The sequence below is a fragment of the Bordetella bronchiseptica genome (assembly GCF_900636925.1).
GTDB lineage: Bacteria > Pseudomonadota > Gammaproteobacteria > Burkholderiales > Burkholderiaceae_B > Bordetella > Bordetella pertussis.
In genome coordinates this window covers 4,914,445-5,024,018 of record NZ_LR134326.1, presented here as the reverse complement: position 1 = coordinate 5,024,018, position 109,574 = coordinate 4,914,445, and the positions used below count along the sequence as shown (strand labels likewise).

The following is a 109,574-nucleotide window of genomic DNA, read 5'->3' as shown; positions in this document are numbered from 1 at the left end:
TCGTGGCGCGCGATCGCTTCGGTATCAAACCTTTCTACTATGCCTGTGTCCAGGGCGGGTTCTATTTTGGATCGGAGGTCAAAGCGCTGACGCCGTTCCTGAATCGCGTCGAGACTGATGCCAATGCGCTGCATGACTATTTTGCCTTTCAGTTCTGCCTGGGTGAGAAGACGCTATTTGCTGGTGTGCGCCAGCTCAAACCGGCACACTGCGGCTATGTTGGGCGCGACCTGGAACTGAAACAGCGGCAATACTGGGAAGTGCAATACGATCTCGACTGGGATCATACCGAAAAGTATTTCGTCGAACAGGTGCGAGAGAAGCTGCAGCATTCGGTCGATATGCACATGCGCAGCGACGTCGAGGTTGGCGCCTATATCAGTGGTGGTGTCGATTCGAGCCTGGTCGCGGCGATGGCGCGTCATGGGCGTAGGAGCTCCCGTTTCCAGGGATTTACGGGGAAATTCGCTCTGGGCGACGCCTTCGACGAGTCTCGTTATGCGCAGGCCCTGGCGGACGAGCACGATATCCTGTTGCATCAGGTGGATATCACCGAAGACGATTTCGTCAACGATATCGCGAAGGTAATTTATCACCTTGACCAGCCGGTGGCCGGGCCTGGTTCGTTCCCCCAATACGCTGTGTCGCGCCTGGCCAAGGATCATGTCAAGGTGGTATTGGGCGGACAGGGCAGCGACGAGATGTTCGGGGGTTACGCCCGGTATCTGATCGCATACTGGGAACAATGCATCAAGGGTGCCTTGGACGGCACCATGCACGACGGCAATTACATCGTCACCTATGAATCCATCATTCCAAATCTCCGTACGCTGCGCAATTACAAGCCCCTGATTCAGGAGTTCATGGCTGAGGGGATTTTTGATTCACGGGACAAGCGCTATTATCGTCTGATCAACCGCTCCAATACCTTCGGAAACGTCGTCAACTGGGGGATGTTCGAGGGTATCGCATCCTCGTTCGATGATTTCAAGCAGATATTCTGGGGCAAGAATGTCGGCAAGGAATCATACTTCGATTCGATCACCCATTTCGATTTCAAGACGCTGCTGCCAGCCTTGCTGCAGGTAGAAGACCGGATGAGCATGGCGCACGGCATCGAGTCGCGCGTGCCGTTCCTTGATCACAAGCTGATCGAATTGGTCGCGACGGTGCCCGCCAATGTGAAATTCCAGAACGGCGAATTGAAGCGCCTGCTGCGCGTCGCTTTCCAGGATATGCTTCCCCAGGCGATCCGTGAGCGCAAGGACAAGATGGGATTCCCCGTTCCGCTGCAAGTCTGGATGCGCAAAGGCGGCAAAGCGCGCGAGTTCATTCTTGACACGTTCCGGAGCCAGAATGCGCGCAGCCGCGCCTATTTGGCCCCCGGTTTCGATATCGAGAAAATGATGGAGCAAGAGGGGCTGTTCAGTCGCAATATCTGGGCATTCCTGAGCCTGGAACTTTGGCAACAGCAGTTCCATGATGTACACAGGCAAACAATCTAGGCAACAAATCAAGCATTGAGGCACAGTCATGAAGAAAGTATTTATTACGGGTATTTGCGGCCAGATCGGCTCGCACATCGCGGAGCTCCTGCTCGAGCGTGGCGACAAGGTGGTTGGGATCGATAATTTCGCCACCGGCCGTCGCGAGCACCTCAAGGACCATCCCAATCTCACGTTCGTCGAAGGGTCGATTGCCGACCACGCCCTGGTCAACCAGCTGATCGGCGACCTGCAGCCTGACGCGGTCGTGCATACCGCCGCGTCGTACAAGGATCCCGACGATTGGTACAACGATACGCTGACCAATTGCGTCGGCGGTTCGAACGTCGTTCAAGCGGCGAAGAAGAACAATGTCGGCCGCTTCGTGTATTTCCAGACCGCCCTGTGCTACGGCGTCAAGCCGATCCAGCAGCCGGTGCGCCTGGATCATCCGCGCAACCCGGCCAACAGCAGCTATGCGATCTCCAAGTCGGCGAACGAGGATTATCTGGAGTATTCGGGCCTGGATTTCGTGACTTTCCGCCTGGCCAACGTGGTCGGTCCGCGCAACGTCAGCGGCCCGCTGCCGATCTTCTTCCAGCGCCTGTCCGAAGGCAAGAAGTGCTTCGTGACCAAGGCCCGCCGTGATTTCGTCTTCGTCAAGGACCTGGCCCGCGCGACGGTGCGTGCCGTCGACGGCGTCGGGCACGGCGCCTATCATTTCTCGTCGGGCACCGACGTCGCCATCAAGGAACTGTACGACGCCGTCGTCGAGGCCATGGCTCTGCCGTCCTATCCGGAACCCGAGATCCGCGAGCTGGGGCCGGACGATGCGCCGTCGATCCTGCTGGATCCGTCGCGCACCATCCAGGACTTCGGCAAGATCGAGTTCACGCCGCTCAAAGAGACCGTCGCCGCTGCCGTGGCGTATTTTCGCGAGTATGGTGTTTCGGGTGGCTACACCCATTTGAAGATCAACGAGAACAAGTGATCCCATGCGTATTCTGATCACCGGAGGCGCGGGTTGCCTGGGCTCGAACCTGATCGAGCACTGGTTGCCGCAGGGCCACGAAATCCTGGTCATCGACAACTTCGCGACCGGCAAGCGGGAGGTTCTACCACCCGTGGCCGGATTGAGCGTCATCGAAGGCTCGGTCACGGACGCCGGCTTGCTCGAACGCGCGTTCGATTCGTTCAAGCCGACGCATGTCGTGCACAGCGCGGCCGCGTACAAGGATCCCGACGACTGGGCCGAGGACGCCGCGACCAATGTGCAGGGCTCGATCAACGTGGCCAAGGCGGCATCGAAGGCCGGCGTGAAGCGCCTGTTGAATTTCCAGACCGCGCTGTGCTACGGACGCCCGGCGACGGTACCGATTCCGATCGACAGCCCGACGGCCCCCTTTACCAGCTACGGCATTTCCAAGACGGCGGGTGAAGCGTTCCTGATGATGAGCGACGTGCCCGTGGTGTCGCTGCGCCTGGCCAACGTCACCGGGCCGCGTCTTGCCATTGGCCCGATCCCGACCTTCTACAAGCGCCTGAAGGCGGGGCAGAAGTGTTTCTGCAGCGATACGGTGCGCGACTTCCTCGATATGTCGGATTTCCTGGCGATTGCCGACCTGAGTCTGCAGGAAGGACGGCCGACCGGGGTCTTCAACGTGTCGACCGGCGAAGGGCATTCGATCAAAGAGGTGTTTGACGTCGTGCTCGACTATGTTGGCGCCACGTTGGCCGAACCCGTGCCTGTCGTTGCTCCGGGGGCGGACGATGTGCCCAGCGTGGTCCTGGATCCCTCGAAGACCGAGACGGAATTCGGCTGGAAGGCCAAGGTCGATTTCAAGGACACGATTACCGGGCAACTGGCCTGGTACGACAAATATGGTGTGACGGACATTTTCAGCCACCTGTCCGCGCCCAAGACCTGAAGAGTTGCCAGTAATCATGAATGCATCGAAATTAGCCAATACCAACGTCATGGTCGTCGGCGGCGCCGGCTTCGTTGGAAGCAATCTGGTCAAACGCCTGCTCGAGCTGGGCGTGAACCAGGTGCATGTCGTCGACAATTTGCTGTCGGCCGAGAAGATCAATGTGCCGGATCACCCCGCCGTGCGCTTCTCCGAGACGTCCATCACGGACGACGCCTTGCTGGCGTCGCTGCAGGATGAATACGACTACGTGTTCCACCTCGCGACTTATCACGGCAATCAGAGCTCCATCCATGATCCGCTCGCCGATCATGAGAACAACACGCTGACGACCCTGAAGCTGTATGAGCGCTTGAAGCATTTCAAGCGCTTGAAGAAAGTGGTGTATTCCGCCGCGGGTTGCTCGATCGCGGAGAAGACCTTCGACGACGCCAAGGCAACCGAAGAAACCGACATCGTGTCGCTGCACAATAACGACAGCCCGTATTCGATGTCGAAGATATTCGGCGAGTTCTACTCCGTCTATTATCACAAGCAACATCAGCTGCCGACGGTGCGCGCGCGCTTCCAGAACGTGTACGGTCCGGGGGAAATCCTGGGCGCGGGCCGCTGGCGCGGCACGCCCGCCACGGTGTGGCGCAACGTCACGCCGACCTTCATCTACAAGGCGCTCAAGGGGATGCCCTTGCCGCTGGAGAATGGCGGCGTGGCCACGCGCGACTTCATTTTCGTCGAGGACGTGGCCAACGGCCTGATCGCCTGCGCGGCGGATGGCACGCCGGGCGGTGTCTATAACATCGCCAGTGGCAAGGAAACCAGCATTGCTGATCTGGCCACCAAGATCAACGAGATCACCGGGAACAATACGGAGCTGGACCGCCTGCCGAAGCGCCCGTGGGACAACTCGGGCAAGCGTTTCGGCAGCCCGGAGAAGGCGCGCCGCGAGCTGGGGTTTTCTGCCGACGTATCGATCGACGATGGGCTGCGCAAGACGATTGAGTGGACCAAGGCCAATCTGGCCGTGATCGAGCAGATCATGCGGAAACACGATTCGGCGTTGGCCACGTACGGCAAATAAGACGGCGGACTGGAAGTTCCCCGGCCCGGCCTGTTCCCGACCCTGATCAAGTCAGCATGGTTGCCCGATACGACACGGGATCATGCCGTGCAGAAATGGGTGCGGGAACAAGCAGTCAGCTTTGCGTTCAAGCAGGGCGTGGGTCGGGGCATGTGCCCGCGGGCTGGTGCAAGACGGCTGGAGGGCGGACGATCCGTTGGCCGAGAAGTCCGTCCCATGCCTGTTGAAGATAGCGGGGCGGCTAAACTGCCGTTGTCGCAACGTTGTGCCGATCACCCCAGATCCGGGGGGGGCTGCATAGCACTGCGGCCTGTCTCCCCACATAGAGCAGATGTCATGGGGCCCTCGTCGCGGTCGATCTAGTTCGGGGCGCTGGCGCGCTTTGCCGACCGTATTGGCTCAATCGACGAAAGCACAACATAACAGTGTGGATCTGAGCCTTGGACCGAAATGCGATCCTGTTGCTGGAACGTATTGGTTAGTATGGTGCCGGGGCGAATATCGAACTCCTCATCGCCTATCTGCAGGCGCGACTGTTTACAACCCGCCATGCCGGAAATGTTCACCTGCAGTTCGGTGTGCTTGTGGTTCGATGAAATCTGCATTTCCATCGTGGCGCGTTCCGGCACGGTGCCAACATAATTGGGCATGTGCGCAAACTTCTCCGCTTGGTCAGCCAGTTTTATTTGGAGCAGGCCGCCACCGTCGCGCGTGACCTGCAGGTCACGCCCCTTTAGGTAAATGAATGGATCGTACTTGGCCATCCGTTGTGCGATATACCAGACATCCGTCGTTCCAGTAAAGCGGTGGCCTTTCCCGGCCAGGACTTCGTCCAATGACATGGCTGACAGCAGGTCATTCCGCTGCGCGAGCCATAGCGATCCCCAGGTGATATCCACATAGCGCCATTTCTTGTCGACCAACACCTCTGCAGCTGCGTGGCTGGCTCGGCTATTGGCATTGGGATCTATGTACCAGAAACCTACTGACCTGGCCTCCAAGCCCAATCGGTGCATGAGTTCAAGAAACAGGTATTGATGGTTACCGCAAATTCCAAAGCCACCATCCAGGCAAATTTCCTGTTGCGCCATATTGGGCTTTATGAAGCCCGCTCCTAGCGTGCTTTGATTCCAGCTGTAGCGCGCACTACTGGCTAACGTGCGAATGAGGTTCATCGCTTCGGTCACCATGAACATCTGCGTCAAGGGAGATGCACCGGCCGCCTCCCCTTTGCCCCCTGGAGTAACGTTCGCCGCGCCTTCGCCTGCCGTCCTGACCAGGCAAGCGTAGCGCTCCATTGATTCTTTCTGCATACAAGGGAGCTGACCGCCGTCGTATCCTGAAGGCGTAGCAAGTCCGGCAGGGGGCGGACTTTCGTTGGATTTTTCAACTTCGCGGGTGGCAGGTTCGGCGGCTGGCTTTGCAGTCGCATCGGTTGCAGCGGGCGTTGCAGATGTGGCGCGTTGGAGAGCATAGCCGCCAAGACCGGAGCCGAGTAGCAGTGTCAACAGCAAACCGATGATGTAGCTCTTGCGAATCATGGCGAAAACAGTATGGAGAGCGGTAACGTTGGCTCTCGGAGGCTAAAATATACGCTTGCTTCATTCCCAGCTACGCTTGCGCATGCAAGAAGAATGCAAGCATGACGGTCAATGTGAGTTGCTCAATTTTCCGTCGCCGCCGGCTTTGGGGCTGCCTGCTGGTTCTGGGCTTGTGTTCTTGCCAGGGATGTCGCACCGGGAGTAGGGAAGCGCAAGAGCGGCGGGTGAACGTTCTTTAGCTGGCCGGCAGGAATAATGCCGTTGAACGCCATGAAATATTCAGGGCTGAAAAAATAATACAGTAAGTCGGATGGCTTATACAGGCCATTATAGACAGAATTGGAAATTCTCTTCATGACGGCGGTGATGCCCGGGTCGTCGTGCATATAGGCAATCACGAAATTCCGCGCCGCAGCGCGTCGGCTGCTTAGCAAATCATCGAAGCCGATTTTGACCACCATGCCAATGGTGGGGTCTAGCAGCAGACTGGTCCCTGAAATGGTGATCATGCCTTGCGCATAATTGCCGGTGGCCCCGCCGTCAAAACCAAGCATGCGCATCTGACTGCGCTTGGGGGTCACGTGTAGCGCATCAAGGTAGTTTCCCAGCAACAACAGATAATTGTCCGATGTCAGGGAAGGCGCGGCCAGCAGGTCGGGTAGCTTATAGGCGGAGAAGCTGCCAAAAGGTGCCGAGGCGTTTGTAGCGATCGTGGCAAAAACCACTCGATGGCCCAAGTCATCGAGCTGCATATCCTTGGTGCGCTCGGTGATTTCTGCACGGCACTCATTGTAGGCATCGGCGATGTTGGGAAGGTCGGATTTGATTTGCTGGATCAGTGCTGGCGTCAAACAGCTCAGCTTTGCCGTATCGACAGCCAGTGTTTTTATGGCACGGCTGCTCGCCCTTGCAGAATCCTGATCCGAACGGTTGTCTTGCGCCTCCAAGGCCGGTGCGGTCAGTAGACCCAATAACAGCAGTCCTGAGGCGACAATTGTCGCTACAACAATGGCCGATCGGCTCGATTGGGTAAGTTCTGGCAGTTTCATGCCTCTTCCTATTTCGCTGCGTTCGGCGAACTCATGCATGGATTCGACAGCGAAATCCTCTGCCTTGTCGGTGTGTGCAGGCCTGAGCGCTGCCACGTGCTGGTCGTCCGTATCGATGTGAAAGTACCGACCGCCGGTCGGCGCGCCCGTCGCTGTGGAGTCGTGTATGCGTTATGGCAGAACCGTCGCGTGCTGCATCCACCGCTGGAAATTCACCCAGCGCCACGCCTGCCAGGAAAACGGCGTCGCGCCGGCGATCATGGCGTCGAACTGCGCGGTGACTTCGGCGTTGCGCAGAAATGGAATGTCCGCGGCGTCCACCAGCCATTGACGCATCTGAGGCGCTGTAGCCTGCATCCACTGTTGCTCAGGGGTCGCGAAGCCGATTTTATCATCCCTATCCAGGATCGAATCCGGAACAATCCCACGCATGGCCTTGCGAAAAATGTGCTTGGTTTGACCCGAGTCGGAGACGAGGTAGCGTTCCGGAAGGCTCAGGGCGAACTCCGCAAGATCCTGGGTCAGGAAGGGCACGCGGCTTTCGACGGAGAACCGCATGGAGTTCCTGTCGCCGTGCCGCAACAGGGCGCCCAGGCCGCGGTGATACAGCGCGTGCGCCAGTTCGTTGACGAGGCGGCGTCCGCGCAGGGGCGTGGCGGCCGCCCAGGCATGGGCGGGCTCGCGCATGGTCACGCCCTGGTCGCGCAAGACCTGCGCATCCAGCCAGGCAGGGGCGTGCTGCCGGCCCGTGGCATGCCGCAGGTTGGCCAGGTGGCGGCCGCCGGCGGCCAGCGCGGCGGCCTGCAACAGCCGGGCGGGCGCGCCGCGGCCTTGCTGCCTCAGCAGCCTGGCGGCGGCGCCAAGGCGGCCGGTTTCAAGCAGGCTGGCGAGGCGCTCGGTCGGGTATCCGCCGTAGCCGCCCAGCAGTTCGTCCGCGCCTTGGCCATCCAGGGTCACGACGACGCCATGTTCGCGTGCCAGCTTGAAAACCCGGTACTGGGCGTAGATGCTGGTGCTGCCCACGGGTTCGCCCTGCACGCGGATGAGGTCGTCCAGGTCGTCCAGGAGTTCGTGCGGGGCGATATGTATCTTGTGGCCGGTGGCGCCGCAATGTTGGTTCACCAGGTCGACCCAGCGCTCTTCCGAGCGGTGCGTATCGTCGGAGATGAAACTGAATGTCTGGATGGGCAGGTCGGGTTCCAGCCAGCGCATGGCGCATACGATGGCCGAGGAATCGATGCCGCCGGACAGGGCGGCGCCGATCGGGACGTCGCTGCGCAGGTGCAGGCGGACGTTGTCCAGGAAGCGGGCGCGCAGTTCCTCGGCCGCCTCCTGGAACCCGATGGGCCGGCATTCCTGCGATGCCGGGTCATCCCACGCCATAGGCTCGCCCGCCTGGCCCGTGCGCAGGTCCAGCGTCAACAGGTGGCCGGCCGGCAGCTGCCGGATGCCGGCAATGAAGGTGTCTGGCGGCTGGTCGTACTGCCCGTAGGCCAGGTAGTCATAGGCGCGCTGCCAGTTCAGGCGCGGAGGGTGCGGCAGCAGGGCCTGGACGGCCGGCAATTCCGAGCCGAACAGCAGGCGTTCCGGGGCCGCATGGTAGTACATCGGCTTGATGCCGAAGGCATCCCGCGCCAGGGTCAGCGTCTGTTGCCGGCGATCGTACAGCGCGAAGGCGAACATGCCCTTGAAGCGGCGCAGCGCGGCGACGCCCCAATGCTGCCAGGCAGCCAGCAATACCTCCGTATCGCTGTCGCCGCGGAAGCTCGCGCCGATTTGCCGCAGTTCGGATCGCAGTTCCCGGTAATTGTAGATTTCACCGTTGAACACGACGGCCAGGCGATCGGCGTCGGCATGCATGGGCTGGTGGCCGGCCGCGCTCAGGTCGATGACCGCCAACCGGGTATGTCCCAGCGACAAGCGTCCGTGCGGCGCGGCGAAGTGCTCGCTGCCGCGATCGTCGGGCCCTCTGTGGGCCAGCTTCCGTAGTCCGGCAGCAAAGCGCGCGTCTTCGTGTTCGTCGTGGTGTCGCCACCATGCGCCCAATACACCGCACATAATTTCAGGACGTCGAAAGGAAGATTGCGGCCATGGAGTGGGAAACAGGCCTGTAGATTGAGTGAGCGATGCTATCATGGCCGGGCTTTTCTGGCTCGGCGACATGAGAATTGCGTATCTAACCTTCGAATTGCCGGACACCCGGACGGGCGTTGGTAAAAAAATACTTGCCCAGGGGAATTTCTGGCGAGCGGCTGGAAATCAGGTGCGGAATTTCGTGCTGCGTGCGCCGGCTTTCCCGGCCCTCGATGAGGTCGAGTTTCTTTGCCAGCGCCGTCCTGGCGGCCCCATGGTGGCGGCAATGTTGTCCGGCGCGCGTATAGGCGCCGCCCTCGAGGCCTGGCGGCCTGACGTGATTTACGCCCGGCAAATGCTGTGGTGGCCGGGGGCACTGCGCGCGTTGCGGGCCGCGCCGCTGATAATCGAATACAACTCCATCGCAAGGAACGAATATCGTTCCAGCTCGAAACTCAAATATTTGCTGGAAATTACCTCGTCCAGGTATTTCCCGCGGCAGGCCCGGGGTATTGTCGCGGTCACGCCAGAGTTGCTCGCCACGGTGCCGGCGACGCAGGCCGAAGGTATTGTCATCGGTAATGGTTACGACTTTGCGAAGGCGGTGCCGCGCGCTGCGCCGGATAATGCGCGCGCGCGGCTTCTGTTGGTCGGTTCTCCCGGGCAGCCGTGGTTGGGTGCGGACAAGGTGGCGCGCATGGCGGCGCTCATGCCTGAATATGATTTCGACGTGGTGGTACCCGGTTTGAAACTGGCGGGCCCGCCCAATCTATATTGCCATGGCGCATTGTTCGATGCCGACCTGGCGGCCCGCTATGCCGCCACCGATGTGGCGCTGGGCACCCTGGCCTTGCACCGCAAGGGCATGGCGCAGGCCGCGCCGTTGAAGACGCGTGAATACCTGGCGTATGGAATTCCGGTCGTGGGCGGTTATGATGATCCGGATCTCGACGGCGCTGCCTATTGGTTGAATATAGGTAATGCCGAAGACAATATTGATCGGAATATTGAGAACATCCGCAATTTCGTGACGCAATGGCGAGGCAGATTGCCCGATCGCGGGGACATCGAGTCCCGGCTTGGTTTCTCGGGCAAGGAGTGCGCGCGGTTAGATTTCTTTGAGCGAGTCCGCCAGCATGCCGGTTAGACGCATTGCGCTGATTACCAATGGGTACCCCGACATCTACGCGCGGGAGCGGTCGTTCATCCTGCCCGAACTCAAGGCGCTGCTGGCGTATGGCCACCAGGTGACGCTCGTCCCCGTGCGCGAGGTGACCGAGGTCGATCCGGATTTGCCCGACGGGGTCGCGGTGGAACGCCGGCTTGCGCATCTGTACCGCCCTTGGCAATTGCCCGCTACCGTTTTGTGGATGATGTTTCGCGGTTATTTCTGGCGCGAAGCCTGGCAGTGCCTGGGACGCGGCCGGCTGCGTTATCTGGGGCATTTCTTCAAGGAAAGCGTGCGGGCGACCAACACGCTGCGCATGCAGTCGGCATTGCGCGACTACGACGTGCTGTACACATACTGGTTCAAAGGGGAGTCGACCGGCATATCGCTGATGCCGGGAACGCACGCGCGACGGCTGACCCGCGCGCATGGCTACGACTTGTACGAGGACCGTCCCAATAACGAGGGATATATTCCCTATCGTGAAATGACGCTGCCGCGGCTGGACCGGGTCGTGGTGCTGTCCGAGGAGGCGCGTGCCTATCTGGAGCAGCGCTACCCGGCCTCGGTGGGCCGCACGGTGGTTTCTCCGCTGGGCGTCGCGCACGAATCGGACGAGAACCCCGGCCCGGAAGCGGACCGCATCGTGCTGGTGTCCTGCTCGTACCCCACGCCGAACAAACGCCTGCCCTTGATCGGCCAGTTGGCGGCGGCGGTGGCCTGCGCTCGGCCTTCAGTCAAGGTGGTCTGGATGCATTTCGGCTGCCGGCGCGAAGAGGCGGGCTTGCCCGTGGATTTTGCAGGCCCCCCCAATCTGTCGGTGCAGTTTGCCGGCGAGGCCCCCAACGAGCATATCCGCCGCTGGTACGCCACCCGGCCGGTCAGCTTCTTCGTGAATCTGAGCCAGTCCGAGGGGCAACCGGTTTCGATCATGGAGGCGATGGCGTTCGGCATTCCCGTCATGGCCACGGGCGTGGGGGGCATACCTGAAATGCTGCGCCATGGGGGCGGCATGACGTTGCCCGAGCAACCCGATGTGAATGCCGTTGCGCGCGAGATGCTGAGCCTGCTGGATGATCCGTCGCGCTACCAGGCGATGCGCGAGGCGGCCCGCGAAACCCAGCTGGCCTATTTCAATACCAGCGCCAACCACCGGACGCTGGCCGACCTGATCGGCGAGTTCTAGAACCTTGCGCGGGCTGGCTAGGCGTACGTCACCGACGCATATTCCCGTACGATCTGGCCCAGCAATTCCGCCGCTTGCCGCGGGCTGCACATTTGCAGCGAACGATCGAGCATGCGCAATTGCCCCATGAGGGTTTCGTACGGAAGGCTGTATTCCGTGGCGCGCATGATGCGGGGATGCAGGGTTTCACGGGAGTCTTCCCCGATCAGCAGTTCTTCGTACAGTTTTTCCCCGGGCCGCAGTCCCGTGATGCGAATTTCGATATCGCCATCCGGCTGGTCCGAGTTCTTTACCGTCAGTCCGTACAGGCGCACCATGCGCTCGGCCAGTTCGCGGATCAATACCGGTTCGCCCATGTCCAGCACGAAGACCGAGCCGGATTCGCCCATGGCACCGGCCTGCAGTACCAGTTGCGCGGCTTCGGGTATGGTCATGAAGTAGCGCGTGATCTCGGGATGCGTGAGCGTGATCGGCCCGCCTTCGAGGATCTGGCGCCGGAACAGCGGAACGACGCTGCCGGAGCTGCCCAGCACGTTGCCAAAGCGCACCATCGAGAAGCGGGTCTTGTCCTGGATCTGCGCGTGCGCCTGCAGGATCAGCTCGGCCAGGCGCTTGGAGGCGCCCATGACATTGGTGGGGCGCACGGCCTTGTCGGTGGAGATCAGGACGAAATCGAGCACGCCCGCCTGGATGGCGGTCTCGGCCATGTTGAGCGTGCCGAAGGCATTGGTGCGTATGCCCTCGGAGACATTGTGCTCGACGATGGGCACGTGCTTGTACGCGGCGGCGTGATAAATGGTCTGTACGCCGTGCTCCTGCAACTGGGCCAGGCAGTGGGCGGCGTCGCGCACCGACCCCAGCACGCCGGCAATTTCGATGTTGCGCTCGCCGATGCGCTGGCGCAGATCCTGCTCGATGGCGTAGAGCGCCGGTTCGGCGATCTCGAAGAGCACCAGCTTGCGGGGGCGCAAGGCCAGGATCTGGCGGCACAGTTCGGAACCAATGGAGCCGCCGGCGCCCGTGACCATGACGACCCGGTCGGTGACGCAGCGGCCCAACAGCGTATCGATGGGCGCGACCGGATCGCGTCCGAGCAGATCCTCCACCTGCACGTCACGCAGGCGCACGCCATTGGTGGGGTCGATGAGTTCGCGCATGCTCGGCACCAGCCGGATGCGCAGGCGGTATGGTTCGGCGGCTTCGACGATGCTGCGGATCTGCTTGGGCGGCGCCGAAGGCATCGCGATCAGCAGCTGCCGGATGTTGTGGCGGTCGATCAGCTTGGGCAGTTGCTCGGGCGGGTAGACCCGCAGGCCGTTGACGACCAGGCGGTGTTTACGCTTGTCGTCGTCGAGCATGGCGACGGGACGGTAATGCGGCCCCGCGCGCAGCGCCATGGCCAGTTGCGACCCGGCCCCGCCCGCGCCGTAGATCAGCACCGGCGTGCGCGGATCGGCCATGTGATGGTCGGCGGGGAACAGCAGTTTGCGGGCAATCAGCCGTACGCCGATCAGGCCCACCAGGGCGAGCGCGGCATACAGGACCAGTACGCCGCGCGAGATGGTAGCCAGCTGCAGGAAGGTGTTCCCGGCGGTCACGACCATGACCGATACCACTATTCCCCCCAGGATGGCGGCCAGCACCCGCTCGCTCATGTAGCGCAGGATATAGAGGTAGACGCCGAACGCCGCCAGGGCCGCAATGCCGCCCGCGCAGGCCAGCAGGGACAGGAACAGATACTGGTCGGTCAGGAAGAACAGCTCGAAACGCAGCCATAGCGCCAGGTGGAAAGCGCCCAGCAGGATTACGGCATCCAGCACGATCGCCAGCATCTGCTTGAACGGTCGCGGCAAGTCGACGAAGAGGCGCCGGATGGCATAGGGGAGAGTCATGACTGCGACGGACGATGCGAAAAAGGGTAGGCAAGCAGTTTGCGGATTTTACTGACTAGCGTGCTGCGGAAATGCGGCTGGACGGGACGGGGCGCCATTTTTCTGTGGCAAGACGGCCACGCATACGCCGACCAGAAACCAGAAGGGCTGCAGATAAATCATGGAACTCGGGGCCATGCCGGCGATCGCCGCGGTTATCAGGCAGATGCGTCCGGTACTGTCCGAGCGCACCAACAGCCAGCCGAGGAATGCCACCCACAGCAAGCCCAGATGAAAGAACATTTCGAGCCAAAAGAAATGCGGCGATGCCCATTGGGCGTCCGTCGCCGGCCACATCAGGTTCAATTGTCCCAGCCCCAGGCCGAATGCCCATTGCCACCAGGGCATGTCGCGGATCTGCGCATACATGTCCAGCAATAGCTGGACCCGATAAGCGGTCGAGTGGTCGCCGTTATTGGCAATCACTCCGATCTCGTCCACGGGAGGCATATCCTCGCCGGCCTGCGCGGATTGGATGGTCTCGTCGGCGGCCGCGGTGGATGCCGGCGTCAGTACGGCGCCAGCCCCGACCTGGGCCCGGGGCGCCAGGGACGGGAGGGTGCCGAACTGGAAGTTGCCATGATGCAGCACCAGGGCGGCGGCCGAGGTCGCAAGCAGCGCGCCGGCCAGCAGCGCCCGGTTGCCGTGCTTCAGGCGCCGCGCGTAGCCCAGCAGATACAGCAGCCCCAGCACGCTTGCGGCCAGCAAGATGGTGCGGCGGTTCATGGCCAGGGCATAGAACCAACAGGTGAGGTACAGGGGGAACGACAGCTTGCGCTTGATCAGGAGCCAGATGAGATTGGCGAAGACCAGGGCCGTGGCCATGTCATTGATGTTGTACCAGACGCCGCCGGTCAGGGGGTAGCTCATCCGGAAGCGGCCCGAGCCGGTCCAGGCGTCGTAGATCGGCATGGCGGCTGTGATCAGCCAGTAGAGGACAATGGGGTACAAGCCTTCGGCAAAATCCACGCGGCGGCGGACCAGCGCGTCGGCCAGCACGGTGTAGCAGACGCCTGTCAGCAGGAAGGCCAGAAAACGCAGATAACGGTCCGTATGCTCTACCCACAGCAACTGGATCAGCAGGACCGCCGCGGTCGCTGCCAGCCAGCGGGTCAGGGCACTATCCAGGACAGCACGGCGCCATTGCCGGTCCAGCGCGATCAGAGCCAGGATCAGCGCGGCGCCGAAATGAAAGGGCCGCAGCGGGTCCAGCACATAGATGGAAGAGCCGGAAAAACCCAGTGCGACGGCGCACAAGGCCAGTGGCGTGGATATGTTCGGCCAAGCCAGGGCTCGGGTCGGCGCGCTAGACAAAGCCAATGCAAACTCCGAAGAAAAGAGCGGGCGCCAGCAAACCGATTGCGATCAACCGGCCATTCAGCATGGCCTGGATCGCATGATAGACGTCGTGGGTCGGACGCGCGTCCACGATGCCGGCAATGCGGGGCTCCAGGACAAATGTGAGCAGGACGGTCGCAACGCCGTTGATCAATCCTGACAGTTGCGAAATCGTACTTCGATACTCGTGAAACACCAGCGCGAAAAAGTATGAAAGTAATACGCCCAGGCAATAGCAAAGGAAAACGATTGCGGCCAGCAGGGCGATGCGTTTTTTCGGCAGGCTGGCCGGCGCCTCCAGGGCGGTCCGGATTTCTTCAACGCGCAGTGGCGGCTGCCCCGCGCGCTTGCGCACGGCATTGGTGAGCAGCGCGATCCAGGAGTAGCGCAGCCAGTAACCCAGCAGGGACAGCAGCGCCGCGCCAAACATGGCTGCCAGCCCCATCTGGAGATAGAGCGAGGTCGGGACCTGCTTGTCGACCAGGAAGCCCAGCAGCGGCATCAGGGCCAGGTAGAAGAAGCGGGTGACCGTGGTGGTGGCGTTCTGGATGGCATAGCCGGTGACGGGCTTGCCCGCCATGCGCCCCGCGACGCGCGCGTAGTAGCTCAGATACTCGAGCAGATGGATGATCGAATAGCTGGCGATGACCAGCAGGGGTAGCAGGGTCATCATACGGAGGCGGGCTGGGTCGCACGATAAAGCCTGGCTGTTTCGGTGTAGGCGTCCAGCATCATATCCAGGCTTTTGCTCCAGGTGTATTCGCTGAGCACGCGGGCCCGCCCGGCGGCACCCAGGCGTTGACGCAACTCCGGGTTCAGGACCAGCTCCTGCAGCCTGTCGGCCGCGGCATGGGCGTCTTCACGCGCCACGATGTAGCCCGTCTTGCCGTCGACCACGACCTCGGCCGGGCCATCGGCATTGGACACCACGACCGGCAGGGCGCACGAGCAGGCTTCCAGGATGGCGACGCCGAAGCTGTCCATGCGGCTCAAGGCCACGTACACGTCCAGGGCGCGCAAGGCTTCGGGCACCTCGGCGTGCGGGATACGTCCCTTGAATTCCACCTGGTTCGCGATATGGGCGGCCTGGGCCTGCGCGCGCAGGCGCTGGAGCTGGCTTCCCGCGCCATAGATGCGCAACACCAGGCGCTCGGCCATCCCGGGCTGGCTGGCTGCCAGGGCCTGCCTGAGCAGCGCAAAGGCCTGGATCAGCGTGTCGATGCCGTAGTGGGTTTCCAGCGCCTTGACCGTGCCTATGACGATGGGGCCGTCCGCGGCCGGCGCCTGGACGGATTGGGCCGGTTGGAACAGCGCTTCGTCGATGCCGAACGGGGTAACGAAGATCGGGCGCCGCGTCAGGCCGCGCATTTCGCGCTGCATGGCGTGGCTGGTGGCCGCCAGGGCCGTCGCATGGTCGAGATTGCGCTGCAGCAATGCCTTGTGCCAGGTACTGGAGTTCGGAAACTCGTAAATGTCGCTGCCCCACGCTGACAGCAGGACGGGGGAGAAACGGGCGCGGCGCGCCAACAGGCCGTAGCCGGTCGCATAGTGAACGTTGAGCAGATCCGGGTCGATGCGTTTGAGCAGTGCCCGCAGGCGAGGCGCGGCCAGGAAGTAACCCAGCGGAGCGCGCCAGGGAAGTCGATACTGGACGATGCGCTCGTCGTACAGCGAGAGATCGGGCGTTTCCAGCGAAAGCAGGTGTACCTGCAGGCCGCGCAGGGCCAATCCGTTTGCCCAGCGGATGGTATGGATGCTACGTGCCGGTCCCAGCAAGGCTACCCTGGCAGGCGTGCGTTGCGCGAAGTCTGGCGACTGGCGAGAGGGTACGTTACTTAGCAAGATAAATCATCGAACCATCGTGGATGCGCGCGACCGGGCGCATCCTGGGGACAGTCGGATGGCGGGAAAGCCGCGGCATTGGTGCGCAAAGGCGCGACACTGCCGGGGCGCGCCATTGAGTGCGAGTCAAATTAACACAATCTCCAATGAGCGGCGTGTCTTACCCGTGGAGTAAGAGTATCAAATAGTTTCCGATTATCTGGCAACGGCCAGCAGGGTATGGGCAATGATTTTCAGGTCACCCAAAAATGTCCGTGTTTGGACATATTCGGCCTGGATACGCAATTTTTCCGGAAGAATGATTTCGCGGTATGTACGTTCGGGGTCGCTCGATTGTCCCAGGATCTCGTTTTCGTTGCGAAAGCGTATCGACGCGGGATCGGTGATTCCGGGGCGCACCGAAAGGATCAGGTTGCGCAACGCGTCCGGATACAGGACCACATAGCGGGGCACTTCGGGGCGCGGGCCGACCAGGCTCATGCTGCCGGTAAAGACGTCGATCAATTGGACCAGCTCGTCCAGTTTCCACTTGCGGATCCATTTCCCGACACGGGTTATGCGAGGGTCGGCGCCCACCGTGATCTGCCCCGCCTGCGGGTCCTGCCGCACGCTCATGCTGCGCAGCTTGTGGATGCGAAATGGCACGCCGCCCTTGCCGACGCGTTCCTGGCGGAAAAACACCGGTCCCGGGCTGTCCAGCTTGATGGCGATGGCGATCAGGGCGAGCAGCGGCAGTAGCGCCAGCAGCCCCAGCCCCGAGCAAACGACGTCAAACAGCCGTTTGATCATGGGTGCAGCAGTTGCCGTACCGATGCGATGACGCGCTGTACATCGGCATCGGTCATGCGCGAGTAGATCGGCAGGCTGGCCATGCCTTCGAATGCGGCCTGGGAATGGGGGTACATGTCAGGCGTCAGGCCATATCGGTCGCGCCAATAGGGCTGCAGGTGCAACGGCACGTAGTGCACGCTGCAGCCGATGCCGTTCTCGGTCATGCGCACGATGAAGTCGTCGCGCTTGAGCGGCGCCTGCGGATGGATGCGGATGGCGTACAGGTGCCAGGAATGCTCGTCGTCGTCGCGGTGGGCCGCGCGTTCGACGCCCGGCGTGCGGCCAGGGCTGGGGGGCAGTGTCAGCGGCAGATCGGCGAAGGCCTGGTCATAGGCCGCGGCGATCTGTGCGCGCCGGTCGCGCATTTGCTGCACGCGTTGCAACTGGACGCGGCCCATCGCGGCGGCCGTGTCGGTCATGTTGTACTTGAAGCCGGGGGCGACGATTTCGTAGTACCACGCCGGCTTCTTCGAGGTGAAGCGATCGAAGGCGTCGCGGTCGATGCCATGCAGCCGCATGACACGGCAGCGCTTGGCGAGGGCGGGGTCGCGCGTGACCACCATGCCCCCTTCGCCGGTGGCCAGCGTCTTGGTGGCGTAAAAGCTGTAGACGGTCAGGTCGCTTTCCAGGCTGCCGATACGCCGGCCTTGCCAGGAGGCGGGCAGCGCGTGGGCGGCGTCCTCGATGACTTTCAGGCCGTGCTTGCGGGCGATCTCCAGGATGCTGTCCATGTCGCAGGACAGGCCGCCGTAGTGCACCGGCACGATTGCGCGGGTGCGCGGCGTGATGGCGCGTTCGATGGCGGCGGGCGAGATGCACAGCGTGGCCGGGTCGATATCGACCAGGACCGGTTCGGCGCCCAGGTAGCGGGCGACTTCGGCGCTGGCGGTGAATGTGTGGGTGGTGGTGATGACTTCGTCGCCCGGGCCGACCCCTATGGCTTCCAGGGCCAGGTGCAGGCCGGCGGTGGCCGAATTGACGGCCACGGCCTCCACGTCGGCGCCCATGTAGGCCGCGAATTCGCGTTCGAACTCGCGGGCGTTGGGGCCGGTGGTCAGCCAGCCCGAACGCATGGATTCGGTGACCGCTTGGATTTCGGCCTCGCCGATATCGGGCAGGGCAAAGGGCAGGAAGTCGCTCATGGTGCTGGATCGCTGTAGAAGTGAGAGGCGCGCCGCCGGCGGCACCGGCCAATTCTCGCAGATTAGCGCGAGGCTGCGCGCCGTGGCGTGACAGATTGCACGGCGTCGAGGAATTGCTGCGCCAGCACCGGGTAGTCGTGGCGGGCGAGTACGTAGTCACGGCCGCGCCGGCCCATGGCCTGGCGCTCGGCGGCGGGCAGGGCGCGCAGGCCGTGCAGGGCCGCGGCCAGGGCGGCCGGATCTTCCGCCGGCACGGACACGCCGCAACGGGCGTCGGCCACGATATCGTTGCCGCTTTCGATCGATTGCACTACCGGGCAGGCCGACAGCATGTAGTCGAACAGCTTGTTGGGGCTGACGCCGAACTGGAACAGCGGGCTGCGCCTCAGGCCGATATAGGCCGCGTCGATGTCGGCCATCACGGCCTGCACGGCGGGGCGAGGCACCGGATCGGCGAAGGCGATGTGGCGCAGGCCGAGCTGGCCGGCCAGGCGCTTGAGCTCCGGTTTGTCGGGGCCATCGCCCAGCAGCAAGAGGCCGATGGGTTGGTCGCGCAGCCGCGCCATCGCCTGCAACAGCATGTCCAGCGCATTGGCGTGGCCGTGCGTGCCGGCGTAGGCAAGCACGAAATCGCATTGTTCGCGCAATTGGCGGATCTGCGCGCGTACCCGCAGATAGTCGGGGTTATCGAAGTCGGGCGAACTGTATTCCGTCACCGGCACGCCGTTGGGCACGTGCGCATACCGCCGCGGGTCCAGCCCGCGCTCGCGCATGTAGGGCAGGGCGCATGGCAGCATGGAAACGGTCAGGTCGGCGTGCCGGTACGCGTAGTCTTCCGCGTATTGCATCGACGCGATCATCGGATGCCAGGCCTTGAAGCCGCCCAGCAGCCTGGGCGTCAGCGGCCACAGGTCGTGCACTTCGAACACCAGGCGGGCGCCGGTCTGGCGGGCCAGGCGTGCCGCGGGCAGGACGTCGTAGGGATGAGTGGACGAGGCAATGACGATATCCGGCCGCCAGCCGCCAAGGTCGCGGCGCAGCCCATACAGGCGCGCGCTGAACTGCAGCATATTGAGCAGGCGGCGCGCGCCGTTGCCTTGGTACGGCAACGTGGCATACCAGAGATACTCGATGCCATCGACGTTCTCGCGCGTCAGCCGGCCGCCTGCCTGGGGGGCGCGCGCCCGGATGTGCGAGATCGTGCTGGCCGCCACTTTTACCTGATGCCCATGCCCGATCCATTCGCGGCCGAAGTAATACGGCCGGAACTCCATGCCATAGCGGGGCGAGCCTGCGTAATGGTTGATCAGCAGGATGTTCATGGCGGTGCGTGTACTACGGTGGATCAGTGGGCGGCCAGGGCGTCCACGATGCGCCGTGCGGCCTGGCCGTCGCCGTAGGGCTGCACGTCGCGCGGCTGTTCGCGCAGCGCGTCCTGGACGGCTTGCGCGACAACGGCGCTGGACACCGGCGGCGCCAGGCGATTCCAGCCGGCGTCGACCAGCTCGGTCCATTCGGTTTCGTCGCGCAGCGTGACGCAGGGGATGCGATGGAAAAACGCTTCCTTCTGCACGCCGCCGGAGTCGGTGGCGATGAGGGCGGCGTATTTCTCCAGCTGCACCATGTCCAGGTAGCCGACCGGTTCGAGCAAGGTGACGGTGGACGCCAGCTCGTCGAGCAGTCCCAGGCGGGCCAGGATGCCCCGCGTGCGCGGGTGCAGCGGCCAGACGACCTGGCGCTCGGCGGCCAACGCCTGCAGCGCGCGCACGATGGTCGTCAGGCGTTGCGCGTCGTCGGTATTTTCCGCGCGATGGATCGTGGCCAGCACATAGCCGCCCGGCTTCAGGCCATGGGCCGCCAGGGCCCGGCCTTCGGCGGTGACCCGCGCGCCGTGGTGCAGCGCGACGTCGTACATGACATCGCCGACCTGCACGACCTTCTCGCCCGACTGGCCTTCGGCGGCCAGGTGGCGCGTGGCGCTGTCGGTAGGCGTGAACAGCCAGCGCGAAATGCGGTCGGTCAGGATGCGGTTCACTTCCTCGGGCATGCGCAGGTTGAACGAACGCAGGCCGGCCTCCACGTGGGCGACCGGAATATGCAGCTTGACCGCCGCCAGCGCGCCGGCCAGGGTCGAATTGGTGTCGCCGTAGACCAGCACCACGTCCGGCTTTTCCGCCTGCATCACCTGTTCGAGCGCGACCAGCATGCGGCCGGTCATGTCGCCGTGGCCGCCGCCGTGGATGTCGAGCTGGTGGGCGGGCGTCTGCATGCCCAGTTCGTCGAAGAAGACGTCGGACATGTTGGCGTCGAAATGCTGGCCCGTGTGGACCACGACTTCCGTCAGTTCCGGGTGCTGGGCAATGGCGGCGGAGACGACGCTCGCCTTGATGAATTGCGGGCGGGCGCCCAGTACGGTCAGTATCTTCTTCGGCATGACGAAATCAGTTCAGGGCCTGGCGCAACGCGGCGACGATCTTGTCCTGGGTGGCTTCGTCCAGATCCGGGTGCATCGGCAGGCTCATGACGCGCGCGGCCAGGTCGTCGGAAACCGGCGTGGCGCCGGCGCCCTCGGCGTATTGCTCATAGGCCGGCTGCGCGTGGATGGGGCGCGGATAGTGCACGGCGGTGGGAATGCCGGCCTCCTTCAGCTGGGCGATGACGGCTTCGCGGTTGGGCACCATGACGGTGAACTGGGCCCAGACGCTGTCGCGGTCGGGGCGCACGGTTACGGTACATGCGCCGCCGGGCAAATCGGCCAGCAGTTGCTGGTAGCGCGCGCCGATCTTGATGCGTTGGGCGATTTCCCAATCGAAACGCTCCAGCTTGCCCAGCACCACGGCGCATTGCAGCGTGTCCATGCGGCCGCCCACGCCGATGCGGGTGTGGTAGTAGCGGCCCGATTGGCCGTGCACGCGGATTTCGCGCATGGCTTGCGCCAGCTCGTCGTCGTTGGTGAACAGCGCGCCGCCGTCGCCGTAGCAGCCCAGCGGCTTGCTCGGGAAGAAGCTGGTGCAGCCGATGGTCGACAGGTTGCAGCTCTTGCGGCCCTTGTAGGTGGCGCCGAAGCTCTGCGCGGCGTCTTCGATGACCGGCAGGCCGTGCCTGGCCGCGACGGCGTTGACTTCGTCCATGTCGCCGCATTGGCCGTACAGCGACACCGGGATGATGGCCTTGGTGCGCGGGGTGATCTTCGCTTCGATCTCGGACACCTTGATGTTGCAGGTATCCGGTTCGACGTCGACGAACACGGGCTTGGCGCCCAGCAGCGCGATGACTTCAGCGGTGGCCACGAAGGTGAACGAGGTGGTGATGACTTCGTCGCCGGCCTTCACGCCCAGCGCCATCAGCGAGATCAGCAGCGCCTCGGTGCCCGAGGCCACGGTGATGCAGTGCTTGGCGCCGGTGTAGGCGCACAGGGCGGCCTCCAGTTCCTTGACTTCCGGGCCCATGATGAACTGGCCGTGGTCCAGCACGGCCTGAATGCGCGGGTTGATGGTGTCGCGCAGCGCTTGGTATTGGGTTTTCAGGTCAATGAATTGCATGTCTCACTCGCCCAGTCGGCAGACGCCGTTTTCCAGGATATAAAGGTCGCCCGTATGGGGGCAGCGCGCCTGGCCGTTGCCGGCCAGGGGCAGGTCGAGCTGTTCGCCGTGGCGGCTCATCCAGCCGATCTGGCGCGCCGGCACACCGACCACCAGTGCGAAATCGGGGACGTCCTTGTTGACGACCGCGCCGGCGCCGACAAAGGCGTAGCGGCCCACTGTCGCGCCGCAGACGATGGTGCAGTTGGCGCCCAGCGTGGCGCCCTGGCGCACCAGCGTGTCGCGGTATTCGTTCTTGCGTTCGATGGCCGCGCGCGGGTTGTAGACGTTGGTGAACACCATGCTCGGACCGCAGAACACGTCGTCCTCCAGGAAAACGTTGTCGTACACCGACACGTTGTTCTGGATTTTCACGCGGTCGCCGATCCGCACACGGTTGCCGACGAAGACGTTCTGCCCCAGCGAGCAGCCTGCGCCGATCTCGGCGCCGCCGCAGATGTGGACCCAGTGCCAGATGCGGCTGTTGGCGCCGATGCGGGCGCCTTCATCGACAATGGCGGTCGGATGGATGGTGGTCATGCGTCAGTCCAGCGGCAGGGGGATGCGCACGCCGTCGCGCGCGGAGCGGTAGATGGCGGTCAGCAGGGCCAGCGATTGCAGGCCTTCGCGGCCGTCGGTTTCGGGTTCGCAGTCGCCGCGCAGGCAATTGATGACATTGTCGTAGTACAGCGGGTGCCCGAAACCGTAGACCGACGTGGTTTCGTAATTGGCTTCGCGGATCTTGTCGTCATCCGGATGCGGTTCGGCAAACTTCCATTCGTCGATGCGGTTGACCGCAACGCCGCCCACGCGAACCGTCCCCTTTTCACCGAGAATGGTGATGGAGCCTTCCAGGTTCTGCGGATAGGTCAGCATGGTGACGTTGATCGAGCCCATCGCGCCGTGGCGCCAGCGCAGCGCCGCCACGCCGGTGTCCTCGGCTTCGATGCGGCGCGCCAGCGTGGCCGTGTAGGCGTAGACGCTTTCGACCGGGCCGACCAGCCAGTCCAGCAGGTCCACGTAGTGGCTGGCCTGGTTCATGAATGCGCCGCCGTCCCATTCCCACTTGCCGCGCCAGCGGGCGGCGTCGTAATACTCCTGCGGCCGGGTCCAGAAGACGTTGACCGTCACCATGTAGATACGGCCGAAGCGGCCCTGCTCGATGGCCTTCTTGACCAGTTGCAGGGTGGCGTTGCGGCGGTTCTGCTTGACCACGAACAGGCGCACCCCGGCTTCGTCACAGGCCTTGACCATGCGCTTGCCGTCTTCCCAGCGGGTAGCCATGGGCTTCTCGCTGACCACGTGGCGACCGGCCTGGGCCACTTCGATGGCTTGCCAGGGGTGCAGGCCGGACGGGGTGGCCAGCACCAGCGCGTCGGCATTGCCTTGCGCCAGCATGTCGCTGAGCGAGGAGAACGGCCGCGCCCCGGTGGCCGCCTCGGCAGCCTGCAGCGCCTCGGGGTTGGTATCGCAGATTTCGACCAGCTCGGCGCGGTCGCCGTGCTGCGCGATCGCGCCGATATGGTTCTTGGAAATGCGGCCGCAACCAACTAAGCCGAAACGGATTTTTCGATCGGTGATGGGAAGTGAGCTCATGAACGCCGAGGGATTGAGGTAAATTGCCGAAATTCTTCTTATGCCGCCCCGGACAGCAGCGGGCGAAAATAAGCGGCAATAATACCGCGAATCCCGTAGGGATTTTCCTGACAAATCTCGTTGGTTATTGATGCCAAATCGTATTCTCATCGTTCGCACCTCGTCGCTTGGCGATTTGGTGCATATGCTGCCTGCTATTTCCGATATCGCCCGATACGTTCCCGATACCCAGATTGACTGGGTTGCGGAAGAGGCTTTTGCCGATATCCCGAAATGGCATCCGGCGGTCAATGAGGTGATCAAGGTGGCACACCGGCGCTGGCGCAAGGCCTGGTGGTCCGAGCCGGTGCGCCAGGAACGCCGCGCGCTGGCCGAGCGCCTGCGCTCGGTGTCCTACGATGTCGTGCTGGATATGCAGGGGCTGCTGAAATCGGCCTGGCTGGTGCGGCAGACCCGCGGAGTGCGCCACGGCCTGGACTGGCGCTCCGCGCGCGAACCGTTGGCGTCGCTGTTTTACAACGTCCGGCACCGGGTGGAGTTCTGGCAGCCGGCCGTGGTGCGCCAGCGCAAGCTGGCCGCGTTGACCTTTGGCTACAACTACGCGGGATCGCCCGACTTCGGATTGCAGGCATTCGGCCGGGCCGCGCAGGCCGACGATGCGCCGGCCGATCCGGGCCGCCGCATGCTGCACCTGGCGGCCGACCGGGGTTATGCGGTGATCATGCCGTCGGCCAGCCGCGACGACAAACTGTGGCCCGAGGACGATTGGCGCGCCGTATTCCGGCGGCTGCAGGATGCCGGCTGCGCCCTGCGCCTGCTGGCCGGCAACGAGCAGGAGGCCGAGCGCGCCCGCGTGCTGGTTGCCGGCATGGAGGGCGTGGAAGTGCTGCCGCGCATGGATTTGACGTCGGTGGCGCAGGTGCTGGCCGGCGCCCGCCTGATGGTGGGGCTGGACAGCGGCCTGACGCATCTGTCGGCGGCGCTGGGCCGTCCGACCATCGGCATCTATCGTGCCTCGACGCCGGTGCGTACGCCGCTGGTGGGGCCCAGCTACACGGCCAGCCTGGGCGACCGTGGCGCCTCGCCATCGCGCGAGGCCGTGCTGGCCTCGGTCGAGCAGGCCCTGGCGGCGGCCTGACATGGGCCGCGGCGTCTATACCCTGGCGTTGCGGGGCCTGGCGCCGTTGATCTGGCTATGGATGTGGCGCCGCGCGCGGCGCGCGGGCGGCCAGTGGGAGTTGTTCGCGCCGGCCCGCTTCGGTCGCGCCGGCGCGCGCGCGCCCGCGCCGCTGGCCGCGCCGGTCTGGGTGCATGCGGTCAGCCTGGGCGAGACGCGCGCGGCGCAGCCGCTGGTCCAGGCCCTGCTGGAGCGTGGCCTGCCCGTCCTGTTGACCCATACCACCGCCACCGGCCGGGCCGAGGGCGAGCGCCTGTTCGGCGCGGCGATCGGACGCGGGCAATTGCAGCAAGCCTGGCTGCCCTACGATTTTCCTGGCGCGACGCGGCGCTTCCTGGCGCGCCATGCGCCCCGCTGCGGTTTGCTGATAGAGCGGGAAGTCTGGCCCAATCTGCTGGCGGCGGCGCGCGCGCAGGGGGTGCCGATGGCGCTGGTCAGCGCGCGCTTTTCCGCTTCGTCGCTGCGCCAGGCCGGCTGGCTGGGCCAGGCGCTGCGTGAGGCCCTGGCGGGCCTGGGGCGGGTGCTGGCGCAGACCGACGAGGATGGCGCGCGCCTGTGCCAGGCTGGTGCGAATGCCTACACGGTGACCGGCAGCCTGAAGTTCGACGTGGCGCTGCCCGAGGCGCAATTGCGGGTCGGACACGCCTGGGCCGGGGCGACGGGCCGGCCCGTGATTGCGCTGGCGAGCACGCGCGAGGGCGAGGATGCCATGTTCATCGAGGCGATCGGCGCCTTGCAGGCGCATCGCGCCGCCACGCCGCGGCCGCTGATCCTGCTGATTCCTCGCCATCCCCAGCGTTTCGACGAGGCGGCCGCCCAGTTGCAGGCGGCCGGCCTGGCCTATGCGCGGCGCTCGGCCGGCTCGGGCGAGCCCGGACCGCATATCGACGTACTGCTGGGCGATACCCTGGGCGAGATGCCGTTCTACTACGCGGCCGCCGATGTTGCCATCGTGGGGGGCAGCTTCGCCAGGCTGGGCGGGCAGAACCTGATCGAAGCCTGCGCGGCCGGCACGCCGGTCATCGTCGGCCCGCATACGTTCAATTTCAAGGATGCCGCCCGGGACGCCATTGCGGCGGGGGCGGCGCTGCGTGCGCCCGACGCGCGCACCGCGCTCGATTGGGCGCTGCAGCTGCTGGCCGAGCCGGCACGCCGGCAGGCCATGAGCGAGGCCGCGCGCGCCTGGACCGCCGCGCATGCCGGCGCCACGCGGCGCACGCTGGACGCGCTGGAGGATTGGCTGGGATAGCCCGCCGTGCGGGTCGTCAGGGCCGCAGCACCTTGACCTGGTCGGCCTTCATTTCCTGGTTCAGGCGAGCGGCGTCGCGCCCTTCATCGGCGGGACGCAGGCCCAGCCAGCCCTGGCCCAGCGCATAGACCCACAGGTTGGCCGCGACGATCAGGAGGAACAGGATGCGCATGGGAAATCCGCCGGGTGTGGGGGGGTCAGGCCGTTGGCGCGCCGTGCGCGGCGAGCGCCGCCAGGCCGTCGAGCACGGGGCTGTCGAGGTAGGTGGGCCGCGGCGTGGCGCCGAAGGCGGCGCCGGTGACCGCCAGCAGGCGCTCGGCTTCCTGCCGCACTTCGGGCCACCCGCCGCCGGCGACATAGATCTCCGGCGCCTGGCCGTAGCGTTGGCGGCCGGCCAGCCATTGCCGCACGATCGCGCCGGCCTGGGCGGCGGCGATGCCGCTGGCGATGGCCTGATGGGTGTCGATGGGGTAGTCGGCCACCAGGCCGTCGGCCAGGGGCAGGTGGGCGGTGCCGTGGGCCAGCGCGCCGCGCATCATGGCGGGGCCGGGCAGGATCAGCCCGCCGGGAAAGACATTGTCGGGCCCGATGGTGTCCAGCGTGGTGGCCGTGCCGAAACTGGCCACCAGCAGCGGCGGGTGCACGGACGGCTGGCGCGCCAGCACGCCCACCATGCACGCCCAGCGGTCGGCGCCCAGTTGGTCGGGATTGCGATAGCCGTTGCGCAGCCCCATGGCCAGGGGCTGGGCCCGCAGCCACCGGATGTCGCAACCGCCCGCGCGCAGCGTGGCGGCAATGGCTTGGCCGCGGGCAAGCCCGGCGACGTTCACGCCCAGCGCCCGTTGCGGGCGCCTGGGCAAGGTGGCCAGCCAGCGGCCCAGCGCGTCCAGGTCGAGATTGTCGAAGGCGACGGGGGCGGGCTCGCGCGCCGCCTGTGGCGCGTCCGGGTCAAACCAGCCGACTTTGAGGCGGCTGTTGCCGGAGTCGATGAGGATAATCATGCTTGGGGCCGGATCGAAATTTCGCCGACGGAGACGGGCCGCATTCCATCGGCAGCCTGCACCAGCAAGCGGCCATGGTCGTCCACGCCGCTGGCCGCGCCGGTGTAGAGGATTTCGCCGCGATCGATCACGTTGACCGGGCGCCCGGCCAGGGCATCGACCCGGGCAAAGCGCGCGCCGAAGGCGCCAAAGCCCTCCTGCTGCAGCGTATGCGCGGCGTCTTGCCAGGCCCGCGCCACGGTGGCGACCAGGTCGGCCGCCGCGTCCGGACCTTTTTCGCCGGGGCCGGCGACGTCATTCCAGTCGGCCACGGAACGCTGCAGCGCCTGCGACAGCGCATCGCCGCCATGCAGGTTCAGGCCCATGCCGATGACGACGGCGTGGCCCGTGCCGGCCGGGTTGCGGACCGATTCGACCAGCACGCCGGCCAGCTTCGCGTCGTGCCACTGTACGTCGTTGGGCCACTTCACCAGCAGGCCGGCGGGTTGGCCGACCAGTTGGCGCAGCGCTTCGCAGGCAGCCATGCCGGCCAGCGGCGACAGCGCGGGCAGTTGCGACGGCGGCAGGTCCACGTCGAAGGCACACGAGAACATCAGGGCCGCGCCCACCCGGTTTTGCCAGGGGCGGCCGGCGCGGCCGCGTCCGCTTTCCTGCAGGTGCGCGCCGAGCAGGCAGGGCCGCGCCCCGCCGCCGGCGCGTGCGCGCGCCAGCAGGTCGGCGTTGGTCGAGCCGGTGCTTCCGACCCAGGAGATATCCCGGAATGCAGGCAGGCGAGCGGCGATGGCCCGGGCCAGCGCAGCGGGCTCGGGCAGCGAGAGGGAACGGACTTCGGCTGACATGGGCGCGATTGTAATGGCACCCATTGCGGGGGCGGGACGTATATCATTCGTTACGATCGTTCGAATTTCTGTGTATCCGCGCATTTCCGCGATTGCCTATGCCTAGTTTGCCGAGTACCGCCGGCGCCGCCACATTGCCGTTGACGCTGGACCATGGCGTCTGCCATGTGTCGGGCGACTGGTCCATGCAGGCGCTGGCTGCTCCGGGCGAAGTGGAGCGCCGCCGCGCCGCGCTGGCCCGCGTCGACCCCGACCAGCGCTGGGACTTGCGCGGGGTCGAGCGGCTGGACACCATCGGGGCCCACCTGCTGTGGGGCGCCTGGGGGCAACAGTTGCCCGAGCGGGTGCGCTGGTCCGACGGACAGCGCGAGGTGTTCCAGACGCTGCAGCGCAACCGCGGCGAGGCGCTTCCCGCGCCGGCGCCGGCGGACCGCTGGGGCTGGCTGCGCGCGATCGGCGACGCCGTATTCGACGCCGGCCGCAATGGCCGCGCATTGATCATCATGTTCGGCCAACTGGTGCTGGACCTGGGCGCCTTCCTGCGCCGCCCGTCGCGCGGGCCGTGGCGCGAGATTTCGGCGCAGGTCTACCGCACCGGCGCGCAGGCGCTGGGCATTACCGCCCTGGTCGGTTTCCTGATCGGCGTCGTGCTGTCCTATCTGTCGGCGCAGCAGCTGCAGATGTTCGGCGCCGACCGCTTCATCGTCCGTTTGCTGGGCGTTTCCATCGTGCGCGAGCTGGGGCCGGTGCTGGCAGCCATCCTGGTGGCGGGTCGATCCGGCTCGGCCATCACGGCCCAGATCGGCGTGATGCGGGTGACGCAGGAACTGGACGCCATGCTGGTGATGGGCATTTCGCATGGCCAGCGCCTGATCCTGCCGCGCGTGATCGCCCTGGCGATCACCATGCCGCTGCTGGTGGTCTGGACCGATGCCATGGCCCTGCTGGGCGGGATGCTGGCGGCGCAGATGCAGCTGGGCGTTTCGGCGCAATGGTTCCTGACCTCGCTGCCGGACGCCATTTCGCTGACCAATTACTGGATCGGCATGTTCAAGGGCGTGTCGTTCGGCGTCCTGATCGCGCTGGTGGCCTGCCATTTCGGCCTGTGCATCCAGCCCAATACCGAAAGCCTGGGGCGCGGCACCACCACGTCGGTGGTGACCTCGATCACGGGCGTCATCCTGGTCGACGCCCTGTACGCCGTCATTTTCAGCTCGATAGGCATCTGATGGGCAGCGTGGCACAGCAAAACCTGTTCAGCGCGACCGACCTGGCCGTGGCGCCGGTCATCGCGGTACGCGGCTTGCGCACGGCGTTCGGCGACCATGTCGTGCACGACAATCTGGACCTGTCGGTCTACCCGGGCGAGATCCTGGCGCTGGTGGGCGGCTCGGGCACGGGCAAGACGGTGTTGCTGCGCCAGATCATCGGCCTGGAGCGGCCGGCCGCCGGCACCATCGAGGTGCTGGGCCGCCGGGTCCAGGAGCTTGAGCCGGCCGAGCGGCGGCGCCTGTCGCACCGCTGGGGCATGTTGTTCCAGGCCGGCGCGCTGTTTTCGTCGCTGTCGGTGTTCGACAATGTGGCCCTGCCGCTGCGCGAGCTGCGCACCGTGCCGGAAGACCTGGTGTGCGACGTGGTGATGTGCCGGCTGGCGATGGTGGGCCTGACGTCCAAGGACGCCGACAAGCGGCCGGCCGACCTGTCCGGCGGCATGGTCAAGCGGGTGGCGCTGGCGCGCGCCCTGTCGCTCGACCCCGAACTGCTGTTTCTCGACGAGCCGACGGCGGGCCTGGACCCCCTGCGCTCGGACGAATTCGTCGACCTGGTGCGCAGCCTGCATCGCCAGCTGGGATTCACGGTGGTCATGGTGACCCACGATCTCGATACCTTGCTGGCGCTGGCCACGCGCGTGGCCGTGTTGGCCGACAAGCGTGTGATCGTCTGCGATACCGTGCGGGAAGTGCTCAAGGTCGATCATCCTTTCATCCGCAGTTTCTTTCTGGGCGAGCGCGGCCGCCGCGCGCTGGGAGATCTTGCACCTAAGGAAACGGGCAATGGAAAACCGTAGTCATGCCCTGCTGGCGGGGCTGTTCACGCTGGCGTTGCTGGTTGCCGCCGCGCTGGTGGCCATATGGGTCGGGCGCGATCGCGCCGCCCTCAAGCCTTATGTCATCGTCTCGGCTACCTCGGTCAGCGGGCTGTCGGCCCAGTCCACCGTGCGCTACCAGGGCGTGCCGGTGGGCAAGGTGCAGTCGCTGGGCTTCAACCCCGACAAGCCGGCCCAGGTGCGCATCAGCATCGGCGTGGCGCCCGATACCCCGATTACCGAGTCCACCTGGGCCGAGCTGGGCGTGCAGGGCGTGACGGGGCTGGGCAATATCGAGCTGCGCGACGACGGCACCTCGACCCGCCGGCTGGCGTCCAGCGCCGCCATGCCGGCCACCATCCCGCTGCGGCCGGGGTTTTTCCAGCGCTTCGAGCAGCGCGGCGGCGAGATCCTGCACAACGTCGAGCAGGTGTCCGCGCGGCTCGAGCGCCTGCTCAGCAATGAGAATGTGCAGGCCACGACGGCCACGCTGCAGAACATCGCCGCCATCACCACCGACCTGCGCCAGGCGGCGACCGAGCTGCGGCCGGCGCTGGCGCAGGTGCCGCCGCTGGTCGATTCGCTGCAGGCGATGTCGCGCAACACCGGCCAGGCGGCCCAGGAGATCGCCGGCCTGGCGCAGGCGGCCCGGCAGGCGCTGGCGCGGCTGGATGCGCCCGATGGGCCGCTGGCCATGGCCACGCGCAGCATGCGCGATATTGCCTGGGCGGCCGCCCGCCTCGATGCGCAGACCCTGCCGGCGGTCTCCGGCATGGCCAGCAGCATCGATTCGGCGGCCCGCAGCGCCACGACGACATTGCGGCGCGTGGGCGATACGCCCCAATCGTTGCTGTTCGGCCCGCCGCCCACCGTGCCCGGGCCGGGCGAGCCGGGTTTTGCCGGATTCGGGAGGTAAATGGATATGAAGAAGGCCATCATCGTGTTGTCGGCCCTGCTGCTGGCCGGCTGCGGCGCCGGCCGCATGGCCGCGCCGCCGGCGCTGTTCGACCTGGGCGCCGACGTGGCGGCCACGCCCGCCTTGCCGGCGCGTCAGCCGATTGTGCTGGCGTTCGAGGCGGTGCCGTATCTGTCCGATACCGGCGTGATCTGGCGGGTGGGCGACAGCGCCAGCCCGCATGCCTACGCACGCTCGCGCTGGGCGAGCGCGCCGGCCGAGCTGGTGCGCCAGCGCCTGGTCGAGCGCCTGTCGCACCAGGGGCCGGTGCTGGGCGCCGGCATGGGCGCGGGCCTGGCGCAGGTGCAGGTCACGCTGACGCGTTTCGAGCAAGTCTTCGCCGCCGACGGGCAGGCCAGCGTCGGCCATGTGGCGATGCAGGCCGTGTTGCTGCAGGATCGCCAGGTGGTCGGCCAGGTGCGGATCGCGCGCGAAGCGCCGGCCGCCACCCAGGATGCCGCCGGCGGCGTGCAGGCCTTGCGCCAGGCCACCGATGCCGCGGCCGACGAGCTGGCCGGCTGGCTGGCCGGCCGCGTCGCGGCCGCCGGCGTGCGCGCCGGCAGTTAACATGGCCTTTTGTTCCACTTAGTTCCGTCATGTCCGCACGTACCGAAACCCAAGTATTCACTGGCGCCGCCGGCAACATCGACTGCGCCATCGATTGGCCCGCCCATGCGCCGCGCGGCTGGGCGCTGGTGTTGCACCCGCACTCGCTGCAAGGCGGCGCGCGCGACAACAAGGTGGTCACCACCGTGGCGCGCGCCTGCGTGCAGCACGGGCTGGCCGCGGTGCGGCCGAATTTCCGCGGCGTGGGCGAGTCGGCCGGCGAGTTCGACAAGTCGATCGGCGAGACCGAGGACATGCTGGCGCTGGTGGCGCAGGTGCGCGAACGCTACCCGGAGTTCGCCGCGTCGCCATGGGTGCTGGGCGGCTTCTCGTTCGGCACCGCGGTCGCCGCGCAGACCTATGCGGCCCTGGCCGCGGCCGGCGATCCGTCGCTGCCGCGCGCGCTGATGCTGATGGGGCCGGCGGTCAACCGTTTCGAGCGTTCGGCCACCGAGGTGCCGGCCGATACCTTGCTGGTGCATGGCGAAGCGGACGACGTGGTGCCGCTGGCCGAAGCCCTGGAATGGGCGAGGCCGCGCTCCCTGCCGGTGGTGGTCGTGCCGGGGGCCTCGCACTTTTTCCACGGCAAGCTGCTGGTGCTGCGGCAACTGGTGCAGGACCGCCTTCGCATTGCGCTGGATTGACCCGGCCCGCGTTGCATCACGTTGCATGTTTGTAAGCGCAACGGAACGTTCTCGTCAGGGACGTGTCGGATACGCTGCCTATAATTGTGGGCCTCTACCTGCCCTGGCGGGCCCTACCTGAACTCCTAGCCGATGAAGACCTTGCCTGATACTGCTATTGCCCCCGTCGTTCTTTCCCGTCGCGTATTGGCCAGCGCCGTGCTGGCTGCCATGCTGGCCGCTGCGGCGCCGGCCGGGGCCCAGCAGCAGGCGGCGCCCGCCACGCCTGTCGCCGCCGCCGCGCCCGCGGCGGGCGGCGCGGTAGGCGCCGTGGGAGACCTGGCGGCCGTGCCGGTGCCGACCATCGCCGCCAAGGCGTGGATCACCGTGGACGTCAACAGCGGCCAGGTGCTGGCAGCCTCCAACGCCGACATGAAGGTCGAGCCGGCCTCGCTGACCAAGATCATGACTGCCTATGTGGTGTTCAACGCGCTGCAGGAAAAGCGCCTGACCCTGGAGCAGCAGGTTCCGGTCTCCGAGCACGCATGGCGCACCGGCGGTTCGCGCATGTTCATCGAGCCGCGCAAGCCGGTGACGGTCGACGAACTGAACCAGGGCATGATCGTCCAGTCGGGCAATGACGCATCGGTCGCGCTGGCCGAAGCCGTCGGCGGCAGCGAAAGCGCCTTTGCGGCCCTGATGAACCAGGAGGCGCAGCGCCTGGGCATGCGCAATACGCACTTCATGAACTCCACCGGCCTGCCCGATCCGCAGCACGTCACCACGGCGCGCGACCTGGCCACGCTGGCGGCGCACCTGATCTCGGATTACCCGGACTACTACCACTACTACAAGCAGAAAAGCTACACGTACAACAAGATCACCCAGCCCAACCGCAACCGCCTGTTGTGGGCCGATCCGTCGGTCGACGGCATGAAGACGGGGCACACCGATTCGGCCGGCTACTGCCTGGTTTCGACCGCCATGCGCGGCGACCGCCGTATCCTGACCGTGCTGGTGGGCGCCGACAGCGAAGCCACGCGCGCCGAGGAAAGCCTCAAGCTGCTCAACTGGAGCTTCCAGAACTTCGATACGGTCAAGCTGTACGACCAGAGCCAGCCCGGGCTGGACGCGCGGGTCTGGGAAGGCAAGGTCGAGAACGTCAAGCTGGGTCCGCCCAACCCGGTGTGGCTGGCGGTGCCGCGCGGCAAGGCGGCCGAGATCAAGCCGGTCGCGCAGCGCACCGACCCGCTGGTGGCGCCGCTGACCAAGGGACAGCAGGTCGGCACGCTGCAGCTCACGCTCGATGGCAAGACCTTGCGCGTCGAACCGCTGGTGGTCCAGGAAGACGTCGAGCGCGCCGGCTTCTTCGGCCGCATGGCCGACACCGTGAAGCGCTGGTTCCAGTAACGATGAAAGCCGCGCCGCAGGCGGCGCGGCGGCACCGGCGGGCTGCCATGCCCGCCCCTATCCTCTCCAAGGAGCTCCCCATGATTCCGGGCATGCCGGGCGACAGCCAGGTATATCTCAACGGCGAATTCACGCGCCTCGACGAAGCCAAGATTTCCGTGCTCGACCGCGGTTTCATCTTCGGCGATGGTATCTATGAAGTCGTGCCGGTCTATGACGGCAAGGTGTTCCGCATGACCGAACACCTGAATCGCCTGGATCGCAGCCTGGCGGCGCTGCGCATCGCCGCGCCGATGGACCGCGCGGGATGGGAGTCGGTGATCGCCGGGTTGATCGCCCGCTCGGCCCAGCCCACCTGCATCATCTACCTGCAGGTCACGCGCGGCGTCTGCAAGCGCGATCACGCCTTTCCCACCGAGCCGATCACGCCCACGGTGTTCGGCATGGCCGCGGCCTTCAGTCCGCCGGGGGCCGCGCAGCGCACCCAGGGCCTGAGCGCGATTGCCATCGACGACGAGCGCTGGCTGCATTGCGAGATCAAGTCGGTTTCGCTGCTGGGCAACGTGCTGGCCAAGCAGCAGGCGGTGGACGCCGGCGTGGATGAAGTGGTGCAGTTTCGCGATGGCTGGCTGACCGAGGGCTCGTCGACCAATATCTGGGTGGTTTCCGGCGGCAAGCTGCTGGCCCCGCCCAAGAACAACCTGATCCTGGAAGGCATCCGCTACGGCCTGATGGGCGAGCTGGCCGAGGCGGCCGGCCTGCCGTTCGAGGCACGGCGGATCTCGCGCGAGGAAGTGCTCGCCGCCGACGAATTGATGCTGACCTCGGCCACCAAGGAAGTGCTGCCCATCGTGCGCCTGGACGGCAAGGCGGTGGGCGCGGGCAAGCCCGGCCCCGTTTATGAGCAGTTGCGCGCGGGTTATGATGCGCGTATCGCCGCCCTGTAGCGGCCGGCAGGCGGGCGGCCCTGGCGCCGCCCGCGTTTCGCGTCCCTCGCGACGCCGCCACCCAGGCAGACGCAGATGCACAATATTCCCCCGGAAGAGTCCCTGATCGAGTATCCGAGCGACTTCCCCATCAAGGTAATGGGCAAGCAGCATCCGGAATTCGCCCAGACCCTCACTGAAGTCGTGCTGCAGTTCGACCCGGCTTTCGATCCGGCATCGGTCGAGATGCGGCCCAGCAAGGGCGGCAACTACATGGGGCTGACCTTCACGGTGCGTGCGACCTCGCGCGAACAGCTCGATTCGCTGTACCGCGCCCTGCACGGCCACCCCATGGTGTCGATCGTCCTGTAGCCCTGTCATGATCAAGTGGCTTGCGCGCCCGGCCGACTACGGTTCGGTCTGGGACGCCATGAAGGCGTTCACCGCCGCGCGCGGTCCCGGCACCGCCGATGAAATCTGGCTGTGCGAGCATGCCCCGGTCTATACCCTGGGCCAGGCCGGGCGGCCCGAACACCTGCTCAATCCCGGGCTCATCCCGGTCGTGCACTGCGACCGCGGCGGCCAGGTCACCTATCACGGCCCGGGCCAGGTACTCGCCTACACCTTGTTCGACCTGCGCCGCGCCGGGCTGTACGTGCGCGAGTATGTCGACATGCTCGAACAGGCGACCCTGGCCACGCTGCGCGAGCTGGGCCTGGAGCAGGCCTGTCGCAAGCCGGGCGCGCCCGGCATCTATGTGCCCCAGCCCGGCGGCGAACTGGCCAAGATCGCCGCCCTGGGCGTGAAGGTGCGCAATGGCTACGCCTATCATGGACTGGCGCTGAACATCGATATGGATCTGTCGCCGTTTCTCGGTATCAACCCCTGTGGCTACGAAGGCCTGCGCACGGTCGATCTGGCTGCCTGCGGCGTGCGCACCAGCGTGGAGCGGGCCGGCGAATTGCTGGCCGCGCAGCTGGCGCGCGCCCATAGCCAGGCGGTGCAGCAGCGCGCCGCGGCGCTGGCGGGCGTGCCGGGATAGTAGAATGGCTTTTTTGTCTCGAACCGGACCGCGCCTGGCGTTCCGGTTGTGAAGGTGCTCAATGTCCACGCTCGTCGAGTCCCCCGTTCCCTCGAACGACTCGCAGGCCGCCGCGCCGGCCGCCTACGATCCCACCCAGAAGCAGAAATCGCAGGCCAAGACCGCGCGCATTCCGATCAAGGTGGTCGCGGCCGAGAAGCTGAAGAAGCCGGAATGGATCCGCGTGCGCGCCGCCGCCCCGGGGTCGCGCTTCTACGACATCAAGCGCATCCTGCGCGAGCACAACCTGCATACGGTGTGCGAAGAGGCATCCTGCCCGAACATCGGCGAATGCTTCGGCAAGGGCACGGCCACCTTCATGATCATGGGCGACAAGTGCACGCGCCGTTGCCCGTTCTGTGATGTGGGCCACGGCCGTCCCGATCCGCTGGACACGCAAGAGCCCGAAAACCTGGCGCGCACCATCGCCGCGCTCAAGCTGTCCTACGTGGTCATCACCTCGGTCGACCGCGACGACCTGCGCGACGGTGGCGCCGCCCACTTCGTCGAATGCATCGCCAAGGTGCGCGAGTATTCGCCCGATACCCGCATCGAAGTGCTGGTGCCCGACTTCCGCGGCCGCCTGGACCGTGCGCTGCACATCCTCAACAGCGGCCCGCCGGACGTCATGAACCACAACCTGGAAACCGTGCCGCGCCTGTACAAGCAGGCACGCCCGGGCTCGGACTACGCGCATTCGCTCAAGCTGCTGGCCGAGTTCAAGAAGCTGCACCCCGAGGTGCCCACCAAGTCGGGCCTGATGCTGGGCCTGGGCGAGACGGACGAGGAAATCCTGCAGGTCATGCGGGACATGCGCGAGCACAACGTCGACATGCTGACCATCGGCCAGTATCTCCAGCCGTCGGAGCACCATCTGCCGGTGCTGCGCTACGTGCATCCGGACACCTTCGCGATGTTCGAGCGCGAGGCCTACGCCATGGGCTTTACGCATGCGGCCGTGGGCGCCATGGTGCGCTCGTCGTACCACGCCGACCAGCAGGCGCACGCCGCCGGCGTCAACTGAACACGCGCGGGCCGCTACGCATAGGTATCGGCCCGCGCCAGCGCCACGCCCTGGCGGTCTTTCACCGACAGGATGGGCGCTTGGCCCTGCAGCGGCCAGTCCACCTTGAGTTGCGGGTCGTCCCAGCGCACGCAGCGCTCATGTTCGGGCGCGTAGTAGTCGGTGGCCTTGTACAGGCACTCGGTATCGTCGGACAACGCCAGGAAGCCGTGCGCAAACCCTTCCGGAATCCACAGCTGGTGCCGGTTGCGCGCCGACAGGTAGGCGCCGGTCCAGCGCCCGAAGGTGGGCGAGCCGCGGCGCAGGTCCACCGCCACGTCATAGGCTTCGCCCGCCACCACGCGCACCAGCTTGGCCTGCGGATGCAGGATCTGGTAGTGCAGGCCGCGCAGCACCCCCGCGCGCGAGCATGAGTGATTGTCCTGCACGAAGCGGATGCGCCGCCCCAGTTGCGCGTCCAGGCGGTCCTGGTTGAAGCTCTCGAAGAAGCAGCCGCGCTCGTCGCCGAACACTTGGGGTTCGATCAGCACGACGTCCGCGATGGCCAAGGGGGTGAGTTTCATGACGCCTCCGAATTCTTGCCTGGCGGGTTTACTGTAATCCTGGCGCCGGGCGCGGCGCTACAGGGTATGCGCCCGCGCGGCCAGGGCATCCACGACCGCATCCAGGTCGACTTGCCAGTCGGGCAGCTCGGGCTCCAGGGCATCGCGCAGCGCGCCGCAGTCCAGCCGCGAATTGGCCGGGCGTGGCGCCGGCAGCGGATATTGCGCCGTCGTGACGGGCCGGATGTGCGCCGGGTCCAGGCTCAGCGCCAGCCCGGCGCGCCGGGCCCGCGCCACGATGTGGCAGGCCAGCCCGTGCCAGCTGACATGGCCGCCCGCGCTCAGGTGCCACAGGCCGTCGGGCAGGCGGCGGCGCCGGTGCGCATCGATCGCCTGCCAGGTGACGGTGGCGATACGGCCCGCCCAGGTCGGGGCGCCGTGCTGGTCGGCGACCACGGACAGCTCGGCGCGGGTGCGCGCCAGGCGCAGGATGGTCTTGACGAAATTGGCGCCATGGCTGGCGTAGACCCAGCTGGTGCGCAGTATCAGGTGCGGGCAGCCGCTGGCCGCGATGGCTTGCTCGCCAGCCAGCTTGGAGCGGCCGTAGGCGTTCAGCGGATGTGCGGCGTCGGTTTCCCGGTAGGCGCGGGCGCGCTTGCCGTCGAATACGTAGTCGGTGGAATAGTGAACCAGCAAGGCGTTGTTGCGGCGCGCGTAGTCCGCCATGACCGCCACCGCCTGGGCATTGATGCGCAGCGCCAGCTCCGGCTCGGCCTCGGCACGGTCGACTTCGGTATAGGCGGCGGCATTGATCAGTATGCGCGGCGCGTAGGCATCGAGCACGGCGGCCAGCCGGCCCAGGTCGCGCAGGTCGGCCTGGCGGCGCTCCAGCGCGGCCAGCCGCGCCCATGCCGGCGGGTGAGCCAGCAACGCGTCGCCGATCTGTCCGGTGCGGCCCAGTAGCAGGATATTCATGTGTCGTAATGCGTATCGAGCCAGTGGCGGTATGCGCCGCTGGCGATGTCCGCCACCCACTGCGGATGGTTCAGGTACCAGCGTACCGTCTCGCGCAGGCCAGCCTCGAACGAGGTCGCGGCCCGCCAACCGAGTTCGCGCTGTATCTTGCCGGCGTCGATCGCGTAGCGCCTGTCGTGGCCGGGCCGTTCGGGAATGAAGGCGATGCCGCTGGCATGCGGTTGGCCGTCCGGGCGGGCGCGCCATTGGTCCAGCAGGGCACAGACCGCGTGCACGACTTCCAGGTTGGTGCGCTCGCAATGCGCGCCGATGTTGTAGGTCCGTCCCGGCTGGCCGTCGCGCAGCACGCATTCCAGGGCCGCGCAATGGTCGGCCACGTAGAGCCAGTCGCGCACGTGCATGCCGTCGCCATACAGGGGCAGCGCGCGGCCGGCCAGCGCATGGTGGATCACCAGCGGGATCAGCTTCTCGGGGAACTGGCGCGGGCCATAATTGTTGCAGCAGTGCGTGGTGATGGCGGGCAGCCCGTAGGTGTGGCGGTACGAGCGCACCATGTGGTCGCTGGCCGCCTTGCTGGCCGAATAGGGGTTGTTCGGCTGGTAGGGATGGGTTTCGGTGAAGGGGGCGGCCTGGGGCGCCAGCGATCCGTACACCTCGTCGGTGGACACATGCAGGAAGCGGAAGGCCGCCGCCGCAGCGTCGTCCTGTTCGGCGCAATAGGCGCGCGCGGCCTCCAGCAGGGCGAAAGTGCCCACGACGTTGGTCTGCACGAAGGCGTCGGGGGCCCGGATGGCGCGGTCGACATGCGATTCGGCGGCGAAATTGACGATGGCGCGGGGCCGGTGTTCGCGCAGCAGCCGGCGCACCAGCGGCGCGTCGGCGATGTTGCCATGCACCAGCAGATGGCGCGGGTCATCGCGCAGTGCGGCCAGGTTGGCCGCGTTGCCGGCGTAGGTCAGCAGGTCCAGGTTGATCACCGGCTCATCGCCGCTGGCCAGCCAGCCCAGCACGAAATTCGAACCGATGAAGCCGGCGCCGCCGGTGACGAGAATGCTCATGCGCCGATTTTACGGCCGGCATGCCGGCCGTGGGGCTAGTCGGCCGGCCGGGCGTGGCGGCTGGCCCAGTACACGTCGCGTGCGCCCTGCGCCTGGTTGACGTGGCGCGCCAGGACGAACAGCAGGTCGGACAGGCGGTTGAGGTACTGGCGGACCGGCGCGTTGACCACTTCGGCGCGCGCCAGCGCCACCACGCTGCGCTCGGCGCGGCGGGCCACGGTGCGGCCCAGATGGCACAGCGCCGCGGCGCGCGAGCCGCCGGGCAGGATGAACTCGCGCAGCGGCGCCAGGCCGGCGTTGTAGTGCGACAGCCGCGCATCCAGGTGGGCGACCTGCTCGTCGGCCAGCGCGATGTGGCCCGGGATGCACAGCTCGGCGCCCATGTCGAACAGGTCGTGCTGGATGGTCGACAGGTCGGCGTCCATCTCGGCGGGCAGGGTTTCGGCCCGCAGCAGGCCGAGCACGCTGTTGAGCTCGTCGACATCGCCCAGCGCCGCGATGCGGGCGGTGTCCTTGCCGACACGCGAGCCGTCGCCCAGGCCGGTGCTGCCGTCGTCTCCGGTACGGGTGGCAATTACGGACAAGCGGTTGGCCATGGCGGGAAATCCTGGAGGTGGAAAATGTCAGGCCGCTATCCTAGCATCGTGCCCGCCGCTGGGGCGGCGGACACAGGGCACGGAAGCGCCGGATTCAACCCGGCAGGGCCGCGGCGTCCAGTTCCACCGGCGGCGGGCGTGCGGCGGCCCATTGGAGGGTGTTGGACTTCCAGGCGATCACGGCCTGCATGGCCGGAATCATGGGAAGCCGCTGGCAAGCGGCGCGTATGCTTACGTGCCGGGAACCGACTGGCACAGCATGCGTCGATCGGTAAGCGCGCCGCCTCGCATGGGCCTGGGCCGCGCAGAAATGTCAGGATTGTTGCGATTTGCCCCTGGCGTGCCCGCGTCGGCGCGGTATCCTGGCGATGATGCGCGTGCAGGGCCGGCAATCGCGGCCCCGCGCGACTTTGGAGGAATACATGGCTTTTTCCCGCAAATACTCGTCCCGGATGGCCGTTGCCACGGCCATGGCCGTGGTATCGCTGGCCACTCCGCTGGCATTTGCGCAGCAGGCCGACGCGACCGGCGAGGTGCGGCGCGTCGATGCCGCCGCCGGCAAGGTGTCGATCAAGCACGACGCGATCAGCGCGCTGGACCTGCCGGCCATGACGCTGGTCTATCAGATAGATCCTGCGCTGCTGGCCGGCATCAAGCCGGGCGACAAAGTGCGCTTTACTGCCACGCGCAAGGACGGCCGCTACGTCGTCACGGCCATATCCAAGTAAGGGAAAGGCCGCGGCGCCCAGGCGGGCGCCGCGGCGGCCGCGCTACAGCACGTAGCGGGCCAGGTCCTGGCTGCCGGCCGTCTCGGCCAGTTGCAGGTCGACGTAGGCGGCGTCGATGGTGATCACTTCGCCCGAGTTGGCGCTGGCATCGAACGACAGCTCTTCCAGCAGTTTTTCCATCACCGTGTACAGGCGTCGCGCGCCAATGTTCTCGGTGCGCTCGTTGACCGAGAATGCCAGTTCGGCCAGCCGGCGGATGCCGTCGTCGGTGAATTCCAGCTTCACATCCTCGGTGCCGAGCAGGGCGGTGTATTGCTTGATCAGCGAAGCGTCCGTCTCGGACAGGATGCTGACGAAGTCTTCGGCGCTCAGCGAATCCAGTTCGACCCGGATGGGGAAGCGTCCCTGCAGTTCAGGGATGAGGTCCGAGGGGCGGGCCAGATGGAAGGCGCCCGAGGCGATGAACAGAATATGGTCGGTACGCACCATGCCGTAGCGGGTATTGACCGTGGTGCCTTCGACCAGCGGCAGCAGATCGCGCTGCACGCCCTGGCGCGACACGTCGGCGCCGCCCGTCTCCTGGCGTGCGGCGATCTTGTCGATTTCGTCCAGGAACACGATGCCGTTCTGTTCGACGTTGGTGATCGCGGCCGCGCGCAGATCGTCTTCGTTGACGCGCTTGGCGGCTTCTTCCTCGACGATCAGCTTGAAGGCTTCCCTGACCTTGATCTTCTTGGATTTCTTCTTGTCGCGCGCCAGGCCGGCGAACATGCCGCGCAACTGCTCGGCCATTTCTTCCATGCCGGGCGGCGTCATGACGTCCATCTGCGGCATGGGCTGGGCGATCTCGATCTCGATCTCCAGGTCGTCGATCTTGCCCTCGCGCAGGCGTTTGCGGAAAGTCTGGCGCGCGCTGTTGTCCTCGCCGCGCTCGGGCTCGCCGGAGGCGCCGCGCGGCGGCGGCACCAGCGCGTCGAGGATGCGGTCTTCGGCCGCGTCTTCGGCATGGCTGCGCACGCGGCGCATTTCCAGCTCGCGTGTCTGCTTGATCGAGTACTCGGTCAGGTCGCGGATGATGGTGTCGACGTCGCGGCCCACATAGCCCACCTCGGTGAACTTGGTCGCTTCGATCTTGATGAACGGCGCATTGGCCAGCTTGGCCAGGCGGCGGGCGATTTCGGTCTTGCCCACCCCGGTCGGCCCGATCATCAGGATGTTCTTGGGGTGGATCTCATGGCGCAGCGGCTCGGCGACCTGCTGGCGCCGCCAGCGGTTGCGCAGCGCCACCGCGACCGCGCGCTTGGCGCGATTCTGGCCAATGATGAATTTGTCGAGTTCGGAGACGATCTCGCCGGGGGTCATGTGATTTGCGGACATGGGGTCGGTCCTTCGTGACAGCTACGCGCCTAGCGTTTCGATCACGTGATTCTGGTTCGTGTAGATGCACAGGTCGCCGGCGATCTCCAGCGACTGCTTGACGATGGCTTCGGGCGGCAGTTCGGTATTGCGCAGCAGCGCCAGCGCGGCCGATTGGGCGTATGCCCCGCCCGAGCCGATGGCCGCCAGCCCGTGTTCGGGTTCCAGCACGTCGCCGTTGCCGGTGAGCACCAGCGTATGTTCGGTGTCGGCCACGATCAGCATGGCTTCCAGGCGGCGCAGCACGCGGTCGGTGCGCCAGTCGCGCGTCAGTTCGACGGCGGCGCGCATCAGGTGGCCCTGGTGTTTTTCCAGCTTGGCTTCGAAACGTTCCTGCAGCGTGAAGGCATCGGCGGTGGCGCCGGCGAAACCGGCCAGCACTTTGTCGTGGTACAGGCGGCGGATCTTGCGGGCCGTACCCTTGATGACGATATTGCCCAGCGTGACCTGGCCATCGCCGCCCAGCGCGACATGGTTGCCGCGCCGTACGCACACGATGGTGGTGGCGTGAAATTGTTCCATTCGTTCCTTCCTTTGAACGGTTCAGATGGGGGTGGCGAGACCGATTTCAAGCCGGCCTGGTCCGAAAACAAAAGGGCTATGCCGTGGAGCATAGCCCTGGTAATGCGTTCGGCTGGTGACCGAAGAATACGGGACGGGTTTGGAGCCTCAGTCGCCGTACAGCTTCTGGCGCATTTCACGGCGTTCCTGCGCTTCCAGCGACAGGGTGGCCGTGGGGCGTGCCAGCAGGCGCGGAACGCCGATGGGTTCGCCGGTTTCCTCGCACCAGCCGTATTCGCCGCTGTCGATGCGTGCGATCGCCTGCTGCACCTTCTTCAGCAGCTTGCGCTCGCGGTCGCGCGTGCGCAGTTCCAGCGCATGCTCTTCCTCGATGGTGGCGCGGTCGGCCGGATCCGGGACGAACTGCGTTTCGCGCAGGTGTTCGGTGGTTTCGCCCGCGTTGGCCAGGATGTCCTGTTCGAGTTGTTTGAGCCGTTCCTTGAAGAACGCCAATTGGCGATCGTTCATGTAGTCGGCCTCGGGCATGGCCAGCAATTCCTGTTCGCTGGGCAGATCAATCGCCGTATCGCTCGTCGACTTGCTTGATTTTTTCGTTGCTGCCTTCGTAGCCATGTAAACACTCCACTATGAATCGATCCGGGCGCGGCCCGAATATTCGCGCCTGGCTGGCCGTATAACCGTTGTACTTGCGCTAGCTTGTCCTCGCAGTACGGTTTTTTACTCTGGGTTTCGCATACGCTTCGATCAGAGGTGCGTTATCCGACCAGGCACTGCTCAAGACCCCGGGTGAAAATCTCCTGGGGCAGCTTGCGGCCGATGAACACCATCTTGGTGGATGGCTTTTCGGCCGCGGTCCATGCTTTGCCGGGTTCGGCGCCCATCATCATGTGCACACCCTGGAACAACATGCGGCGGTTGATGCCCTTCATGTACAGGATGCCCTTGTAGCGCAGCAGGTCGGGACCATAGACCTGCACCACGCCGCCCAGGAATTCTTCCAGCCGGGCTGGATCGAAGGGCTTGTTCGAGCGAAACACGAACGCGCCGATTTCGTCATCGTGGTGGGCGTGGTGATGATGGTGGTGATGGTTGCAATGGGCCCCGCACTCGCCTTCGTGATCATGATCGTGCTCATGGCCGTGGCCATGGTCGTGGTCATGATGGTCGTGGGCGGCGTCGGGGTGCTCGTCGGCCAGGAAGGCCGGGTCGATGTCCAGGATCGAGTTCAGGTTGAAGCCGCTGATGTCGATGATGGACTTGAGGTCGGCTTCGCCGAAATGCACCGGCGTGATGGGCGCGCGCGGGTTGATGCGCACCAGGCGCTGGTGCAGCGCTGCGTAGTCGACGTCGTTGACCAGGTCTTTCTTGGAAACCAGGATGCGGTCGGCGAAGCCCACCTGCTTCTGGGCTTCGTCCTGGGCGTCCAGGGTCGCCATGCCATGCTTGGCGTCGACCACCGTCACCACCGCGTCCAGGCGGTAGTACTCGGCGATATCGTCGTCCATGAAGAAGGTCTGGCACACCGGGCCGGGGTTGGCCATGCCGGTGGTCTCGATGATGACGCGCTCGAACGACAGTTCGCCCGCTTCGCGCCTGGCGCGCAGGTCCGACAGCGTGCGCATCAGGTCGCCGCGCACGGTGCAGCAGACACAGCCGTTGGACAGCTCGATGATTTCTTCGTCGCGATCCTGCACCAGCAGGTCGTTGTCGATGCTCTCGGGCCCGAATTCGTTTTCGATCACCGCCACGCGCCGGCCGTGGTATTCGGTCAGGATGCGCTTGAGCAGGGTGGTCTTGCCCGCACCGAGAAAGCCGGTGAGGATCGTGACGGGAACCATTTTGTCCAGACTGCGCGCGGTGTTCATGGGCGAAGCGAAAGCAAAGGTCGAGTCGCGCAGGCCGCGGCTCGGATGTTGGGGCTGCGAGGGGCCGCCATTCGCGGCCGGACGCAGGATTACAGCACAGACGGGGGCCAGGGGCAAACCCCGGAGCAACCCTGGCGCGAGGGCCGAAAATCAGGCCTGGCGCGCCGCTGCGCGGGCATCGCTTATCGATGCAATGAAAGAAGATGGGGGCGGGATTTCCATCTTCAAGAGGGGACGGAGCGACGGCGGGAATTGTTACTTGTCGGCGCCGTGTTTTCAGTGATGCGAATGCGTGTGGCCGTGCGCCTGCGCCGGGCGGTTCTGCTGGCACTGCGGGCACAGGGCGCGGATTTCGGTTTCGTGCGTCGCCAGTGCGAAGCCGGTGCGGGCCACGCGCTCGGCCAATTGCCGGCTCATGTCGGGATCGCTGATTTCGGCCACCGCGCCGCACCCGGTACATACCACCAGCAGGTCGTGCGGTTCGCCGGCCGCGTCGTGGCAGGCGCTCCATGCGTTGACCGCGTCCAGGCGGTGGATCAGGCCTTCGTCCATCAGGAAATCGAGCGCGCGATAGACCGTGGGCGGCGCCGCGCCGGGATGTTCGGCGCGCATCGCCTCGAGCAGCTCGTACGCCTTGAGGCTGCGGCCATGGACCAGCAGCAGCTCCAGCACTTTGCGGCGGATGGGCGTCAGCCGCCGGCCGCGCTGCGTACAGAGGGATTCGGCCAGATCGAGCTGGGCGCCGACGGTATCGGCGCGGGTAGGGCGAGAGGCGGACATAACGGTCAAAAGGCGTAGTAAGTGGCCAATTCGGGCCGCAATGCGTTGAAGGTATCAGAAATCCGCCAACGGCGTGCCGCGCAATCGGCCGCGCCATGGCGTGCCGCATTGATTGTTATGATATAACATAATGATTCTTGCGCCGCCCGGCCCGAACCCACTGCGCCCTGCCCGTGTCCCTGTTCCGTTTTTCCCGCTTCTACACCCCGCTGCGCCGCGGGCCGCGTCCGCCGCATTCGGTGCTGCGCGCCGGGGCCGGCGCGCGGCTGGCGGCCGCGGCGCTGGCCGCCGCCGGGCTCTGGGGCCTGACCCTCTGGGCCCTGGGGGCATGGCCATGACCGCGCCGTGCATCGCCTTGCGGGGCGCGGCCTTCGGCTGGCACGGCCGCCCGGCCGTGCACGGCCTGACCGGCGAGTTTTCCCGGGGCTCCATGACCGCCATCGTCGGCCCCAACGGGGCGGGCAAGTCGACCTTGCTCAAGGGGCTGGCGGGCGTCTTGCGGCCGTTGGCCGGCGCGCTCGAGTGCGAGGCGGACCTGCGGCGCCGGCTGGCCTGGCTGCCGCAGGCCAGCGAACTGGAGCGCGGCTTTCCCATCACGGTTGCCGACATGGTGGCCCTGGGCGCCTGGGGCCGCGTCGGCGCGTGGCGGCGTTTCGATGCCGCCGAGACGGCGCGCGTGCACGCCGCGCTGCGCCGCGTCGGCCTGCAGGATCTGGCTGGACAGTCGCTCGGCGCCCTGTCGGGCGGCCAGATGCAGCGGGCGCTGTTCGCGCGCCTGCTGTTGCAGGACGCGCCCCTGCTGCTGCTGGACGAGCCTTTCAGCGCGATCGACGCGGCGACCACGGATGTCCTGCTGGACTTGCTGCGCGAGCAGCACGCGCAGGGGCGCACCGTCATCGCCGTGCTGCACGACCTCGACCTGGTGCGGCGGCATTTCCCGCGCACCCTGCTGTTGGCGGGGCGGCAGGTGGCCTGGGGCGAGACCGGCCAGGCGCTGGGCGATGCCAACCTGGCGCGCGCCCGCGGGCTGGTCATGCGGGAGGCGGCATGACACTGGCTGAATGGCTGGCCGGCCCGTTCGCCGACTATGGCTTCATGCGCCGCGCCCTGGCCGGCGCGGTGGCGCTGTCGGCGGGCGCGGCGCCGCTGGGCGTGTTCCTGGTGCTGCGCCGCATGAGCCTGATGGGCGATGCGATGGCGCATGCCATCCTGCCCGGCGTGGCCGCCGGCTACCTGCTGTCGGGCCTGTCGCTGGGCGCGATGATGGTCGGCGGCCTCGTCACCGGGCTGGCCGTGGCCTTGCTGGCGGGCCTGGTGGCGCGCCTGACGCCGCTGCGGGAGGACGCCAGTTTCGCGTCCTTCTATTTGATATCGCTGGGGCTGGGTGTACTGCTGGTTTCGCTGCGCGGCTCCAACATGGATTTGCTGCACGTGCTGTTCGGCACGGTGCTGGGCCTGGATGACGCGGCCTTGCTGCTGGTGACGGCCGTGGCCAGCGCCACCCTGTGCATCCTGGCGCTGGCGTACCGGCTGCTGGTGGCCGAGTGCCTGGATCCGGGTTTCCTGCGCGCGGCCGGCGGGCGCGGGGTCTGGGTGCACATGCTGTTCATGGGCCTGGTGGTGCTGAACCTGGTGGCCGGGTTCCAGGTATTGGGCACGCTGATGGTGGTGGGCCTGATGATGCTGCCGGCCGCCGCCGCCCGGTTCTGGGCCGGGTCGGCGCCCGGGCAGATCGCCCTGGCCGCCGTTTCGGCCTGCGCGGCCAGCGCCGTCGGCCTGCTGGTTTCGTTCCACGCCAATGTGCCGGCCTCGCCCGCCATCATCCTGGCCGCCGGCGCGTTCTACCTGTTTTCGGTCGCGTGCGGGCCGCACGGCGGGCTGCTGGTCGCGGCCCGGCGCGCGCGCCGCGCGCGGCCATGGCAACCCGAAGGAGATCTTCCATGAAATCGCGCATCCTGGCGTTGGCGGCCGCTGTCCTGCTGGCCCCGCTCGTCGCCGCGGCCCAGCCCTTGCAGGTCGTCGCCAGCTTTTCCATCCTCGCCGATATCGCCGCCCAGGTGGGCGGTCCGGACGTGGCCGTGCAGAGCCTGGTAGGCCCCGATGGCGACGCGCACGAATACGAGCCGACCCCGGCCGACGCCCGCAAGCTGGCTGCCGCGCAGGTACTGGTGGTCAACGGACTGGATTTCGAAGCCTGGCTGCCGCGCCTGCAGAAGGCCGCCGGCTTCGCGGGCCGCACCGTCGTGGCCTCCGAGGGCATCGAGCCGCGCCGGCTCGATGACGCCCACGAGGAGCATGGCGATCACGATCATGATCATGATCATGGCCATCATCATCATGGCGACCTTGACCCGCACGCGTGGCAGGACCTGGCCAATGGCGCGACTTATGCGCGCAATATCGCGCGCGCCTTTGCCGAGGCCGACCCCGCGCATGCGCAGGCCTACCGGCAGCGCGCCGATGCCTACGTGGCGCGCATCGAGGCGCTGGACCAGCGCGTGCGGCAGCTTTTCGAGGCCATCGAGCCGGCGCGCCGCAAGGTCGTCAGTTCGCACGACGCCTTCGGCTACTTCGGCCAGGCCTACGGCGTGCGCTTCGTTGCGCTGGCTGGCGTGTCCACCGACGCCGAGCCGTCGGCCGCCGACATGGCGCGCATCATCGAGCAGGTGCGCCGCGAACGCGTGCCGGCGGTATTCGTCGAAAACATCGCCAACCCGCGGCTGGCGCAGCAGCTGGTGCGCGAAACGCAGGCCCGGCTGGGGGGCACCCTGTATTCCGATGCGCTGGCCCAGCCCGGCAAGCCGGCCGGTACCTACCTGGGAATGTTCGAATGGAACGCGCAGCAACTCGCCGCCGCCTTGCGGCCCTGACGGCGCTGGGCGCGCTGTGGGCGGCCGGCGCCGGTGCGCATCCGCATATGTGGATCGACGCCCGGGCCGTGGTGGAGTTCGATGCCGCCGGCCGCATCGCGGCGGTGCGCCAGGTATGGCGCTTCGACGACATGTTCGGCGCCTACGCCACCCAGGGCCTGTCCAGCAAGCCCGGCGGCGGGCTGCCGCCCGACGTGCTGCGGACCATGGCCGAGGACTGGATGAAGGCGCTGGGCGAGCCGGTGTCGCACTATTTCACGCGGGTCACCCAGGGCGCGCGCACCCTGCCGTTCGGTCCGCCGCGCGATGCCGCCGTCAGCTTCGAGGATGGCCGGCTGACGCTGGCCTTCACGCTGCCGTTGGCGGCGCCGGCGCCAGCGCGCGGGGCGACGGCGGTCGATATCTACGATCCCACTTATTTCGTGGCCTATGCCTTCGACGAGGCGGGCGCGACCGCGTTGCACGGCGCGCCCGCCGGATGCAGCCAGGCTTACCGGCCGCCGCGTCCGCTGGATTGGGCCACCATGCAGCAACTGGCGGCCATCCCCGCCGACCCCGAGGCGTTGCCGGAAGAGCTGTTCGCCATCACCAAGGGTTTGACGCATCGTATCGAGGTGACATGTCCGTAGTTCGAGCAGGCGCGCTGGTCGTGCTGGTATTGGGTTGCCTGGCGGCGCTGCCGGCCGCCGCGCAAGGGGGGCATCCGTTCGGGGTGCCCGAGGCCACGGGCGCGCCCGGCTGGCTGGCCGGCTGGTTCGGGCAGGTCGCGATGTGGCAGGCGCATTTCTACCGGCAGTTGACCGGCGCGGTGCGGGCCTGGCAGGCCGAGGGCGGCGCGGCCTGGATGCTGATCGGCCTGTCGTTCGCGTATGGCGTCTTCCATGCGCTGGGTCCCGGCCACGGCAAGGCGGTGATTGCGTCGTACGTGCTGGCCAATCGCCAGACGGCGCGCAACGGCGCCTGGCTCGCCCTGTTGTCGGCGCTGGCGCAGGCGCTGGTGGCCGTGGCGCTGGTTACGGTGCTGGCGGTGGCCCTGGGGGCCACGGCCGCGGCGATGAACCGTGCGACGCAATGGCTGGAAACCGCCGCGTACGCCGTGGTAAGCCTGCTGGGCGCGTGGCTGGTCTGGCAGAAGGCGTTGCGGCCGTGGTGGGGGAGCAAGGGTGGCCACGGCCATGACCATCACGCGCATCACCACGCGCCAGGCTGCGCTTGCGGGCACGCGCACGCGCCGTCGGCGCGGCAGGCGGCCGGTCCGCTGAGCGCCCGCAAGGCGTGGGCCGCGATTCTGGCGGTGGGGTTGCGGCCGTGCAGCGGTGCGCTGATCGTGCTGGTGTTCGCGCTGGCGCAGGGCTTTTTCCTGGCGGGCGTGGTGGCCACCCTGGCCATGGGGCTGGGCACGGGCTTGACGGTGGCCATGCTGGTGGCGCTGGCGGCGGGCGCGCGCGATGCCGCGACCCGGCTGGGCGCGCGCCTGTCGACCCGCCGCGCCGCGATGCTGCGCCAGGCCATCGAGGCCTTGGCGGCCGTGGCGGTGCTGCTGCTCGGGCTGTCGTTGCTGGGAGGGCAATTGGCGGCCTTGCGCTAAGGCCGGCGGCACCGGGACGAATTTTGCACGCCCGGGTGCCGGATTTAATTGGTATGTTATATCGTTTCATTTAATGAGAATGGCACATCGTTTTATAGGGAAGGGAACATGCGATTCGAACGGCATCCGCTGAGCGCCGCCCTGGCGCTGGCATTGGCTTGGCAAGGCGCGCACGCGCAGGCAAGCGCGGACGGTACCCCCGAGGCGGCCACGCTGGCGCCGATCACGGTTTCGGCCAGCCCGCTGGCCGGCGATCTCGACAGCATGACGGCGCCAGCGGCGGTGCTGGAAGGCGATCAACTGCTGCTGCGCCGCCAGGGAACCCTGGGCGATACGCTCGATGGGCTGCCGGGCGTGCATGCCGATACGTTCGGCGGCGGGGCGAGCCGGCCGGTCATCCGCGGCCAGACGGCGCCGCGCGTCAAGGTGCTGTCCGATGGGTCCGAGCTGATGGACGCCTCGGCCATTTCGCCGGACCATGCCGTCACCACCGAGCCGCTGCTGGCCGACAAGATCGAGGTCCTGCGCGGGCCGGCCACGCTGCTTTATGGCGGCGGCGCGATCGGCGGGGTGGTGAATGTGCTGGATCGCAAGATCCCCACCGCCGTGCCGCAGCAGGGCATCGAGGCCGAGGCTGAACTGCGCGGTGCCACCGGCACGAAGGAGCGCGCCGGCGCCATTGGCATCACCGCCGGCAGCGGCAATTTCGCGGTCCGGGTCGAGGGCCTGAAGCGCCGCAGCAGCGACTATCGCGTGCCCGACTGGCCCGACGGCAAGCTGGCCGGCTCGTACAGCGAATCGGGGCAGGGCACGGTCGGCATGTCATGGATCACGCCGCGCGGCTACGTCGGCGTGGCATTCACCCATCTCGAAAGCAAGTACGGCCTGCCCGGCCACAACCACGAGTACGAGGGCTGCCATCCGCACGGTTCGCACCTGCACTGCGGCGGTCATGACGACCACGGCCACGGCCACGACGAGCACGAGGAGGGCGAGGCGGAACACGATCATGGGCACGAGCACGGCGCGGGCGACGTGCCGTATGTGAAGCTGCGCAGCAACCGTACCGACCTGCGCGCCGAATACACCGACCCGTTCGCCGGGTTCGAGAAAATCCGCTTTCGCGGCGGGCTGACCGATTATCGCCATGACGAGATCGAAGGCGGGCAGCTGGGCACGCGCTTCCAGAATCGCGGCTATGACGCACGCCTGGAGCTGACGCACCGGCCGCTGTACGGCTGGCATGGCGTGGTAGGCGTGCAGACGTCGTACAGCGACTTCCGCGCCACGGGCGAAGAGGCGTTCCTGCCGCGCAGCAAGACGCGCGCCCATGGGCTGTTCCTTCTGGAAGAGTATCGCTGGGCCGACTGGCGCGTCGAACTGGGCGCGCGCCAGGACTGGCAGCGCGTCTCGCCGCAGGGCGGCGCGCCGGCGTCCCGCACCGCCGGCACGTCGCTGTCGGCGGCCGCCATCTGGGACTTCGCGCCGCAGTACTCGCTGGCCCTGTCGGTGTCGCGCTCGCAGCGTCTGCCCTCGGCCCAGGAGCTGTATGCCGACGGCGTGCACCTGGCCACCAACACCTACGAGATCGGCGACCCCGGACTGGATCGGGAAACCTCGCGCAACGTCGACCTGACGCTGCGCAAGCACAGCGGCGACACCACCTTCAGCGTCAGCGCCTTTCACAACCGGGTGAAGAACTATATCTACGCCAATACGCTGGACCGCTACGAAGACTTCCGCCTCATCGAGTACACGCAGCGCGACGCCGAGTTCACCGGCGTCGAGGGCGAAATCCGGCACCGCTTCGGCAAGGTGTTCTCGGCGGCCGTGTTTGGCGATTATGTCCGCGGACGGCTCACGGGCGGCGGCGGCAACCTGCCGCGTATCCCGGCCGCGCGCCTGGGCGTGCGCGCCGATGCGCAATGGCAGAACTGGGCGGGGGGCGTCGAGTACTTCCATGTCTATCGCCAGGACGATATTGCGGCCTACGAGTCGTCCACGCCGGGCTACGACATGGTCAACGCCACCATCCGCTATCGCGGCAAGCTGGACCGCACCGCCTACGAGATCTACCTGCGCGGCAACAACCTGCTGAACAAGCTGGCGTTCAACCATGCGTCGTTCATTTCGACCGTGGCGCCGCTGCCCGGGCGCAGCGTGTTGCTGGGTGTGCGGCTGACGTACTGACCGCAGCCGGGTTCAGCGCGAGGTCTTGCGGCCGGCGCGCGGGTGCGCCTGGTCGTAGGCGCGCGCCAGGTGCTGGAAATCCAGCCGCGTGTAGACCTGGGTGGTCGATATGTTGGCATGGCCCAGCATTTCCTGGACCGCGCGCAAGTCCTGGGCCGATTGCAGGACGTGGCTGGCGAAGCTGTGGCGCAGCACGTGGGGATGCACATGCGCCGGCAGTCCGGCCGCCTGGGCCAGGCGCGCCAGCTGCAGCTGCACCACGCGCGGCGCGATGCGCCGGCCGCGGGTACCGACGAACAGCGCCGCCGCATCCTGCGCACCGGCGCCGGCGGCAGCCAGTTGCGGGCGCGCCTGCAACCATTTGTCCAGCGCGGCCAGCGCGCTCTGCCCGACCGGCACCGAGCGCCGCTTGCCGCCCTTGCCGACGACGATGACCTCGGCGTCGTCGCGGTTGAGCCAGCTGCGGGATTCGTACTCGGGCGTGCGCTCGTAGCGCAGGTCCAGGCTGACCAGTTCGGCCAGCCGCAGGCCGCTGGAATACAGCAGCTCGAACATGGCGTGGTCGCGCAGCGCGGCCGGCTCGGTGGCCAGGCGCGCGGGGGCGTGGTCCAGCAGCACCTGGGTCTGTTCGACCGAGAGCGCCTTGGGCAGGCCGCGCGGCGCCTTGGGGGCGCGCACGCCGGTGGCCGGATTGCCGGGCAGGCCGGCGGCCGGGGCCCACCATTGATAGAAGCCGCGCCACGCCGCCAGCGCGCGCGCCAGGCTGCGCGGGCCCAGGCCTTGCGCATGCAGGCGGGCGACGAAGTGGCGGATATGGCCGTTGGCCACGCGCTCCAGCGGCAGCCCGGCCGCGGCGGCCAGTTGCGCCAGTTGCCGCAAGTCGCGCGTATAGCCGTCCAGCGTGTGCGCCGAATAGCGGCGGTGCGCCTGCAGGTGCCGCAGCCAGTCCGCCATGGGCTGGGGCAGGGGGCTGGCGGCGGGGGCGGCGCTCATGCGGTGCGCAAGAGTCAGGCGGCGGCCAGCGGTGGCGTACCCAGGCGCCGCAGCGCGGCCGAGGCCAGCTTGCCGATGGCCTCCAGGAAGGCGGTGCCCATGTCGGGGGCAAAGCGCGCGGCATCGTCCGAACCCAATACGAGCAGGCCGAAGGTTGGCGCCTCGGCGTCCGGACGCAGCGCCACCAGCGCCAGCGACTTGGGCTTGGCGTCCAGCCAGCTCACCGCTTCGAATTCGGTGTCGGTGCCGCAATAAGGCGTCTTCAGGCTGTCGGCGAACGTGCGCACATCGTCGGAGACGGGTTCGCCGTAGCCGCTTTCCGGCAGGCCTTCCAGGCGCCACAGGCGCAGCGCCACGTGGTTGAGGTCGAACTGCTCGGCCAGGCCCAGGGCGATTTCTCCCGGGACGTGCTGCGCATCGGCCTCGGCCAGCATGCGGCAGCACCACTGCGACAGGTGGTCGCCGATGGTTTCGTTGCTGTTGGCGTTGCGGATCAGTTCACTCAGGCGCCATTCGAGTTCGCGGGTGCGTTCGCGCAGCGTCTGGATCTGGCGCTCGCCCAACGAAATGGCGCGCGAGCCGTGCGGGTTGGGAATCTGCAGCGTGGCGAACACGTCGGCGTGTTCGATGAAGAAGTCGGGGTTGTGTTGCAGGAATTCGGCAACAGCGTGGGCGTTCAGGGGTTCGGTAGGGGTGTGCGCAGTCATGGGGACGCTGATCTCGTACTCGCTGGCTAACGGTGCAGGCCGCTGGTGAACACCAGGCGGTCGATATCGACCTGGCCGCTGAAAACGGAAATGGCCGGACCGGTCATGCGCAGGCGCTCGCCGTTCCAGTCCACGGTAAGCATGCCGCCGCGCGTGTGTACGCGCACCGGCGAATCGAGCAGGCCGCGCCGCACGCCCGCGGCGACGGCCGCACAGGCGCCGGTGCCGCAGGCCAGCGTTTCGCCGGCGCCGCGTTCGTAGACGCGCAGACGGATCTGGTGGCGGTCGACGACCTGCATGAAGCCGACGTTGACGCGGCGCGCGAAGCGCGGGTGCGATTCGACCAGCGGGCCGATCACACCGACCGGCGCGGCGTCGACATCGTCGACCACCTGCACGGCGTGCGGGTTGGAAATGGCCACGGTCGAGATCGCCACGCTGCGCGGCAGGCCGGCCGGCGCGTCGATCTCCAGGTTCCAGACCGTATCCTGGCCCTGCGTCTGGGCGCTCAGGCCGGTGGAGTCGAACGGCAGGGACGGCGGGTCGAAGCGGGTGCTGCCCATGTCGACCGTGACCTGCTCGTCTTCGCCCTCGTCCAGCACGATGACGCCGGTCACGATCTCGGCGCGCAGCGGATTGCGCGCCGACAGGCCTTGCTCGTGCACGAAACGAACGAAACAGCGCGCGCCGTTGCCGCAGTGTTCGACTTCGCTGCCGTCGGCGTTGAAAATGCGGTAGCGGAAATCGGCGTCGGCCCGCGTGGCGGGTTCGACCAGCAGGATCTGGTCGGCGCCGATGCCGAAATGGCGGTCGGCCAGCGCGCGGGCGCGCTCGGGCGTCATCGCTATGTCTTGACGGACGCCATCGAGCACGACGAAGTCGTTGCCCGCGCCGTGCATTTTGGTGAAGTTCCACATCATGCATGGATTATCACCCATTCCGACGCGGAAAGCCCCTGGACGCCCGGGATGGCCGCCGTTTCAGTACAGCTTGGGCTCGCCCAGCGGGCGCGTCTTGAAGCGGCGGTGCACCCAGTAATACTGGCTGGGGCAGCGCAGCACCCAGGACTCCAGCTCGCGGTTCAGGCGCGCCGTGGCGTCTTCCAGCGAACCGTCGCCCGGGAAGTCGGGCAGTTCCGGCAGGACTTCCACGTGATAGCGCCCGGTGCGCGGATCCCAGAAGTCGAGAATCGGCAGCACCGCGGCATTCCATTTGCGTGCCAACTGGGCGGTGGCCAGCAGGGTCGCGGCGGGCACGCCGAAAAAAGGCACGAAGACCGATCCGGCGCGTCCGAAATCCATGTCGGGCAGGTAGTAGACCGGCCGCGGTTCGCGCAGGTGGCGCACCAGGTCGCGTACGCCGTCCTTGCGGCTGACCAGGAATACTTCGTTGAAGCGCGCCCGGCCGGCCCGGACGATGGCGTCGACCGCGGGATCGCTTTGCGGCGTGTACATGGTGGCGCCGCTGGGCACCTCCATGGTCAGGCGCGTGGCCGCCGCGTCCAGCGCCACGAAATGGGGCGCGAGCAGGATGACGGGGCGGCCTGCCGCGATCAGGGCATTGATGCGTTCGGCGCCGGTCTGGGTGACCATCTCGCGCACGGCCTCGGGCGAGCCGTACCACAGCACGCCGCGGTCGACGATGGACTGGCCCAGGGCGCGGAAATGCTCGCGCGTCCAGCGTTCGCGCACGGCTTCGGGCTGGCCGGGAAAGCACAGCTCCAGGTTGCGCCGCACGATGCGCACGCGCGAGCGCGCCAGCCGGTAGCTCAGCCAGCCCACCAGGGCGCCGGCCCGTTGGCGCGTGGCCGGGCGCATGCGTGCGAAGCCGCGCAGCATGGCGGTCAGCGCGCGGGTCTTGAATTGGCTCATTGTTCGGGTTCCTGCCGCGCGCTGTCGGGCGCCGGCGGCGCGCCGCGCGGGACTTTGTAGCGGTTGTATCCCCACAGGTATTGCTCGGGGAAGCGCCGGATCAGCGACTCCATGGCGCTGTTGATCAGGGCGGCCTGCTCCTGCGGGCCGTCGGGCAGCGGCTCGGGCACGCGGGCATAGTGGATGCGCCAGCCGCGCCCGCCCGGCAGGCGTTCGCCGGCGGTCAGGATGACGGCCACGCCGGTCTGGCTCGCCAGCTTGCCGGGCAGCGTCATGGTGTAGGCCATGCGGCCGAAGAACGGCGCCCAGACGCCGTCGCCCACGCCCGGCGCCTGGTCGGGCAGCATGCCCACCGACTCGCCGCGCCGCAAGGTGCGCACGAATTCGCGCACGCCCTGCATGGTGGCGGGCACGGCGTTGACCGCCGAGGTGTTGCGCGCCGTCTCCAGTACCGGCGCCAGCGCGGCCTTGCGCGGCGGGCGGAACATCACCGTCATGGGCATCTGGCGCGCCAGGTAGCGCGCGGTGATTTCGAAGCAGCCCAGGTGCGGCGTCAGGAACAGGATGCCGCGCCCCTCGGCGCGCGCCGCCTCGACAATGGCGTAGTCATCCGACACCACTTTTCCCAGGCTTTGTTCGTTGCGAAACCACACCTTGGGCATTTCCAGGATCATGGCCCCGATTTCGCCGGCGGCGCGCCGGGCGAAGGCGGGCTGGGGATAGCCGGCCTGGGCGGCATTGGCCCGCAGGCGGTCGCGGTATTTGCCGGGAAAGGCATACGCCAGCCGTCCCAGCAGCCGGCCGGCCGCATGCAGGAACGGCAGCGGCAGGGCCGCGGCCATACGTAACAGGGTGACGAGCATCGATGCGAATGAAAGGGCGGTACGTTGGGCGTTGGCCTGGAGTGTCCGCTATTTGTATAGAAGGACTCGCCAAGCATAAAGTGCGCATTTTCGCCTAAAATGCTCGGGTCGCCGAGTTAACCGACAACTTGCGGGGCGACAGCGGGGGTGGCGCTGGTGCGCCAAGTCCGCGCAAAATCCGCTAAAGCGTCGCGCCCAGATCTTCCGTACATAGCGATCCCGGGGTGCAGCGCGCCTCGTAACCTATGCGCCGGCTTCAGGCCGGTACGTGAGGAAGTATCTGTGGCCAACAACGATTTTCTGTTCACCTCCGAATCCGTCTCCGAAGGGCATCCCGACAAGGTCGCCGACCAGATTTCGGACGCGATCCTCGACGCCATCTTTACGCAGGACCCCAACGCCCGCGTAGCCGCCGAAACGCTGTGCAACACCGGCCTGGTGGTGCTGGCCGGCGAGATCACCACCACCGCCAACGTCGACTACATCCAGGTCGCCCGCGACACGATCCGCCACATCGGCTATGACAACACCGAGTACGGCATCGACTACAAGGGTTGCGCGGTGCTGGTCGCCTACGACAAGCAGTCGCCCGATATCGCCCAGGGCGTGGACCGCAGTTCGGAAGACTATCTGAACCAGGGCGCCGGCGACCAGGGCCTGATGTTCGGCTATGCATGCGACGAGACCCCCGACCTGATGCCGGCGCCGATCTGGTATGCGCACCGCCTGGTGCAGCGCCAGAGCGAATTGCGCAAGGACGGCCGCCTGCCCTGGCTGCGTCCCGACGCCAAGTCGCAGGTGACGTTCCGCTACGTCGACGGCCGCCCGGCCGAGGTCGACACCGTGGTCCTGTCCACCCAGCACTCGCCCGAGATTTCGCAGGCCTCGATCCGCGAGGCGGTGATCGAGGACATCATCAAGCCCAGCTTTCCCGAGGGCCTGATCACGCCGAAGACCAAATTCCTGGTCAACCCCACCGGCCGCTTCGTCATCGGCGGCCCGCAGGGCGATTGCGGCCTGACCGGCCGCAAGATCATCGTCGACACCTACGGCGGCGCGTGCCCGCACGGCGGCGGCGCGTTCTCGGGCAAGGATCCGTCCAAGGTCGACCGCTCGGCCGCCTACGCCGCCCGCTACGTGGCCAAGAACGTGGTGGCCGCGGGCCTGGCGCGCCAGTGCCAGGTGCAGGTCAGCTACGCCATCGGCGTGGCCGAGCCGATCAACATCACGGTGTACACCGAAGGCACCGGCGTGATTCCCGACGAGCAGATCGCCAAGCTGGTGCGCGAGCACTTCGACCTGCGCCCCAAGGGCATCGTCAACATGCTGGACCTGCTGCGCCCCATCTACACCAAGACCGCTGCCTACGGGCACTTCGGCCGCTCGGAGCCGGAGTTCTCCTGGGAAGCCACCGACAAGGCCGCCGCGCTCAAGCAAGGCGCCTGAGCCGTTCTCCCGTGTCGCGAAACGCCCCGCCTGTGCGGGGCGTTTCGCTTGGCCGCGCCGGCGGCAGGGATATCGGAACCGGGACGGGGTCGCGATGCTAAGCTGTTGCCCATGACCGATGCTTCTTTTCCCGTCGCGCCACGGGTCGAGTCCGATGAGACGCCCGACCGGCCGGCGCGGGTTTTCACCGCTACCGACTCGCCCTGCGTGGCGGTCTGCTCCACCCTGTTCGACGATATCTGCCGCGGCTGCGGCCGCACGGCGATGGAAGTCGCCAACTGGGTGTTCATGAGCGAAGAGGAAAAGCGCGAGGTCTGGGTACGCATCCAGGCCCAGGGGTATCCGCGCCGCAATAACTGAGGGGCGCACGGCGGCCTGTCTTGGCCATGTCACATCGCGCGGGCTAAATCGCGGCATTGTCCACCTGCCGTCCCGCACCATGCGCATCGTCCTCGTCACGGATGCCTGGCATCCGCAAGTCAACGGCGTGGTCCGTACCTGGACCACCATGCAAGGCCTGCTGCAGGATTGGGGGCACGAGTTGATCGTGGTCAGCCCGCAGGGCAGCCGTACCGTGCCGGCGCCGTCCGAGCCGGACCTGCGCCTGTGCCTGCAGCCGGGGCGCCAGTTGCGCCGCGTGCTGGGCGATGTCGTGCCCGATGCGCTGCACATCGCCACGGAAGGGCCGCTGGGCCTGGCCGCGCGCCGCATGGCGCTGCGCCGCGGCTGGCGCTTCACCACTTCGTTCCACACGATGTTTCCCGACTACCTGCAGGCGCGCATGGGCATTCCGGCCGGCCTGCCGTGGCGCTACCTGCGCTGGTTCCACCGGCCGTCGCAGCGGGTCCTGGTACCTACGCCCACCGTGCGCGACATCGTGGCGCGGCGCGGCCTGGGCAATCTGCAGGTATGGTCGCGGGGGGTCGACGCGCGCCGCTTCGCGCCCGGGCCGCGCGATTTCCTGCCCGAACTGCCGCGCCCGCTGTTTCTCTGCGTGGGCCGCGTGGCGCGTGAGAAGAACCTGGATGCATTCCTGTCGCTGGCGCTGCCGGGCAGCAAGGTGATCGTGGGCGGCGGCCCCGACGAAGCCCGCCTGCGCAGGAAGTTCCCGGCCGCGCATTTCGCCGGCCCGCAGGCCGATGACCGCCTGGCGGCCTACTACAACGCCGCCGATGTGTTCGTCTTTCCCAGCCTGACCGACACGTTCGGCCTGGTGATGCTGGAGGCCATGGCTTGCGGCACGCCGGTGGCGGCCTTTCGCAGCGAAGCGCCGCTGGCCGTGGTGCAGCAGGGCGCCACCGGCTTTCTCGACGACGACCTGGCGCAGGCCTGCCGCGCCGCGCTGGCGCTGGATCGCGACGAGGTGCGGGCGCACGCGCTGACGCGTACCTGGGACGCGGTGGCGCGCGACCTGCTGGCGGCGTTCACGCCGCTGGTCGAGGCGCCGCTGGCCTTGCCGCCGGCCGCCCAGCGCATATGACGCGCCTTGCATGCGTCACCGTTTGCGGGGCCACGGCGAGCCGGTACAATGCCGCCTATCCCTGAGGAGCGCTGCGACGACCCGGGCCGTGTCCACGGCATGCCGGTCGCCAGGCTCAGGAAATCCTTGTTCACGCGCCGCGCATCGCGCGGCGCCGCAGCAACGGCGCTCACCTTTGTCGCATGAAGCGGGAAAGGCGAGTACGCGCCGTGCGGATCATGGCGCTACGCGTTGTCCGGCTTCATTGCGCGCCGTTCGACTTTCACGTGGAGCCACACCATGAATGCTGTAACCGATAAATCCGTTGCCGACTATATCGTCGCCGATATGGCGCTGGCCGGCTGGGGCCGCCGCGAGCTGGCCATTGCCGAGACCGAGATGCCCGGCCTGATGGCGATTCGCGACGAGTACGCCGCCAGCCAGCCGCTCAAGGGCGCGCGCATCGCCGGCAGCCTGCACATGACGATCCAGACCGGCGTGCTGATCGAAACGCTGGTGGCGCTGGGCGCCGAAGTGCGCTGGGCCTCGTGCAACATCTTCTCGACCCAGGACCACGCCGCCGCGGCCATTGCCGCCACCGGCACGCCGGTGTTCGCCATCAAGGGCGAAACCCTCGAGGAGTACTGGCAGTACACCCATAAGATCTTCGAATGGCCCGAAGGCCGCCACGCCAACATGATCCTGGACGACGGCGGCGATGCCACCCTGCTGCTGCACCTGGGCGCGCGCGCCGAGCAGGACATCTCGGTGCTGGCCAAGCCCGGCAGCGAGGAAGAGCGCGTGCTGTTCGCGGCCATCAAGGAAACCCTGGCGCGCGATCCGAAGTGGTATTCGACCCGCCTGGCCCAGATCAAGGGCGTGACCGAGGAAACCACCACCGGCGTGCATCGCCTGTACCAGATGTCGCAAAAGGGCGAGCTGGCCTTCGCCGCCATCAACGTCAATGACTCGGTCACCAAGTCGAAGTTCGACAACCTGTACGGTTGCCGCGAGTCGCTGGTCGACGGCATCAAGCGCGCCACCGACGTGATGGTGGCCGGCAAGATCGCGGTGGTGGCCGGCTATGGCGACGTGGGCAAGGGCTGCGCCCAGGCGCTGGCCGCGCTGCGCGCGCAAGTGTGGGTGACCGAGATCGATCCGATCTGCGCCCTGCAGGCCGCGATGGAAGGCTTCAAGGTCGTCACCATGGAAGAGGCCGCCGCGCACGCCGATATCTTCGTGACCGCCACCGGCAACTACCACGTCATCACGCGCCAGCACATGGAAGCCATGAAGGACCAGGCCATCGTGTGCAACATCGGCCACTTCGACAACGAGATCGACGTCGCCGGGCTGGAAAACTGCCAGTGGGAAGAGATCAAGCCGCAGGTCGATCACGTGATCTTCCCCGACGGCAAGCGCATCATCCTGCTGGCCAAGGGCCGCCTGGTGAACCTGGGTTGCGCCACCGGCCACCCGTCCTTCGTGATGTCTTCGTCGTTCGCCAACCAGACCATCGCGCAGATCGAGCTGTTCACGCGCAACGAGGCCTACACCACGGGCCAGGTCTACGTGCTGCCCAAGCACCTGGACGAGAAGGTGGCGCGCCTGCATCTGAAGAAACTGGGCGCCAAGCTGTCGACGCTGAGCAAACAGCAGGCCGACTACATCGGCGTGCCGGTCGAAGGGCCCTTCAAGCCGGGCCACTATCGCTATTGATTGATGTAGCACAATAGGGGCGGGGCCGCGCCATCGTGGCGCTGCCCGTCTCATACCAAGGAGATCGAACATGGCTCTGATTCTGGTCTGGATCCTCAATGCGGTCGCGCTGCTGGCGGTGGCCTATCTGCTGCCCGGCATCACGGTGGCCAGCTTCGGCTCCGCGCTGGTGGCGGCGCTGGTGCTCGGCTTGCTGAACATGCTGGTCAAGCCGGTGCTGGTCCTGCTGACGCTGCCCATCACCATAGTCACGCTCGGCCTGTTTCTGATCATTCTCAACGCCCTGTTGTTCTGGTTCGCCGGCTCCGTGCTGCGCGGCTTCCAGGTCAACGGGTTCTGGTGGGCCGTGGCGGGAGCGATCCTGTACAGCATCATCGCCGGCCTGCTGACCAAACTGATCCCCTGATGACCCAATCCACTGCTCCCGCTTTCAGCCTGGAGTTTTTCCCGCCGCGCGACATCGCCGCCCAGGAGCGCCTGGTGCGCGCGGCCAAGCAGATGCTGGCGATCCAGCCGCGCTACGTCAGCGTCACCTTCGGCGCGGGCGGTTCCACGCGCGCCGGTACGGCCGACACCGTGCGCACGCTGCGCAATCTCGGCTGCGACGCGGCGCCGCACCTGTCCTGCATCGGCGCCACGCGCGACCAGCTGCGCGACATCCTGGCGGCCTACCGCGAGCAGGGCGTGCGTCGGCTTGTCGCGCTGCGGGGCGACCTGCCTTCGGGCATGGGCGGCGACGCGGGCGAACTGCGCTACGCCAGCGATCTGGTGGCCTTCATCCGCCAGGAAACCGGCGACTGGTTCCATATCGAGGTGGCCGCCTACCCCGAGATGCATCCGCAAGCCGAAAGTCCGTCGGCCGATCTGGCGCATTTCGTCAACAAGGTGCAGGCTGGCGCCGACGCGGCCATCACGCAGTACTTCTTCAACCCCGACGCGTATTTCGATTTCGTCGAGCGCGCGCAGGCCAAGGGTGTGGCCATACCCATCGTGCCGGGCATCATGCCCATCACCAACCACACCCAGCTGGTGCGTTTCTCGGAGATGTGCGGGGCCGAAATCCCGCGCTGGATCCGCCTGCGCCTGGCCGAATACGGGGACGACAAGGCCTCGATCCGCGCCTTCGGCCTGGACGTCGTGTCCGAGCTGTGCCAGACCCTGCTGGAAAACGGCGCGCCCGGCGTGCATTTCTACACGCTCAACCACGCCGAAGCCACGCTCGGCATCTGGAAGGCGCTCAACGCCTAGCGCCCGGCGCGCCCTTGGGCGCGCTTGGCGCTGGCCGATGGGGATTGCCCTGAGAGGACGGGCTCAGCGCGCCCGCATCTCCAGCGGGGTGCGGTGCAGGAAGCGCTCGAACGCGGCCAGAAAGGCCTGTTCGGCGGCGCTCAGCTTGCGCTGCCGGTGCCAGGCCAGGAATACCTCGATCTCGGCCACGTTGTGCTCGGGCGGCAGGCGGCGCAGTTCGCCGGCCAGCACGTCCTGGCGGATCAGGTGTTCGGGCAGGAAGCTGAGCCCCACGCCGGCCACGACCATGCGGCGGATTTCCTCGAGATAGGGCGAGGTGCCCACGATACGGCCGGTGAAGCCCTGCTGGTCGCGGAAGATCGTCAGCGGCGAGAGCGTGTCGCCCAGCTGGTCGCTGGCGAAGCAGACGAAGTTCTGGTCCATCAGGTCCTCGACGCGCACGTTGCGGCGCGAGAAGAAGGGATGGTGGCGGCCGCACACCACCACGTAGCGATGGCGCAGGAACAGGCGCCGTTCCAGCGTGTCGATGGCCTTGCGGCACAGGCACAGTCCCAGCGCCGGCACCCGCTTGGCCAGCGCGTCGAGAATGGCGGCGCTTTGCATGACGTCGACGTAGAACTCCACCTTGGGATAGCGGCGGTGGAAGTGCGCCAGGAAATCGTCGTAGGCCGTGCTCTGGATCTTGCTCATCACCAGCAGCCGCAAGGTGCCCGCGATATCGTCCTCGTCCTGGGTGGCGGCTTCCTCGACGCGCGCCACCATGCCGTACATCTCGCGCGCCAGGCGATAGATTTCCTCGCCCAGGTTGGTGAGGCGGAACTCGCCGCTGCGGCGGTAGAGCAGCACCCCACCTACCGCCTGCTCCAGCCGCTTGAGCGCCTGGCTGACGGCGGGCTGGCTGAGGTGCAGCGCGGTCGCGGCGCGGCCGACGCCGCGTTCCTGCACCACGAACATGAAGGTGCGCAACAGGTTCCAGTCCAGGCGCTCGGGAGCGAGCGCCGCGGCGGATTTCTTGGGAGCAGGGCTGGCGGACATGGTTTGGGGCAGGCATGAAAAAAGGCGGCCGCGGCCGCCTTTTCCGGATCGACAGGCGGGACCTCAGGCCTTGGCCAGGCCCGCGAAGAAGCGCTCGGCGTTGTCCTCCAGGCCCTCGATATAGTAGCCGCCTTCCTGCACGATCAGCGTCGGCAGCTTGAAGGCGCCGATCGCCTGGCCCAGGCGCTCGAAGCCATTGGCGCTGACCGCCACCATGGCTTGCGGGTCTTTCTCGAACACATCGAAGCCCAGCGACAGCACCAGGGCGTCGGGCTGGAACAGTTCGATGGCCCGCTGCGCCTGCTGCAGGCGGTCGAAGAACACCGGCTCGGGCGAGCCGTGCGGCATGGGCAGGTTGACGTTGTAGCCATAGCCTTCGCCCGCGCCGCGCTCGTTCTCGAAGCCTGCCACCACCGGATAGAAGTTCTCCGGATCGCCATGGATGGACACGTACAGCACGTCGCTGCGCTCGTAGAAGATTTCCTGGATACCCTGGCCATGGTGCATGTCGGTATCGAGGATGGCCACGCGCTTGTAGCGCTGCGTGAGCATCTGCGCGGCGATGGCGGCGTTGTTGAGATAGCAGAAGCCGCCGGCGGCGTCGCGCCGCGCATGGTGGCCGGGCGGGCGGCACAGCGCGTAGGCATGGCGCTCGCCGTCGAGCAGGGTCTGCGCGCCGGAGATGGCGCATTGCGCCGCCCAGTAGGCCGACTGCCAGGTATGCGGGCCGACCGGGCAGCTGCCGTCGGCCAGGTAGCGGGCCGCCTGCGCCAGCACGCCGCGCAGGGCGTTGGGCTCGCGCACGAAGACGTTCGACACCACTTCGTCGCCCCAGTCATCGGGCAACTGTTTCCAGCGTGCATGCGCCTCCCGCAGAAAGCGCAGGTAGTCCAGCGAATGGACCGCGCCGATCGCGCCGGCCCCGGCGTCGGCCGGTTCGCGCACGTCGAACTTCAGCTTGCGCGCGGCTTCGGCCAGGGCGTCCAGGCGCGCCGGCACTTCCTGGGGCGTGCGCATCTTGCCGCGCGAGAAATAGGTTTGCGGGTGGTGCAGCTTCTGGTCGGGATGGTAGAAGGCTTTCATGTCATGCGCTCCGCAGCGGGGCCGTCACCGCATCGGTGCGATGGTTGGCCAGGAAGATTACCGAAATCATCGACAGCAGCGAGATGCCGCTGAACAGCAGGGCCAGCGGCCACCAGTGGCCCTGGAATTTCTCGGCCAGGATGGTGCCCAGGATGGGCGTCAGGCCGCCGAAGATGGCGCCCGACAATTGGTAGGCCATGGAAATGCCGGTATAGCGGATGCGGGTGGGGAAGCTGTCGCTCACGTAGCCGGCGATCACCGCATAGTAGGCGCCCAGGCAGACCACGGCCAGGCCCACGCCCAGCGTCAGGCTGGTCAACGTGCCCTGGTCGACCATGTTGAACATCACGTACGGCGTGAAGATCGACAGGAACGAGGTGATCAGCAGGAAGCGCCGGCTGCCGATGCGGGTGGCGATGTAGGCCGACAGCGGCGTGATGATGAATTGCATCACCGACACCACCAGCAGGCAGTCGAGGATGACGCCGCGGCTCAGCCCCACGTACTGCGTGGTGTAGGCCAGCATGAACGTGTTGGTGAAGTAGAAGCCGGCGATGCCCAGCACGTTGGCGCCCACGGCCAGGGCCAGCAGGCCGGAGGCGCCGCGCAGCACTTCCACGATGGGCGCCTTGTCGGCGGCCTGCTTCGCGGCGGCGTCTTTCAGGCGCGCCTTCTCGGCCTGCTCGGCCAGGAAGTCGGGCGACTCGTTCACGCTCAGGCGGATCGCGAAGCCCACCACCAGCAGCGCGGCGCTGAACAGGAACGGCACGCGCCAGCCCCAGTCCATGAAGGCGGCGTCGTCCAGCGAGGTCACCAGCTTGAACATCAGCATCGACAGGATCAGGCCGGCCGGGCTGCCCAGCTGCGCGAACGAGGCGAAGAAGGTGCGCTTGCTGCGGTCGGGCGAATGCTCGCCGGCCATCAGGACGGCGCCGCCCCACTCGCCGCCCACGGCAATCCCCTGGATGAAGCGCAGCGCCACCAGCAGGATCGGGGCCCAGATGCCGATGGAGGCGTAGGTGGGCAGCAGGCCGATCAGCACCGTGACCGTGCCCATCAGCAGCAGCGTGATGACCAGCGACTTCTTGCGGCCGATGCGGTCGCCGATATGGCCGAATACCGCGCCGCCCAGCGGACGCGCCAGGAAGCCCACGGCGAAGGTGCCGAACGCGGCCAGGGTGCCGTAGAAGCCGTCGACCGATGGGAAGAACAGTTTGCCGAATACCAGGGCGGCTGCCGTGGCGTAGATATAGAAGTCGTACCACTCGATCATGGTGCCGACGAATGCGGCGATGGACGCGCGCACCGGCTGATGGGTAGCCGTTTGGTGATTCCCCTGCATGTTTCTCTCGTATGACTGGCGGATGGCCGGCACGATTGCCCGGTGGCCGCCGTTGTTATACGGCCACCACTGCACATAAGAAAAATTCTATTTATTTATTCGCCATATTCGTTTGATTTATGTGGCGCGCGTGGCGCGCCGCCGCAGGGGCTGTTTTGCGCCATAGCCGGCCAAGAACTGCTTATGAATCAATGAATTGCGATATTTCCGCCGGCCTGGCCCCGACCCTGGCCGCGGCCGGCGTCGGAGACGGGGGGTACATCGACCCTAGGGAAAACCCCGGGAGGACGGGCCGCCCGGGTTGGCGTGTTCAGCGCAGCAGGAAACGGCTGCCGGCGCTGCGGTGGCCGGCCGCGGCGCCGCTGGCCACCAGGGGAGCGCCCGGCACCCAGCCGTCGGGCGTGAGAATGGCGTCCAGGGCGATGTCGTGCGCGGCAGCCTGGTAGTCATCCGGCAGCAGCCCTTCCGACCAGGCGATGCCGATGGTGGTCGGCGACGCGCCGGCGGCCTGCCAGGCGGCCAGCGTGCGGTCGTAGTAGCCGCCGCCGTAACCCAGGCGAGCGGCGTCCAGGGTGTAGCCCAGCGTCGGCACCAGCACCACGTCCGGCACCACCGCCGGGCCGGCTGCGGGCTCCTGGATGCCATACGCGCCGGTGCGCATGGCGCTGTCGGGCGTCCAGTCCCGAAACACCAGTGGGGCGTCGCGCTCCTGGACGGCGGGCAGGCAGACGGCGATGCCGGATTCGACCCATTGCTCCAGCAGGGGCAGCAGGTCGGGTTCGTCTTCCATGGGCCAGAAGGCGGCCACGCGGGAAAGGGGGCGGCCCTGGGTGGCGGCCTGTTCGCAGGCGAGGTTGAGCCAGGTGAACAGACGTCCGCGCATCAACAGCGCCCCGCGGCTGCGCTGGCTGCTGGTCAGCTCGGCCCGGGACTGCCGCAATCGCGCGCGCAGCGCGGCTGCGGTATTCTTGGCGGTATTTTGAGTGTGCATGCGGGCCTGGCGATGAAACGAGTGCTTGAAGCAAGACGGTATCAGAAATTGGCGCTCCGTGACGCGGCCGACGGCATGCGTGGCTGGCTGCCGGTGCTGGCGCTTTTCACGGCGGCCTGTGCGCCGGTGGACGCGCAGCAACGCGCCGCGGCCAGCGCCGCGCCTGCCGCCGTGTCGATGCAGGCCGCGCCCGATGCCGAACAGGCCAGGCGGCCCATCGCGGTGCCGCCGGCGGTGCTGGCCGGCTTGCCGCCGGCGCCGCAGACTCCCGCCCAGCAGGCCGTGGTGGCCGCGCGCGAAGCGTCCCAGCGCAAGCAGTGGTCCGTGCTCGGCGCCCTGGCGCCGCAAGCCAGGACGGATCCGCTGGGCATGTACCCGGAGTACTGGCTGCTGCGCTACCAGCTCTGGAGTCCGCCCGGCGGCCGCCGGCCGGACGCGGAACTGCAACGGTTCCTGGCCGCGCATGCCGGCAGCTACCTGGAGGACCGCCTGCGCGGCGACTGGATCCAGGCGGCGGCGCGCGCCGGAGACTTCGAAACCGTGCGCCGCCTGGGGCCGGTCAAGCAGGGCAATGCGCAGATCGCCTGCGCCGGGCTCGACGCGCGCCACATGACCGGGCAGCGCGCCAGCGCCGCCGAGGCCGTTGCGGCGTTCGCGCCGGGTACGGCCTGTTGGGCCCTGTACGACCAACTGGTGGCCGACGGGGTGCTGGGCTGGGACGAGATCCAGCCGCAGCTGCGCGACGCCATCGAGGCCGGCAAGCTGTCCGATGCGCGCAAGCTGGCGCAATACATCTTCGAGCCGAAAGACCAGAAGAGCTACGACCAGATGATGAAAGACCCGATGAAGTGGCTGGTCCGCCAGGACAAGTCGCCGGTCGGGCGCAACGAGAAGGAGCTGGTCACGCTGGCCCTGGCCCGCCTGAACAAGTCGGATGTGAGCGTGGCGGACTCGTACCTGCGGCGCGAATGGTCGCGCCACCTGCCCAGGCAGAACCTGGCCTGGGTGCGCAGCCAGTACGCGCTGGTGGCGGTGCTCAACCAGGATCCGCGCGCCTACGAGTGGTACCGCGAAGCGGGCGCGGTGCGCATGACCGAGTACAGCCATGCCTGGAAAGTGCGCTCGGCCTTGCGCCAGCCGCGCATCGACTGGAAATGGGTCATCGAGGCCATCGAGGGCATGCCGCCGTCGCAGCAGGCCGAGCCCGTGTGGGTGTACTGGAAGGCCCGCGGCCAGGCCGCGCTGGGCCGCGACCAGCAGGCCAGCCAGGCCTATGCCAGCATCGCCGACCAGTTCAATTTCTATGGCCAGCTGGCCGCCGAGGAACTGGGCCGCCGCATCACCGTGCCGCCGGCGCCCGCGCCGGTCACCGATGCCGAGATCGCCGAGGCCCGCGCGCATCCCGGCTTGCGCCGCGCGATCTACCTGTTCCGCCTGGGCTGGCGCGCCGAAGCCGTGCCGGAGTGGAATTTCTCGCTGCGCGGCATGTCCGACCGCCAGCTGTTCGCCGCCGCCGAGCTGGCGCGCGCCGAGGGCATCTACGACCGCGTGGTCAATACCTCCGAGCGCACCGCCGAGCAGTTCGATTTCAGCCAGCGCTTCATTGCGCCCTTCGAAGGCCGGGTCAGCGCCAAGGCGCGCGCCATCGACCTGGACCCGGCCTGGGTGTATGGCCTGATCCGCCAGGAATCGCGCTTCATCATGGATGCGCGCTCGCACGCGGGCGCGTCCGGCTTGATGCAGCTGATGCCGGCCACCGCCAAATGGGTGGCGGGCAAGATCGGCATGAGCGATTTCCGGCCCGGCTCGGTCAACGATTTCGACGTCAATACCGAGCTCGGCACGCAGTACCTGAACATCGTGCTGCAGGGGCTGGATGGTTCCCAGGTATTGGCCAGCGCCGGCTACAACGCCGGGCCGGGCCGTCCGCGCAATTGGCGCGCCTCGTTCGGCCACCCGGTCGAAGGCGCCATCTTCGCCGAAACCATTCCGTTCAACGAGACGCGCCTGTACGTCAAGAACGTCATGTCCAACGCCGTGTACTACGCCGCCATGTTCAGCGGACAACCGCAATCGCTGAAAGAGCGCCTGGGCAGCATCGTGCCGCCGCAGGCGGCCCTGGCCACCAACCAGCGATGAGCAGGACCGACGATCCGGGCGTTGCCGGACTGCAGGTCTACATCGTCGGCGGCGCGGTGCGCGACGGCCTGCTTGGCCTGCCGGCCGGCGATCGCGACTGGGTCGTGGTGGGCGCCACGCCCGAGGACATGGCGCGGCGCGGCTTCATCCCGGTGGGCGGCGATTTCCCCGTGTTCCTGCATCCTCGCACGAAAGAGGAATACGCGCTGGCGCGCACCGAACGCAAGTCGGGACGCGGCTACAAGGGGTTCACCTTCTACACCGGCGCCGACGTTACGCTGGAGCAGGACCTGCAGCGGCGCGACCTGACGGTCAATGCGATCGCCCGCACGCCGCAGGGCGAACTGGTCGACCCGCTCGATGGCGTGGCCGATGTACGGGCCCGCGTGCTGCGCCACGTGGGCGAGGCCTTCGCCGAGGACCCGGTGCGCATCCTGCGTCTGGGCCGTTTTGCCGCGCGCTTTGGCGACTTCAGCATCGCGCCGGAAACCATGCAGCTGTGCCGCCGCATGGTCGAGGCCGGCGAGGCCGATGCGCTGGTGCCCGAGCGGGTCTGGAAAGAAGTGTCGCGCGGGTTGATGGCGCAGGCGCCGTCGCGCATGCTGGATGTGCTGGCCCGGGCCGGCGCGCTGGCGCGCGTGATGCCCGAGTTGCACGACGACGCGGCGGTGCGCGCCGAGATCGATCGCGCCGCGGCCGCGGGCCTGCCGCTGGCCGGCCGCTATGCCTTGCTGTGCCGCCATACGCCCGAGCGCGACGCGCTGGGCCGCCGGCTGCGCGCGCCGGTCGAATGCATGGATCAGGCTCGCCTGCTGCCGCTGGCGGTCGACGCGCTGGCCGCCAGCGCGACGCCGGCCGCGCAACTGGACCTGATCGAGCGCTGCGACGCCTTGCGCAAGCCCGAGCGTTTCGACGCGCTGCTGCAGGCGGCGGCGATCGTGGCACCGGTGGACCTGTCCGCCTGGCGCGCGCGCGTGCAGGCCGTGCGCGCCATCGACGCCGGCGCGATCGCGCGGCAATGCGCCGGCGATCCGGCGCGCATCAAGCCGGCGCTGCGCCAGGCGCGCTTGCAGGCGCTGGGCGGCGCGTAGGGATTGCGCCGGCGCTACAGGGTGCCGCGCCGGTCGCCGCGGGCAAAGCCCAGCAAGGGTTCGGGCATGTCGCGGCCCACGGCCAGCACCTTGAACAGTTCGCCCATTTCCGCTTCGGACAGCAGTTTCTGCACCGGCGCCACGGCTTGCGCGTAGGCGCGCGCATCGGCCGGATCCAGCTGCGAAAGCGCGTCGAGCAGGCCGGCGTTTACCAGGAAGCGCGCCTGCGACAGATAGCCCAGCACCTGCAGGCCGCCGGCCAGCGCGGCATCGGCCATGGCGGTGAAATCGACGTGGCTGGTGATGTCCTGCAGGCCCGGCGCGACGAATGGGTCCGCGTGGGCATGGTGGCGAAGGTGGCACATCAGCGTGCCGCCGGCGCGTTGCGGATGGTAGTACTCGCTGCGCGGAAATCCGTAGTCCAGCAGCAGCGCCGCGCCGCGTTGCAGCCACAGGCCCATGCCGCGGACCCAGGCCTCGGCTTGCAGGTTGATTTCCGATACGTAGCCGGGCAGCGGCGGCATGCGTTGCGCCACGGCTTGCGCGAGGGGGGCGTCGGCGTCGCGATCCTGCCAGGCGAATTCGCCGTCGGCGTCCACGGTGACGCCACGCTCCTGCACCACGCCGGTCTCGCTCCAGCGAAACAGCGTGGCCGGCATGGCGTCGAGCACTTCGTTGCCGAGCACGCAGCCGGCGAATGCATCGGGCAGCTGGTCCAGCCATTGCACCCGATCGCCGAATGGCGCCAGGCGGGACTGCTGTCGTTGCCGCAGATCGGCCGAGACTTCCACGATCAGGTAGCGCGCCGGGCAGTCCAGGCCGGCGAGCGCGCGCAGCACGCCTTCGGCCAGCGCGCCGGTGCCCGCGCCGAATTCGAGCACGCTGGCGGTGTCGGTTGCGCGCAGGACCTGCGCGATCTGGCGCGCCACGGTGGCGGCGAACAGCGGAGTCAGTTCGGGGGCGGTGACGAAGTCGCCGGCCGGCAGGGCCGGGCCTTGCGCATCGGCGGGCGAGGCCAGCTTGGTGGCGCCCGCGGTGTAATAACCCAGCCCGGGCGCGTACAGCGCGGCCGACATCCATTGCGAGAACGGCAGCCAGCCGCCGGCAGCGGCGATGGCCGCACGCAGGTGCCGGGCCACGCTCGCGCTATGCGCGCTGGCGGCAGGGTCGAGAGGGGGAAGCGAAGAGGAAGCAGGGCGTTGCATGGCTGCTATTTTCCCATGAAGGGAAAACGCCCGGTGGAGCGCAGCGGCGCGGGCAGGCCCGCGCCGCATGGTCCGGTTGGTTCAGGCCTTAGCCGCGGCGGGGCGCGGCCGGCTTGGCAAAGCGCTTGGCGGGGCCGCCGGGGCGCTTGTCGAACGAACGGCCTTCACGCGGGGCGCCATGCCAGCCGCCTTCGCGCTGGGGACGGTCGCCGAAGCTGCGCTGCGGGCGGTCGCCGAAGTCGCGTTGCGGACGGTCACCGATGTCGCGCTGGGGACGGTCACCGAAATCGCGCTGGGGACGATCACCGAAGCTGCGCTGCGGACGATCGCCGAAGTCGCGCTGCGGACGGTCGCCGTAGGGGCGCTGGGGACGGTCGCCGAAATCGCGTTGCGGACGGTCGCCGTAAGGGCGCTGGGGCCGGTCACCGAAATCGCGCTGGGGCCGATCGCCGAAGCTGCGCTGCGGGCGGTCGCTGGCGTCGCGTTGGGGCCGATCGCCGAAGTCGCGTTGCGGACGGTCGCCATAGGGGCGCTGGGGCCGATCGCCGAACTCGCGCGGCGCGCCGTAGCCGCCGGGACGCTTGCCGCCCATCGGCTTGCCGCCGCGGCGCGGGCCGCCCGTGCTCGGGCGCGGGGTGCGCTGCGGCTCCAGGCCGGCGATGACTTCGGCGTTGATCGACTGGCCGATGTAGTGCTCGATGCGGCGCACTTTGTGGCGTTCGGCGTGCGTGGCCAGCGTGAAGGCCTGGCCGTCGCGGCCGGCACGGCCGGTGCGGCCGATGCGGTGCACGTAATCCTCGGCCTGCAGGGGCAGGTCGAAGTTGACGGCGTGGCTGATGCCTTGCACGTCGATGCCGCGCGCGGCCACGTCGGTCGCCACCAGCACGCGCAGCTGGCCGCGCTGAAGCTGGCCCAGCGTACGGGTGCGCTGGCGCTGGTTCATGTCGCCATGCAGCGCCGCGGCGGCAAAGCCCTGGTCGGCCAGGCGGTCTGCCAGGTCGTCGGCGCCACGCTTGGTGGCCGTGAACACGATGGCCTGGTCCAGGCGTGCGTCGCGCAGCACGTGGTCCAGCAGGCGCATCTTGTGCGCGGCGTCGTCGGCGTACAGCAGGCTTTGCGTGATGTTGGCGTGCTTCTGGCGATGGCCGGCGATTTCGATGCGCTGCGGCTCGCGCATCATGCGCTCGGCCAGGCGCGCCACGCTGCCGTCCAGGGTGGCCGAGAACAGCAGGGTCTGGCGCTCTTTCGGCAGGCGCTCGATGATGGTTTCGATATCTTCGATGAAGCCCATGTCCAGCATGCGGTCGGCTTCGTCCAGCACCAGGGTGTGCACGGTATTCAGTTTGACGCGGCCGGCTTTCAGGTGGTCGATCAGGCGGCCCGGGGTGGCCACCAGCACGTCGACGCGGCGCGACAGCGCCTTGAGCTGCGCGCCATAGGGCATGCCGCCCACCACGGTGGCGGTGCGCAGGCCGGGCAGGTTGCGGCCATACGACGCCGTGGCGTCGGCGACCTGCAGCGCCAGTTCGCGCGTCGGGGTCAGCACCAGCACTTGCACGCCGACGCCCTTGTTGCCGGGCTGGTGGGCGATGCGGTTGAGCGCCGGCAGCATGAACGCGGCGGTCTTGCCGCTACCGGTTTGCGAAGAGACCATCAGGTCGGCGCCGGCCATGGCCTGGGGAATGGCAGCGGCCTGCACCGAAGTGGGTTCGGTGAAACCGGCCTCGCTCAGGGCCGAGAGAATAGTGGGCGCCAAGCCCAAGTCTTCGAAAGACATAGCTTTTCCTTGCCGCATATAGCGGCGCATATGCATGCGCCAGGCCGAACAAGGGAAAAGGTGTCGGTCCGGGCAGCGGTTGATGGAGCATCGTGCCGACCGAATCAACCGTGCGCGGATTGCGCTTGCAACTTCAAGCGCGGGGCGAAAGGAAAGAGGTCAGGAAGCGATGAGCTTCGGCATGGGCCGGCAGCGTGTAGCCGTGCCGGAAAGACTGCGTCGAATGCGCATCAAAAGCGCGTGTATGCCGAATCTGGTTTGTGCAGTGCAGCGATCATAACGCGAATTCCCCTTGACGGGAAGCATTATTTTGCTCACCCGACCAATCTACCGGTTTCTGGCCGCGTTGTTGCAGCCACGCATTGGTCTGCCGGAAATGGCCGCAACCGACAAAGGGCACCGGGGGGCGGCGCGCCGACAGGGGCGACGGGTGGTTGGCCGCCAGCACCAGGTGCCCGGCGTCGGCCGGCACCAGCGCCTGCTTGGCTTGCGCATGCGCGCCCCATAGCAGGAAGACTTTGGGGGACGGGTCGCGTGCCACCTCGGCGATCAGGGCGTCGGTGACGGTTTCCCAGCCGCGCTTGGCATGCGAGCCGGGCTGGCCGTCTTCCACCGTCAGCGAGGTATTGAGCAGCAGCACGCCCTGGCGCGTCCAGGCCGACAGGTCATGGCGCGTCGGGCGCGGATAGTCCACCGCGATCTCGTTGAAGATGTTGCGCAGGCTGGGTGGGCACTTGCAGTCGTCCGGCACCGAAAAGGCCAGGCCCTGGGCCTGGCCGGGCCCGTGGTAAGGGTCCTGGCCCAGGATCACGACGCGCACGTCCGCCGGGGCGAGCTGGTCCAGGGCGCGAAAGGGCGTGGCCGGGTAGACCACGGCGCCCTCGGCCAGGCGTTGTTCGACGTGTCCGAGAACGGATGCGAAGGCGCGCGCCACGGCGGGTTGTTCCAGGACGTGGCGCCAGGCGGCGGGCAGGGCGGCGGCCTGGGCGGCGAGCGCGGCGGGGGCGAGGCGGTTGTCGTTCGGCATGGACGCGATTGTGGCACAGGCCGGTTGGCGTTCCGGCTAGCCGGCGGCGCGCCAGGCGGCCAGCACGGATGGCAGTTCGGCCATGTCGGTCAGCACATGGGCCACGCCGGTCGCGAGCAAGGCCTGCGCGTCGCTGTGGCCTGCCTGGCCGGGCGGGCTGTAGCCGAACACGGTCGCGCCCGCGGCCACGCCGGCGGTGGCGCCGATGACGGAATCCTCGACGATCGCGCAGCGCGATGGCGCCACGTCCAGCGCCTGCGCCGCCGTGAGGTAGACGTCGGGAAACGGTTTGCTGCGCGGCAGTTCCTGGCCGCTGAACACGCGGCCGGTGAAACAGTCGGCCAGTCCAACCTTGGCCAGCTGCATTTCCACCTTGAGGCGGTCCGCGCCCGAGGCCACGGCAACGTGGCCATCCAGGGCGGCGTGCAAGGCGCGCACGGCCTGCGGCGCGCCGGGGATCTCGACCAGTTCGCGGTCCAGCGCATCGTTGCGGCGCTGGCGGAACTCCCGGAACCATTCGTCCGTCAGGCGCGTGCCGGTACGCGCTTCGATCAGGGGCAGCTCGTCGCGTACCGCCTTGCCGGTGAAGATCCGCATCGTTTCTTCCGGACTGAGTTCCCAGCCCAGCTCGCCCAGCATCTGGCACAGCACGCGGTTGGTGATGGGTTCGGAGTCGACCAGCACGCCATCACAATCGAACAGCACGGCGTCGAACGGAAAATCGGTCATTGCGGCGGTAGGGGGGAGGGTTGGTAAAGCGTCCAAGCATACCCCGTGCGACGCAGGTAGCGCCTGTCCCCGCTGGGACAGGCGCCGTTCAATCCCGCGCCCCGCGCGGCATATCGAGGAACCCGCGCAGCACGCCGGCCGAGTAGACGCTGGCCACTTCGCGCAGAAAGCCCTGGAAGTCCACCATGGCGCTGCCGTCGGCGCGGTCCGAGACGGTGCGCATGACGGCGCAGGGCACGCCGAATTCATGGCAGACCTGCGCCACCGCGGCGCCTTCCATTTCGACGCACAGCGCGTCGGGCAGCGCCGCCTTCAGGCCGCGCAGCGTATCGGCACGGTTGACGAAGCAGTCGCCGGTGGCGATCAGGCCGCGATGCACGCTGGGCGGCACCGCGCGGCCCGCCGCATGGCCGGCCAGGAATCCCGTGGCGCATCGATGCAGCCGCTCGGTCAGGCCGGCATCGGTGGCGAAATGCGAACGTTCCAGCAGCGGCACTTCGTATTGGGGAAAGAGCGGGCGGGCGTCCAGGTCGTGCTGGATGAGGGCGGTGCCGATGACGATATCGCCCACGCGCACCGAGTCGTGCAGCCCGCCGGCCAGGCCGGTGAATACCACGGCGTCGACGGGAAACTCGCGCAGCAGCGTGGCCGTGGTGGCGGCCGCGGCCACCTTGCCCACGCGGGTGAGCACCAGCACGCAGGGCTGGCCGCGCAATTCGCCCACATGGTAGTCGCGCATGCCGATGCGCCGCGTGACGGCGCCCGGCCCCATTTCGTCGAGCAGCGCCCGGATTTCGTCGGTCAGGGCGGCCAGTATTCCCAGCATGGAAGTCTCTCGCGCCGGGCTGGCCGGCAAAGCCTGCATTATGGCCGTTGCCGTATTTCCTTCAATTAAGTCCTGATTTGCAATTTGTTAGTTGTAATTCAGGACTTCGAGAGTTATACCGCAATGACGGGTTGCGGCCCGGTCGCAAGGAGGCGGCTATGCAGACATCGATGGAAGGTCATGAAGTGGTATCGCGGCAGGCCTGGCTCGAGCGGCGCCGCGCGCTGCTGGAGCGCGAGAAGGCGCAGACGCGGCTGCGCGATGAACTGGCCGCGCAGCGGCGCGCCTTGCCGTGGGTGCGGGTGGACAAGCCGTACGCGTTCGAGACCGCGCGCGGCCGGCGCACCCTGGCCGATCTGTTCGACGGACGCAGCCAGCTGATCGTCAAGCATTTCATGCTGGGCCCGGGTTGGGGCGAGGGCTGCGTGGGCTGTTCGTTCGAAGTGGATCATGTCGAAGGCGCCTTGCTGCATTTGCGGCACCATGACGTCGGCTATGTGGCGGTGTCGCGCGCGCCGCTGGCCGAGATCGAGGCATTCAAGCGCCGCATGGGCTGGGGTTTCGAGTGGGTGTCATCGTATGGCGACGATTTCAACTTCGATTACCACGTGTCGTTCACGCCGCAGGACATGGCGCGCGGACGCGGGCAGTACAACTATGCCGAGACCGAGCTGCCGATCGACGAGCTCTCGGGCCTGAGCGTGTTCTACCGCGATGCGGCCGGCGAGGTTTTCCACACCTATTCGGCCTATGGCCGGGGGGCGGAGGAGGTGCTGGGCGCCTACATGCTGCTCGATCTCACGCCCAAGGGGCGCAACGAGACCGGGCCGCGCCACGACCTGACGGACTGGGTGCGCCATCACGATCGTTATGGCGCCGCCGGCCAGGTGGCGGCCACCGGGCGCTACGAGGCGTCCGGCGGGCAAGCGCCGCCCGATGCGGCGCCGGGCTGCTGCGGCGCGCCGCATACGTAGCCGGGTCAGGCGTTGCGCGCGAAGTACTGGCTGGGCGTGACGCCGTAAGTGGCGCGAAAACTGCCGATGAAGGCGCTTGGGCTGTCGTAGCCGACGGCCAGCGCCACGTCGGTGACCGGCTTGCCGCCGGCCAGCAATTCCAGCGCGCGCAGCAGCCGTACCTTCTGCCGCCATTGGCCCAGCGTAATGCCGGTTTCGCCGCGAAAGCGCCGCATCAGCGTGCGGGCCGACATGTTCAGGCGTTCGGCCCATGTCTCGATGCTGCTGCCGTCATCGGGGCTGGCCAGCAGCCGCACGGCCAGTTCGCGCAGGCGGCGTTCGCGGGGCATCGGCAGGGTGTGGGCGCTCTGCTCGCACAGGCCCAGTTCGGTCAGCAGGATGTCGAACAACCGCTCGCCGTAGGCGGGCGACAGCGCCGCGCCGGCCGGCCCGGCCAGGCGGTCGATCAGCGCGTCGACCAGCGGCCGCAGCGGCCAGGCGCTGGTGTGTCCCGGCAGCCGCGCGCACGCGTCGGCGCGCACATAGAGGAAGGTGCCGCGGGCGTGGCCGAACCAGTGCGCCTCGTGCATGATGCCCGGCGGCACCCAGCCGATGTTGCCAGGCGCCATGGTCAGCATTTCCGTGTTGCCCTGCACCAGCGCCAGGCCGGTCTGCACCAGGACCAGCATGCCTTCGGCGTGGCTGTGCGCGGGCACCGAAATCCCGCGCGCCTGGCGCGCCCGCTCGATGCTGAAGGCGGTCAGCAGATGGGCCGGATTGACGGTGGGGGGGCCTTGCTCAAGCATGGATTGGCAGGTTTGAGAAACAGGTTGACGGGTTTTCGCAAGCCAAGCTCAATCTAAATGTACATCATTCTCATCATTGGGGCTTGGCCCTTTCAGACGAGGATGATTGGCATGGTGGGCAAGGATCTGCGCAGCGCCGGCATCAAGGCCACCCTGCCGCGCCTGCAGGTGCTGGAGGTGTTCAACCGCCATCCGGACCGCCACTTGAGCGCGGCCGAGGTGTATCGCACGCTGGCTGCCGAGCGCACGCCCCTTGGCCTGGCCACCGTCTACCGGGTGCTCGGCCAGCTTGCCCAGGCCGGCGTACTCAGCCGGCTGCAACTCGATCCGCACGGCAGCCTGTTCGAACTGGCCGGCAAGGGCCGCCATGACCACCTGGTCTGCACCCGCTGCGGCCGGGTGGTCGAATCCGCCGATCCGGCGATTGCCCGCCAGGCGGCGCGGGTGGCGCGCCGCCACGGCTTCGTGCTGGAAACCTACAACCTGGGCCTGTACGGGCGTTGCCGGACATGCAGCGCGCTGGTGTCCGGCCCGAAAGGAGTGTTCGAATGAATCAGGCAGACTTCCGCTATCACGACGTGACCGGGTTTCCGCTGGTGGTGGCGCGCCATCGCGACGGCGAGCCCGGCTTTGCCGCCCGTTGGATCGCCGAGATGGAGCGGCTGGCCGGCAATGCCGCGCAGTTCGTGATGATCGTGCCCGACCTGGATGTCGAGATCGCTCATGACGATCGCAAGGCCATGGTCCAGTGGCAGACCGGCAACATGGCGCGCCTGCGCGAGTGCTGCAAGGGGTTCATCGCGGTCAAGCCCGACCCGTCCGGGCTGGCGCGCACCCAGGCGCAGGCCGAGAAAATGACCCGCGCCTTCGGCCTGCCGTTCTGCGCGGTGGCCACGCTGGCGCAGGCGCGCGAGAAGGCGCGCCAATTGCTGGAGCCGGCCGGCTGAGGCGGGCTCAGTCGGCCGGCGGCAGCACGCGCAGCAGCGCGTAGCCCAGCACGGCCGACACCAGCGAGCCGGTCAGCACGCCGATCTTGGTGGCGTCGATGGTGGCCGCGTCGTCGAAGGCCAGCGCGCCGATGAACAGGCTCATGGTGAAACCGATGCCGCACAGCAGCGCAACGCCATAGAGCTGCGCGAACGAGGCATGGCGCGGCATGCTGGCCAGCCCGGTCCGGATGGCCAGCCAGGCAAAGCCGAACACGCCCAGCTGCTTGCCCAGGAACAGGCCCAGTGCGATGCCCAGCGGGATGGGCGCGGTCAGGCTGTCGATGCCCATGCCGTCGAACGATACGCCGGCGTTGGCGAATCCGAAAACAGGAACGATCAGCAGGGCCACGGGACGGTGCAGGGCGTGCTCCAGCGCATGCAGGGGCGAATGCTCGGCGCCCGGCTGGCGCGGATCCTGGCGGCGCAGCGGAATGGCCAGCGCCAGCGCCACCCCGGCCAGCGTGGCGTGCACGCCGGATTTCAGGACGAAATACCACAGCAGCGCGCCCACCAGCAGATAGGGCGCCAGGCGCAGCACGCGCAGGCGGTTCAGCACGCACAGCGCCGCCAGCAAGCCGCCGGCCGCGGCCAGCGCGGAGGTATTGAGCTCGGCGGTATAGAACACCGCGATGATGGCGATGGCGCCCAGGTCATCGAGAATGGCCAGGGCGGTCAGGAAGATCTTCAGCGACGTGGGAACGCGGCTGCCCAGCAGCGCCAGGATGCCGAGCGCGAAGGCGATATCGGTGGCCGCCGGGATGGCCCAGCCGCGCAGCCCCGCCGGGTCGCCCTGGTTGACCAGGAGATAGACGAGGGCCGGCATCAGCATGCCGCCGGCCGCCGCCACGCCGGGCAGCACGATGCGCGACACGCCCCGCAACTGGCCGTCGAGCATCTCGCGCTTGATTTCCAGGCCGACCAGCAGGAAGAACACCGCCATCAGGCCGTCGTTGATCCAGTGCAGCACCGACTCCTTGAGGGTGAAGGCTTCCGATGCATAGCCCAGCTTGGTGCCCAGCAACTGGAAATAGGCTGGCGCCAGCGGCGAATTGGCCACGATCAGGGCCAGGACGGCGGCGATCATCAGCACATAGCCGCCCAGGGCTTCGGAGCGCAGGAAAGCCTGCAGGAGGGATGGAGCGCGGGTAGGAGTCGTGGGCACTGTTCTCGGCAATGGTTTTGTCAGAAAGCTGAATTTTAGCTGAACGTTTCCGAGTGTTCGCCAGATTTTGCCTGCAAGATGCGTACGAATATGCGGAATCAGGGCTGCGGCGTCCAGGGGCGCGGGGGCGTTGCCTAAGCTGTCCATGGTCGCCGCCCGACAGGCCGGGCGGCCGGGCACGGAGATCATGCATGGCAGGCACATTGGCGCCCATCCGGGCGCTTTTCTTTTGGCCGGATGGGGCGGCGGCACCACGGCTGGTCGATACCGGGCCGCATCTGCGTGCGCCCGGCAGGGGCGGCTACCAATTGCGCCTGTTGCGTCCGTCGCTGGCGTTGCGCCGGCTGGCCCGCGGGCAGGCGCGGGTGAGCGTCTGGCACGGCGTGCTGCGGATCTGGCAGGGCGACGCCCTGCGGGCTGCCGAGCCGGCCCATGCCGGACCGCGAGCGCGCGCCCTGACGGCGGCCGAGCTGCGCTATCTCGCGGCCTGGCTGCACCAGCAGGGTTTGCACTGGAACACCCTCCATGACGCAGCGCTCTGAACCGGCCGTACCGGCCTTGCGCATCCTGCACACGGAGGCGGCGACCGGCGCCGGCGGCCAGGAAACCAGCATCTACCGGGAAATGCTGGCCATGCGCGCGCGCGGCCATCATCTGGAGGCGGCCTGCCAGCCGGGCGCGCCGCTGGCGCGGCGGCTGCGCGCGGCGGGCTTTCCCGTGCACGAGCTGGCCATGGACGGCGTGGCGGCCGGGGTGCGCGCGGTCTGGCGCCTGCGCGAGCTGGTGCGCGGGCGCTTCGATGTCGTCAACACGCATAGCCGCCGCGATACGGTGCTGGCTGCCTGGGCGGGGCGGATGGCCGGTGCGCCGCTGATCGTGCGCACCCGCCACCTGGCCAAGCCGGTGGGGTCGCTCTATACGTATACCTGGCTGCCGCACCGCGTCATCGCGGTCAGCGACCATGTGCGCGGCCAGATCCTGCGCGCGGGCGCCCGCGCCGCGCACGTCGAGGCCATCGCGTCCCCGGCGACGCTGGCCCCGGCGCCGCCGGCCTCCAGCCTGCGCGCCGAACTCGGCATTGCGGCGGCGGCGCAGGTCATTGGCTGCGTCGCCGTCATGCGGGCGGACAAGGGGCTGGACGATCTGCTCGATGCGTTTGTGGCACTCGCAGGCCGGCATGCCGCTGCGCACCTGGTGCTGGTCGGCGAGCCGGGCGGCATCGGCGCCCTGCTGCGCGAGCGCGCGCAGCGCCTGGGGCTGGGCGCGCGCGTGCACCTGACGGGGCATCGCGACGACATCCCCAATGTGCTGGCGGCTTTCGATGTGTTCGCCCTGCCGACCCGCAGCGAGGCCCTGGGGTTGGCCATGGTCGAGGCCGCCGCCGCGGGCCTGCCGGTGGTCGCCGGCAACGTGGGCGGCGTGCCCGAAGTCGTGCGCCATGGCGCGACCGGCTTGCTGGTGCCGCCGTCCGACCCGGCGGCGCTGGCCCAGGCGCTGGAGCGCCTGCTGGTCGATCCGGCGTTGCGCCGCGCGATGGGGCGGGCCGGCAGCCGCATGGTCAGGGACGAGCGCGACTTCTCGCCCGAGCGGCAGGCCGCCCGCGTGGAGGCCGCCTATTGCCGCTGGCTGGCGCAGCGCGGCCGGCCAGCCTGGCGCTGAGCGGGCCGTTCAGTGCCAGAGCAGCGCGTTCATGGCTTCGACCACCCGATTGCGGTAGCGGGGCAGCAAGGCCGCGGTGTCCGCGCGTGCGGCGCGCCAGGCTTGCGGCTCCGCGCCCGGGGCGACGCGCGGCGCGGCCCAGATGGCGTCGGGGAAATGGCGGTCGTCGCGCCAGCGCGGGATCACGTGCCAATGCAGGTGCGGCACCACGTTGCCCAGCGCCGCCAGGTTGACCTTGTCCGGATGCAGCACGTCGCGCTGGGCCTGTTCCACCGCCCATACCGCGCGCATCAGCAGTTCGCGCCCGTGCGTCGACAGGCTGGTCATTTCGGCGATGTGGGCGTTCCAGACCACGCGGGTGAAACCCGGGTAGTCGGGGTCGTCGACCTCGATCACGCGCAGGTGCGATCCGCGCCACAGCAGCGCGCCGCCGTCCTGCTGGCACAGCGGACAATCGGGGTGGCGCGTGCTCAAGCCAGCACCTTGCGGTACTGCAGGAAGCCCGAGCGGTCGGCGATGTGGTCGTACAGGTGCATGGCGTCGGTGTTGGTCTCGTGCGTCAGCCAGTACACGCGCGCCGCGCCCTGGGCCCGCGCGTCGGCGTAGACGTGTTCGATCAGCGCCCGGCCGGCGCCGCTGCTGCGCACGTCGGGGGCGACGAATAGGTCCTGCAGATAACAGTAGTCGCCGGTGGTCCAGCACGAGCGGTGGAAAATCCAGTGCACCATGCCGATGGCCTTGCCGTCGCGCCAGGCCAGCGCGGCGTGCATGGGCTCGGCGGGGTCCAGGAAGCGCTGCCACGTCTGCGCGGTGGCGGCGTCGGCAAGCTGCACCTTGTAGAACTCCTGGTAGCCTTTCCAGAGGGGCAGCCAGGCTTCGTGGTCGGCGGCGGACAGGGGGCGGATCTCGGTAGGGGTCATGGCAAGCGTCGGCTAGAAGGGGTTGGAGGAAATCAGAGTTGGTCTTCGAGGGTCTCGACGATGTGGCGTAGCACCTGCAGCCGCGCATAGCGCTTGTCGTTGGACGACACCAGGTGCCAGGGCGCCTCGCGCATGTCGGTGCGGCACAGCATTTCGTTGGCGGCGTCGGCGTAGGCCTGCCATTGCTTGCGGTTGCGCCAGTCGTCGGGCGTGATCTTGAAATTCTTGTAGGGCGATTTCTCGCGTTCGCGGAAGCGTTCGAGCTGCACGGCGGGGGTGATGGCCAGCCAGAATTTCAGCACGATGGCGCCGTGCCCGACCAGCTGGCGCTCGAAGTCGAGGATTTCGCCATAGGCGCGCCGCCAGTCGGTCGGCGCGGTGATGTTCTCCACCCGCTCGACCAGCACCCGGCCGTACCACGAGCGATCGAAGATCGCGATGCGGCCCTGCCGGGGAATGCGCCGCCAGAAGCGCCACAGGTAGGGGCGCGCCAGTTCGTGGCGCGCCGGCGCCGCCACCGGCGTGATGTCGTATTGACGGGCGTCGAGCGCGCGCGTGACGCGGCGGATGGCCCCGCCCTTGCCGGCGGCGTCCTGGCCTTCGAACACCAGTACCAGCGAGCGCTCGCGGAAATCGTCGCGGCGCACGGCGCGCGCCAGCCGGCCCTGCAGCAGGCCCAGTTCGGCTTCGTAGTCGTCCTTGTCTTCCTTCGCGTCGTAGTCCAGTGCGCCCAGGCGGTCGACCAGGTGCACCGCCGGGCTGGGCGCGCCGAAGGCGCGCACGCTGCGCGGCGTGGCGCGCCGGCGCATGGCGGCCAGCACAGCTTCGGCGGTGCGCACCGCGCGCATCTCGTCGTCGGCGCTGGGAATGACCCGCCATGGCGCGTGCGCGGCATCGGTATAGGCCATGGCCACCTGCCCGGCGTTGCGCAGGCGGCCGTATTTTTTCCGCACCTTGCGGTCGGCGGGCGTGACCTGCCAGGCCGTCTCGGGGCTGGCCAGCAGCCGCTCGGTGCGCTCGGCCTGTGCCTGGGCCGACAGGTGGTACCACAGCTTGACGATCTGCACCCCTTCGGCGGCCAGCATGGCCTCGAAGCGGCGGATCTGCGCGGCATGCGCCTCCAGCCGGGCGGTGTCGGGTTTCTTGCGCACGGCCTCCAGCAGCAGCGGCACGTACCACGAGCCGAACACGATGCCGGTGCGGCCCTTGGCCGGCAACTCGTTCCAGTAGCGCCACATGGGCGGCCGCGCGAGCTCCTCGGCGTCGGGCAGGCCGAACGCCATCGTGTGGATGTGGCGCGGGTCCATCCATTCGTTGAGCATGTTGATCGTGTCGCCCTTGCCGGCGCCGTCGATGCCGGCCACCACGATCAGCAGCGACTGCTCGGCGCGCTGCAGGCGTTCGTACTGGGCCTTGAGCAGGGCCGTGCGCAGGCGCGCTTCGCGCGCCTTGTACTGCGCTTTCGACAGGCTGGGATCGGCTTCCGCTTCGATGAACATGGCGCAGTGCGTGGATGGCGACCGTCCGATGGTGCGGGATATCCCGCCGTTACGCAAGCCGGCGGCGCGGCTACAGCGCGTCCAGGGGGATCCTCAGGTAGCGCGTGCCGTTGGCCTCGGGCGCCGGCAGTTCGCCGGCGCGGATGTTGACCTGCAGCGCCGGCAGGATGAGCGTGGGCATGTCCAGGGTAGCGTCGCGGGCGGTGCGCATGGCGACGAATTCGCTTTCGGAGATGCCGTCGCGCACATGGATGTTGCCGGCGCGCTGCGCCGCCACCGTTGTCTGCCAGGCCGCCGCGCGGCCGGCCGGCGGGTAGTCGTGGCACATATACAACCGGGTGTCCGGCGGCAGCGCCAGCAGGGTGCGGATCGAGTGGTACAGGGTGCGGGCGTCGCCGCCGGGGAAGTCGCACCGGGCCGTGCCCACGTCGGGCATGAACAGCGTGTCGCCCACGAAGGCCGACAGGCTGTCGCCGTCGTCGATCAGGTAGGCCAGGTCGGCCGGCGTGTGGCCGGGCACGTGCAGGGCGCGCACGCGCAGCGCGCCGATGGCGAAGGTCTCGTCGGGTTCGAACAGGTGGCCGAATTGCGATCCGTCGCAGGCGAAACCGTCGAGGTTGTACAGCTTGCTGAACACCGCTTGCACGTCGCGGATATGGCCGCCGATGCCGATGACGCCGCCCAGCTGGCGCTGCAGGTAGGCGGCCGCCGACAGGTGGTCGGCGTGGGCGTGGGTTTCCAGCAGCCATTGCGTGCGCAACGCATACTGGCGCACGAAATCGGCGATGCGGTCGGCCGACGCGGTCGTGGTGCGGCCCGATTTCGGGTCGAAGTCCAGCACCGGATCGATGACCGCGCACGCGCCGCCCGGCGCCTCGTAGAGCACGTAGCTGAAGGTGGCGGTGGCGGGGTCGAAGAAGGGCTGGATATGTGCGGACATGCGGCGCTCCCGAAACAGCGGTGGAAGGGTATCAGGCATCATCTTATTATTTGATATTATATTTTTCAATATAATGATCGAGACCCTGCATTCCTGACATCCCATGGACGATACGCTGACCGATTGCGAGATATCCGCGCTGCGCGCCTCCGCGGCGCAGGCCTGCGCACTGCTCAAGGCCCTGGCCAACGAGGACCGCCTGCTGCTGTTGTGCCAGCTGGTGGCGGCCGAGCGCAACGTGGGCGAGCTCGAAACGCTGACCGGCATCCGCCAGCCCACGCTGTCGCAGCAACTGGGCGTGCTGCGCGACGAGGGGTTGGTGGACACGCGCCGCGCCGGCAAATATGTGTACTACCAGCTGGCCAGCTTCGAGGTCGGCCAGGTGATGAAGACCTTGTCGTCGCTGTACTGCGGCAAGGCCTCGAGGGAGCAATCATGACGATCGATTGGGCGGCGTTCACGCCATGGTCATCGCTGGGCGGCGGCATGCTGATCGGCGCGGCGGCGGCCTGGCTGATGCTGGGCGCGGGGCGCATCGCGGGCATCAGCGGCATCCTGGCCGGGCTGCTGCCGCCGCGCGCGGGCGCGGCATGGCGGATGTGGTTCCTGGCCGGGCTGCTGGCCGCGCCGTGGCTGTATCGGGTGTTCGAACCCATGCCGGCCGTGCGTATCGAGGCAGGCGCGTTGCAGCTGGTCCTGGCCGGGTTGCTGGTCGGGGTGGGCACGCGCTATGGCTCGGGCTGCACCAGCGGCCACGGGGTATGCGGGCTGGCGCGCGGATCGCGGCGTTCGCTGGTGGCGGTGCTGGCCTTCATGGCCACGGGCTTTGCCACGGTGTTCGTGCTGCGGCACCTCATGGGAGCCTGAGATGGGCAACGCCTACAGCTTTGCCGCCGGATTGATCTTCGGCCTGGGCCTGCTGGTTTCGGGCATGGCCGACCCGGCCAAGGTGCTGGGTTTCCTGGACCTGGCCGGCGCCTGGGATCCGTCGCTGGGCCTGGTCATGGCGGGCGCCATCGGCGTGGCCGCGCCCGCGTTCGCGCTGGCGCGCCGCCAGGCGCGCGCCTTCGACGGCGAGCCCATGCAATGGCCGGCGGCCAAGGGCATCGACCGGCGCCTGCTGGGCGGCAGCGCGCTGTTCGGCGTGGGCTGGGGGCTGGCCGGACTGTGCCCGGGGCCGGCGCTGCTCAATGCCGGCGCGGGCTACGGCCAGGCCTGGCTGTTCGTGGCGGCCATGGCGGCCGGCATGGCGCTGCATGGGGCGCTGCAGCGCCGCGGCGCCTAGCCGCCGCGCGGCGGCTCATTCGTATGAGCGTACGTCGTCGATGACCTTGCCGTCGTTGGGCAGCGCGCCCTCATCGGCCCATTGCACGTCGGCGCGCAGCTTGGTGACTTCGCGCACCGAATCGGCGATGCGGCCGGCCAGTTCCGGCGAGCGCTCGCGCGCCTGCACGTGCAGCACCATGTGGTCGGCGCCGGTGGCGCCGCTGACGACCAGCCGCGCGCGCACGATTTCCGGATGGCGGCGCAGCACGTCGGCCACTTGCGAGGGATGCACGAACATGCCGCGCACCTTGGTGGTCTGGTCGGCGCGGCCCAGCCAGCCGCGTATGCGGATGTTGGTGCGTCCGCACGGCGACTGGCCGGGCATGATGGCCGACAGGTCGCCGGTGCCGAAGCGCACCAGGGGATAGTCGGGGTTCAGCGTCGTGACCACGACTTCGCCCACTTCGCCATCGGGCACGGGCTCGCCGGTGCCGGGACGCACGATTTCCAGGATGATGTCTTCGCCCACCACCAGGCCTTCGCGCGCGGACGTCTCGAAGGCGATCATGCCCAGGTCGGCGCTGCCGTAGGCCTGGTAGCCTTCGATGCCGCGCGCGGCCAGCCAGTCGCGCAAGGAGGGCGGGAACGCCTCGCCCGATACCAGCGCGCGGCGCAGCGAATCCAGCCGGATGCCGAGTTCGTCCGCCTTTTCAAGAATCAGTTTGAGGAAGCTGGGCGTGCCGGTATAGCCGCTGGGCGCGAGGTCGTGGATGGCGCGCACCTGCTGTTCGGTCTGGCCCGTGCCGCCGGGAAATACGGTGCAGCCCACGGCATGGGCGGCGGTTTCCATCATCGAGCCGGCCGGCGTGAAATGGTAGGAAAAACAGTTGTAGGCCAGCTCGCCGGCGCGAAAGCCGGCCGCGTAGAGGGCGCGCGCGAAACGCCAGTAGTCGGCGCGGTTGCCTTCGGGCTCGTAGATCGGGCCGGGCGAGGCGAACACGCGCAGCGCCTGGCCCCAGCCCACGGTCGAGAAGCCGCCGAAGGCCTTGGCCGGGCCTGCCGGGCCGGCGCCGTCGCGGCTGTGCTGCTGGCGCTCCAGCAGTTCGTGCTTGCGCAGCACCGGCAGGGCGGCCAGCGCGGCGCGATTGTCCACGCTGCGCGGGTCGATGCCGCGCAATTGCCCGGCGATGGCCGGCGCCCGGGCCATGGCGCGCTCGATGGCGGCTGGCAACGCCTGCATCAGGTCGCGCTCGCGTTGCGCCGGTTGGCGGGTTTCCAGTACGTCGAAAAACTCGGACATGGGTGCGCACCCTCTCGTGTGCGGGACAGCGGTTGTTGCGGCCCGGCGCTCGCATGGCCGGGCGGGGATTACGCCAGCCAGCGCTTGCGGCGCCGGTAGAATTTCTGTTCGCGAAAGCTCTTGCGCTCGCCGCTGGATATGCCCAGGTAGAACTCCTTGACATCCTCGTTCTGCGCCAGCTCGGCGGCGGCGCCGTCCATCATCACGCGGCCGTTTTCCAGGATGTAGCCGTAGTCGGCATAGCGCAGCGCGATGTTGGTGTTCTGCTCGGCCAGCAGGAAGCTGACGCGTTCGCGCTGGTTGAGGTCGCGCACGATCTCGAAGATCTCCTCGACGATCTGCGGCGCCAGCCCCATGGACGGCTCGTCGAGCAGGATCATGGTGGGGCTGGCCATCAATGCGCGGCCGATGGCCGTCATCTGCTGTTCGCCGCCCGAGGTGTAGCCCGCCTGGCTGGTGCGGCGCTGCTTGAGACGCGGAAAATATTGGTAGACGCGTTCCAGCGCCGCGTCGATGTCGCCGCGGCCCAGCTTGCGCGTGTAGGCGCCGGTCAGCAGGTTTTCCTCGATGGTCAGGTGGGCGAAGCAGTGGCGGCCTTCCATGACCTGGACCACGCCGCGCTTGACCAGCTCGGCCGGAGAGAGCCGTTCGATGCGTTCATCGCGGTACTGGATGTAGCCCTTGGTGACGTCGCCGCGTTCGCCCTTGAGCAGGTTGGACACCGCGCGCAGCGTGGTGGTCTTGCCCGCGCCGTTGGCGCCCAGCAGCGCGACGATGCGCCCTTCGGGCACGCGCAGGGAAACCCCCTTCAGCACCAGGATGACATGGTTGTAGATCACCTCGATGCCGTTCACATCGAGCAGCACTTTGTCGGCGGGGGCGGTGTTGGCAGCGGTCATGGCAGGTTCCTGCTTGGGGGCTGGCGGCCGCCGGCGCCCGTGCGCCGGCGGCCAGTTCACATCAGCCTGCGCAGTTGCGCGGGGTGACGTTCTTCTCCTTGGCGTACTTCGCCGCGGCTTCCTTGACCATGGGGTCGAGGACGGACTTGTCCGACTGGTACCAATCGGACACCACCTTGAACTTGCTGCCGTCCCATTGCACGATGCGCGCCCAGTCGTCGCCCATGTGGTTGGCGCACGAGGTCTTGACCGGACGCATGATCTCGCCGAAGCCGAGCTGGTCGAGGCGTTCCTGCGTCAGGTTCAGGTTCTCGAAGCCCCAGCGCACCTGCTCCGGCGTGAGCGCCTTGCCCTTGCCGTACTTTTCCTGGGCGGCGCGGATCGCCTCGACCTGCAGCATGGAGATCATCATGCCGCGCGTGTGGGCGATGGTGCCCAGGGTCGTGTTGCCGGACTTGTCCGAGCCCTGGCCCTTGTCGTAGACGTACTTTTTCAGGTCCTCGTAGACCTTGCCGGTGGCCGCGCTATTGTGGATGGTGACGGCGTTGTAGCCCTTGGCCACGTCGCCCAGGTCCTTGACGTCGCCTTCCGAACCGGCCCACCAGATGGCGTAGATCTTGTCGCGTGCATAGCCGCTGGCCTGGGCCTCGCGGATGGCGGTCGGCGTCATGATGCCGGCGCTCCACAGCAGCACGTAATTGGGGCGCTGCTGGCGGACCTGCAGCCAGGTCGATTTCTGCTCGACGCCGGGAGCGGTGACCGGATAGAGCAGCAGTTCGAAGCCTTCCTTGGCGGCGCGCTTCTGCAGCAGCGGGATCGGCTCCTTGCCATAGGGCGAGTCGTGGTAGACCAGGGCGATCTTCTTGCCCTTGAGCTTGTCCATGCCGCCTTCTTTCTTGGCGATGTCCTGGACCATCACGTCGGCGGCGGTCCAGTAGGTGCCCAGCAGCGGGAAGTTCCACTGGAAGACGCTGCCGTCGACCGATTGCGACAGCCCGTAGCCCATGGTCTCAACCGGCACCTTGTCCACCATGGCCTTGTCGCTGACCGCGAAGGTGATGCCGGTGGATTGGGTATCGAAGCCCGAGGCGCCGGTGCCGCGCGTCTTCAGGCGCTCGTAGCATTCCACGCCGCGGTCGGTGGCGTAGGCGGTCTCGCACTCTTCGTACGTGATCTTCACGCCGTTGATGCCGCCGTCGCGCTCGTTGATCAGCTTCAGGTAATCCAGCTTGCCGTCGGCCCATGGAATGCCCAGCGGGGCGAACGACCCGGTGCGGTACACCAGCAGCGGCACGAATTGTTCCTCGGCCGCCATGGCGGGCGCGGCGATGGCGCCCAGCGCGCCGGCTGCGGCGATCACGGCCGCCGTCAATCTCAGGTTAAGACGCTTCATCTCCAATTACCTCCTGCGTGGTGCCTTGTCTGAACACCGGGGTTGGCCCGGTCTTTAGCCGGGTATTCGGGAAGCGCGGTCCGGCGCTTTTGCCGCCGGGCCGCACGCTGAACCAGATTCAATGCGGGAACGGCCAGATGCGCAGCTTCTCCTTGGCGATGCTCCACAGCCGCGCCAATCCGTGCGGCTCGGCGATGAGGAAGAACACGATCAACGCGCCGAACACCATGTGCTCGATGTGCGCGGCCGTGTCGACCGACAGCGACAGGCCCAGCAGGTGCGGGACATTGGTCAGGGCCACCGGCACCAGCACGATGAAGGCGGCGCCGAAGAAGCTGCCCAGGATCGAGCCCAGGCCGCCGATGATGACCATGAACAGCAGCTGGAACGACCGCGCCAGGTCGAAGGCCAGCGGCTCCCACGAGCCGAGGTGGACGTAGCCCCACAGCGCGCCGGCCACGCCCACGATGAACGAGCTGACCGCGAACGCCGACAGCTTGGCGTACATGGGCCGGATGCCGATCACTGCCGCGGCGACGTCCATGTCGCGGATCGCCATCCACTGGCGGCCGATGGCGCCGCGCACCAGGTTCTTGGCCAGCAGTGTGAACACGACCACGAAGCCCAGCACCAGCAGGTACTTCTCCAGCGCCGATTGCACCGGCAGGCCGAAGAACGTCATGGGCGGCACCGATACGCTGCCCGAGGACGAATAGTTGGTGAAGAATGGAATGCGCAGGAACGCCCAGTCGACGAAGAACTGCGCGGCCAGCGTGGCCACCGCCAGGTACAGGCCGCGGATGCGCAGGCTGGGAATGCCGAAGATGACGCCCACCAGCGTGGCGAAGCAGCCGCCCAGCAGGATCTGCGCCACCAGCGGCATGCCGGGAAAGCGCACGCCGAAGTTCCAGGCCGCGTAGGCGCCCACCGCCATGAAGGCGCCGGTGCCCAGCGAGATCTGGCCGCAGTAGCCCACCAGGATGTTCAGCCCCACCGCCGCCAGCGCCAGGATCAGGAACGGGATCAGGATGGCGCGCAGCAGATAGTCGCTGGCGGTCAGGGGAACGACGACGAATATCACCGCCATCAGCAGGGCGATGAAGATGCGGTCCTGGCGGATCGGAAAGATCTGCTGGTCGGCGCGATAGCTGGTCTTGAACTGGCCGTTTTCGCGATAGAACATGAATTTTTCCTCAGACCCGGTCGATGATCTTCTCGCCGAACAGCCCTTGCGGACGGAACAGCAGGAACACCAGCGCCAACACATAGGCGAACCAGATTTCGATGCCGCCGCCCACGAGCGACCCCAGGTACACCTCCGACATCTTCTCGCCCACCCCGATGATCAGGCCGCCCAGGATGGCGCCGGGCACCGAGGTCAGCCCGCCCAGGATCACCACCGGCAGCGCGCGCAGCGCGGCGGTCGACAGGGTGAACTGCACGCCGAACTTCGAACCCCAGATGATGCCGGCCACCAGCGCGACCAGGCCCGCCACGCTCCAGACAATGACCCAGATGCGGTTGAGCGGGATGCCGATGGACTGGGCCGCCTGGTGGTCGTCGGCCACCGCGCGCAGGGCGCGGCCGGTCGAGGTGTACTGGAAGAACAGCGCCAGCGCGGCCACCAGCAGGGCCGCCACCACGGCGGCGGTCAGGTCTTCCAGGTTGATCAGCAGGCCGCCCTCGAACATCGTTTCGAGGATGATGGCCGGATCCTTGGGCATGCCGACGTTGATCGAGTACACCGAGCTGCCGAAGGCGATCTGCCCCAGGCCGTCGAGAAAGTAGCTGATGCCCAGCGTGGCCATCAGCAGCGTGGTGGCTTCCTGGTTGACCAGGTGGCGCAGCACGAAGCGCTCGACCGCGACCGCCAGCACGAACATGACCAGCGCGCTGACGATGAAGGCCAGCACGTTGGCCAGCAGCATGTTCTCGAAGCCCAGCCACTGCGGAATCCATTCGGAGAACCGCGCCATCGACAGCGCAGCCACCAGCACCATGGCGCCCTGGGCGAAGTTGAACACGCCCGAGGCCTTGAAGATCAGCACGAAGCCCAGGCCGATCAGCGCGTACAGCATGCCGCTCATCAGGCCGCCGAACAATGTTTCGAGGAAGAATCCCATGTCTGTCGCCTCAGTGCGCCACGCCGAGATAGGCGCGGATGACGTCTTCGTTGGAGCGGACCTCGTCGGGCGAGCCGTCGCCGATCTTCTTGCCGTAGTCGAGGACGACGACGCGGTCCGAGATATCCATCACCACGCCCATGTCGTGTTCGATCAGCACGATGGTGGTGCCGAACTCGTCGTTGACATCGAGGATGAAGCGGCTCATGTCCTGCTTTTCCTCGATGTTCATGCCCGCCATGGGTTCGTCCAGCAGCAGCAGGCGCGGCTCCATGGCCAGCGCGCGGCCCAGGTCGACCCGCTTTTGCAGGCCGTACGGCAGGCGTCCGACCGGCACCTTGCGATAGGCCTGGATTTCCAGGAAGTCGATGATGTTCTCGACGTACTCGCGGTGGGCGATCTCCTCGCGCTCGGCCGGCCCCAGCCGCAGCGCCTGCGCCAGCAGGCCGGACTTCATGCGCAGGTTGCGGCCGGTCATGATGTTGTCCAGCACGCTCATGCCCTTGAACAGGGCCAGGTTCTGGAAGGTGCGGGCGATGCCCATCTCGGCCGCGCGGCGCGGGCTCATCCGCGAGAAGTGCTCGCCGCGCAGCATGATGGCGCCGTTCTGCGGCGTGTAGACGCCGTTGATGACGTTGAGCATCGAACTCTTGCCCGCGCCGTTGGGGCCGATGATGGCGCGGATTTCGTGCTCGCGCACATTGAACGAGATGTCCGTCAGCGCCTTGACCCCGCCGAACGACAACGAGATGTTCTGCATGTCCAGCATGACGTCGCCAATGCGCTGCGCGCGGGTCTGGTTGCTCATGGTTCAGGCGGCCTTGGCGGTGATGGCGGGAAAAGTGCACGCGGCGCGGATCTTCAGGTCGGCCGAGATGCGGCCCACGCGGCCGTCCTCGAACTTCACCTCGGTTTCGATGAACTGCGTATCCTTGCCGCCGTACAGCGCATCGACCAGCACGCCGTACTTCTGGCCGATGAAGGCGCGCCGCACCTTGCGGGTGCGGGTCAGTTCGTCGTCGTCGGGGTCCAGCTCCTTGTGCAGGATCAGGAAGCGGCCGACCTGCGAGGCCGCCAGGCGCGCGTCGCCCGCCAGGTCGGCGTTGACCTTCTCCACGCAGTCCTGCAGCAAGGCGTAGACCTCGTCCTTGCCGGCCAGGTCGGTATAGCCCGCGTACGGCAGCCCGCGGCGCTCGGCCCAGTTGCCCACCGCCTCGAGGTCGATGTTGATGAAGGCGCACACGTCGTCGCGCCCGTTGCCGAAGGCCACCGCCTCCTTGATGTAGGGGAAGAACTTCAGCTTGTTCTCGATGTACTTGGGCGCGAACAGGCTGCCGTCGGCCAGCTTGCCCACGTCCTTGGCGCGGTCGATGATCTTGAGCTGGCCGTCGCTGTCCAGGTAGCCGGCATCGCCCGTGTGGAACCAGCCGTCGTCGTCGCGCGCTTCGGCGGTGGCCTCGGGGTTGCGGTAGTACTCCTTGAACAGGCCCGGGCTCTTGACCAGGATCTCGCCGTTGTCCGCGACCCGGATGTCCACGCCCTCGACCGGCGGGCCCACCGTGTCGTCGCGCACGTGGCCGTCGGGCTGCACGCACACGAACACCGAGGTCTCGGTCGAGCCATAGAGCTGCTTCAGGTTGATGCCGATCGAGCGGTAGAACACGAACAGGTCCGGGCCGATGGCCTCGCCCGCCGTGTAGGCCACGCGTACGCGGCTCATGCCCAGCGCATTGCGCAGCGGTCCGTAGATCAGCGCGTCGCCCAGGCGGTAGCGCAGGCGGTCCCACAGGCCGACCGGCTGGCCGTCGAGGATGCGGGTGCCGACGCGCCGCGCCAGGTTCATGCAGGCGTGGAACAGCTTGCGCTTGATGTAGCCGGCGTCTTCCATGCGGATCATGACATGGGTCAGCAGGCCTTCCAGCACGCGCGGCGGAGCGAAATAATAGGTGGGGCCGATATCGCGCATGTCGATCGACACCGTCTCGGGCGATTCGGGATGGTTGACGGTGAAGCCCGACACCAGCAACTGCGTGTAGGAGAACATGTTCTGGCCGATCCAGGCCGGCGGCAGATAGGCCAGCACGTCCTCCTGGTCGGTCAGGTTCTCCATCTCGGCGACGGCGCGCGCGCGGTCGATCAGCGCGTGGTGCGTGAGCACGACACCCTTGGGCTTGCCCGTGGTGCCCGAGGTGTAGAACATGGCGCCGGCGTCGTGCGGGCGCACCGCCGCGACCGCCTGCTCGAAAAAGCCGGGGTGGCTGGCGGCATGCGCGCGGCCGGTGTCTTCCAGCTGCTCGAACGACCGCAGCAGCGGATCGCTGTAGTGGCGCATGCCGCGCGGATCGTCGTAGACCACGTGCGCCAGCGCCGGGCACTGCTCGCGCACCTCGAGCATCTTGTCGGCCTGCTCCTGGTCTTCGACCACGACCACGCTGACTTCGGCGTCCTGCAGCACATAGACCATTTCCTGGGCGACGGCGTCCTGGTAGAGCGGCACGGGAATCGCGCCCAGCGCCTGCGTGGCCATCATCGCGATGTACAGGCGTGGACGGTTCTCGCCGATGACGGCCACGTGCATGCCCGGACCGATACCCAGCGCGGCCAGGCCGTGCGCGGTCAGGCGCACGCTAGCGGCGACTTCGGACCACGTAAGGGTTTGCCAGATACCCAGGTCTTTTTCGCGGATCGCGGGCCGCGACCCGCGTACGCTGGCGTGTTCGAGCAGCAGCGCAGGGAAAGTCTGCGCGGCCGCCGGCACCGTTGCCGATGCGGGCAATGATTGCGCCACGATGTCTCCTCCGGTTCGGGCGCCCGGGATGATGGCGGCATGCAGCGGCCGCTATTGAGGCGCCAGACCAGTTCGTTTTAGATTTACGGCAGGACTTAAGGTATAAGGTTGGGTTGCCACCAACTGTCACCATCGCGACATTCAAGGGATTTTTAGGGTATTCCCGATGCAGCTAGCCGATTCCCTGTACTTGGCCGCGGCGTGGTTCCGCGTACTCGACGCCGCCCAGAAGCTGCGCGTCGAGCGCGACATCGCGGTGCAGCAAGTACAGGCTGGCACGATCATAGAGCGGAAAGGCGAACTCGCACAGGTCTGGATCGGCGTGCTGTCCGGCCTGGTGAAGGTGTCGGTGGGCAATGCCGAGGGCAAGGTCGCGTCGCTGACCGGCGTGCCCGCCGGCGGGTGGATCGGCGAAGGCTCGCTGCTCAAGCGCGAGGTGCGCAAGTACGACGTGGTGGCGCTACGCGATTCGGTGGTGGCGCGCCTGCCGGCGGGCACGTTCGACTGGCTGCTGGATACCAGCATTCCCTTCAATCGCTACCTGCTGCACCAGCTGAACGAGCGGGTCGCGCAGTTCATCGGCAAGGCGGAATACGACCGCCTGCTGGATCCGGATGCGCGCGTGGCGCGTTGCCTGGCCGAGCTGTTCAATCCGCTGCTGTATCCCGGCATGGGCATGCGGCTGACCATCACCCAGGAGGAGGTCGGCTACCTGGCCCGGGTGTCGCGCCAGCGCGCCAACCAGGCCTTGCGCAAGCTGGAAGAGGCCGGGCTGCTGCAGGTGGAATATGGCGCCGTGCGGGTGCTGGACCTCGATGGCCTGAAAGGCTACGGCGCGGACACCGATACCGCCGGCGCCCTGGACGACGCCGGCTGAGCCGGCCTAGCCGGCCAGCCCGCCCAAGGCCAGGCGAGCCGCCAGCAGGGCCATGACGGCGGCGATCAGGCCGTCGAGCACGCGCCAGGCGCGCGGGCTGGAAAACAGCGGCGCGAACAGGCGCGACCCCACTCCCAGGACCGCCAGCCAGACCACGCTGGCGGTTAGCGCGCCGGCGGCGAACGCCAGCCGGGCATCGGCGAAGCCGTGCGCCAGCGACCCCACCACCATCATGTCCAGCCAGAAGTGAGGATTGAGCAAGGAGAAGCCGATCGCGCCCAGCAGCGCGGCGCCGCGCGAGGGAATGGCCTGGCGGGCGACTTCCAGCCCGCCGTCCGAGCGCAGCGCGCGGCGCGCGGATTGCAGCGCATACCAGGCCAGGAAGGCCACGCCGAACCACAGGATGGCCTGGGTCAGCCAGGGGAACCAGCCTGTGAGCGTCTGCAGCCCCCAGACGCTGCCGAAGATGAAGACAGCGTCGATCAGGGCGCACACGGCCAGGATGCTCAGCAGGTGCGCGCGCATCAGCCCCTGGCGCAGGATGAAGGCGCTTTGCGCGCCGACGACGGCAAACAGCCCCAGGCCGGTGGCGGCGCCACTGGCCCAGGCGGTGACATAGGCGGGTACGGACAAAGTGAACATGGCGGCGACAGCGGTTTTTATTGTGGTGCGAACCGGCGGCCTTCATCGGGCCGCCGAATGCCATTCTCGCTTGCCGTGATGCTGAAATACAGCTAATTTCCTTTAACCATATTAAGTATTTCTAATTTCATGAAACTCGATCACGGCAATCTGCGCGCGCTGGCCGCGGTGGTGCGCGAAGGCAGTTTCGAGCGCGCCGCGGCCGCGCTGTCCGTCACTCCCTCGGCCGTTTCGCAGCGGGTCAAGGCGCTGGAGGACCGCATGGGACGCCTGCTGGTGCAGCGCACGGTTCCGGCGCGGGCCACCGACGATGGCCAGGTGCTGGTGCAGCTGGCCGAGCAGGCCGCGCTTCTGGAGCACGACGCGCTGAACCGCCTGGGCGTGGCCGAGGACGAAGTGCCGCATGCCAGCATTCCGGTGGCGGTCAACCACGACAGCCTGGAGACTTGGTTCGTCGACGCGGCCGTGCGGTTCGCGGCGCGCTCGCGCGCCACGCTGGACCTGCAATCGGAGGACCAGGACCATACCGCCGCCCTGTTGCGCAAGGGCGCGGTGCTGGGCGCGGTGACGACCCTGGCCGATCCGGTGCAGGGCTGCCGCATCCATGCCCTGGGCAGCATGCGCTACGTGGCCTGCTGCACGCCGACGTTTCACCAGCGCTACTTCGCCCAGGGCGTTAGCGCCCGCACGCTGGCCAGCGCGCCGGTGCTGGTGTTCAACCGCAAGGACGCCCTGCAGGCGCGCTACGCGCACCGCATCATCGGCCGCGCCGCCTGGGAGCCGCCGGTGTGGTGGCTGCCGTCGTCGCGGGCCTTTGTGCAGGCCACGCTGGGCGGGCTGGGCTGGACCATGAACCCGCTGCCGCTGGTGCAGGCCGAGCTCGATGCCGGGCAGCTGGTGCCGCTGCGCGCCCGCGCCTGGGAGGACGTGCCGCTGTACTGGCAGCATTGGCGGGTAAACTCGCAGGCGATGGAAGCCTTGACCGACGCGGTCCTGGCGGCCGCCCGCGCCCTGGTGCGGCGGCGCTAGGCGCCGGCCACGGTCGGCGGCATCGATGTGGCCACCTCGCGTGGCGCTAACCCGGTTCGCCGCAGCGCGGCGAACGCGTATCAGGAGGACAAGCAATGAACATCCGCAAATGGGGCGTGGGCGCAGTATTGGGGCTGAGTGTGGCCACCACCGCCTGGGCGGCCGATTTCAAGGTGGGTCAGGTCGAGGTCGATGACCTCTGGGTGCGCGCCTCGGCTCCCGGCCAGGCCAACGGCGCGGGCTATATGGAGATCGAGAACGACGCCAAGGCTGCCGACCGCCTGGTCTCGGTCAGCTCGCCGGCCGCCGAGCGGGTCGAATTGCACAACGTCGTCACCGAGAACGGCGTGGCGCAGATGCGCCAGGTCGACGGCGTGGCCGTGCCGGCCGACGGCAAGGCCAGGCTGGCGCCGGGCGGCTATCACGTCATGTTCCTGAAGCTGAAGGCGCCCTTCGCCGAAGGCGGCGAAGTGCCGGCCACGCTGAAGTTCGAGCAGGCCGGCGAGGTGGCGGTGAAGTTCAAGGTCAAGCCCTTGGGCCACAACCCCGGCATGGCCGGCCACGATCACGGCCACATGAAGCACTGATGCGGTACGGGGCGGCGGCCCGCAGGCCGTCCGCCCCGCGTACCGTTCATTCCAGGCGGATATTCGCCTTCTTGATGACATCGGCCCAGGCGGCGCGCTCCTTCTCGGCGTAGGCCTTGAAGTCCTGCGGCGTCATCGGCATGGGCATGACGCCCATGTCCAGCAGCTTTTGCGACACGGCGGGCGATTTCAGGCTTTGCTCGAGTTCGCCGCCCAGCTTCTTGACGGCTGCCTCGGGCATGCCGGCCGGCCCGACCAGCCCCTGCCAGGCGTAGGCGGTGAAATCGGCCACGCCCTGTTCGGCCATGGTGGGCGCGTCCGGCAGCACGGCCAGGCGCTCGGGCGTGGCCGTGCCCAGCACGCGCAGCTTGCCAGCCTTGATATTGGGCAGGCCCGCGGCCAGATCGATGAACATCATGTCCACCTGCCCGCCCAGCAAGTCCTGGATGGCCGGCGCGGCGCCCTTGTAGGGCACGTGCAGTACGTCCACGTTGGCGCGCTGCTTGAAAAGCTCCAGCGCCAGATGGTGCGGCGAACCGGCGCCGGCCGAGGCGGCGGTCAGCTTGGCGGGCTCCTTGCGGGCCGCCTGCAGCACGTCTTCCACCGATTTGTACGGCGAGTTCACGTTCACCGCCAGCATCAGCGGGAACCGGGCGATGCCGCCGATATACGTGAACTTGGCCGGGTCGTACGACAGCTTGGCGTACAGCGAGGGGTTGAAGGCCAGCGTGCCGGAGTCGGCCGTGCCGACGACATAGCCGGCCGGATCGGCTTGCGCAATGGCGGTGGCGCCGATGATGGTGGCCGCGCCGGGGCGGTTCTCGACCACGATGGTCTGGCCCAGCGGCTTTTCCAGGCTGCCGGCGACGGTGCGGGCCACCACGTCGGTGCCCCCGCCGGCCGGGTAGGGCACGATCCAGCGCAGCGGCTGGCTGGGCCAGTTCTGTGCCGCGGCGCCGGCGGCAAAGGTCAGCGCGGCCAGCGCCAGCAGGCGCTTTGCATGCTTGTGCATGTTGTCTCCTCGAGTGCGGGATATGGGAATGGGCGCGCCGGACGGCGCGCCATTGTTACGGGAGCTATTATGCCTCGCGCAGTGCCTTCGGCGCCTGTCTCCGCATGGGGAGCGACACCTGCGGCAAGGGTGCCTGTCCCCGCCGGGACAGGCACCCCTATGGCGCGCTGGCCGGGCGCGCGCCGAACAGGGCGCTGCCGATGCGGATTTCGGTGGAGCCTTCCTCGATGGCGATTTCGAAGTCGCCGCTCATGCCCATGGACAGGCGGTCCAGCGCCACGCCGGGCACGCTGTCGCGCGCGCGGTCGCGCAGTTCGCGCAACAGGCGGAAGCACGCGCGCACGGCCTGCGGATCCTCGTCGTTGACGGCCATGGTCATCAGGCCCTGCACGCGCAAGGCCGGGAAGTCGCTGACCAGGGTACGCAGGAAGCCAGGCAGCAGTTCGGGCGCCAGTCCATATTTGCTGGGTTCGGGCGAGGTCTTCACCTGTACCAGCACGTCGAGCGAGCGCGCCTCCATTTCCAGGCGGCGCTGCAGCGCGTCGGCCAGTTCCAGCCGGTCCAGCGACTGGACTTCGGCGACATCGCGCGCCACGTCCTTGGCCTTGTTGGTCTGCAGGTGTCCGATCATGACCCACTGCAGGTCCAGGTCGGCCAGTTCCGGCGCCTTGTGGCGGATTTCCTGGGTCTTGTTCTCGCCGAAACGCCGCAGGCCCAGCGCCGCGGCGTGCCGGATTGCCTCGACGGGAAAGGTCTTGCTTACCGGCAGCAGCGCCACGCTTTCGGGCGGACGTGCGCTGCGTTCACAGGCGGCCTTGATGCGGGCCTGGATGGCAGCCAGCCGGTGCGGCATCGAATCTACTTCTGTCATGCGGTATCTCTCGTATGCGCCGCGGCGTTGCGCGGCCATGTCACCCATAGCACCCATAGTTTAGGGCCTGGCCGCGGCCGGCGCCGCGGGGCCGCGCCGAACGGGTTGCGCCGATGCCGCATCCGGGCCGGCGCGCGTTGACCCTGCTGTGTCCCCCTCTTAGAATCGTCGGGCATCTGTTCAGATTTCAACGTTCCAGCGCGCCCCGCCGCCTGCCGTACTCTTTTCGCGTTCGCCTCCCATGCCCCTCGCCGCGCCCGATTACGCGTTTGCCGCGCCTTTCCAGCATCCGCCCGCCTCGCCGATCCGCTCGCTCATGCCCTATGCCATGCGGCCGGGCACCATTTCGCTGGCGGGAGGCTACCCGGCCCAGGAGCTGTTCGATGTCGAGGGGCTGGCCGCGGCTTCGCGCCAGGTGCTCGAACGCCTGGGCGCCTGCCTGCAGTACTCGAACATCGACGGACAGGCCAGCCTGCGGCACGAGCTGGCGCGCCTGAGCGCGGCGCGCGGCCTGCACTGCGACGCCGACACCGAACTGGCGGTCACGGGCGGGTCGCAGCAGGCGCTGGCGCTGCTTGCCCGGGTGATGCTGCAGCCGGGCGACGTCGCGGTCATCGAGACGCCGGCCTTTCCCAATTCGGTACAGGCGCTGCGCTACACCGGCGCCGCGGTGCATACCGTGCCGTCCGGGCCGAGCGGCATCGATCTCGATGCGCTCGATGCGCTGGCCGCGCGGGTGCGTCCCAAGATGGTCTGCGTCGTGGCCTCGTTTTCCAATCCATGCGGGGCCACCATCAGCCGCGAACGCCGCCTCAGGCTGCTGGAGCTGGCGGTCAGGCATCGGTTCCTGATCGTCGAGGACGACCCTTATGGCGAACTGCGCTTCGCCGGCGAGACGGTGCCGCCCATCGCGGCGCTGGCCGAGGGGCAGGCGCGCCATTGGGCCGTGTATATCTCCAGCATGTCCAAGACCATGGCGCCGGCGTTGCGCATCGGCTGGGTGGTGGCGCCGGCCGAGGTGCGCCGCCGCGTGGTCGGGGCCAAGGCGGCCGACGATATGGCCTGCTCGGCCTGGACCCAGGAAATGGTGGCCCAGTACCTGGCCGACGGCCGCTATGCGCAACATGTGCCGCGCATTCGCGCCGCTTACGGCGCGCGCTGCGACGCCATGGCCGCGGCGCTGGAGCGCGAGCTGGGCGAGCGGGTCGTGTTTCGCAAGCCCGAGGGAGGCATGTTCTTCTGGGCGCGCCTGAACGGCGCTATCGACGCGACGCGCCTGCTGCCCTACGCTATCGAACACGAAGTCGTCTATGTGCCGGGCAAGGCGTTCTACGCCGACCCGGCCCAGGCCGATGTCAATGCCTTGCGCATGTCGTTCGCCACCATGAACGAGGCGCAGATCGCGCAGGGCATCGTGCGCCTGGGCCGCGCGCTGCAGGCCTGCGAGGCCAACGCGCCGGTATCGATTTCGCTGGCGGCCTGAGGCCACCGGCATATGGTTCGAACGCCCGGTTATTTGCCGGTGCCTGGCGGGCTGGGTAATCTTGCGGGTTTGGTCGGCGCCGGGAGCGCCGCAACGCAACGGAGGGCAGGAACATGAAGATCGCACAAGGATTGGCCGCGGCCGCGCTCTTGGCCGGCATGGTGGCCGGCGCGCAGGGCGCCACGCTGGATGTGGTGAAAAAACGCGGCACGGTCGTGTGCGGCACCACAACCGGTTTCGCCGGGTTCTCGGCGCCCGACAAGCAAGGCACCTGGCGCGGCCTGGACGTCGACCTGTGCCGTGCCGTCGCCGCGGCGGTGTTCGGCGACGCCAGCAAGATCAAGGTCGTGCCGCTGAACTCGCAGCAGCGATTCACCGCCCTGCAATCGGGCGAAGTGGACGTGCTGACCCGCAACACGACGGTGACGCAGCAACGCGACACCGCGCTGGGCATCATCCACGCCGGCATCAACTTCTACGACGGCCAGGGCTTCATGGTGCCCAAGTCGCTGGGCGTCAAGAGCGCGAAGGAGCTCAACGGCGCCACCATCTGTCTGCAGACGGGCACGTCCAACGAGAACACGCTGGCCGACTGGGCGCGCGCCAACCAGGTCAGCTACAAGCCGGTGGTGATCGAAACCTTCAACGAAGTGGTCAATGCCTTTGCCTCGGGGCGCTGCGACGTGTTCAGCACGGATGCGTCGGGACTGGCGTCGATCCGCATTTCGCGGCTCGAGAAGCCCGATGACTACGTCGTGCTGCCGGAGATCATTTCGAAAGAGCCCCTGGGGCCTTTCGTGCGCCAGGGCGACGACGCGTGGCTCAATATCGTGCGCTGGTCGCTGTCGGCCATGATCGAGGCCGAGGAGTACGGCGTGACCACGGCCAACGTGGACGAGCAGCTCAAGAGCGAAAACCCCAACGTGCGCCGCATCCTGGGCGTGACGCCGGGCGCCGGCGCCAACCTGGGCCTGGATGAAAAGTGGGCCTACAACATCATCAAGCAGGTCGGCAACTACGGCGAGAGCTTCGAACGCAACGTCGGCCAGGGCAGCCCGTTGAAGATCCAGCGCGGCCTGAACGCGCAATGGACCCAGGGCGGCCTGATGTACGCACTGCCGATTCGCTGACGCAGCGCCCGGCGGCCCGTGGCGGGCCGCCGTCTCAGCGCTTGCGGCGGTACAGCAGCGAAATCTTGGCGAACGCGACCTGCAGGTCGCGGGTGCCGCCCTGGAACACGATGGGGCGGCCGTGGCGCGTGAAGACGACCAGCCGCTTGGAAAACAGCAAGGGCACGAACTTGGCGAACTGGATGTCCTGCCAGGCGACTTCGCGGCGGGTGATCCAGGTCTGCCGCAGGCCCGATTCGTCGATGCGGGTGACCGAAATCTGCATGTGCCACGACACCAGCGCCAGGCCGAGGAAGCACAGGATGATGGTGCCGGCCAGTACGGGGTTGACCTGGCCGGGAGGCAGGCCGATGGCGGTCGTCACGATCTGCACGCCGATCACGGCCAGCACGATCCAGGCCAGGATGCGCACCCAATCGGGCCAGGCCTGGCCGGACAGCGGCAAAGGGCCGATTTCCTGCAGCAAGGCGGCGTGTTCTTCCGGGGTCGGTGCGGCGAATAGATTGTTCATGAATGGAACGGGCGATGCGGCGAGGCCGCGTAGCATGAGGAGGGCGTATGGGCGCCCTGGCGTCGTTGCCGCGGGGCCCCGGCGCGGGGCCTGGCGCGGGAGCTCCTGCGGGTCGTGCATTCTACGCGGGCTGGTTCCTGGCTCAGGCCGCGCGCTTGGCCGCCACGGCGTTGCCGGCGCGGCTGGAGCCCTTGCGCTGCAGGTGGCCCGAAATCCACTGGCCGATATCGACCACGGCGTCGAAATCGATGCCCGTCTCGATGTCCAGGCCGCGCAGCATGTATAGCACGTCCTCGGTGGCGACGTTGCCGGTCGCGCCCTTGGCGTAGGGGCATCCGCCCAGGCCCGATGCCGAGGCGTGGAAGATGGCGATGCCGGTCTCCAGGGCCGCCAGGATATTGGCCAGCGCCTGGCCGTAGGTGTCGTGGAAATGGCCCGAGACGCGCGCCGGGTCGACCACGCGCGTGACGGCGTCCATGACCTCGCGCACCCGGCGCGGCGTGCCCACGCCTATGGTGTCGGCGACGTCGATTTCGTCGCAGCCCAGCGCCAGGAAGCGCCGGGCCACATCCACCACGGCCTCGACCGGCACCTCGCCCTGGTAGGGACAGCCCAGCGCGCAGCTGATGCTGCCGCGCACCCGCACGCCGGCCTGCCTGGCGGCGGCGGCCACCGGCTCGAAGCGCGCGATGGATTCGGCGATCGAGCAGTTGATGTTCTTCTGCGAAAACGCCTCGCTGGCCGCGCCGAAAATCACGATTTCGTCGGCGCGGGCGGCCAGGGCGCCTTCCAGCCCTTTCATGTTGGGCGTCAGCACCGAATAAATCGTGCCCGGCCGGCGCGCGATGCGCGCCATCACCTCGGCGCCGTCGGCCATTTGCGGCACCCACTTGGGCGATACGAACGACGCGGCTTCGACATTCTGGAAGCCGGCTGCGCTCAGGCGGTCGACCAGTTCCACCTTGATGTCGGTGGCGATGAATTCCTTCTCGTTCTGCAAGCCGTCGCGGGGCGAGACTTCGACGATCTTGACGCGGCTGGGCTGGGACATGGCTGTTCCTGTGGATGGGTCGGCCGCCCGCGCGGGCGGCCGTGATTCGCGATCAACGAACAATATTAGTACGTTCCGCGCGGCGGGCGCCGCCCCGCTTGCTGGCAGCGGCCTTAGCGCAGGCGCTGGAACCGGCCGCCCTCGACGCGCGCGACGCGGCCATCGAGTTCCAGCTCCAGCAGCTGGGCGTTCAGGCTGGCGGCGTCCATGCCGGTGCGGGCTTGCAGCGCATCCAGGTGCAGGGGATCGAAGCCCAGCGCATCGAGCAGGGGGTGGGGCGGCGCCGGCCGGTCCGGCGGGGCGGTCCGCGCCGAGGCGGCCGGGCCCGCGCCGCCCAGCTCGTCGGCGATGTCCTGCGCGGTTTCGACCAGCTTGGCGCCCTGGCGGATCAGGGCATGGCAGCCGCGCGACAGGGGCGAGTGGATGGAGCCGGGGATGGCGAACACTTCGCGGCCGTTTTCGCCGGCCAGCCGCGCGGTGATGAGCGAGCCGCTCTGGCGCGCCGCCTCGACCACCAGGACGCCGCGCGCCAGGCCCGCCACCAGGCGGTTGCGGCGCGGAAAATGGTGGCGCTGGGCCCCCGTGCCCAGGGGCAGTTCGCTGACCAGCGCGCCGTGCTGGACGATGCGATGCGCCAGGTCGCGGTGCGCGGCGGGGTAGATGCGGTCGATGCCGGTGCCCATCACGGCCACCGTGCCGGCGCCCTGCGCGCCGGCCAGCAGCGCGCCTTCATGGGCCGCCGCGTCGATGCCCAGGGCCAGGCCGCTGACGATGCACCAGCCCTGGCCGGCCAGGTGGCGCGCGAAGGCGCGTGCGTTGTCCTGCCCGCCGGGCGTGGCGTTGCGCGCGCCCACCACCGCCATGGCGGGCCGGCGCAGGCAGGCGGGGTCGCCGTTGACGTACAGCAGGATGGGCGGGTCGGCGATGGTCAGCAGCTGTTGCGGATAGGCGGGGTCGGCCAGGGTCAGGATGTGGTGGCCGGGTTGCTCGGCCCATTGCAGCGTTTGTTCGATCAGCGCCGCGGCCTCGTCGGACAGCGGCGCGCGCAGCTGGCGCGCGACGTCCTGCGGCACGTGGCGCGCCAGCGTGGCGCTGCCTTGGGCGTAGATCTGCTCGGGCATGCCCAGCGCGGCCAGCAGCGCATAGGCGGCGGCGGGACCGACGCCGGGTTCCTGCGACAGGCGCAGCCAGGCGGAGAGTTCGGCGCGGGTGTGCGTGAGCGGCATGGCGTGAGAAAGAAATCGGACGGCCGTAGTGTCGCATGCGGGCGCGGCGTGCGCGGACGGATGCGCGACTTTGCCGCCACGCTCGGCTGCTGCCGAGCCGCTATGGCCCGGCCAGGCCGGCCGGGTCCACGGGCAACACGCCGCCGCAATCCTTCACCTTGCGCATGACGATGTGCGAGTGGATCTCGCGCACGCCGGCGATGCCGTTGAGCTTGTCCACCACGAAGGCCGAGAACGCCGCCAGGTCGCGCGTGCGCACCTGCAGCACATAGTTCGACGAGCCGGTCACGATGCTGGCCTGGCGCACTTCCTGCAGCCCGGCCAGGCGCGCGACGAAGGCCTCGTGCCAGCCAGCCTGGGATTGATCCAGAGATACGTGCACGATGGCCTCGAAGTCCAGGCCCAGGCAGCGCGGGTCCAGCACCGCCCGGTAGCCCTGTATGACGCCGCCGTCTTCCAGGGCGCGCACGCGCCGCAGACAGGCCGACGGCGACAGCGCGACCCGGTCGGCCAGGTCCTGGTTGCTCAGGCGGCCTTCGGTTTGCAGGATGTCGAGGATGCGGCGATCGATGGCGTCCAGTTGCATGGGCAATTTTCTTTCGTGCTGTTCGAATTGGTTCGCATATTCGTGCAAATCGGCCTCGCTGTCATGGTGATTTTGCAATCAACCCCGGGCCGCCCGCTGCTACCATATTTGATATTTCAAGTATCGGGAAGAAGCAATGACGACGCGCCAGGCCTGCCTGGAGGCCGACCGCCGCGATCCGCTGGCCGCCTTCAAGGACGAGTTCGAACTGCCTGCCGGCCTGATCTACCTGGACGGCAATTCGCTGGGCGCGCTGCCCAGGGGGGCGGCGGCGCGCGCCGCGCAGGTCATCGGCCAGGAATGGGGGCAGGGCCTGATCCGCAGCTGGAACACCGCAGGCTGGTTCGAGCTGCCGGCGCGGCTGGGCAACAAGCTGGCCGGGCTGATCGGCGCCGGACAGGACGAGGTCGTCATGACCGACAGCACCTCGCTGAACATTTTCAAGGCGCTGGCCGCCGCCTTGCGGCTGGCGCAGCGCGCCGCGCCGCAGCGCAAGGTGATCGTGTCCGAGCGCGACAACTTCCCGACCGACCTGTACATGATCCAGGGCATGATAGACCTGCTGCGGCAGGGCTACGAACTGCGCCTGGTCGACGCCGGGCTGTCGCTGGAGCAGGCGCTGGACGACGACGTCGCCGTGGTGCTGCTCTCGCACGTGAACTACCGCACCGGCGCCATGCACGATATGGCCGCCGTCTCGCGGCAGGCGCATGCCCGCGGCGCGCTCATCATCTGGGACCTGGCGCACGCGGCCGGCGCCGTGCCCGTGGCGCTGGATGCCGATGGCGCGGACTTCGCCGTGGGCTGCACCTACAAGTACCTCAATGGCGGCCCGGGCTCGCCGGCCTTCATCTGGGTCGCGCCGCGCCATCGCGACGACTTCTGGCAGCCGCTGTCGGGCTGGTGGGGGCACCGCCAGCCGTTCGAAATGGCCGACACCTACGTGCCCGCGCAAGGCATACGCCGCTATCTGTGCGGCACCCAGCCGATTGTCTCGCTGGCCACCGCCGAATGCGGCCTGGATATCGCCCTGCGGGCCGATATCGCGCAGGTGCGCGCCAAGTCCCTGGCGCTGGGCGACCTGTTCATCGCGCTGGTGGAAAGCCGCTGCGCCGACCATCCCCTGACCCTGGCGACGCCGCGCGAGCATGCGCGCCGCGGCAGCCATGTCAGCTTCCTGCATCCGCAGGGCTACGCCGTGATGCAGGCGCTGATCGCGCGCGGGGTCATCGGCGATTACCGCGAACCTGAGCTGCTGCGCTTCGGGCTCACGCCCCTGTACCTGAGCCACGCCGATATCTGGGATGCCGTCGAGATCCTCAGGGAGGTGCTGGACACCCGCGCCTGGGACCGTCCCCAATACCGCGAGCGCGCCGCGGTGACCTGAAGCCCGGCATATCCCGGACTTAGGAGAAACCTATTAGAAATCAAGTGTCTAATGAATTATGATATGAGTCTGCATACATAGACTTTGGCGCTTGATCCCTCATGGCTTTGCTTTCCATCCTTCGTTATCCCGACCCGCGCCTGCACAAGACGGCCAAGCCGGTCGCGGTAGTGGACGACCGCATCCGGCAGCTGGTTCGCGACATGGCCGACACCATGTACGATGCGCCGGGCGTCGGGCTGGCGGCCACCCAGGTCGACGTGCACGAGCGCGTCGTGGTGATCGACGTCTCGGAAGAGGGCAACGACCTGCGCGTGCTGATCAACCCCGAGATCACCTGGAAGAGCGACGAACGCCAGACCTACGAGGAAGGCTGTCTGTCGGTGCCCGGCATCTACGACGAGGTCGAGCGCGCCGCGCGCATCCGCTGCAAGGCGCTGGACCAGCAAGGCCAGCCCTACGAGTTCGAGGCCGACGGCCTGCTGGCCGTGTGCGTGCAGCACGAAATCGACCATCTCGATGGCAAGGTGTTCGTCGAATACCTGTCCAACCTCAAGCAGAACCGCATCAAGACCAAGCTCAAGAAGGCCGAGCGCGAGGCCGAGCGCGCCTAGGCGGCGCGCCCGTTCTTGATGTCCGCGGCGCGCGCGCCGCGCCCTGACCCGTTTCCGACCGTCCCATGCGCCTTGTTTTCGCCGGCACTCCCGAATTCGCCCGTATCGCGCTCGATGCGCTGCTTGCCGCCGGCCACGACGTGCCGCTGGTGCTGACCCAGCCCGACCGGCCGGCTGGCCGCGGCCTGAAATTGACGCCCAGTCCGGTCAAGCAGGCGGCCCTGGCCGCCGGCATCGAGGTCGCCCAGCCGCGCAGCCTGCGGCTCGACGGCCGCTATCCGGACGAGGCGGCCGCCGCGCGCGCGCAGCTGGAGCGCGTGGCGCCGGATGTCATGGTGGTGGCCGCCTACGGCCTGATCCTGCCGCAATGGACGCTGGACCTGCCGCGCCTGGGCTGCCTGAACATCCACGCCAGCCTGCTGCCGCGCTGGCGTGGCGCGGCGCCCATCCAGCGCGCCATCGAGGCGGGCGACGCCGAGACCGGCGTGACCATCATGCAGATGGACGCGGGACTGGACACCGGCGACATGCTGCTGGAGCGCGCCGTGCCCATCGGCGCGCAGCAGACCGCCGCGCAATTGCACGACGAACTGGCCCTTGCCGGCGGGCAGGCCATCGTCGACGCGCTGGCCGCGCTGGGCCAGGGCGGGCTGGCGCCGCGCCGCCAGCCCGACGCCGGCGTGACCTACGCGGCCAAGCTGGACAAGGCCGAGGCGGCGCTCGACTGCAGCCTGCCGGCCGCTGTGCTGGCGCGCCGTGTGCGCGCTTTCAACCCCGTGCCGGGCGCGACCATCCGCCTGCCCGGCCTGGACGATCCGGTCAAGGTGTGGCGCGCCCAGGCGCTGGAGCAGGCTGCCGGCGGCCCGCCCGGGGCCGTGTTGCGCGCCGATGCGCAAGGCATCGATATCGCCACCGGGCAGGGTGTGTTGCGTCTGCTGGAATTGCAGAAGGCCGGCGGCAAGCGCCAGCCGGTGGACGTCTTCGTGCGCGGCTGGCAGCCCTGAGGCGGCCGCCGCCGCCAGCCTGCTAGTACAGCGTCGCGCGCACGCGCTCGGGCAGCTCGCGGTCGTAGCGTTCGCCGTCGAGCGTCCCGGCGCTCAGCGCGCCCAGGATCTGGCCGGCGCTGGGCAGGCTGGCGCGGTCCACGCGGGCGTCGGGGTTCCACAGCGCCGACCGCACGATGGCGCGCGAACACTGGAAGAACACCGTTTCCACGCGCACGCGCAGCACGCTGCGCGGCGGCTTGCCGTCGACCGCGAAGCGCGCCAGCAGCGCCGGTTCGACGCTGATCTCGGCCTGCCCGTTCACGCGCAGCGTCTCGCCCACCCCCGGCACCAGGAACAGCAGCGCCACGCGCGGATCGGCCACGATGTTGCGCAGGCTGTCGATGCGGTTGTTGCCGCGTCGATCCGGCAGCAGCAGCGTGCGGTCGTCCTCGATGACGACGAAACCCGGGCCGTCGCCGCGCGGCGAGGCGTCCAGCCCCTGCGGGCCGCTGGTGGCCAGCACCACGAACGGCGCCGTTTCGACGAAGGCGCGGTAATGGGGGTGCAGGTAATCGACTTCCTTGGTCAGCGAGTTCGGGGCCGGCGTGCCGTACCGGGCCTGCAGGGTGTCGAGGTCGGTGATGCGATGCGTGGGATCGGAGCTCATGGCGTCGGTGGGAAGGAGGGAAAGCCGGGCGCGAGCACGGCGGCCAGATCGGTCACCTGCTCGAAGATTTCGTCGGGAGCACGGGCGCGCAGCGCGTCGACGTGGTTGTAGCCCCAGGCCACCGAGCCCGCCATCACGCCGGCCTTGCGCGCGGCGTCGATGTCGCGCATTTCGTCGCCGATCAGGATGCAGCGGGTCCGCTCCACGCCATGGCGGGCCATCAGGCGCGCCAGCTTGGCGGGCTTGCCGAACAGGTCGGCGCCGCATTCGTAGTCGTCGATCAGCGCGCCGGTCTGCGGGCCCAGCACGCGGCGCACGTTGTCGAGCGAGTTCGAGCTGCACACGGCCAGGCGCAGGCCGGCCGCCTTCAGTTGCGCGAGCGCGGCCGGCACGCCGGCGAACATGCGCACCGCCGGATCGATCTCGCGCATCAGCTGGCGCACATGGGCCATGATGGCCGGCAGCTTCCAGACCGGCACTTCCAGGAACGCCATGATCTCGCGCGTGCTGCGGTGGCGCAGTTGCGCCTTGTCGGCGGCGCTGGCCTTGCGGAAGCCGTACTTGTCGGCCACCCCGTCCATGACGGATTCGAACCAGGGCAGGGTATCGGCCAGCGTGCCATCGAAATCGAACGCGGCCAGCCGGTATTTCATGCCATGCCGCCGGTGGGATCGGCGCGGCGCACGTCGCGGCGCAGCCAGTACATGATCGGCGCCAGGCTCTCGATGGGCGGCGCGCTGGCCACCACGCGCTGCGCGTCGGTCCACGGGTAGGGCAGCGCGGTCAGCCAGC

General features: G+C 67.7%; 113 protein-coding genes and 1 riboswitch (2 of these 114 only partly in view). Of the genes, 50 read left to right on the top strand and 63 right to left on the bottom strand.

The window, feature by feature from the left end:
• The 4 genes in view from asnB (EL288_RS23495) to EL288_RS23480 are tightly spaced (at most 28 nt apart) and all read left to right on the top strand, a layout consistent with a single transcriptional unit that may run on beyond the window.
• On the top strand, positions 1–1,505 hold the 3' portion of the coding sequence (asnB, locus tag EL288_RS23495; protein WP_003807086.1) for an asparagine synthase (glutamine-hydrolyzing). Its footprint begins 406 nt before the window's first position; 1,505 of the gene's 1,911 nt are visible here — the last part of the coding sequence; its start codon lies beyond the left edge, outside the window; it ends in the stop codon at positions 1,503–1,505.
• Positions 1,506–1,533: 28 nt separating this feature from the next.
• The gene (locus EL288_RS23490) at positions 1,534–2,475 is read left to right on the top strand and encodes an NAD-dependent epimerase/dehydratase family protein (protein ID WP_003807090.1); all 942 of its coding nucleotides are present in this window, start codon (positions 1,534–1,536) and stop codon (positions 2,473–2,475) included.
• 4 nt (positions 2,476–2,479) lie between these two features.
• Complete coding sequence (locus EL288_RS23485; protein ID WP_003807092.1) at positions 2,480–3,412, top strand: NAD-dependent epimerase/dehydratase family protein; 933 nt, start codon at positions 2,480–2,482, stop codon at positions 3,410–3,412.
• Between the two features lie 4 nt (positions 3,413–3,416).
• The gene (locus tag EL288_RS23480; protein ID WP_003807093.1) at positions 3,417–4,490 is read left to right on the top strand and encodes an SDR family oxidoreductase; all 1,074 of its coding nucleotides are present in this window, start codon (positions 3,417–3,419) and stop codon (positions 4,488–4,490) included.
• Between the two features lie 359 nt (positions 4,491–4,849).
• On the opposite strand, the gene EL288_RS23475 is transcribed toward EL288_RS23480, so the two are convergent.
• The 3 genes from EL288_RS23475 to asnB (EL288_RS23465) all read right to left on the bottom strand — a co-directional run bounded on the left by EL288_RS23475 (position 4,850) and on the right by asnB (EL288_RS23465) (position 9,138).
• Positions 4,850–6,031 carry a transglutaminase domain-containing protein gene (locus EL288_RS23475; RefSeq protein ID WP_003807094.1) on the bottom strand — a complete coding sequence of 394 codons (1,182 nt, stop codon included), beginning with the start codon at positions 6,029–6,031 and terminating at the stop codon, positions 4,850–4,852.
• A 122-nt stretch (positions 6,032–6,153) separates the two neighbouring features.
• Positions 6,154–7,080, bottom strand: coding sequence for a hypothetical protein (locus EL288_RS23470; RefSeq protein ID WP_230591642.1), 927 nt, complete (start codon positions 7,078–7,080; stop codon positions 6,154–6,156).
• 171 nt (positions 7,081–7,251) lie between these two features.
• The gene (gene asnB, locus EL288_RS23465; RefSeq protein WP_033449695.1) at positions 7,252–9,138 is read right to left on the bottom strand and encodes an asparagine synthase (glutamine-hydrolyzing); all 1,887 of its coding nucleotides are present in this window, start codon (positions 9,136–9,138) and stop codon (positions 7,252–7,254) included.
• A 61-nt stretch (positions 9,139–9,199) separates the two neighbouring features.
• On the opposite strand from asnB (EL288_RS23465), the gene EL288_RS23460 reads away from it, so the two are divergent.
• Positions 9,200–10,300 (top strand): glycosyltransferase family protein, encoded by a 1,101-nt coding sequence (locus tag EL288_RS23460; protein ID WP_003807097.1) that lies wholly within the window; start codon positions 9,200–9,202, stop codon positions 10,298–10,300.
• Entirely contained in the window at positions 10,290–11,507 is a 1,218-nt protein-coding gene (locus EL288_RS23455) for a glycosyltransferase (RefSeq protein WP_003807098.1), read from the top strand. Before EL288_RS23460 ends, EL288_RS23455 begins: the two co-directional genes overlap by 11 nt.
• A 17-nt stretch (positions 11,508–11,524) precedes the next feature.
• On the opposite strand, the gene wlbL is transcribed toward EL288_RS23455, so the two are convergent.
• From wlbL to wlbA, 11 genes are all read right to left on the bottom strand, one after another.
• Complete coding sequence (gene wlbL, locus EL288_RS23450) at positions 11,525–13,399, bottom strand: O-antigen biosynthesis protein WlbL (RefSeq protein WP_003807099.1); 1,875 nt, start codon at positions 13,397–13,399, stop codon at positions 11,525–11,527.
• Between the two features lie 48 nt (positions 13,400–13,447).
• Positions 13,448–14,758 carry a hypothetical protein gene (locus EL288_RS23445; RefSeq protein WP_225665472.1) on the bottom strand — a complete coding sequence of 437 codons (1,311 nt, stop codon included), beginning with the start codon at positions 14,756–14,758 and terminating at the stop codon, positions 13,448–13,450.
• Complete coding sequence (gene wlbI, locus EL288_RS23440) at positions 14,745–15,449, bottom strand: O-antigen biosynthesis protein WlbI (RefSeq protein WP_003807102.1); 705 nt, start codon at positions 15,447–15,449, stop codon at positions 14,745–14,747. The genes EL288_RS23445 and wlbI overlap by 14 nt, the downstream gene beginning before the upstream one ends.
• Positions 15,446–16,618, bottom strand: coding sequence for an O-antigen biosynthesis protein WlbH (wlbH, locus tag EL288_RS23435; RefSeq protein WP_010929609.1), 1,173 nt, complete (start codon positions 16,616–16,618; stop codon positions 15,446–15,448). Before wlbH ends, wlbI begins: the two co-directional genes overlap by 4 nt.
• A gap of 195 nt (positions 16,619–16,813) precedes the next feature.
• A complete protein-coding gene (wlbG, locus tag EL288_RS23430; RefSeq protein WP_003807105.1) occupies positions 16,814–17,407 on the bottom strand; it encodes an O-antigen biosynthesis protein WlbG in 594 nt (197 codons plus the stop codon).
• A complete protein-coding gene (wlbF, locus tag EL288_RS23425) occupies positions 17,404–18,591 on the bottom strand; it encodes an O-antigen biosynthesis aminotransferase WlbF (RefSeq protein WP_033449698.1) in 1,188 nt (395 codons plus the stop codon). The genes wlbG and wlbF overlap by 4 nt, the downstream gene beginning before the upstream one ends.
• 62 nt (positions 18,592–18,653) lie before the next feature.
• Positions 18,654–19,913, bottom strand: a complete 1,260-nt coding sequence (gene wlbE, locus EL288_RS23420; protein ID WP_003807109.1) for an O-antigen biosynthesis protein WlbE — start codon at positions 19,911–19,913, stop codon at positions 18,654–18,656.
• A 23-nt stretch (positions 19,914–19,936) separates the two neighbouring features.
• Positions 19,937–21,025, bottom strand: coding sequence for an O-antigen biosynthesis protein WlbD (gene wlbD, locus EL288_RS23415; protein ID WP_033447875.1), 1,089 nt, complete (start codon positions 21,023–21,025; stop codon positions 19,937–19,939).
• 7 nt (positions 21,026–21,032) lie between these two features.
• On the bottom strand, positions 21,033–22,133 hold the full coding sequence (gene wlbC, locus EL288_RS23410; protein ID WP_003807112.1) for an O-antigen biosynthesis protein WlbC: 1,101 nt from the start codon (positions 22,131–22,133) through the stop codon (positions 21,033–21,035).
• Between the two features lie 3 nt (positions 22,134–22,136).
• A complete protein-coding gene (gene wlbB, locus EL288_RS23405; protein WP_003807114.1) occupies positions 22,137–22,712 on the bottom strand; it encodes an O-antigen biosynthesis protein WlbB in 576 nt (191 codons plus the stop codon).
• A gap of 3 nt (positions 22,713–22,715) precedes the next feature.
• A complete protein-coding gene (gene wlbA, locus EL288_RS23400) occupies positions 22,716–23,768 on the bottom strand; it encodes an O-antigen biosynthesis protein WlbA (protein ID WP_003807115.1) in 1,053 nt (350 codons plus the stop codon).
• Between the two features lie 130 nt (positions 23,769–23,898).
• Between wlbA and waaC the strand changes: the two genes are divergently transcribed.
• Both waaC and EL288_RS23390 read left to right on the top strand, forming a co-directional pair.
• Positions 23,899–24,906 (top strand): lipopolysaccharide heptosyltransferase I, encoded by a 1,008-nt coding sequence (waaC, locus tag EL288_RS23395; RefSeq protein ID WP_014905414.1) that lies wholly within the window; start codon positions 23,899–23,901, stop codon positions 24,904–24,906.
• A gap of 1 nt (position 24,907) precedes the next feature.
• Entirely contained in the window at positions 24,908–26,194 is a 1,287-nt protein-coding gene (locus EL288_RS23390; protein ID WP_033447880.1) for a 3-deoxy-D-manno-octulosonic acid transferase, read from the top strand.
• 16 nt (positions 26,195–26,210) lie between these two features.
• Here the strand turns inward: EL288_RS23390 and EL288_RS23385 are convergent, their stop codons facing one another.
• Genes EL288_RS23385 through EL288_RS23375 form a run of 3 tightly spaced genes read right to left on the bottom strand, consistent with a single transcriptional unit; the run spans position 26,211 to position 28,058 of the window.
• Positions 26,211–26,366 (bottom strand): hypothetical protein, encoded by a 156-nt coding sequence (locus EL288_RS23385; protein ID WP_003807124.1) that lies wholly within the window; start codon positions 26,364–26,366, stop codon positions 26,211–26,213.
• A gap of 25 nt (positions 26,367–26,391) precedes the next feature.
• Entirely contained in the window at positions 26,392–27,195 is an 804-nt protein-coding gene (locus EL288_RS23380) for a type III pantothenate kinase (protein WP_003807125.1), read from the bottom strand.
• Positions 27,192–28,058, bottom strand: a complete 867-nt coding sequence (locus EL288_RS23375) for a biotin--[acetyl-CoA-carboxylase] ligase (RefSeq protein WP_033447888.1) — start codon at positions 28,056–28,058, stop codon at positions 27,192–27,194. The genes EL288_RS23380 and EL288_RS23375 overlap by 4 nt, the downstream gene beginning before the upstream one ends.
• A gap of 74 nt (positions 28,059–28,132) precedes the next feature.
• On the opposite strand from EL288_RS23375, the gene EL288_RS23370 reads away from it, so the two are divergent.
• From EL288_RS23370 to lipA, 10 genes are all read left to right on the top strand, one after another.
• The gene (locus EL288_RS23370) at positions 28,133–29,263 is read left to right on the top strand and encodes an MlaE family ABC transporter permease (protein ID WP_033447890.1); all 1,131 of its coding nucleotides are present in this window, start codon (positions 28,133–28,135) and stop codon (positions 29,261–29,263) included.
• Positions 29,263–30,102, top strand: coding sequence for an ABC transporter ATP-binding protein (locus EL288_RS23365; RefSeq protein WP_003807131.1), 840 nt, complete (start codon positions 29,263–29,265; stop codon positions 30,100–30,102). Before EL288_RS23370 ends, EL288_RS23365 begins: the two co-directional genes overlap by 1 nt.
• Complete coding sequence (locus EL288_RS23360) at positions 30,089–31,036, top strand: MlaD family protein (RefSeq protein ID WP_003807132.1); 948 nt, start codon at positions 30,089–30,091, stop codon at positions 31,034–31,036. Before EL288_RS23365 ends, EL288_RS23360 begins: the two co-directional genes overlap by 14 nt.
• A complete protein-coding gene (locus EL288_RS23355; protein ID WP_010925722.1) occupies positions 31,037–31,642 on the top strand; it encodes an ABC-type transport auxiliary lipoprotein family protein in 606 nt (201 codons plus the stop codon).
• A gap of 29 nt (positions 31,643–31,671) precedes the next feature.
• The gene (locus tag EL288_RS23350; RefSeq protein WP_003807136.1) at positions 31,672–32,325 is read left to right on the top strand and encodes an alpha/beta hydrolase; all 654 of its coding nucleotides are present in this window, start codon (positions 31,672–31,674) and stop codon (positions 32,323–32,325) included.
• A 132-nt stretch (positions 32,326–32,457) separates the two neighbouring features.
• Positions 32,458–33,714: a D-alanyl-D-alanine carboxypeptidase family protein gene (locus EL288_RS23345; RefSeq protein ID WP_003807138.1), complete on the top strand. Its 1,257-nt coding sequence runs from the start codon at positions 32,458–32,460 to the stop codon at positions 33,712–33,714.
• Between the two features lie 47 nt (positions 33,715–33,761).
• Entirely contained in the window at positions 33,762–34,661 is a 900-nt protein-coding gene (locus EL288_RS23340) for a D-amino acid aminotransferase (protein WP_010929622.1), read from the top strand.
• 75 nt (positions 34,662–34,736) lie between these two features.
• Positions 34,737–35,012, top strand: a complete 276-nt coding sequence (locus tag EL288_RS23335; protein WP_003807142.1) for a YbeD family protein — start codon at positions 34,737–34,739, stop codon at positions 35,010–35,012.
• 7 nt (positions 35,013–35,019) lie between these two features.
• Positions 35,020–35,682 (top strand): lipoyl(octanoyl) transferase LipB, encoded by a 663-nt coding sequence (gene lipB / locus EL288_RS23330; RefSeq protein WP_003807144.1) that lies wholly within the window; start codon positions 35,020–35,022, stop codon positions 35,680–35,682.
• 61 nt (positions 35,683–35,743) lie between these two features.
• Positions 35,744–36,745 (top strand): lipoyl synthase, encoded by a 1,002-nt coding sequence (gene lipA, locus EL288_RS23325; protein WP_003807146.1) that lies wholly within the window; start codon positions 35,744–35,746, stop codon positions 36,743–36,745.
• Between the two features lie 14 nt (positions 36,746–36,759).
• Here lipA and rfbC read toward each other — a convergent pair whose 3' ends face one another.
• From rfbC to EL288_RS23305, 4 genes are read right to left on the bottom strand one after another with little or no spacing between them, the layout of a single operon-like run.
• A complete protein-coding gene (gene rfbC, locus EL288_RS23320; RefSeq protein ID WP_003807148.1) occupies positions 36,760–37,308 on the bottom strand; it encodes a dTDP-4-dehydrorhamnose 3,5-epimerase in 549 nt (182 codons plus the stop codon).
• A 57-nt stretch (positions 37,309–37,365) separates the two neighbouring features.
• Entirely contained in the window at positions 37,366–38,262 is an 897-nt protein-coding gene (rfbD, locus tag EL288_RS23315) for a dTDP-4-dehydrorhamnose reductase (protein ID WP_003807150.1), read from the bottom strand.
• Positions 38,259–39,320 (bottom strand): dTDP-glucose 4,6-dehydratase, encoded by a 1,062-nt coding sequence (rfbB, locus tag EL288_RS23310; RefSeq protein ID WP_033458499.1) that lies wholly within the window; start codon positions 39,318–39,320, stop codon positions 38,259–38,261. Before rfbB ends, rfbD begins: the two co-directional genes overlap by 4 nt.
• Before the next feature lie 35 nt (positions 39,321–39,355).
• Positions 39,356–39,916 (bottom strand): cob(I)yrinic acid a,c-diamide adenosyltransferase, encoded by a 561-nt coding sequence (locus tag EL288_RS23305; RefSeq protein ID WP_010927330.1) that lies wholly within the window; start codon positions 39,914–39,916, stop codon positions 39,356–39,358.
• A gap of 422 nt (positions 39,917–40,338) precedes the next feature.
• Between EL288_RS23305 and EL288_RS23300 the strand changes: the two genes are divergently transcribed.
• Positions 40,339–40,644 carry a copper-binding protein gene (locus EL288_RS23300; protein ID WP_003807161.1) on the top strand — a complete coding sequence of 102 codons (306 nt, stop codon included), beginning with the start codon at positions 40,339–40,341 and terminating at the stop codon, positions 40,642–40,644.
• Between the two features lie 42 nt (positions 40,645–40,686).
• Here the strand turns inward: EL288_RS23300 and hslU are convergent, their stop codons facing one another.
• The 5 genes from hslU to EL288_RS23275 form a co-directional block, all read right to left on the bottom strand.
• A complete protein-coding gene (gene hslU / locus EL288_RS23295; RefSeq protein ID WP_003807162.1) occupies positions 40,687–42,021 on the bottom strand; it encodes an ATP-dependent protease ATPase subunit HslU in 1,335 nt (444 codons plus the stop codon).
• A 21-nt stretch (positions 42,022–42,042) separates the two neighbouring features.
• Positions 42,043–42,582 (bottom strand): ATP-dependent protease subunit HslV, encoded by a 540-nt coding sequence (gene hslV / locus EL288_RS23290; protein WP_003807163.1) that lies wholly within the window; start codon positions 42,580–42,582, stop codon positions 42,043–42,045.
• Positions 42,583–42,729: 147 nt separating this feature from the next.
• Positions 42,730–43,194, bottom strand: coding sequence for an RNA polymerase-binding protein DksA (dksA, locus tag EL288_RS23285; RefSeq protein ID WP_003807164.1), 465 nt, complete (start codon positions 43,192–43,194; stop codon positions 42,730–42,732).
• A gap of 143 nt (positions 43,195–43,337) precedes the next feature.
• Positions 43,338–44,447, bottom strand: coding sequence for a CobW family GTP-binding protein (locus tag EL288_RS23280; RefSeq protein ID WP_010925725.1), 1,110 nt, complete (start codon positions 44,445–44,447; stop codon positions 43,338–43,340).
• A gap of 276 nt (positions 44,448–44,723) precedes the next feature.
• Positions 44,724–45,227, bottom strand: a complete 504-nt coding sequence (locus EL288_RS23275; protein WP_003807166.1) for a Fur family transcriptional regulator — start codon at positions 45,225–45,227, stop codon at positions 44,724–44,726.
• Positions 45,228–45,400: 173 nt separating this feature from the next.
• Between EL288_RS23275 and EL288_RS24390 the strand changes: the two genes are divergently transcribed.
• From EL288_RS24390 to EL288_RS23245, 7 genes are read left to right on the top strand one after another with little or no spacing between them, the layout of a single operon-like run.
• Complete coding sequence (locus tag EL288_RS24390; RefSeq protein ID WP_153566163.1) at positions 45,401–45,565, top strand: hypothetical protein; 165 nt, start codon at positions 45,401–45,403, stop codon at positions 45,563–45,565.
• Positions 45,556–46,278 (top strand): zinc ABC transporter ATP-binding protein AztA, encoded by a 723-nt coding sequence (gene aztA, locus EL288_RS23270; protein WP_033451524.1) that lies wholly within the window; start codon positions 45,556–45,558, stop codon positions 46,276–46,278. Before EL288_RS24390 ends, aztA begins: the two co-directional genes overlap by 10 nt.
• Entirely contained in the window at positions 46,275–47,171 is an 897-nt protein-coding gene (locus tag EL288_RS23265) for a metal ABC transporter permease (RefSeq protein WP_033450613.1), read from the top strand. Before aztA ends, EL288_RS23265 begins: the two co-directional genes overlap by 4 nt.
• Positions 47,168–48,097, top strand: a complete 930-nt coding sequence (locus EL288_RS23260) for a metal ABC transporter substrate-binding protein (RefSeq protein ID WP_003807171.1) — start codon at positions 47,168–47,170, stop codon at positions 48,095–48,097. The genes EL288_RS23265 and EL288_RS23260 overlap by 4 nt, the downstream gene beginning before the upstream one ends.
• A gap of 47 nt (positions 48,098–48,144) precedes the next feature.
• Complete coding sequence (locus EL288_RS23255; protein WP_003807172.1) at positions 48,145–48,726, top strand: DUF1007 family protein; 582 nt, start codon at positions 48,145–48,147, stop codon at positions 48,724–48,726.
• Positions 48,717–49,685, top strand: a complete 969-nt coding sequence (locus EL288_RS23250; RefSeq protein WP_033457610.1) for a nickel/cobalt transporter — start codon at positions 48,717–48,719, stop codon at positions 49,683–49,685. Before EL288_RS23255 ends, EL288_RS23250 begins: the two co-directional genes overlap by 10 nt.
• Before the next feature lie 48 nt (positions 49,686–49,733).
• Entirely contained in the window at positions 49,734–51,875 is a 2,142-nt protein-coding gene (locus EL288_RS23245) for a TonB-dependent receptor domain-containing protein (RefSeq protein ID WP_010925727.1), read from the top strand.
• A gap of 12 nt (positions 51,876–51,887) precedes the next feature.
• Here EL288_RS23245 and xerC read toward each other — a convergent pair whose 3' ends face one another.
• From xerC to EL288_RS23220, 5 genes are read right to left on the bottom strand one after another with little or no spacing between them, the layout of a single operon-like run.
• Positions 51,888–52,868, bottom strand: coding sequence for a tyrosine recombinase XerC (xerC, locus tag EL288_RS23240; RefSeq protein ID WP_033450615.1), 981 nt, complete (start codon positions 52,866–52,868; stop codon positions 51,888–51,890).
• A gap of 14 nt (positions 52,869–52,882) precedes the next feature.
• Positions 52,883–53,575 (bottom strand): DUF484 family protein, encoded by a 693-nt coding sequence (locus EL288_RS23235; RefSeq protein ID WP_003807181.1) that lies wholly within the window; start codon positions 53,573–53,575, stop codon positions 52,883–52,885.
• Positions 53,576–53,601: 26 nt separating this feature from the next.
• The gene (gene dapF, locus EL288_RS23230; RefSeq protein WP_003807183.1) at positions 53,602–54,513 is read right to left on the bottom strand and encodes a diaminopimelate epimerase; all 912 of its coding nucleotides are present in this window, start codon (positions 54,511–54,513) and stop codon (positions 53,602–53,604) included.
• Between the two features lie 42 nt (positions 54,514–54,555).
• Positions 54,556–55,446 carry a lysophospholipid acyltransferase family protein gene (locus tag EL288_RS23225; RefSeq protein WP_003807185.1) on the bottom strand — a complete coding sequence of 297 codons (891 nt, stop codon included), beginning with the start codon at positions 55,444–55,446 and terminating at the stop codon, positions 54,556–54,558.
• Positions 55,443–56,309, bottom strand: coding sequence for a lysophospholipid acyltransferase family protein (locus EL288_RS23220; protein ID WP_003807187.1), 867 nt, complete (start codon positions 56,307–56,309; stop codon positions 55,443–55,445). The genes EL288_RS23225 and EL288_RS23220 overlap by 4 nt, the downstream gene beginning before the upstream one ends.
• A 282-nt stretch (positions 56,310–56,591) precedes the next feature.
• Here EL288_RS23220 and metK point away from each other — a divergent pair, with 282 nt between their 5' ends.
• The 6 genes from metK to metF all read left to right on the top strand — a co-directional run bounded on the left by metK (position 56,592) and on the right by metF (position 62,181).
• The gene (gene metK / locus EL288_RS23215) at positions 56,592–57,755 is read left to right on the top strand and encodes a methionine adenosyltransferase (protein WP_010925730.1); all 1,164 of its coding nucleotides are present in this window, start codon (positions 56,592–56,594) and stop codon (positions 57,753–57,755) included.
• Positions 57,756–57,866: 111 nt separating this feature from the next.
• Complete coding sequence (locus EL288_RS23210; protein WP_003807192.1) at positions 57,867–58,115, top strand: DUF1289 domain-containing protein; 249 nt, start codon at positions 57,867–57,869, stop codon at positions 58,113–58,115.
• A 79-nt stretch (positions 58,116–58,194) separates the two neighbouring features.
• Positions 58,195–59,235 (top strand): glycosyltransferase family 4 protein, encoded by a 1,041-nt coding sequence (locus EL288_RS23205; RefSeq protein ID WP_003807194.1) that lies wholly within the window; start codon positions 58,195–58,197, stop codon positions 59,233–59,235.
• A 57-nt stretch (positions 59,236–59,292) separates the two neighbouring features.
• Positions 59,293–59,413: riboswitch (S-adenosyl-L-homocysteine riboswitch) on the top strand.
• A 101-nt stretch (positions 59,414–59,514) separates the two neighbouring features.
• Positions 59,515–60,933: an adenosylhomocysteinase gene (ahcY, locus tag EL288_RS23200; RefSeq protein WP_003807196.1), complete on the top strand. Its 1,419-nt coding sequence runs from the start codon at positions 59,515–59,517 to the stop codon at positions 60,931–60,933.
• Between the two features lie 70 nt (positions 60,934–61,003).
• The gene (locus EL288_RS23195) at positions 61,004–61,339 is read left to right on the top strand and encodes a phage holin family protein (RefSeq protein ID WP_003807198.1); all 336 of its coding nucleotides are present in this window, start codon (positions 61,004–61,006) and stop codon (positions 61,337–61,339) included.
• Positions 61,339–62,181, top strand: a complete 843-nt coding sequence (gene metF / locus EL288_RS23190) for a methylenetetrahydrofolate reductase [NAD(P)H] (RefSeq protein WP_003807199.1) — start codon at positions 61,339–61,341, stop codon at positions 62,179–62,181. Before EL288_RS23195 ends, metF begins: the two co-directional genes overlap by 1 nt.
• A 63-nt stretch (positions 62,182–62,244) precedes the next feature.
• Here the strand turns inward: metF and EL288_RS23185 are convergent, their stop codons facing one another.
• From EL288_RS23185 to EL288_RS23170, 4 genes are all read right to left on the bottom strand, one after another.
• Positions 62,245–63,216 carry a LysR family transcriptional regulator gene (locus tag EL288_RS23185; RefSeq protein ID WP_003807201.1) on the bottom strand — a complete coding sequence of 324 codons (972 nt, stop codon included), beginning with the start codon at positions 63,214–63,216 and terminating at the stop codon, positions 62,245–62,247.
• Between the two features lie 63 nt (positions 63,217–63,279).
• Positions 63,280–64,299, bottom strand: a complete 1,020-nt coding sequence (locus EL288_RS23180) for a histone deacetylase family protein (RefSeq protein WP_003807202.1) — start codon at positions 64,297–64,299, stop codon at positions 63,280–63,282.
• Position 64,300: 1 nt separating this feature from the next.
• Positions 64,301–65,674, bottom strand: coding sequence for an MFS transporter (locus tag EL288_RS23175; RefSeq protein ID WP_003807204.1), 1,374 nt, complete (start codon positions 65,672–65,674; stop codon positions 64,301–64,303).
• A gap of 277 nt (positions 65,675–65,951) precedes the next feature.
• Complete coding sequence (locus EL288_RS23170) at positions 65,952–66,632, bottom strand: 5-formyltetrahydrofolate cyclo-ligase (RefSeq protein WP_003807206.1); 681 nt, start codon at positions 66,630–66,632, stop codon at positions 65,952–65,954.
• A gap of 12 nt (positions 66,633–66,644) precedes the next feature.
• Here EL288_RS23170 and EL288_RS23165 point away from each other — a divergent pair, with 12 nt between their 5' ends.
• Positions 66,645–68,771, top strand: a complete 2,127-nt coding sequence (locus tag EL288_RS23165) for a lytic transglycosylase domain-containing protein (RefSeq protein WP_003807207.1) — start codon at positions 66,645–66,647, stop codon at positions 68,769–68,771.
• Positions 68,768–69,862 carry a CCA tRNA nucleotidyltransferase gene (locus EL288_RS23160; RefSeq protein WP_003807209.1) on the top strand — a complete coding sequence of 365 codons (1,095 nt, stop codon included), beginning with the start codon at positions 68,768–68,770 and terminating at the stop codon, positions 69,860–69,862. The genes EL288_RS23165 and EL288_RS23160 overlap by 4 nt, the downstream gene beginning before the upstream one ends.
• 14 nt (positions 69,863–69,876) lie before the next feature.
• On the opposite strand, the gene EL288_RS23155 is transcribed toward EL288_RS23160, so the two are convergent.
• The 5 genes from EL288_RS23155 to EL288_RS23135 all read right to left on the bottom strand — a co-directional run bounded on the left by EL288_RS23155 (position 69,877) and on the right by EL288_RS23135 (position 75,426).
• The gene (locus EL288_RS23155) at positions 69,877–71,136 is read right to left on the bottom strand and encodes a class I SAM-dependent methyltransferase (protein ID WP_003807212.1); all 1,260 of its coding nucleotides are present in this window, start codon (positions 71,134–71,136) and stop codon (positions 69,877–69,879) included.
• A gap of 19 nt (positions 71,137–71,155) precedes the next feature.
• Positions 71,156–72,880 carry a DEAD/DEAH box helicase gene (locus tag EL288_RS23150; protein ID WP_003807214.1) on the bottom strand — a complete coding sequence of 575 codons (1,725 nt, stop codon included), beginning with the start codon at positions 72,878–72,880 and terminating at the stop codon, positions 71,156–71,158.
• 238 nt (positions 72,881–73,118) lie between these two features.
• The gene (locus tag EL288_RS23145; protein ID WP_003807216.1) at positions 73,119–73,871 is read right to left on the bottom strand and encodes a uracil-DNA glycosylase; all 753 of its coding nucleotides are present in this window, start codon (positions 73,869–73,871) and stop codon (positions 73,119–73,121) included.
• Positions 73,872–73,907: 36 nt separating this feature from the next.
• Entirely contained in the window at positions 73,908–74,600 is a 693-nt protein-coding gene (locus EL288_RS23140) for an HAD family hydrolase (RefSeq protein WP_033458502.1), read from the bottom strand.
• A gap of 88 nt (positions 74,601–74,688) precedes the next feature.
• On the bottom strand, positions 74,689–75,426 hold the full coding sequence (locus EL288_RS23135; RefSeq protein WP_003807222.1) for a 5'-methylthioadenosine/adenosylhomocysteine nucleosidase: 738 nt from the start codon (positions 75,424–75,426) through the stop codon (positions 74,689–74,691).
• 158 nt (positions 75,427–75,584) lie between these two features.
• Here EL288_RS23135 and EL288_RS23130 point away from each other — a divergent pair, with 158 nt between their 5' ends.
• The gene (locus EL288_RS23130) at positions 75,585–76,400 is read left to right on the top strand and encodes a DUF899 domain-containing protein (protein WP_003807224.1); all 816 of its coding nucleotides are present in this window, start codon (positions 75,585–75,587) and stop codon (positions 76,398–76,400) included.
• Between the two features lie 5 nt (positions 76,401–76,405).
• On the opposite strand, the gene EL288_RS23125 is transcribed toward EL288_RS23130, so the two are convergent.
• Positions 76,406–77,185: an AraC family transcriptional regulator gene (locus EL288_RS23125; RefSeq protein ID WP_010925736.1), complete on the bottom strand. Its 780-nt coding sequence runs from the start codon at positions 77,183–77,185 to the stop codon at positions 76,406–76,408.
• A gap of 111 nt (positions 77,186–77,296) precedes the next feature.
• Between EL288_RS23125 and EL288_RS23120 the strand changes: the two genes are divergently transcribed.
• Entirely contained in the window at positions 77,297–77,737 is a 441-nt protein-coding gene (locus tag EL288_RS23120) for a Fur family transcriptional regulator (RefSeq protein ID WP_003807227.1), read from the top strand.
• Positions 77,734–78,132, top strand: a complete 399-nt coding sequence (locus EL288_RS23115; RefSeq protein ID WP_010925738.1) for a hypothetical protein — start codon at positions 77,734–77,736, stop codon at positions 78,130–78,132. Before EL288_RS23120 ends, EL288_RS23115 begins: the two co-directional genes overlap by 4 nt.
• Before the next feature lie 7 nt (positions 78,133–78,139).
• Here EL288_RS23115 and nhaA read toward each other — a convergent pair whose 3' ends face one another.
• Complete coding sequence (gene nhaA, locus EL288_RS23110) at positions 78,140–79,336, bottom strand: Na+/H+ antiporter NhaA (protein WP_003807230.1); 1,197 nt, start codon at positions 79,334–79,336, stop codon at positions 78,140–78,142.
• 191 nt (positions 79,337–79,527) lie between these two features.
• Here nhaA and EL288_RS23105 point away from each other — a divergent pair, with 191 nt between their 5' ends.
• Positions 79,528–79,878 (top strand): hypothetical protein, encoded by a 351-nt coding sequence (locus tag EL288_RS23105; RefSeq protein WP_003807234.1) that lies wholly within the window; start codon positions 79,528–79,530, stop codon positions 79,876–79,878.
• Positions 79,862–80,995: a glycosyltransferase family 4 protein gene (locus EL288_RS23100; RefSeq protein WP_010925739.1), complete on the top strand. Its 1,134-nt coding sequence runs from the start codon at positions 79,862–79,864 to the stop codon at positions 80,993–80,995. The genes EL288_RS23105 and EL288_RS23100 overlap by 17 nt, the downstream gene beginning before the upstream one ends.
• Before the next feature lie 9 nt (positions 80,996–81,004).
• Here EL288_RS23100 and EL288_RS23095 read toward each other — a convergent pair whose 3' ends face one another.
• The 4 genes from EL288_RS23095 to EL288_RS23080 form a co-directional block, all read right to left on the bottom strand.
• A complete protein-coding gene (locus tag EL288_RS23095) occupies positions 81,005–81,469 on the bottom strand; it encodes an HIT family protein (protein ID WP_010925740.1) in 465 nt (154 codons plus the stop codon).
• On the bottom strand, positions 81,466–81,915 hold the full coding sequence (locus EL288_RS23090) for a GNAT family N-acetyltransferase (RefSeq protein ID WP_003807243.1): 450 nt from the start codon (positions 81,913–81,915) through the stop codon (positions 81,466–81,468). The genes EL288_RS23095 and EL288_RS23090 overlap by 4 nt, the downstream gene beginning before the upstream one ends.
• 32 nt (positions 81,916–81,947) lie before the next feature.
• Positions 81,948–83,414, bottom strand: coding sequence for a polyphosphate:AMP phosphotransferase (gene pap / locus EL288_RS23085; RefSeq protein ID WP_033448382.1), 1,467 nt, complete (start codon positions 83,412–83,414; stop codon positions 81,948–81,950).
• Positions 83,415–83,484: 70 nt separating this feature from the next.
• Positions 83,485–84,354 (bottom strand): MBL fold metallo-hydrolase, encoded by an 870-nt coding sequence (locus tag EL288_RS23080; RefSeq protein WP_003807247.1) that lies wholly within the window; start codon positions 84,352–84,354, stop codon positions 83,485–83,487.
• Positions 84,355–84,457: 103 nt separating this feature from the next.
• Here EL288_RS23080 and EL288_RS23075 point away from each other — a divergent pair, with 103 nt between their 5' ends.
• The 3 genes from EL288_RS23075 to EL288_RS23065 are packed head-to-tail and all read left to right on the top strand — an operon-like array spanning position 84,458 to position 85,639.
• Entirely contained in the window at positions 84,458–84,793 is a 336-nt protein-coding gene (locus tag EL288_RS23075; RefSeq protein WP_003807250.1) for an ArsR/SmtB family transcription factor, read from the top strand.
• Positions 84,790–85,221 carry a YeeE/YedE family protein gene (locus tag EL288_RS23070; RefSeq protein WP_010927353.1) on the top strand — a complete coding sequence of 144 codons (432 nt, stop codon included), beginning with the start codon at positions 84,790–84,792 and terminating at the stop codon, positions 85,219–85,221. The genes EL288_RS23075 and EL288_RS23070 overlap by 4 nt, the downstream gene beginning before the upstream one ends.
• Before the next feature lies 1 nt (position 85,222).
• Positions 85,223–85,639, top strand: a complete 417-nt coding sequence (locus tag EL288_RS23065) for a DUF6691 family protein (RefSeq protein WP_003807254.1) — start codon at positions 85,223–85,225, stop codon at positions 85,637–85,639.
• A gap of 15 nt (positions 85,640–85,654) precedes the next feature.
• On the opposite strand, the gene EL288_RS23060 is transcribed toward EL288_RS23065, so the two are convergent.
• The 7 genes from EL288_RS23060 to EL288_RS23030 form a co-directional block, all read right to left on the bottom strand.
• The gene (locus EL288_RS23060; protein WP_003807256.1) at positions 85,655–86,920 is read right to left on the bottom strand and encodes a phenylacetate--CoA ligase family protein; all 1,266 of its coding nucleotides are present in this window, start codon (positions 86,918–86,920) and stop codon (positions 85,655–85,657) included.
• A 68-nt stretch (positions 86,921–86,988) separates the two neighbouring features.
• Positions 86,989–87,819 carry an ABC transporter ATP-binding protein gene (locus EL288_RS23055; RefSeq protein WP_003807257.1) on the bottom strand — a complete coding sequence of 277 codons (831 nt, stop codon included), beginning with the start codon at positions 87,817–87,819 and terminating at the stop codon, positions 86,989–86,991.
• Positions 87,820–87,880: 61 nt separating this feature from the next.
• A complete protein-coding gene (locus EL288_RS23050) occupies positions 87,881–89,212 on the bottom strand; it encodes an ABC transporter substrate-binding protein (RefSeq protein ID WP_033448384.1) in 1,332 nt (443 codons plus the stop codon).
• Positions 89,213–89,330: 118 nt separating this feature from the next.
• The gene (locus tag EL288_RS23045) at positions 89,331–90,395 is read right to left on the bottom strand and encodes a branched-chain amino acid ABC transporter permease (RefSeq protein ID WP_003807261.1); all 1,065 of its coding nucleotides are present in this window, start codon (positions 90,393–90,395) and stop codon (positions 89,331–89,333) included.
• A gap of 10 nt (positions 90,396–90,405) precedes the next feature.
• Positions 90,406–91,335, bottom strand: a complete 930-nt coding sequence (locus EL288_RS23040; RefSeq protein WP_003807265.1) for a branched-chain amino acid ABC transporter permease — start codon at positions 91,333–91,335, stop codon at positions 90,406–90,408.
• Between the two features lie 10 nt (positions 91,336–91,345).
• Positions 91,346–92,143 (bottom strand): ABC transporter ATP-binding protein, encoded by a 798-nt coding sequence (locus EL288_RS23035; RefSeq protein WP_003807268.1) that lies wholly within the window; start codon positions 92,141–92,143, stop codon positions 91,346–91,348.
• Between the two features lie 3 nt (positions 92,144–92,146).
• The gene (locus EL288_RS23030) at positions 92,147–94,123 is read right to left on the bottom strand and encodes an AMP-dependent synthetase/ligase (protein WP_033458504.1); all 1,977 of its coding nucleotides are present in this window, start codon (positions 94,121–94,123) and stop codon (positions 92,147–92,149) included.
• Positions 94,124–94,289: 166 nt separating this feature from the next.
• Here EL288_RS23030 and EL288_RS23025 point away from each other — a divergent pair, with 166 nt between their 5' ends.
• Entirely contained in the window at positions 94,290–95,000 is a 711-nt protein-coding gene (locus EL288_RS23025) for a Crp/Fnr family transcriptional regulator (RefSeq protein ID WP_003807272.1), read from the top strand.
• 6 nt (positions 95,001–95,006) lie between these two features.
• Here EL288_RS23025 and EL288_RS23020 read toward each other — a convergent pair whose 3' ends face one another.
• Entirely contained in the window at positions 95,007–95,642 is a 636-nt protein-coding gene (locus EL288_RS23020; protein WP_003807274.1) for a LysE/ArgO family amino acid transporter, read from the bottom strand.
• A gap of 129 nt (positions 95,643–95,771) precedes the next feature.
• Between EL288_RS23020 and EL288_RS23015 the strand changes: the two genes are divergently transcribed.
• Positions 95,772–96,671: a LysR family transcriptional regulator ArgP gene (locus EL288_RS23015; protein WP_003807275.1), complete on the top strand. Its 900-nt coding sequence runs from the start codon at positions 95,772–95,774 to the stop codon at positions 96,669–96,671.
• Positions 96,672–96,766: 95 nt separating this feature from the next.
• Positions 96,767–97,258: a copper chaperone PCu(A)C gene (locus EL288_RS23010; RefSeq protein WP_003807278.1), complete on the top strand. Its 492-nt coding sequence runs from the start codon at positions 96,767–96,769 to the stop codon at positions 97,256–97,258.
• Between the two features lie 46 nt (positions 97,259–97,304).
• Here EL288_RS23010 and EL288_RS23005 read toward each other — a convergent pair whose 3' ends face one another.
• Together EL288_RS23005 and EL288_RS23000 are read right to left on the bottom strand one after the other, a co-directional pair.
• Positions 97,305–98,270: a Bug family tripartite tricarboxylate transporter substrate binding protein gene (locus tag EL288_RS23005; RefSeq protein ID WP_003807281.1), complete on the bottom strand. Its 966-nt coding sequence runs from the start codon at positions 98,268–98,270 to the stop codon at positions 97,305–97,307.
• A 157-nt stretch (positions 98,271–98,427) separates the two neighbouring features.
• On the bottom strand, positions 98,428–99,180 hold the full coding sequence (locus EL288_RS23000; RefSeq protein ID WP_003807283.1) for a YggS family pyridoxal phosphate-dependent enzyme: 753 nt from the start codon (positions 99,178–99,180) through the stop codon (positions 98,428–98,430).
• A 202-nt stretch (positions 99,181–99,382) separates the two neighbouring features.
• On the opposite strand from EL288_RS23000, the gene EL288_RS22995 reads away from it, so the two are divergent.
• Positions 99,383–100,624, top strand: coding sequence for an aminotransferase-like domain-containing protein (locus tag EL288_RS22995; RefSeq protein WP_003807284.1), 1,242 nt, complete (start codon positions 99,383–99,385; stop codon positions 100,622–100,624).
• 113 nt (positions 100,625–100,737) lie between these two features.
• Positions 100,738–101,754, top strand: a complete 1,017-nt coding sequence (locus EL288_RS22990; RefSeq protein ID WP_003807287.1) for an amino acid ABC transporter substrate-binding protein — start codon at positions 100,738–100,740, stop codon at positions 101,752–101,754.
• A gap of 34 nt (positions 101,755–101,788) precedes the next feature.
• Here EL288_RS22990 and EL288_RS22985 read toward each other — a convergent pair whose 3' ends face one another.
• From EL288_RS22985 to EL288_RS22970, 4 genes are all read right to left on the bottom strand, one after another.
• Positions 101,789–102,265, bottom strand: coding sequence for a membrane protein (locus tag EL288_RS22985; RefSeq protein WP_003807289.1), 477 nt, complete (start codon positions 102,263–102,265; stop codon positions 101,789–101,791).
• Between the two features lie 142 nt (positions 102,266–102,407).
• The gene (locus tag EL288_RS22980) at positions 102,408–103,316 is read right to left on the bottom strand and encodes a hydroxymethylglutaryl-CoA lyase (RefSeq protein ID WP_003807291.1); all 909 of its coding nucleotides are present in this window, start codon (positions 103,314–103,316) and stop codon (positions 102,408–102,410) included.
• 113 nt (positions 103,317–103,429) lie between these two features.
• Positions 103,430–104,542, bottom strand: a complete 1,113-nt coding sequence (gene dprA, locus EL288_RS22975; protein ID WP_003807293.1) for a DNA-processing protein DprA — start codon at positions 104,540–104,542, stop codon at positions 103,430–103,432.
• 100 nt (positions 104,543–104,642) lie between these two features.
• The gene (locus tag EL288_RS22970) at positions 104,643–105,128 is read right to left on the bottom strand and encodes an Lrp/AsnC family transcriptional regulator (RefSeq protein WP_033450634.1); all 486 of its coding nucleotides are present in this window, start codon (positions 105,126–105,128) and stop codon (positions 104,643–104,645) included.
• Positions 105,129–105,264: 136 nt separating this feature from the next.
• On the opposite strand from EL288_RS22970, the gene kynU reads away from it, so the two are divergent.
• The 3 genes from kynU to fmt all read left to right on the top strand — a co-directional run bounded on the left by kynU (position 105,265) and on the right by fmt (position 108,133).
• Positions 105,265–106,515 (top strand): kynureninase, encoded by a 1,251-nt coding sequence (kynU, locus tag EL288_RS22965; RefSeq protein WP_003807298.1) that lies wholly within the window; start codon positions 105,265–105,267, stop codon positions 106,513–106,515.
• Positions 106,516–106,616: 101 nt separating this feature from the next.
• On the top strand, positions 106,617–107,129 hold the full coding sequence (def, locus tag EL288_RS22960; protein ID WP_003807300.1) for a peptide deformylase: 513 nt from the start codon (positions 106,617–106,619) through the stop codon (positions 107,127–107,129).
• A gap of 65 nt (positions 107,130–107,194) precedes the next feature.
• Positions 107,195–108,133, top strand: a complete 939-nt coding sequence (gene fmt, locus EL288_RS22955) for a methionyl-tRNA formyltransferase (protein ID WP_003807302.1) — start codon at positions 107,195–107,197, stop codon at positions 108,131–108,133.
• A 22-nt stretch (positions 108,134–108,155) separates the two neighbouring features.
• Here fmt and EL288_RS22950 read toward each other — a convergent pair whose 3' ends face one another.
• The 3 genes in view from EL288_RS22950 to EL288_RS22940 are tightly spaced (each overlapping or abutting the next) and all read right to left on the bottom strand, a layout consistent with a single transcriptional unit that may run on beyond the window.
• Complete coding sequence (locus EL288_RS22950) at positions 108,156–108,782, bottom strand: pyridoxamine 5'-phosphate oxidase family protein (RefSeq protein ID WP_033458507.1); 627 nt, start codon at positions 108,780–108,782, stop codon at positions 108,156–108,158.
• Positions 108,779–109,435 (bottom strand): HAD hydrolase-like protein, encoded by a 657-nt coding sequence (locus EL288_RS22945; protein WP_003807305.1) that lies wholly within the window; start codon positions 109,433–109,435, stop codon positions 108,779–108,781. The genes EL288_RS22950 and EL288_RS22945 overlap by 4 nt, the downstream gene beginning before the upstream one ends.
• On the bottom strand, positions 109,432–109,574 hold the 3' portion of the coding sequence (locus EL288_RS22940; protein ID WP_003807307.1) for a hypothetical protein. 460 nt of this gene lie beyond the right edge of the window; 143 of the gene's 603 nt are visible here — the last part of the coding sequence; its start codon lies off the right edge, out of view; it ends in the stop codon at positions 109,432–109,434. The genes EL288_RS22945 and EL288_RS22940 overlap by 4 nt, the downstream gene beginning before the upstream one ends.

Excerpts from the sequence above, each read along its gene's own strand:
- EL288_RS23490 (WP_003807090.1), top strand. The coding sequence starts at position 1,534 with ATGAAGAAAGTATTTATTACGGGTATTTGCGGCCAGATCGGCTCGCAC.
- EL288_RS23485 (WP_003807092.1), top strand. The coding sequence starts at position 2,480 with ATGCGTATTCTGATCACCGGAGGCGCGGGTTGCCTGGGCTCGAACCTG.
- EL288_RS23475 (WP_003807094.1), bottom strand. The coding sequence starts at position 6,031 with ATGATTCGCAAGAGCTACATCATCGGTTTGCTGTTGACACTGCTACTC.
- EL288_RS23470 (WP_230591642.1), bottom strand. The coding sequence starts at position 7,080 with ATGAAACTGCCAGAACTTACCCAATCGAGCCGATCGGCCATTGTTGTA.
- asnB (WP_033449695.1), bottom strand. The coding sequence starts at position 9,138 with ATGTGCGGTGTATTGGGCGCATGGTGGCGACACCACGACGAACACGAA.
- EL288_RS23455 (WP_003807098.1), top strand. The coding sequence starts at position 10,290 with ATGCCGGTTAGACGCATTGCGCTGATTACCAATGGGTACCCCGACATC.
- wlbL (WP_003807099.1), bottom strand. The coding sequence starts at position 13,399 with ATGACTCTCCCCTATGCCATCCGGCGCCTCTTCGTCGACTTGCCGCGA.
- wlbI (WP_003807102.1), bottom strand. The coding sequence starts at position 15,449 with ATGATGACCCTGCTACCCCTGCTGGTCATCGCCAGCTATTCGATCATC.
- wlbG (WP_003807105.1), bottom strand. The coding sequence starts at position 17,407 with ATGATCAAACGGCTGTTTGACGTCGTTTGCTCGGGGCTGGGGCTGCTG.
- wlbF (WP_033449698.1), bottom strand. The coding sequence starts at position 18,591 with ATGAGCGACTTCCTGCCCTTTGCCCTGCCCGATATCGGCGAGGCCGAA.
- wlbE (WP_003807109.1), bottom strand. The coding sequence starts at position 19,913 with ATGAACATCCTGCTGATCAACCATTACGCAGGCTCGCCCCGCTATGGC.
- wlbD (WP_033447875.1), bottom strand. The coding sequence starts at position 21,025 with ATGCCGAAGAAGATACTGACCGTACTGGGCGCCCGCCCGCAATTCATC.
- wlbC (WP_003807112.1), bottom strand. The coding sequence starts at position 22,133 with ATGCAATTCATTGACCTGAAAACCCAATACCAAGCGCTGCGCGACACC.
- wlbB (WP_003807114.1), bottom strand. The coding sequence starts at position 22,712 with ATGACCACCATCCATCCGACCGCCATTGTCGATGAAGGCGCCCGCATC.
- wlbA (WP_003807115.1), bottom strand. The coding sequence starts at position 23,768 with ATGAGCTCACTTCCCATCACCGATCGAAAAATCCGTTTCGGCTTAGTT.
- waaC (WP_014905414.1), top strand. The coding sequence starts at position 23,899 with ATGCCAAATCGTATTCTCATCGTTCGCACCTCGTCGCTTGGCGATTTG.
- EL288_RS23390 (WP_033447880.1), top strand. The coding sequence starts at position 24,908 with ATGGGCCGCGGCGTCTATACCCTGGCGTTGCGGGGCCTGGCGCCGTTG.
- EL288_RS23385 (WP_003807124.1), bottom strand. The coding sequence starts at position 26,366 with ATGCGCATCCTGTTCCTCCTGATCGTCGCGGCCAACCTGTGGGTCTAT.
- EL288_RS23380 (WP_003807125.1), bottom strand. The coding sequence starts at position 27,195 with ATGATTATCCTCATCGACTCCGGCAACAGCCGCCTCAAAGTCGGCTGG.
- EL288_RS23375 (WP_033447888.1), bottom strand. The coding sequence starts at position 28,058 with ATGGGTGCCATTACAATCGCGCCCATGTCAGCCGAAGTCCGTTCCCTC.
- EL288_RS23370 (WP_033447890.1), top strand. The coding sequence starts at position 28,133 with ATGCCTAGTTTGCCGAGTACCGCCGGCGCCGCCACATTGCCGTTGACG.
- EL288_RS23365 (WP_003807131.1), top strand. The coding sequence starts at position 29,263 with ATGGGCAGCGTGGCACAGCAAAACCTGTTCAGCGCGACCGACCTGGCC.
- EL288_RS23360 (WP_003807132.1), top strand. The coding sequence starts at position 30,089 with ATGGAAAACCGTAGTCATGCCCTGCTGGCGGGGCTGTTCACGCTGGCG.
- EL288_RS23355 (WP_010925722.1), top strand. The coding sequence starts at position 31,037 with ATGGATATGAAGAAGGCCATCATCGTGTTGTCGGCCCTGCTGCTGGCC.
- EL288_RS23350 (WP_003807136.1), top strand. The coding sequence starts at position 31,672 with ATGTCCGCACGTACCGAAACCCAAGTATTCACTGGCGCCGCCGGCAAC.
- EL288_RS23345 (WP_003807138.1), top strand. The coding sequence starts at position 32,458 with ATGAAGACCTTGCCTGATACTGCTATTGCCCCCGTCGTTCTTTCCCGT.
- EL288_RS23340 (WP_010929622.1), top strand. The coding sequence starts at position 33,762 with ATGCCCGCCCCTATCCTCTCCAAGGAGCTCCCCATGATTCCGGGCATG.
- EL288_RS23335 (WP_003807142.1), top strand. The coding sequence starts at position 34,737 with ATGCACAATATTCCCCCGGAAGAGTCCCTGATCGAGTATCCGAGCGAC.
- lipB (WP_003807144.1), top strand. The coding sequence starts at position 35,020 with ATGATCAAGTGGCTTGCGCGCCCGGCCGACTACGGTTCGGTCTGGGAC.
- lipA (WP_003807146.1), top strand. The coding sequence starts at position 35,744 with ATGTCCACGCTCGTCGAGTCCCCCGTTCCCTCGAACGACTCGCAGGCC.
- rfbC (WP_003807148.1), bottom strand. The coding sequence starts at position 37,308 with ATGAAACTCACCCCCTTGGCCATCGCGGACGTCGTGCTGATCGAACCC.
- rfbD (WP_003807150.1), bottom strand. The coding sequence starts at position 38,262 with ATGAATATCCTGCTACTGGGCCGCACCGGACAGATCGGCGACGCGTTG.
- rfbB (WP_033458499.1), bottom strand. The coding sequence starts at position 39,320 with ATGAGCATTCTCGTCACCGGCGGCGCCGGCTTCATCGGTTCGAATTTC.
- EL288_RS23305 (WP_010927330.1), bottom strand. The coding sequence starts at position 39,916 with ATGGCCAACCGCTTGTCCGTAATTGCCACCCGTACCGGAGACGACGGC.
- EL288_RS23300 (WP_003807161.1), top strand. The coding sequence starts at position 40,339 with ATGGCTTTTTCCCGCAAATACTCGTCCCGGATGGCCGTTGCCACGGCC.
- hslU (WP_003807162.1), bottom strand. The coding sequence starts at position 42,021 with ATGTCCGCAAATCACATGACCCCCGGCGAGATCGTCTCCGAACTCGAC.
- hslV (WP_003807163.1), bottom strand. The coding sequence starts at position 42,582 with ATGGAACAATTTCACGCCACCACCATCGTGTGCGTACGGCGCGGCAAC.
- dksA (WP_003807164.1), bottom strand. The coding sequence starts at position 43,194 with ATGGCTACGAAGGCAGCAACGAAAAAATCAAGCAAGTCGACGAGCGAT.
- EL288_RS23280 (WP_010925725.1), bottom strand. The coding sequence starts at position 44,447 with ATGAACACCGCGCGCAGTCTGGACAAAATGGTTCCCGTCACGATCCTC.
- EL288_RS23275 (WP_003807166.1), bottom strand. The coding sequence starts at position 45,227 with ATGTCCGCCTCTCGCCCTACCCGCGCCGATACCGTCGGCGCCCAGCTC.
- aztA (WP_033451524.1), top strand. The coding sequence starts at position 45,556 with ATGGCCATGACCGCGCCGTGCATCGCCTTGCGGGGCGCGGCCTTCGGC.
- EL288_RS23265 (WP_033450613.1), top strand. The coding sequence starts at position 46,275 with ATGACACTGGCTGAATGGCTGGCCGGCCCGTTCGCCGACTATGGCTTC.
- EL288_RS23260 (WP_003807171.1), top strand. The coding sequence starts at position 47,168 with ATGAAATCGCGCATCCTGGCGTTGGCGGCCGCTGTCCTGCTGGCCCCG.
- EL288_RS23255 (WP_003807172.1), top strand. The coding sequence starts at position 48,145 with ATGTGGATCGACGCCCGGGCCGTGGTGGAGTTCGATGCCGCCGGCCGC.
- EL288_RS23250 (WP_033457610.1), top strand. The coding sequence starts at position 48,717 with ATGTCCGTAGTTCGAGCAGGCGCGCTGGTCGTGCTGGTATTGGGTTGC.
- xerC (WP_033450615.1), bottom strand. The coding sequence starts at position 52,868 with ATGAGCGCCGCCCCCGCCGCCAGCCCCCTGCCCCAGCCCATGGCGGAC.
- EL288_RS23235 (WP_003807181.1), bottom strand. The coding sequence starts at position 53,575 with ATGACTGCGCACACCCCTACCGAACCCCTGAACGCCCACGCTGTTGCC.
- dapF (WP_003807183.1), bottom strand. The coding sequence starts at position 54,513 with ATGGGTGATAATCCATGCATGATGTGGAACTTCACCAAAATGCACGGC.
- EL288_RS23225 (WP_003807185.1), bottom strand. The coding sequence starts at position 55,446 with ATGAGCCAATTCAAGACCCGCGCGCTGACCGCCATGCTGCGCGGCTTC.
- EL288_RS23220 (WP_003807187.1), bottom strand. The coding sequence starts at position 56,309 with ATGCTCGTCACCCTGTTACGTATGGCCGCGGCCCTGCCGCTGCCGTTC.
- EL288_RS23210 (WP_003807192.1), top strand. The coding sequence starts at position 57,867 with ATGACCGATGCTTCTTTTCCCGTCGCGCCACGGGTCGAGTCCGATGAG.
- EL288_RS23205 (WP_003807194.1), top strand. The coding sequence starts at position 58,195 with ATGCGCATCGTCCTCGTCACGGATGCCTGGCATCCGCAAGTCAACGGC.
- ahcY (WP_003807196.1), top strand. The coding sequence starts at position 59,515 with ATGAATGCTGTAACCGATAAATCCGTTGCCGACTATATCGTCGCCGAT.
- EL288_RS23195 (WP_003807198.1), top strand. The coding sequence starts at position 61,004 with ATGGCTCTGATTCTGGTCTGGATCCTCAATGCGGTCGCGCTGCTGGCG.
- metF (WP_003807199.1), top strand. The coding sequence starts at position 61,339 with ATGACCCAATCCACTGCTCCCGCTTTCAGCCTGGAGTTTTTCCCGCCG.
- EL288_RS23185 (WP_003807201.1), bottom strand. The coding sequence starts at position 63,216 with ATGTCCGCCAGCCCTGCTCCCAAGAAATCCGCCGCGGCGCTCGCTCCC.
- EL288_RS23180 (WP_003807202.1), bottom strand. The coding sequence starts at position 64,299 with ATGAAAGCCTTCTACCATCCCGACCAGAAGCTGCACCACCCGCAAACC.
- EL288_RS23170 (WP_003807206.1), bottom strand. The coding sequence starts at position 66,632 with ATGCACACTCAAAATACCGCCAAGAATACCGCAGCCGCGCTGCGCGCG.
- EL288_RS23165 (WP_003807207.1), top strand. The coding sequence starts at position 66,645 with ATGAAACGAGTGCTTGAAGCAAGACGGTATCAGAAATTGGCGCTCCGT.
- EL288_RS23160 (WP_003807209.1), top strand. The coding sequence starts at position 68,768 with ATGAGCAGGACCGACGATCCGGGCGTTGCCGGACTGCAGGTCTACATC.
- EL288_RS23155 (WP_003807212.1), bottom strand. The coding sequence starts at position 71,136 with ATGCGGCGCGGGCCTGCCCGCGCCGCTGCGCTCCACCGGGCGTTTTCC.
- EL288_RS23150 (WP_003807214.1), bottom strand. The coding sequence starts at position 72,880 with ATGCATATGCGCCGCTATATGCGGCAAGGAAAAGCTATGTCTTTCGAA.
- EL288_RS23145 (WP_003807216.1), bottom strand. The coding sequence starts at position 73,871 with ATGCCGAACGACAACCGCCTCGCCCCCGCCGCGCTCGCCGCCCAGGCC.
- EL288_RS23140 (WP_033458502.1), bottom strand. The coding sequence starts at position 74,600 with ATGACCGATTTTCCGTTCGACGCCGTGCTGTTCGATTGTGATGGCGTG.
- EL288_RS23135 (WP_003807222.1), bottom strand. The coding sequence starts at position 75,426 with ATGCTGGGAATACTGGCCGCCCTGACCGACGAAATCCGGGCGCTGCTC.
- EL288_RS23130 (WP_003807224.1), top strand. The coding sequence starts at position 75,585 with ATGCAGACATCGATGGAAGGTCATGAAGTGGTATCGCGGCAGGCCTGG.
- EL288_RS23125 (WP_010925736.1), bottom strand. The coding sequence starts at position 77,185 with ATGCTTGAGCAAGGCCCCCCCACCGTCAATCCGGCCCATCTGCTGACC.
- EL288_RS23120 (WP_003807227.1), top strand. The coding sequence starts at position 77,297 with ATGGTGGGCAAGGATCTGCGCAGCGCCGGCATCAAGGCCACCCTGCCG.
- EL288_RS23115 (WP_010925738.1), top strand. The coding sequence starts at position 77,734 with ATGAATCAGGCAGACTTCCGCTATCACGACGTGACCGGGTTTCCGCTG.
- EL288_RS23105 (WP_003807234.1), top strand. The coding sequence starts at position 79,528 with ATGGCAGGCACATTGGCGCCCATCCGGGCGCTTTTCTTTTGGCCGGAT.
- EL288_RS23100 (WP_010925739.1), top strand. The coding sequence starts at position 79,862 with ATGACGCAGCGCTCTGAACCGGCCGTACCGGCCTTGCGCATCCTGCAC.
- EL288_RS23090 (WP_003807243.1), bottom strand. The coding sequence starts at position 81,915 with ATGACCCCTACCGAGATCCGCCCCCTGTCCGCCGCCGACCACGAAGCC.
- pap (WP_033448382.1), bottom strand. The coding sequence starts at position 83,414 with ATGTTCATCGAAGCGGAAGCCGATCCCAGCCTGTCGAAAGCGCAGTAC.
- EL288_RS23080 (WP_003807247.1), bottom strand. The coding sequence starts at position 84,354 with ATGTCCGCACATATCCAGCCCTTCTTCGACCCCGCCACCGCCACCTTC.
- EL288_RS23075 (WP_003807250.1), top strand. The coding sequence starts at position 84,458 with ATGGACGATACGCTGACCGATTGCGAGATATCCGCGCTGCGCGCCTCC.
- EL288_RS23070 (WP_010927353.1), top strand. The coding sequence starts at position 84,790 with ATGACGATCGATTGGGCGGCGTTCACGCCATGGTCATCGCTGGGCGGC.
- EL288_RS23065 (WP_003807254.1), top strand. The coding sequence starts at position 85,223 with ATGGGCAACGCCTACAGCTTTGCCGCCGGATTGATCTTCGGCCTGGGC.
- EL288_RS23060 (WP_003807256.1), bottom strand. The coding sequence starts at position 86,920 with ATGTCCGAGTTTTTCGACGTACTGGAAACCCGCCAACCGGCGCAACGC.
- EL288_RS23055 (WP_003807257.1), bottom strand. The coding sequence starts at position 87,819 with ATGACCGCTGCCAACACCGCCCCCGCCGACAAAGTGCTGCTCGATGTG.
- EL288_RS23050 (WP_033448384.1), bottom strand. The coding sequence starts at position 89,212 with ATGAAGCGTCTTAACCTGAGATTGACGGCGGCCGTGATCGCCGCAGCC.
- EL288_RS23045 (WP_003807261.1), bottom strand. The coding sequence starts at position 90,395 with ATGTTCTATCGCGAAAACGGCCAGTTCAAGACCAGCTATCGCGCCGAC.
- EL288_RS23040 (WP_003807265.1), bottom strand. The coding sequence starts at position 91,335 with ATGGGATTCTTCCTCGAAACATTGTTCGGCGGCCTGATGAGCGGCATG.
- EL288_RS23035 (WP_003807268.1), bottom strand. The coding sequence starts at position 92,143 with ATGAGCAACCAGACCCGCGCGCAGCGCATTGGCGACGTCATGCTGGAC.
- EL288_RS23025 (WP_003807272.1), top strand. The coding sequence starts at position 94,290 with ATGCAGCTAGCCGATTCCCTGTACTTGGCCGCGGCGTGGTTCCGCGTA.
- EL288_RS23020 (WP_003807274.1), bottom strand. The coding sequence starts at position 95,642 with ATGTTCACTTTGTCCGTACCCGCCTATGTCACCGCCTGGGCCAGTGGC.
- EL288_RS23015 (WP_003807275.1), top strand. The coding sequence starts at position 95,772 with ATGAAACTCGATCACGGCAATCTGCGCGCGCTGGCCGCGGTGGTGCGC.
- EL288_RS23010 (WP_003807278.1), top strand. The coding sequence starts at position 96,767 with ATGAACATCCGCAAATGGGGCGTGGGCGCAGTATTGGGGCTGAGTGTG.
- EL288_RS23005 (WP_003807281.1), bottom strand. The coding sequence starts at position 98,270 with ATGCACAAGCATGCAAAGCGCCTGCTGGCGCTGGCCGCGCTGACCTTT.
- EL288_RS23000 (WP_003807283.1), bottom strand. The coding sequence starts at position 99,180 with ATGGCCGCGCAACGCCGCGGCGCATACGAGAGATACCGCATGACAGAA.
- EL288_RS22995 (WP_003807284.1), top strand. The coding sequence starts at position 99,383 with ATGCCCCTCGCCGCGCCCGATTACGCGTTTGCCGCGCCTTTCCAGCAT.
- EL288_RS22990 (WP_003807287.1), top strand. The coding sequence starts at position 100,738 with ATGAAGATCGCACAAGGATTGGCCGCGGCCGCGCTCTTGGCCGGCATG.
- EL288_RS22985 (WP_003807289.1), bottom strand. The coding sequence starts at position 102,265 with ATGAACAATCTATTCGCCGCACCGACCCCGGAAGAACACGCCGCCTTG.
- EL288_RS22980 (WP_003807291.1), bottom strand. The coding sequence starts at position 103,316 with ATGTCCCAGCCCAGCCGCGTCAAGATCGTCGAAGTCTCGCCCCGCGAC.
- dprA (WP_003807293.1), bottom strand. The coding sequence starts at position 104,542 with ATGCCGCTCACGCACACCCGCGCCGAACTCTCCGCCTGGCTGCGCCTG.
- EL288_RS22970 (WP_033450634.1), bottom strand. The coding sequence starts at position 105,128 with ATGCAACTGGACGCCATCGATCGCCGCATCCTCGACATCCTGCAAACC.
- kynU (WP_003807298.1), top strand. The coding sequence starts at position 105,265 with ATGACGACGCGCCAGGCCTGCCTGGAGGCCGACCGCCGCGATCCGCTG.
- def (WP_003807300.1), top strand. The coding sequence starts at position 106,617 with ATGGCTTTGCTTTCCATCCTTCGTTATCCCGACCCGCGCCTGCACAAG.
- fmt (WP_003807302.1), top strand. The coding sequence starts at position 107,195 with ATGCGCCTTGTTTTCGCCGGCACTCCCGAATTCGCCCGTATCGCGCTC.
- EL288_RS22950 (WP_033458507.1), bottom strand. The coding sequence starts at position 108,782 with ATGAGCTCCGATCCCACGCATCGCATCACCGACCTCGACACCCTGCAG.
- EL288_RS22945 (WP_003807305.1), bottom strand. The coding sequence starts at position 109,435 with ATGAAATACCGGCTGGCCGCGTTCGATTTCGATGGCACGCTGGCCGAT.